The 113,062-nt window shown below is 47.9% G+C and carries 118 protein-coding genes and 1 other RNA gene; 48 read left to right on the top strand and 71 right to left on the bottom strand.

The window, feature by feature from the left end:
* Positions 1-330: 330 nt before the first annotated feature.
* Both NZM01_08080 and NZM01_08075 read right to left on the bottom strand, forming a co-directional pair.
* Complete coding sequence (locus NZM01_08080) at positions 331-684, bottom strand: response regulator (protein ID MCS6959993.1); 354 nt, start codon at positions 682-684, stop codon at positions 331-333.
* A 91-nt stretch (positions 685-775) separates the two neighbouring features.
* The gene (locus NZM01_08075; GenBank protein MCS6959992.1) at positions 776-1,291 is read right to left on the bottom strand and encodes a J domain-containing protein; all 516 of its coding nucleotides are present in this window, start codon (positions 1,289-1,291) and stop codon (positions 776-778) included.
* 92 nt (positions 1,292-1,383) lie between these two features.
* On the opposite strand from NZM01_08075, the gene NZM01_08070 reads away from it, so the two are divergent.
* Positions 1,384-2,256 (top strand): ferritin-like domain-containing protein, encoded by an 873-nt coding sequence (locus NZM01_08070; GenBank protein ID MCS6959991.1) that lies wholly within the window; start codon positions 1,384-1,386, stop codon positions 2,254-2,256.
* Here NZM01_08070 and NZM01_08065 read toward each other — a convergent pair whose 3' ends face one another.
* Genes NZM01_08065 through pyrH form a run of 6 tightly spaced genes read right to left on the bottom strand, consistent with a single transcriptional unit; the run spans position 2,257 to position 7,837 of the window.
* Positions 2,257-3,696, bottom strand: coding sequence for a glycosyltransferase (locus NZM01_08065; GenBank protein MCS6959990.1), 1,440 nt, complete (start codon positions 3,694-3,696; stop codon positions 2,257-2,259).
* A gap of 2 nt (positions 3,697-3,698) precedes the next feature.
* A complete protein-coding gene (locus NZM01_08060) occupies positions 3,699-4,271 on the bottom strand; it encodes a HEAT repeat domain-containing protein (GenBank protein MCS6959989.1) in 573 nt (190 codons plus the stop codon).
* A 27-nt stretch (positions 4,272-4,298) separates the two neighbouring features.
* On the bottom strand, positions 4,299-5,663 hold the full coding sequence (gene accC / locus NZM01_08055) for an acetyl-CoA carboxylase biotin carboxylase subunit (GenBank protein MCS6959988.1): 1,365 nt from the start codon (positions 5,661-5,663) through the stop codon (positions 4,299-4,301).
* Positions 5,660-6,004, bottom strand: coding sequence for a VOC family protein (locus NZM01_08050; protein ID MCS6959987.1), 345 nt, complete (start codon positions 6,002-6,004; stop codon positions 5,660-5,662). Before NZM01_08050 ends, accC begins: the two co-directional genes overlap by 4 nt.
* 31 nt (positions 6,005-6,035) lie before the next feature.
* Positions 6,036-7,100, bottom strand: coding sequence for a glycosyltransferase family 4 protein (locus tag NZM01_08045; GenBank protein ID MCS6959986.1), 1,065 nt, complete (start codon positions 7,098-7,100; stop codon positions 6,036-6,038).
* Positions 7,100-7,837 (bottom strand): UMP kinase, encoded by a 738-nt coding sequence (gene pyrH, locus NZM01_08040; protein MCS6959985.1) that lies wholly within the window; start codon positions 7,835-7,837, stop codon positions 7,100-7,102. Before pyrH ends, NZM01_08045 begins: the two co-directional genes overlap by 1 nt.
* Before the next feature lie 36 nt (positions 7,838-7,873).
* On the opposite strand from pyrH, the gene NZM01_08035 reads away from it, so the two are divergent.
* Complete coding sequence (locus NZM01_08035) at positions 7,874-8,527, top strand: YggS family pyridoxal phosphate-dependent enzyme (GenBank protein ID MCS6959984.1); 654 nt, start codon at positions 7,874-7,876, stop codon at positions 8,525-8,527.
* Here the strand turns inward: NZM01_08035 and NZM01_08030 are convergent.
* The 3 genes from NZM01_08030 to speA all read right to left on the bottom strand — a co-directional run bounded on the left by NZM01_08030 (position 8,520) and on the right by speA (position 11,149).
* Complete coding sequence (locus tag NZM01_08030; GenBank protein MCS6959983.1) at positions 8,520-8,831, bottom strand: hypothetical protein; 312 nt, start codon at positions 8,829-8,831, stop codon at positions 8,520-8,522. The genes NZM01_08035 and NZM01_08030 overlap by 8 nt on opposite strands.
* A gap of 78 nt (positions 8,832-8,909) precedes the next feature.
* Positions 8,910-9,185, bottom strand: a complete 276-nt coding sequence (locus tag NZM01_08025) for a hypothetical protein (protein MCS6959982.1) — start codon at positions 9,183-9,185, stop codon at positions 8,910-8,912.
* A gap of 53 nt (positions 9,186-9,238) precedes the next feature.
* The gene (speA, locus tag NZM01_08020; protein MCS6959981.1) at positions 9,239-11,149 is read right to left on the bottom strand and encodes a biosynthetic arginine decarboxylase; all 1,911 of its coding nucleotides are present in this window, start codon (positions 11,147-11,149) and stop codon (positions 9,239-9,241) included.
* Positions 11,150-11,348: 199 nt separating this feature from the next.
* On the opposite strand from speA, the gene NZM01_08015 reads away from it, so the two are divergent.
* Positions 11,349-12,869 (top strand): class I SAM-dependent methyltransferase, encoded by a 1,521-nt coding sequence (locus NZM01_08015; GenBank protein MCS6959980.1) that lies wholly within the window; start codon positions 11,349-11,351, stop codon positions 12,867-12,869.
* Position 12,870: 1 nt separating this feature from the next.
* On the opposite strand, the gene NZM01_08010 is transcribed toward NZM01_08015, so the two are convergent.
* Positions 12,871-14,367 carry a serine/threonine protein kinase gene (locus tag NZM01_08010; protein ID MCS6959979.1) on the bottom strand — a complete coding sequence of 499 codons (1,497 nt, stop codon included), beginning with the start codon at positions 14,365-14,367 and terminating at the stop codon, positions 12,871-12,873.
* A 188-nt stretch (positions 14,368-14,555) separates the two neighbouring features.
* Between NZM01_08010 and NZM01_08005 the strand changes: the two genes are divergently transcribed.
* The 8 genes from NZM01_08005 to NZM01_07970 are packed head-to-tail and all read left to right on the top strand — an operon-like array spanning position 14,556 to position 20,038.
* Entirely contained in the window at positions 14,556-16,223 is a 1,668-nt protein-coding gene (locus NZM01_08005) for a SulP family inorganic anion transporter (protein MCS6959978.1), read from the top strand.
* Positions 16,210-16,563, top strand: coding sequence for a cation:proton antiporter subunit C (locus NZM01_08000; protein ID MCS6959977.1), 354 nt, complete (start codon positions 16,210-16,212; stop codon positions 16,561-16,563). Before NZM01_08005 ends, NZM01_08000 begins: the two co-directional genes overlap by 14 nt.
* Positions 16,563-17,987 (top strand): cation:proton antiporter, encoded by a 1,425-nt coding sequence (locus NZM01_07995; protein ID MCS6959976.1) that lies wholly within the window; start codon positions 16,563-16,565, stop codon positions 17,985-17,987. Before NZM01_08000 ends, NZM01_07995 begins: the two co-directional genes overlap by 1 nt.
* Positions 17,974-18,348: a cation:proton antiporter gene (locus NZM01_07990; GenBank protein ID MCS6959975.1), complete on the top strand. Its 375-nt coding sequence runs from the start codon at positions 17,974-17,976 to the stop codon at positions 18,346-18,348. Before NZM01_07995 ends, NZM01_07990 begins: the two co-directional genes overlap by 14 nt.
* Complete coding sequence (locus NZM01_07985; protein ID MCS6959974.1) at positions 18,345-18,596, top strand: hypothetical protein; 252 nt, start codon at positions 18,345-18,347, stop codon at positions 18,594-18,596. The genes NZM01_07990 and NZM01_07985 overlap by 4 nt, the downstream gene beginning before the upstream one ends.
* Positions 18,593-18,871, top strand: coding sequence for a monovalent cation/H(+) antiporter subunit G (locus tag NZM01_07980; protein MCS6959973.1), 279 nt, complete (start codon positions 18,593-18,595; stop codon positions 18,869-18,871). The genes NZM01_07985 and NZM01_07980 overlap by 4 nt, the downstream gene beginning before the upstream one ends.
* Positions 18,864-19,379: a DUF4040 domain-containing protein gene (locus tag NZM01_07975; GenBank protein ID MCS6959972.1), complete on the top strand. Its 516-nt coding sequence runs from the start codon at positions 18,864-18,866 to the stop codon at positions 19,377-19,379. Before NZM01_07980 ends, NZM01_07975 begins: the two co-directional genes overlap by 8 nt.
* Positions 19,376-20,038 carry a Na(+)/H(+) antiporter subunit B gene (locus NZM01_07970; GenBank protein ID MCS6959971.1) on the top strand — a complete coding sequence of 221 codons (663 nt, stop codon included), beginning with the start codon at positions 19,376-19,378 and terminating at the stop codon, positions 20,036-20,038. Before NZM01_07975 ends, NZM01_07970 begins: the two co-directional genes overlap by 4 nt.
* On the opposite strand, the gene NZM01_07965 is transcribed toward NZM01_07970, so the two are convergent.
* On the bottom strand, positions 20,039-20,653 hold the full coding sequence (locus tag NZM01_07965; protein MCS6959970.1) for a DUF3318 domain-containing protein: 615 nt from the start codon (positions 20,651-20,653) through the stop codon (positions 20,039-20,041).
* Positions 20,654-20,765: 112 nt separating this feature from the next.
* Here NZM01_07965 and NZM01_07960 point away from each other — a divergent pair, with 112 nt between their 5' ends.
* From NZM01_07960 to rlmD, 4 genes are all read left to right on the top strand, one after another.
* Positions 20,766-21,383, top strand: a complete 618-nt coding sequence (locus NZM01_07960; protein MCS6959969.1) for a TetR/AcrR family transcriptional regulator — start codon at positions 20,766-20,768, stop codon at positions 21,381-21,383.
* 75 nt (positions 21,384-21,458) lie between these two features.
* The gene (locus tag NZM01_07955; protein ID MCS6959968.1) at positions 21,459-21,674 is read left to right on the top strand and encodes a chlorophyll A-B-binding protein; all 216 of its coding nucleotides are present in this window, start codon (positions 21,459-21,461) and stop codon (positions 21,672-21,674) included.
* A 41-nt stretch (positions 21,675-21,715) separates the two neighbouring features.
* The gene (locus NZM01_07950; protein ID MCS6959967.1) at positions 21,716-22,429 is read left to right on the top strand and encodes a TIGR03943 family protein; all 714 of its coding nucleotides are present in this window, start codon (positions 21,716-21,718) and stop codon (positions 22,427-22,429) included.
* 9 nt (positions 22,430-22,438) lie between these two features.
* Complete coding sequence (rlmD, locus tag NZM01_07945) at positions 22,439-23,845, top strand: 23S rRNA (uracil(1939)-C(5))-methyltransferase RlmD (protein MCS6959966.1); 1,407 nt, start codon at positions 22,439-22,441, stop codon at positions 23,843-23,845.
* On the opposite strand, the gene NZM01_07940 is transcribed toward rlmD, so the two are convergent.
* The 5 genes from NZM01_07940 to NZM01_07920 all read right to left on the bottom strand — a co-directional run bounded on the left by NZM01_07940 (position 23,840) and on the right by NZM01_07920 (position 30,762).
* Positions 23,840-24,850, bottom strand: coding sequence for an alpha/beta fold hydrolase (locus tag NZM01_07940; GenBank protein MCS6959965.1), 1,011 nt, complete (start codon positions 24,848-24,850; stop codon positions 23,840-23,842). The genes rlmD and NZM01_07940 overlap by 6 nt on opposite strands.
* Positions 24,847-26,331, bottom strand: a complete 1,485-nt coding sequence (locus tag NZM01_07935; GenBank protein MCS6959964.1) for an ATP-binding protein — start codon at positions 26,329-26,331, stop codon at positions 24,847-24,849. Before NZM01_07935 ends, NZM01_07940 begins: the two co-directional genes overlap by 4 nt.
* Before the next feature lie 50 nt (positions 26,332-26,381).
* Positions 26,382-27,428 (bottom strand): ketol-acid reductoisomerase, encoded by a 1,047-nt coding sequence (ilvC, locus tag NZM01_07930; GenBank protein MCS6959963.1) that lies wholly within the window; start codon positions 27,426-27,428, stop codon positions 26,382-26,384.
* A gap of 369 nt (positions 27,429-27,797) precedes the next feature.
* The gene (locus NZM01_07925; protein ID MCS6959962.1) at positions 27,798-28,799 is read right to left on the bottom strand and encodes a response regulator; all 1,002 of its coding nucleotides are present in this window, start codon (positions 28,797-28,799) and stop codon (positions 27,798-27,800) included.
* 19 nt (positions 28,800-28,818) lie between these two features.
* Positions 28,819-30,762, bottom strand: coding sequence for an ATP-binding protein (locus NZM01_07920; protein MCS6959961.1), 1,944 nt, complete (start codon positions 30,760-30,762; stop codon positions 28,819-28,821).
* 294 nt (positions 30,763-31,056) lie between these two features.
* On the opposite strand from NZM01_07920, the gene topA reads away from it, so the two are divergent.
* Together topA and def are read left to right on the top strand one after the other, a co-directional pair.
* Complete coding sequence (gene topA, locus NZM01_07915) at positions 31,057-33,666, top strand: type I DNA topoisomerase (GenBank protein MCS6959960.1); 2,610 nt, start codon at positions 31,057-31,059, stop codon at positions 33,664-33,666.
* 32 nt (positions 33,667-33,698) lie between these two features.
* Complete coding sequence (def, locus tag NZM01_07910) at positions 33,699-34,268, top strand: peptide deformylase (protein MCS6959959.1); 570 nt, start codon at positions 33,699-33,701, stop codon at positions 34,266-34,268.
* On the opposite strand, the gene NZM01_07905 is transcribed toward def, so the two are convergent.
* Positions 34,265-34,540: a hypothetical protein gene (locus tag NZM01_07905; protein ID MCS6959958.1), complete on the bottom strand. Its 276-nt coding sequence runs from the start codon at positions 34,538-34,540 to the stop codon at positions 34,265-34,267. The two genes, def and NZM01_07905, sit on opposite strands and share 4 nt — an antisense overlap.
* Before the next feature lie 157 nt (positions 34,541-34,697).
* Here NZM01_07905 and NZM01_07900 point away from each other — a divergent pair, with 157 nt between their 5' ends.
* On the top strand, positions 34,698-36,167 hold the full coding sequence (locus tag NZM01_07900; GenBank protein ID MCS6959957.1) for a PP2C family protein-serine/threonine phosphatase: 1,470 nt from the start codon (positions 34,698-34,700) through the stop codon (positions 36,165-36,167).
* A gap of 2 nt (positions 36,168-36,169) precedes the next feature.
* Here NZM01_07900 and NZM01_07895 read toward each other — a convergent pair whose 3' ends face one another.
* Positions 36,170-36,796 carry a COP23 domain-containing protein gene (locus NZM01_07895; protein MCS6959956.1) on the bottom strand — a complete coding sequence of 209 codons (627 nt, stop codon included), beginning with the start codon at positions 36,794-36,796 and terminating at the stop codon, positions 36,170-36,172.
* Between the two features lie 119 nt (positions 36,797-36,915).
* Here NZM01_07895 and hemH point away from each other — a divergent pair, with 119 nt between their 5' ends.
* From hemH to tmk, 4 genes are all read left to right on the top strand, one after another.
* Positions 36,916-37,926 (top strand): ferrochelatase, encoded by a 1,011-nt coding sequence (hemH, locus tag NZM01_07890; protein ID MCS6959955.1) that lies wholly within the window; start codon positions 36,916-36,918, stop codon positions 37,924-37,926.
* Positions 37,927-37,999: 73 nt separating this feature from the next.
* Positions 38,000-39,811 (top strand): AarF/ABC1/UbiB kinase family protein, encoded by a 1,812-nt coding sequence (locus NZM01_07885; GenBank protein ID MCS6959954.1) that lies wholly within the window; start codon positions 38,000-38,002, stop codon positions 39,809-39,811.
* Positions 39,795-40,304, top strand: coding sequence for a CDP-diacylglycerol--glycerol-3-phosphate 3-phosphatidyltransferase (gene pgsA / locus NZM01_07880; GenBank protein ID MCS6959953.1), 510 nt, complete (start codon positions 39,795-39,797; stop codon positions 40,302-40,304). The genes NZM01_07885 and pgsA overlap by 17 nt, the downstream gene beginning before the upstream one ends.
* Complete coding sequence (gene tmk / locus NZM01_07875) at positions 40,285-40,920, top strand: dTMP kinase (GenBank protein ID MCS6959952.1); 636 nt, start codon at positions 40,285-40,287, stop codon at positions 40,918-40,920. Before pgsA ends, tmk begins: the two co-directional genes overlap by 20 nt.
* 14 nt (positions 40,921-40,934) lie before the next feature.
* On the opposite strand, the gene petD is transcribed toward tmk, so the two are convergent.
* The 3 genes from petD to NZM01_07860 form a co-directional block, all read right to left on the bottom strand.
* Positions 40,935-41,420, bottom strand: coding sequence for a cytochrome b6-f complex subunit IV (petD, locus tag NZM01_07870; GenBank protein ID MCS6959951.1), 486 nt, complete (start codon positions 41,418-41,420; stop codon positions 40,935-40,937).
* Between the two features lie 14 nt (positions 41,421-41,434).
* Positions 41,435-42,082: a cytochrome b6 gene (locus tag NZM01_07865; protein MCS6959950.1), complete on the bottom strand. Its 648-nt coding sequence runs from the start codon at positions 42,080-42,082 to the stop codon at positions 41,435-41,437.
* 130 nt (positions 42,083-42,212) lie between these two features.
* Positions 42,213-44,384, bottom strand: coding sequence for a transglycosylase domain-containing protein (locus tag NZM01_07860; protein ID MCS6959949.1), 2,172 nt, complete (start codon positions 44,382-44,384; stop codon positions 42,213-42,215).
* 145 nt (positions 44,385-44,529) lie between these two features.
* On the opposite strand from NZM01_07860, the gene NZM01_07855 reads away from it, so the two are divergent.
* Together NZM01_07855 and NZM01_07850 are read left to right on the top strand one after the other, a co-directional pair.
* Entirely contained in the window at positions 44,530-44,748 is a 219-nt protein-coding gene (locus NZM01_07855) for a DUF4327 family protein (protein MCS6959948.1), read from the top strand.
* Between the two features lie 121 nt (positions 44,749-44,869).
* Positions 44,870-45,682, top strand: a complete 813-nt coding sequence (locus tag NZM01_07850) for a cyanophycinase (GenBank protein MCS6959947.1) — start codon at positions 44,870-44,872, stop codon at positions 45,680-45,682.
* Here NZM01_07850 and NZM01_07845 read toward each other — a convergent pair.
* The 4 genes from NZM01_07845 to psbE are packed head-to-tail and all read right to left on the bottom strand — an operon-like array spanning position 45,679 to position 46,333.
* Positions 45,679-45,798, bottom strand: coding sequence for a photosystem II reaction center protein J (locus NZM01_07845; GenBank protein MCS6959946.1), 120 nt, complete (start codon positions 45,796-45,798; stop codon positions 45,679-45,681). The genes NZM01_07850 and NZM01_07845 overlap by 4 nt on opposite strands.
* Positions 45,799-45,813: 15 nt before the next feature.
* A complete protein-coding gene (locus tag NZM01_07840; GenBank protein ID MCS6959945.1) occupies positions 45,814-45,930 on the bottom strand; it encodes a photosystem II reaction center protein L in 117 nt (38 codons plus the stop codon).
* 12 nt (positions 45,931-45,942) lie between these two features.
* The gene (gene psbF / locus NZM01_07835; GenBank protein MCS6959944.1) at positions 45,943-46,077 is read right to left on the bottom strand and encodes a cytochrome b559 subunit beta; all 135 of its coding nucleotides are present in this window, start codon (positions 46,075-46,077) and stop codon (positions 45,943-45,945) included.
* A 10-nt stretch (positions 46,078-46,087) separates the two neighbouring features.
* Complete coding sequence (gene psbE, locus NZM01_07830; GenBank protein ID MCS6959943.1) at positions 46,088-46,333, bottom strand: cytochrome b559 subunit alpha; 246 nt, start codon at positions 46,331-46,333, stop codon at positions 46,088-46,090.
* Between the two features lie 144 nt (positions 46,334-46,477).
* On the opposite strand from psbE, the gene ilvN reads away from it, so the two are divergent.
* Positions 46,478-46,984, top strand: coding sequence for an acetolactate synthase small subunit (gene ilvN / locus NZM01_07825; GenBank protein ID MCS6959942.1), 507 nt, complete (start codon positions 46,478-46,480; stop codon positions 46,982-46,984).
* Here ilvN and NZM01_07820 read toward each other — a convergent pair.
* Complete coding sequence (locus tag NZM01_07820) at positions 46,971-47,405, bottom strand: hypothetical protein (GenBank protein ID MCS6959941.1); 435 nt, start codon at positions 47,403-47,405, stop codon at positions 46,971-46,973. The genes ilvN and NZM01_07820 overlap by 14 nt on opposite strands.
* Before the next feature lie 7 nt (positions 47,406-47,412).
* Positions 47,413-47,901 (bottom strand): hypothetical protein, encoded by a 489-nt coding sequence (locus tag NZM01_07815; protein ID MCS6959940.1) that lies wholly within the window; start codon positions 47,899-47,901, stop codon positions 47,413-47,415.
* 73 nt (positions 47,902-47,974) lie between these two features.
* Between NZM01_07815 and NZM01_07810 the strand changes: the two genes are divergently transcribed.
* The 4 genes from NZM01_07810 to uvrC are packed head-to-tail and all read left to right on the top strand — an operon-like array spanning position 47,975 to position 51,727.
* A complete protein-coding gene (locus NZM01_07810) occupies positions 47,975-49,102 on the top strand; it encodes an anhydro-N-acetylmuramic acid kinase (protein MCS6959939.1) in 1,128 nt (375 codons plus the stop codon).
* Positions 49,086-49,253, top strand: a complete 168-nt coding sequence (locus NZM01_07805) for a hypothetical protein (protein MCS6959938.1) — start codon at positions 49,086-49,088, stop codon at positions 49,251-49,253. Before NZM01_07810 ends, NZM01_07805 begins: the two co-directional genes overlap by 17 nt.
* Positions 49,250-49,879, top strand: coding sequence for a hypothetical protein (locus NZM01_07800; protein ID MCS6959937.1), 630 nt, complete (start codon positions 49,250-49,252; stop codon positions 49,877-49,879). The genes NZM01_07805 and NZM01_07800 overlap by 4 nt, the downstream gene beginning before the upstream one ends.
* Positions 49,880-49,882: 3 nt before the next feature.
* On the top strand, positions 49,883-51,727 hold the full coding sequence (uvrC, locus tag NZM01_07795; protein ID MCS6959936.1) for an excinuclease ABC subunit UvrC: 1,845 nt from the start codon (positions 49,883-49,885) through the stop codon (positions 51,725-51,727).
* Between the two features lie 55 nt (positions 51,728-51,782).
* Here uvrC and NZM01_07790 read toward each other — a convergent pair whose 3' ends face one another.
* The 6 genes from NZM01_07790 to NZM01_07765 form a co-directional block, all read right to left on the bottom strand.
* Positions 51,783-52,760 carry a FecR domain-containing protein gene (locus NZM01_07790; GenBank protein MCS6959935.1) on the bottom strand — a complete coding sequence of 326 codons (978 nt, stop codon included), beginning with the start codon at positions 52,758-52,760 and terminating at the stop codon, positions 51,783-51,785.
* Between the two features lie 66 nt (positions 52,761-52,826).
* Positions 52,827-54,062 carry an exonuclease subunit SbcD gene (gene sbcD, locus NZM01_07785; protein MCS6959934.1) on the bottom strand — a complete coding sequence of 412 codons (1,236 nt, stop codon included), beginning with the start codon at positions 54,060-54,062 and terminating at the stop codon, positions 52,827-52,829.
* Positions 54,052-54,507 (bottom strand): FHA domain-containing protein, encoded by a 456-nt coding sequence (locus NZM01_07780; GenBank protein ID MCS6959933.1) that lies wholly within the window; start codon positions 54,505-54,507, stop codon positions 54,052-54,054. Before NZM01_07780 ends, sbcD begins: the two co-directional genes overlap by 11 nt.
* Before the next feature lie 73 nt (positions 54,508-54,580).
* Positions 54,581-55,297, bottom strand: coding sequence for a hypothetical protein (locus NZM01_07775; protein MCS6959932.1), 717 nt, complete (start codon positions 55,295-55,297; stop codon positions 54,581-54,583).
* Positions 55,294-56,166, bottom strand: a complete 873-nt coding sequence (locus NZM01_07770) for an AAA family ATPase (protein MCS6959931.1) — start codon at positions 56,164-56,166, stop codon at positions 55,294-55,296. Before NZM01_07770 ends, NZM01_07775 begins: the two co-directional genes overlap by 4 nt.
* A 40-nt stretch (positions 56,167-56,206) precedes the next feature.
* Positions 56,207-57,028 carry a universal stress protein gene (locus NZM01_07765; protein ID MCS6959930.1) on the bottom strand — a complete coding sequence of 274 codons (822 nt, stop codon included), beginning with the start codon at positions 57,026-57,028 and terminating at the stop codon, positions 56,207-56,209.
* 82 nt (positions 57,029-57,110) lie between these two features.
* Here NZM01_07765 and NZM01_07760 point away from each other — a divergent pair, with 82 nt between their 5' ends.
* On the top strand, positions 57,111-57,542 hold the full coding sequence (locus NZM01_07760) for a helix-turn-helix domain-containing protein (GenBank protein ID MCS6959929.1): 432 nt from the start codon (positions 57,111-57,113) through the stop codon (positions 57,540-57,542).
* Positions 57,543-57,580: 38 nt separating this feature from the next.
* Here NZM01_07760 and NZM01_07755 read toward each other — a convergent pair whose 3' ends face one another.
* Positions 57,581-58,333 (bottom strand): phycobilisome rod-core linker polypeptide, encoded by a 753-nt coding sequence (locus tag NZM01_07755; GenBank protein ID MCS6959928.1) that lies wholly within the window; start codon positions 58,331-58,333, stop codon positions 57,581-57,583.
* A gap of 169 nt (positions 58,334-58,502) precedes the next feature.
* Here NZM01_07755 and NZM01_07750 point away from each other — a divergent pair, with 169 nt between their 5' ends.
* The 4 genes from NZM01_07750 (at position 58,503) to NZM01_07735 (ending at position 62,848) form a co-directional block, all read left to right on the top strand.
* A complete protein-coding gene (locus NZM01_07750) occupies positions 58,503-59,012 on the top strand; it encodes a DUF1993 domain-containing protein (protein MCS6959927.1) in 510 nt (169 codons plus the stop codon).
* A 49-nt stretch (positions 59,013-59,061) separates the two neighbouring features.
* Complete coding sequence (locus NZM01_07745; GenBank protein ID MCS6959926.1) at positions 59,062-59,844, top strand: ABC transporter ATP-binding protein; 783 nt, start codon at positions 59,062-59,064, stop codon at positions 59,842-59,844.
* Between the two features lie 2 nt (positions 59,845-59,846).
* Positions 59,847-60,986: an MlaD family protein gene (locus NZM01_07740; protein MCS6959925.1), complete on the top strand. Its 1,140-nt coding sequence runs from the start codon at positions 59,847-59,849 to the stop codon at positions 60,984-60,986.
* A 281-nt stretch (positions 60,987-61,267) separates the two neighbouring features.
* Positions 61,268-62,848, top strand: coding sequence for a TAXI family TRAP transporter solute-binding subunit (locus NZM01_07735; protein ID MCS6959924.1), 1,581 nt, complete (start codon positions 61,268-61,270; stop codon positions 62,846-62,848).
* Here NZM01_07735 and dnaA read toward each other — a convergent pair.
* Entirely contained in the window at positions 62,829-64,256 is a 1,428-nt protein-coding gene (gene dnaA, locus NZM01_07730; protein MCS6959923.1) for a chromosomal replication initiator protein DnaA, read from the bottom strand. The genes NZM01_07735 and dnaA overlap by 20 nt on opposite strands.
* A gap of 98 nt (positions 64,257-64,354) precedes the next feature.
* On the opposite strand from dnaA, the gene pdxA reads away from it, so the two are divergent.
* Positions 64,355-65,404, top strand: a complete 1,050-nt coding sequence (pdxA, locus tag NZM01_07725; protein ID MCS6959922.1) for a 4-hydroxythreonine-4-phosphate dehydrogenase PdxA — start codon at positions 64,355-64,357, stop codon at positions 65,402-65,404.
* Here pdxA and NZM01_07720 read toward each other — a convergent pair.
* Complete coding sequence (locus NZM01_07720) at positions 65,348-66,040, bottom strand: cytochrome c biogenesis protein CcdA (GenBank protein MCS6959921.1); 693 nt, start codon at positions 66,038-66,040, stop codon at positions 65,348-65,350. The two genes, pdxA and NZM01_07720, sit on opposite strands and share 57 nt — an antisense overlap.
* 45 nt (positions 66,041-66,085) lie before the next feature.
* On the opposite strand from NZM01_07720, the gene NZM01_07715 reads away from it, so the two are divergent.
* Complete coding sequence (locus NZM01_07715) at positions 66,086-67,147, top strand: diguanylate cyclase (protein MCS6959920.1); 1,062 nt, start codon at positions 66,086-66,088, stop codon at positions 67,145-67,147.
* Here NZM01_07715 and NZM01_07710 read toward each other — a convergent pair.
* Both NZM01_07710 and NZM01_07705 read right to left on the bottom strand, forming a co-directional pair.
* Complete coding sequence (locus tag NZM01_07710) at positions 67,127-67,573, bottom strand: hypothetical protein (protein ID MCS6959919.1); 447 nt, start codon at positions 67,571-67,573, stop codon at positions 67,127-67,129. The genes NZM01_07715 and NZM01_07710 overlap by 21 nt on opposite strands.
* Positions 67,570-68,427 (bottom strand): branched-chain amino acid ABC transporter permease, encoded by an 858-nt coding sequence (locus NZM01_07705; protein ID MCS6959918.1) that lies wholly within the window; start codon positions 68,425-68,427, stop codon positions 67,570-67,572. Before NZM01_07705 ends, NZM01_07710 begins: the two co-directional genes overlap by 4 nt.
* A gap of 46 nt (positions 68,428-68,473) precedes the next feature.
* Between NZM01_07705 and rdgB the strand changes: the two genes are divergently transcribed.
* A complete protein-coding gene (rdgB, locus tag NZM01_07700) occupies positions 68,474-69,049 on the top strand; it encodes an RdgB/HAM1 family non-canonical purine NTP pyrophosphatase (protein MCS6959917.1) in 576 nt (191 codons plus the stop codon).
* On the opposite strand, the gene NZM01_07695 is transcribed toward rdgB, so the two are convergent.
* Positions 69,046-69,798 carry a photosystem reaction center subunit H gene (locus NZM01_07695; protein ID MCS6959916.1) on the bottom strand — a complete coding sequence of 251 codons (753 nt, stop codon included), beginning with the start codon at positions 69,796-69,798 and terminating at the stop codon, positions 69,046-69,048. The genes rdgB and NZM01_07695 overlap by 4 nt on opposite strands.
* Before the next feature lie 67 nt (positions 69,799-69,865).
* Between NZM01_07695 and NZM01_07690 the strand changes: the two genes are divergently transcribed.
* Complete coding sequence (locus NZM01_07690) at positions 69,866-70,300, top strand: acyl-CoA thioesterase (GenBank protein ID MCS6959915.1); 435 nt, start codon at positions 69,866-69,868, stop codon at positions 70,298-70,300.
* Here the strand turns inward: NZM01_07690 and NZM01_07685 are convergent.
* Positions 70,250-71,350 carry a 5-(carboxyamino)imidazole ribonucleotide synthase gene (locus tag NZM01_07685; GenBank protein ID MCS6959914.1) on the bottom strand — a complete coding sequence of 367 codons (1,101 nt, stop codon included), beginning with the start codon at positions 71,348-71,350 and terminating at the stop codon, positions 70,250-70,252. The genes NZM01_07690 and NZM01_07685 overlap by 51 nt on opposite strands.
* A 316-nt stretch (positions 71,351-71,666) precedes the next feature.
* Here NZM01_07685 and ssrA point away from each other — a divergent pair.
* Positions 71,667-72,052, top strand: a transfer-messenger RNA (tmRNA) gene (ssrA, locus tag NZM01_07680).
* Here the strand turns inward: ssrA and NZM01_07675 are convergent.
* From NZM01_07675 to NZM01_07620, 12 genes are all read right to left on the bottom strand, one after another.
* Positions 72,051-72,395, bottom strand: a complete 345-nt coding sequence (locus NZM01_07675) for a pentapeptide repeat-containing protein (protein MCS6959913.1) — start codon at positions 72,393-72,395, stop codon at positions 72,051-72,053. The genes ssrA and NZM01_07675 overlap by 2 nt on opposite strands.
* A gap of 43 nt (positions 72,396-72,438) precedes the next feature.
* Positions 72,439-73,581 carry a DUF4350 domain-containing protein gene (locus tag NZM01_07670; GenBank protein ID MCS6959912.1) on the bottom strand — a complete coding sequence of 381 codons (1,143 nt, stop codon included), beginning with the start codon at positions 73,579-73,581 and terminating at the stop codon, positions 72,439-72,441.
* Complete coding sequence (locus NZM01_07665; GenBank protein MCS6959911.1) at positions 73,578-74,162, bottom strand: hypothetical protein; 585 nt, start codon at positions 74,160-74,162, stop codon at positions 73,578-73,580. Before NZM01_07665 ends, NZM01_07670 begins: the two co-directional genes overlap by 4 nt.
* Positions 74,155-74,520 (bottom strand): ferredoxin, encoded by a 366-nt coding sequence (locus NZM01_07660; GenBank protein MCS6959910.1) that lies wholly within the window; start codon positions 74,518-74,520, stop codon positions 74,155-74,157. The genes NZM01_07665 and NZM01_07660 overlap by 8 nt, the downstream gene beginning before the upstream one ends.
* Complete coding sequence (locus NZM01_07655; protein MCS6959909.1) at positions 74,486-75,004, bottom strand: thylakoid membrane photosystem I accumulation factor; 519 nt, start codon at positions 75,002-75,004, stop codon at positions 74,486-74,488. The genes NZM01_07660 and NZM01_07655 overlap by 35 nt, the downstream gene beginning before the upstream one ends.
* Positions 74,991-75,740, bottom strand: coding sequence for a GTP cyclohydrolase I (locus tag NZM01_07650; GenBank protein ID MCS6959908.1), 750 nt, complete (start codon positions 75,738-75,740; stop codon positions 74,991-74,993). The genes NZM01_07655 and NZM01_07650 overlap by 14 nt, the downstream gene beginning before the upstream one ends.
* A 157-nt stretch (positions 75,741-75,897) precedes the next feature.
* Positions 75,898-76,359, bottom strand: coding sequence for a YbjN domain-containing protein (locus NZM01_07645; GenBank protein ID MCS6959907.1), 462 nt, complete (start codon positions 76,357-76,359; stop codon positions 75,898-75,900).
* Positions 76,360-76,361: 2 nt separating this feature from the next.
* Entirely contained in the window at positions 76,362-76,811 is a 450-nt protein-coding gene (locus NZM01_07640; GenBank protein ID MCS6959906.1) for a YbjN domain-containing protein, read from the bottom strand.
* 54 nt (positions 76,812-76,865) lie between these two features.
* Positions 76,866-77,651, bottom strand: coding sequence for a TPM domain-containing protein (locus tag NZM01_07635; protein MCS6959905.1), 786 nt, complete (start codon positions 77,649-77,651; stop codon positions 76,866-76,868).
* Between the two features lie 12 nt (positions 77,652-77,663).
* Positions 77,664-78,260 carry a chorismate lyase gene (locus tag NZM01_07630; protein MCS6959904.1) on the bottom strand — a complete coding sequence of 199 codons (597 nt, stop codon included), beginning with the start codon at positions 78,258-78,260 and terminating at the stop codon, positions 77,664-77,666.
* A gap of 61 nt (positions 78,261-78,321) precedes the next feature.
* Positions 78,322-79,251: a saccharopine dehydrogenase-like oxidoreductase gene (locus NZM01_07625; protein ID MCS6959903.1), complete on the bottom strand. Its 930-nt coding sequence runs from the start codon at positions 79,249-79,251 to the stop codon at positions 78,322-78,324.
* Between the two features lie 26 nt (positions 79,252-79,277).
* A complete protein-coding gene (locus NZM01_07620) occupies positions 79,278-80,042 on the bottom strand; it encodes a hypothetical protein (GenBank protein MCS6959902.1) in 765 nt (254 codons plus the stop codon).
* Between the two features lie 59 nt (positions 80,043-80,101).
* On the opposite strand from NZM01_07620, the gene NZM01_07615 reads away from it, so the two are divergent.
* Both NZM01_07615 and NZM01_07610 read left to right on the top strand, forming a co-directional pair.
* Positions 80,102-80,551 (top strand): ATP-binding protein, encoded by a 450-nt coding sequence (locus NZM01_07615; GenBank protein ID MCS6959901.1) that lies wholly within the window; start codon positions 80,102-80,104, stop codon positions 80,549-80,551.
* 23 nt (positions 80,552-80,574) lie between these two features.
* Positions 80,575-82,716 carry a bifunctional (p)ppGpp synthetase/guanosine-3',5'-bis(diphosphate) 3'-pyrophosphohydrolase gene (locus NZM01_07610; protein MCS6959900.1) on the top strand — a complete coding sequence of 714 codons (2,142 nt, stop codon included), beginning with the start codon at positions 80,575-80,577 and terminating at the stop codon, positions 82,714-82,716.
* Positions 82,717-82,726: 10 nt separating this feature from the next.
* On the opposite strand, the gene scpB is transcribed toward NZM01_07610, so the two are convergent.
* The 5 genes from scpB to NZM01_07585 are packed head-to-tail and all read right to left on the bottom strand — an operon-like array spanning position 82,727 to position 85,737.
* Positions 82,727-83,200 (bottom strand): SMC-Scp complex subunit ScpB, encoded by a 474-nt coding sequence (gene scpB / locus NZM01_07605; GenBank protein MCS6959899.1) that lies wholly within the window; start codon positions 83,198-83,200, stop codon positions 82,727-82,729.
* Complete coding sequence (locus NZM01_07600) at positions 83,178-83,999, bottom strand: TatD family hydrolase (protein ID MCS6959898.1); 822 nt, start codon at positions 83,997-83,999, stop codon at positions 83,178-83,180. The genes scpB and NZM01_07600 overlap by 23 nt, the downstream gene beginning before the upstream one ends.
* On the bottom strand, positions 83,999-84,427 hold the full coding sequence (locus tag NZM01_07595; protein ID MCS6959897.1) for an AbrB family transcriptional regulator: 429 nt from the start codon (positions 84,425-84,427) through the stop codon (positions 83,999-84,001). Before NZM01_07595 ends, NZM01_07600 begins: the two co-directional genes overlap by 1 nt.
* Before the next feature lie 57 nt (positions 84,428-84,484).
* The gene (locus NZM01_07590) at positions 84,485-85,309 is read right to left on the bottom strand and encodes a hypothetical protein (protein MCS6959896.1); all 825 of its coding nucleotides are present in this window, start codon (positions 85,307-85,309) and stop codon (positions 84,485-84,487) included.
* Positions 85,306-85,737 carry a biopolymer transporter ExbD gene (locus NZM01_07585; protein MCS6959895.1) on the bottom strand — a complete coding sequence of 144 codons (432 nt, stop codon included), beginning with the start codon at positions 85,735-85,737 and terminating at the stop codon, positions 85,306-85,308. Before NZM01_07585 ends, NZM01_07590 begins: the two co-directional genes overlap by 4 nt.
* 73 nt (positions 85,738-85,810) lie before the next feature.
* Here NZM01_07585 and NZM01_07580 point away from each other — a divergent pair, with 73 nt between their 5' ends.
* From NZM01_07580 to NZM01_07560, 5 genes are all read left to right on the top strand, one after another.
* Positions 85,811-86,167 carry a DUF3110 domain-containing protein gene (locus tag NZM01_07580; GenBank protein MCS6959894.1) on the top strand — a complete coding sequence of 119 codons (357 nt, stop codon included), beginning with the start codon at positions 85,811-85,813 and terminating at the stop codon, positions 86,165-86,167.
* 79 nt (positions 86,168-86,246) lie between these two features.
* The gene (locus tag NZM01_07575; protein ID MCS6959893.1) at positions 86,247-87,044 is read left to right on the top strand and encodes an RnfABCDGE type electron transport complex subunit D; all 798 of its coding nucleotides are present in this window, start codon (positions 86,247-86,249) and stop codon (positions 87,042-87,044) included.
* Between the two features lie 15 nt (positions 87,045-87,059).
* Positions 87,060-88,370 (top strand): DUF2330 domain-containing protein, encoded by a 1,311-nt coding sequence (locus NZM01_07570; GenBank protein ID MCS6959892.1) that lies wholly within the window; start codon positions 87,060-87,062, stop codon positions 88,368-88,370.
* A gap of 139 nt (positions 88,371-88,509) precedes the next feature.
* Complete coding sequence (gene murI / locus NZM01_07565) at positions 88,510-89,334, top strand: glutamate racemase (GenBank protein ID MCS6959891.1); 825 nt, start codon at positions 88,510-88,512, stop codon at positions 89,332-89,334.
* Positions 89,335-89,350: 16 nt separating this feature from the next.
* The gene (locus tag NZM01_07560) at positions 89,351-90,751 is read left to right on the top strand and encodes an N-acetylmuramoyl-L-alanine amidase (GenBank protein ID MCS6959890.1); all 1,401 of its coding nucleotides are present in this window, start codon (positions 89,351-89,353) and stop codon (positions 90,749-90,751) included.
* Positions 90,752-90,753: 2 nt separating this feature from the next.
* On the opposite strand, the gene recN is transcribed toward NZM01_07560, so the two are convergent.
* From recN to miaB, 3 genes are read right to left on the bottom strand one after another with little or no spacing between them, the layout of a single operon-like run.
* A complete protein-coding gene (gene recN, locus NZM01_07555) occupies positions 90,754-92,508 on the bottom strand; it encodes a DNA repair protein RecN (protein MCS6959889.1) in 1,755 nt (584 codons plus the stop codon).
* Positions 92,509-92,512: 4 nt separating this feature from the next.
* A complete protein-coding gene (locus NZM01_07550) occupies positions 92,513-93,922 on the bottom strand; it encodes a YdiU family protein (protein MCS6959888.1) in 1,410 nt (469 codons plus the stop codon).
* Complete coding sequence (miaB, locus tag NZM01_07545; protein MCS6959887.1) at positions 93,915-95,258, bottom strand: tRNA (N6-isopentenyl adenosine(37)-C2)-methylthiotransferase MiaB; 1,344 nt, start codon at positions 95,256-95,258, stop codon at positions 93,915-93,917. The genes NZM01_07550 and miaB overlap by 8 nt, the downstream gene beginning before the upstream one ends.
* 105 nt (positions 95,259-95,363) lie before the next feature.
* Between miaB and NZM01_07540 the strand changes: the two genes are divergently transcribed.
* Entirely contained in the window at positions 95,364-96,896 is a 1,533-nt protein-coding gene (locus tag NZM01_07540) for an amino acid permease (protein MCS6959886.1), read from the top strand.
* On the opposite strand, the gene uvrA is transcribed toward NZM01_07540, so the two are convergent.
* The 3 genes from uvrA to groES all read right to left on the bottom strand — a co-directional run bounded on the left by uvrA (position 96,880) and on the right by groES (position 101,765).
* The gene (gene uvrA, locus NZM01_07535) at positions 96,880-99,714 is read right to left on the bottom strand and encodes an excinuclease ABC subunit UvrA (protein MCS6959885.1); all 2,835 of its coding nucleotides are present in this window, start codon (positions 99,712-99,714) and stop codon (positions 96,880-96,882) included. The two genes, NZM01_07540 and uvrA, sit on opposite strands and share 17 nt — an antisense overlap.
* 94 nt (positions 99,715-99,808) lie before the next feature.
* Positions 99,809-101,440 carry a chaperonin GroEL gene (groL, locus tag NZM01_07530; protein ID MCS6959884.1) on the bottom strand — a complete coding sequence of 544 codons (1,632 nt, stop codon included), beginning with the start codon at positions 101,438-101,440 and terminating at the stop codon, positions 99,809-99,811.
* A gap of 13 nt (positions 101,441-101,453) precedes the next feature.
* Complete coding sequence (groES, locus tag NZM01_07525; GenBank protein MCS6959883.1) at positions 101,454-101,765, bottom strand: co-chaperone GroES; 312 nt, start codon at positions 101,763-101,765, stop codon at positions 101,454-101,456.
* A 161-nt stretch (positions 101,766-101,926) separates the two neighbouring features.
* Here groES and purL point away from each other — a divergent pair, with 161 nt between their 5' ends.
* Positions 101,927-104,161, top strand: a complete 2,235-nt coding sequence (purL, locus tag NZM01_07520) for a phosphoribosylformylglycinamidine synthase subunit PurL (protein MCS6959882.1) — start codon at positions 101,927-101,929, stop codon at positions 104,159-104,161.
* On the opposite strand, the gene NZM01_07515 is transcribed toward purL, so the two are convergent.
* The 6 genes from NZM01_07515 to NZM01_07490 form a co-directional block, all read right to left on the bottom strand.
* Positions 104,112-105,851 (bottom strand): hypothetical protein, encoded by a 1,740-nt coding sequence (locus NZM01_07515; GenBank protein MCS6959881.1) that lies wholly within the window; start codon positions 105,849-105,851, stop codon positions 104,112-104,114. The genes purL and NZM01_07515 overlap by 50 nt on opposite strands.
* 3 nt (positions 105,852-105,854) lie before the next feature.
* Positions 105,855-106,571 carry a phosphoadenylyl-sulfate reductase gene (locus tag NZM01_07510; GenBank protein MCS6959880.1) on the bottom strand — a complete coding sequence of 239 codons (717 nt, stop codon included), beginning with the start codon at positions 106,569-106,571 and terminating at the stop codon, positions 105,855-105,857.
* On the bottom strand, positions 106,572-107,357 hold the full coding sequence (locus NZM01_07505) for a pentapeptide repeat-containing protein (protein ID MCS6959879.1): 786 nt from the start codon (positions 107,355-107,357) through the stop codon (positions 106,572-106,574).
* 77 nt (positions 107,358-107,434) lie between these two features.
* On the bottom strand, positions 107,435-108,445 hold the full coding sequence (locus NZM01_07500; protein MCS6959878.1) for a phosphate ABC transporter substrate-binding protein: 1,011 nt from the start codon (positions 108,443-108,445) through the stop codon (positions 107,435-107,437).
* A 6-nt stretch (positions 108,446-108,451) separates the two neighbouring features.
* A complete protein-coding gene (locus NZM01_07495) occupies positions 108,452-109,519 on the bottom strand; it encodes a phosphate ABC transporter substrate-binding protein (protein ID MCS6959877.1) in 1,068 nt (355 codons plus the stop codon).
* A gap of 7 nt (positions 109,520-109,526) precedes the next feature.
* Positions 109,527-113,062 (bottom strand): response regulator (locus NZM01_07490; GenBank protein MCS6959876.1); only part of this gene is annotated, 3,536 nt, incomplete at its 5' end.

The following is a 113,062-nucleotide window of genomic DNA, read 5'->3' as shown; positions in this document are numbered from 1 at the left end:
CCACCACTGCGCCACCAAATTACAAATTGAGAAAGATAAATTAGAATAAATTGAGATAGAACTAGGTATTTGAACCATCTGCGGTGCAAACGGTAGCGGCTTAACCAAAATCCCACTAGGAAACATATGCTATTTAGAAGTGTAAATGACCTTATGTAAATATCGAGATGCAAGCTAATATTAGCTACCAATCTCACTAGACTAAAGAGCAAAGCTATGAGGGAACAAATATGAAAGATGCGCTGTTGTAAGGTAAAACGGTCTGGCGACCCTATAAGATGATCTAGTATCTTTTTAACCATACACTTCTCAGTAAGTTGTTACTGTAATCTAACTCATAGTTAGCTGTTTTACTAGGTCTATTAACTGACGAGGATGAAACGGCTTGGATAATACACCATCTACCAAACTTCTGATTTCTTCCTCTGGAATGGAACCACTGCAAATAACAAAAGATGCTTGTTTTAAGCTGTCCTCCTGTCGTAGTCTGTTAATAACTTCTACACCACTCATATCTGGTAGGTTAATGTCGGCAATCATCACCTCTGGTAATTCCCGTAAGGCAGTATTAATACCTGTGTTACCATCATTACACTCGAAGACTGTATAACCAGCTTCTGCCAAAATGTAAGCCATATCTGTGCGAATTATCGGGTCGTCCTCAATTACTACAACCTTAGTCATAGCTCTAACACTTCTGACTAACAAGTTGACAAATTAAATTATATACAAAAATTATATATAAACCAATAGCTACCCGCCTAGAACTAAAACATTACTTAATGTTCTGTAGTAGGTATTCGTAGGCAGCTTGGATTCTCCGAAATTTTTCGGCATCGCCCCCCCGATCGGGATGGTTTTGTAGTGCCTGACGGCGATAAGCCTGTTTTAATTCTGCTATGGTAAATGGATAATCTAAATTAAGAATATCTAAGTAGGGTACCAGACGACGGGGTTTGGTGAGAAAATCAGTAAAATTCCAACTGTTTTCTTTGACGTAAAATCTTGTGCCGATCCCCTCTTCCCATTCAATGCTGCCTTTTTCTTCCAAGGTAAAACGATCGAGGGGAATGCGAAATGGTCTCCCCCACTGGTCACAAAAGGCTTTGGCTTCCCCTAAGTTAGGGCGGTATTCTCCCTCAGCAATCCATACTGTAGTATCTGTTAACTCCAAAATCCGATGTTGTGCTACCCATAAAATCCGCTGTTGACGGTAGGCATCGAAGCCCAAGGAGACTCCATACAAAAACTTCAGTCCTGCTAAGGAATAGTTGATGGGAGTGGGTTTCATTGTGTCAACTAGTACGCACCTCTATGTCTCTGTGCAGAATCAACAGGTAAGTGGATTTTGTATAATTATAACACCATCTTTATCCATTTGCTATGACTGTCACCTATCCTCGTAAATTTCGTAATCAATTGAGTGCCCATGACATTTTGTCCCAGGTGGTCAAGAATCGGGAGTTGCATCTAGTGACTCTCAATCGCTATCGTTTCAATGAACAGCGCAGTTGTAAAGACCTGACTAATTTGATTGAAACTTTGAATGGTCAACCGCGGGAATTAGTGAAAGACCTCTCCCATCATATCAAGGATGAGGCTAATCATGCGGAATGGTTGACAGATTTGCTCTATGAACTAGGCGCTGATCTGGGCACTCCCCCTGGTGTCTCCTATATCGACAATTTTGAACGGCTGTTGGGCTATTCCACTATTTCTGATAAAGAAACTGGTGTGATCGAAGCGCTGGCAGCGATCAACGTGACGGAAAAACGGGGTTGTGAGTATTTCTCTGCCCATATCAAGGTTCTGAAAGAGAATCCCAGCCCTGAGAATGATAAAATCCGTGCCACGATCGAACGCATTATGCCAGAGGAGGCGGCTCATGTGCGCTGGGGGAATCGTAAGTTGGCGGAAATCGCTAAACAAAGCCCCGCAATGAAACAGAAGGTAGAACAGGCAAAACAAAAGTATATGGCGATCGAGCAAGCGGCTTATGAGTCGGGTATGGATATTTTGGCGGGAGCTGAGTTGCGGCGGATTGACCATCTGCTCAAGATTGCTGAGACTTTGCCTGTGTGGGAGCGTCCTCAGTACCTACTTAAGAGTTTGCCTGATGCTCTCTTTGATGGGGAATTGCAAAAGACAAGATGGGAACTTCTCCAGAAGGCTTGGCAGAGAGACCCTGCCCAGTTCTTCCAAAATCTCTTGCCTATGTTCCTGTCTGGTCAACTCTCAGTAAGGAAGTCTGCCTAGTTATTCTGTTGTCAGTCCTATCCGTCTTTTTAGGGCAATCCATTTCATTCGTAACTGCCAAAATTTGCTAGATTCCATCGCCCTTATGGTGTTCTCTGCCTGCGCAAGGGCGGTGTTTTTTTCTCTCAGTTTCTCTAGCGTCTCCTGTAACTGTCTGACTTTTTCATCCCGATCGTTTGTTAGCTCTTGGTTAATTTTCTGTAGCTCTGCGTTGTCTGTCTGCAACTGTTGTACTTTCCCTTGTAAATAGGTAATCTGTGCCTGTTGGGAAGCGACTAAACTATTGCTCTCCGCCAGTTGGGCTTGGGTCTGCCTGAGATTCCGATCGATGTCTTGCAATTGTTGGACAAGGTCTTGTACTTGTGTAACGGTGGTCTGATATAGATGATGTACTTTTTCCAGTTCTTGGCTCAGGTCTTGGATTTTGGCTTCTGCCTGGGTGAGGGCTTGAAAGGCTGTTTGTGCTTCTGTTAACTTCCTATGAGCTTCTGTCAGTTCCCTGCCCAGCTCTTGTACCCGTTCTCCTAACTTTTCGTTATTTGTACCTAACTGGGTGATTTTGGCATTTAGCTCCTGATTGTCTCGGCGCAGTTGATAGAGTTCAGCACTGACTTCCGTGATTTGGGCATTGCATTTGTCGGCTACTGCTTTCTTTATTTGGGGTGAGAGAAATTCATAGTCGGCGTGACTGAGCATCTTGAAAAATAACCGCCAGGAATCTAACCAGGCAACTGCAGAATTACTATTAGTCTGACTAAACTGTTGACGGTGAATCCGAAACTGGGCTAAAACCCGATCCCTAAAGCCAATTTGATAATGACCCATGATCCGCCACCACATATCTAAATCAATCAGTTGTTGGAATTGGGGGTCAAAAGTGCCTATCCGATCGAAGACAGTCTTAAGAATTAGGGTGTTAGTTGGTTCACCAATTTTGTTCAGAGGATCATTGAATAACTGGGGGTCTTGTAGTAAGTTATAGCCGTAGTTAATTGTTTCTAATTTTGTCCATTGACTTGCTACATCAGCATAAATATCGTCTATCCTAGTGTCATCGCTAAATAATAACTGCCGCCGACAAAATACCATGCCTAACTTCCTGTGGGGATTGTGCTCAAATATGCTCACTAACTCACTCACACAGTCTGGGTGCAGCTGATCGTCCTGTAGTAAAAATTTTATATATTTCCCCTGCGCCTGGGCTATACAGTAGTTCCAATTGTGACCTAGACCAAAACGATCGTGACGATAAATTCTGTAGGGAATATCACTGTTACTTAAAATTTCTTCGGCAATCGTTAAAGTGCAATCGGTGGAGTCATCATCCGAAATAATTATTTCCAGGGGGCGATAGGTTTGGTGGATGGCAGAATGGAGAGTGGCGGCGATAAATGGCGCACCGTTAAATGTGGGAATACAAATGCTAACAAGGGGTGGCATGGTCACAAAAAATATTGGCGGGCTGCTTGGACACGAGCACGGATGCGGGGAGAGGGATCATCTGCATATTGATTAAGCAAGTTCAGGGCTTCTTCCCGTTTGTGACTCTTAGCTAGGGGAGCTAGACTGCCGATCGCTGTCTCTCGTAAAATGGGGTCATCTCGATTGACAATCACTTGACAGGCTTCATACAATTCATCCCAGGCTTCCAGTTCAATTAGGGCAGCTAGAATTGAAGCACTCACTAACCAATGGTCGTCAGTGTGCACTGCTAGCAAAAGGTGGGAAGCACTGGCTTTGCCAAATAAAGAAAGGGAGTTAGCTGCTTCTGCCCGCACATTGGGGGTGTTATCTAATTTCATCAGTTGTAAAAGAGTAGCAAATGATTCGGGGGTTTGATGTTTACCTAATTCCCGCGCTACAAAAGAACGCACCAAGAATTCAGGGTCATTGACTTGCTGCATCAACAAGGGCAGAGCAATTTCCGTGGGGCTATTACCCAGTGCCTGCACTGCTTTTAACCGATACTGGAAGTCCTCTTGCCGTAAGTTAGCCTCAATCTCTGCTAGTTCCATCTTTACCCCTCCTCCTTTCCCATCATACTACAAGCTAAATTCTGGGTTTCTAGCCATAAACTCGGCAACGAAATTGGTGAATACTTTGCCACTCTGGAATTTCTCATCAGCCAAGATGGCGCGGTGAAAACCGATCGTGGTCGGTACACCAGTAATCACACATTCTGAGAGGGCACGTTTCATCCGCACAATGGCAGCGGGGCGGTCTTGCGCCCAGACTATCAGTTTACCTAGGAGAGAATCATAATAGGGGGGGATTTCGTAGTCAGTATAAATGTGGGAATCCATGCGTACACCAGGTCCCCCAGGCGGTAAATAACCGCGAATAATACCTGGGCTGGGGCGAAAGTTATGGCGGGGGTCTTCTGCATTGAGGCGACATTCGATGGCATGCCCCCGCAGCACTATATCTTTCTGGGTCAAACGCAGTCTTTCTCCCATTGCCACCCGAATTTGTTCTGCCACTAGGTCAATGCCTGTAATCATCTCTGTTACGGGATGCTCCACCTGAATGCGGGTGTTCATCTCCATAAAATAATATTTCTGGTCTTTGTCTAGGAGAAATTCGATCGTGCCTACCCCTACGTAGTTGATGCTTTTGGCGGCTTTGACAGCATCGTTGCCCATTTTGATTCTCAAGTTTTGACTAAGAGCAGGGCTAGGGGCTTCTTCTATCAGTTTTTGATGGCGACGCTGCACGGAACAATCCCGCTCCCCTAGGTGAATGACGTTACCGTAGGCATCGGCAAGAATTTGAAATTCAATGTGCCGCGGTTCTTCGATCAGTTTTTCAATGTATACCCCCCCGTTACCAAAGGCAGCTTCTGCTTCTCCCTGGGCGGCTTTTAGGAGCGTACCTAGTTCCTCGGGTGTCCGCACGATGCGCATGCCTCTCCCCCCTCCCCCCGCCGTGGCTTTCAAGATAATGGGGTAGCCAATCCGATCGGCGACTTTGCGGGCTTGCTCTTCACTTTCAATCAGTCCATCGCTCCCTGGAATGGTGGGTATGCCTGCCCGTTGCATCGTCTTCTTGGCAGTGGATTTGTCTCCCATCGCGGCAATGGCGGCAGGGGATGGTCCAATAAACAATAACTTGTGATCGGCACAGATTTCGGCAAAGCGGGCGTTCTCTGACAAAAAACCATAGCCAGGATGAATAGCAGTGGCTCCCCTGCTCAAAGCAGCAGCAATGATGTTGGGAATGTTGAGGTAACTTTTGGAACTGGGGGGTTCACCAATGCAGACTGCTTCTGTCGCTAGTTGCACAGGCAAAGAGTTCCGATCGGCTTGGGAGTAAACTACTACCGTCGGAATGCCCATTTCTTCACAGGTGCGCAGGATACGGAGAGCTATTTCCCCGCGATTAGCAATCAGGATTTTCGGTGTCGTCAAGGCTCGTAGAGAAATTCGATCGTGTTATTGTCTAAATCTTTACTATAAAACGAAGCGGTGCCGTCGCGATGTCCATGAATTTCCCCTACCAGTACTCCCGCTGCTTTCAGGCGTTGGTGATGGGCTTCTAGTTCCGATCGGTCCTTAAAAATAAAGCCAAAGTGGGGTCCCGCCCCCCGATACTCAGGTCCTAGGAGAGCTAAACCGTCATCCCCTGCTTTCAAATATGCCCAGTCTTGGTCTTGCCAGACTAGTTCCATCCCCAAGAGCTGGTAAAACTCGATCGCCTTAGGAATGTCTTTGACGCAGATAGCAGTGTGCCCCATGCGGTGTAGCTTCATGGCTGGTAGTTATCTGACCCACGCTTCTATCTTACAAATAATTGGCTAGGACTGCCACAGTGGCTCTCCCCGTTTTCTGCCAGCTAAAATGTTTTACCCGCTCTAACCCCAACTGGCGCAACTGAGCGCGAAGCGCGTCCGATCGAGTTAATGCCTTCATTTTGTCGGCAATGTCATCGACGTTGTAGGGGTCAACTAATAGAGCAGCATCACCCGCGGTTTCAGGCAGGGCGGAGAGATTGGCAGTAATTACAGGGGTGCCGCAAGCCATTGCCTCTAATACGGGTAAACCAAAGCCTTCCCACAAACTAGGTAACACTAACGCCACCGCTTGATTGAGTAGGGGACATAAATTCTCCCGCTCAATATAGCCAATAAATTTCACCCGCTCCCTCAACTCTAGTTCCTCTACTAACCGAACCAGGGCAGGGGTATAACGCTGGTCATAACTGCCACTAATCCACAATTCGTAATCCCTATCCACCTGTTGAAATGCCTGAATTAAACGGGGTAAATTCTTATGGCGATCGTGTCGACCAATATACAAGAAATAATTGGCAGTGGGGAGATGCAAGCAATAGAAACGATCGGGGTCAAAAGCCAGGGGAATAACAGTTAGCCGATCGGGTTTAATCTGAAAGAAATCCCCTACTTCCTGGGCAGTGCTATGGGAATTACAGAGAATATGGGTAGCCTGCTGCAGAATTTGGGGCACAACAAAGCGAAAATAATTACTCAGACGGGAAGACCATTTGCCAAACCGCAGGGGGATCAGGTCATGGACAGTTACGACAAAACGACAATTCTGCCAAAGGGGAGCTTCGGGAATGGGGCTAAACAGTAAGCGACTGTGGAGTTGGCGATAGATTTGGGGCAATTGCCACTGTGTCCACCACAGACGGCGGGCGTGTCCTGCCAGTCCCTCTTGGGCAGTCATGTGTTTAGGGGTAGGGATCAGGTGGGGAACGGGTAGGGAGAGGGGAGAGGCAATCTGGGCCTCTAATTCTGTTAGGTAGGGCAATAGGTTGAGAGCATAGGTAGCCAGTCCTGTGGGCTGGGGGTGCAGGAAGGCAAAATTAACTAGTAGACCAGGCATTAACTGCGTAACATACAAAAATTGCCAACATAAGTCCCTACGGGTTCCCCCATCACTGCCCGTTTGATATTGCCCTTCTCTAACAGGTTAAAGACCACGATCGGTATATTGTTTTCTCGACAGAGGGTAAAGGCAGTGGAATCCATTACTTTCAGTCCCTTGGCAATTACGGCATCGTAACTAATATGGTCAAAGCGATGGGCATGGGGATTGTGGCGGGGGTCACTGTCATAGACACCGTCGACGTTGGTGGCTTTGAAAATGATTTCAGCGTTAATCTCTGCCCCCCTTAAAGCAGCGGTTGTGTCGGTAGTAAAAAAAGGATTGCCGGAGCCAGCGCCAAAAATGACTACCCGTTTGTTTTCTAAATGACGGATGGCACGGCGGCGGATATAGGGTTCTGCTACCTCCTGCATCTGAATGGCTGTCAGGACTCTAGTGGCAACGGGCTTCTCCAGGCGTTCTAGGGCATCTTGCAGGGTGAGGGCATTCATGACTGTGGCAATCATCCCGATATAGTCCGCTGTAGCTCTGTCCATGCCTTGGGCGGCTCCCTGGATGCCCCGAAAAATATTACCCCCCCCCACCACGATCGCTACTTCTACTCCGTCCCTGGCGATGTCTGCTACTTCCTCGGCGATAGTGTGTACTACCTCTGCATCAATGCCATATCCACGATTTCCCATCAAAGCCTCGCCGCTCAGTTTAAGCAAGATGCGTGAATATTTGTAAGCCATGTTTTTTTGCTATTTGTTCCCCTACCATTACATCAGATGGCGTTAATTTCGGCTAGGTTTTCTATGCAGGAAGTCTTGGCATCTCTGCCCCCCCATGTCACTCTGGTCGCGGTGACTAAATCTGCCTCCCTAGAAGCCATGCACCAAGCCTATGCCGCTGGTATTAGACACTTTGGCGAAAACCGCCTCCAGGCTGCTGCGGAAAAGTATCCCCATTTCCAGGGCTACCCCGATTTGACCTGGCATCTGATTGGGCATTTGCAGCGGAATAAAGTCAAGAAAGCACTACAATTGTTTGACTGGATTCACTCCCTCGATCGCCTAGAATTGGCAGAGGAAATCGATCGGTTAGTTCCTATTGTGGGCAAATCACCCCAGCTCCTCCTCCAAGTAAAACTCGCCCCTGACCCTACTAAATTTGGCTGGGAGCCTGACCAACTTTTGGCCGCCGCACCCCAGCTTCGGCAATTCCTCCATCTGCGGCTAGTGGGACTGATGACCATATTGCCCCAGGGAGTGGTGGGAGAAGCTGCCTATGAAATTTTCCAACGCATTCACCCCCTCCGCGCTCAGTTAGAGGCACAGGGGTTAAAACTTCCCCATCTATCTATGGGCATGTCCGCTGATTACCAGGAAGCAATCAAAGCAGGAGCCACGATCGTGCGCCTAGGTAGCAAGCTATTTAGTTGAGAAACATGAACCCACAACGGTAAATGTCTTTGTCAATTTCTTTCTTCCACACCAATTCTGCTATCAGCGGTGTCATATCCCCTACCTTGATCCGACAGCGCTGCCCCTCCACTATCTGTAAGTCCTTTGGCAGACGAAACACCAGACTGCAGCCCCCTTTAGGCGCTACATCCACCACAACCGCTGCTAGTTCCGCTGTAAACTTGTCGCGCCAGACGGTGAAATCTAAAAAAGCAACGTCTGTAGGGTCAGGGGGAAAGCGCAGGTAACGGCGGGCTTCATTGTGGGGAATTGTCATAATCATAGTTACAGCTACCTTTTAGTTTATCCCCAATTTTACCAGAGGGATAGCTGATCCCCTGGGCAGTAAGTTTGACTTTTGTTAACGATCGATGTACTCTACCTCGATCACATCATCTTCATCGTCATCATAGTCATATTCTTCATCATCCTCTGTCTCCGTTGTTTCTGTGCGGTTGTCCGCTGGTTTTTCTGAAGGAGGAGCTATCCACCGGGCTAATTGCTGCCAGAGAAAAGCAGACAGCCCCCCACTGAGAAAGGCAAACAACATCGCTACACTCAAAGGCAGGGGTAAGGAAGAAAAGCCCAGAAAAGCAATCCGTACAAATGTGCCCAAGTTCTGCACTAAGAGAATCATAATGACAAAGAGCAGACTGCAGACAAAAATTATACGGGGGCTAAGGGTCATACTTAACTAAGATAGGTATAGCTGTTCAAACTAGTTTCATAGTTCTGCAAAAGTAAACGGGCTTCTGTGAGGCTGATTTGTTTTTGTTGCAGGGCTTTTTCCGTCTGGCGACGCATGCACTCTAGCAGACTCTCCCGATCGTACTGTACGTACTGTAACACCTCCGTCATACTGTCTCCCTTAATCACGTGTTCCACTTGATAACCCCCAGGGGTCAAATGAATATGCACAGCATCTGTATCACCAAAGAGATTGTGTAAGTCCCCTAGAATCTCCTGGTAGGCACCTGCTAAAAAGATGCCCAGGTAGTAGTGTTCCCCTGGCACAAAGGGATGCAATTCTAACACTGACTTCACATCTCTCAGGTCAATAAATTTATCAATCTTGCCGTCACTGTCACAGGTCAAATCTGCCAACGTACCGCGCCAAGTAGGCTCTTCATTCAATCGATGAATCGGCATAATGGGAAAAAGTTGATCGATCGCCCAGCTATCAGGTACGGACTGAAAGACCGAGAAATTGCAATAGTAAATTTTTGCCATGAACTTTTCCAGTTCTTCCAAATCATCGGGCACATATTCCAAACGCCGCATGATGGCTAAAATCCGTTCACAGCATTCGTAGTAAATTCGTTCTACCCTGGCTCTGTCCTTCAAAGAGATATAACCAAAGGAAAACAAACTCGTCGCTTCCTCTTTGAACTGTGTGGCATCGTGATAAGCCTCTTGGTAATTTTGCTCCGAAATGTTCTGCAAAGTCTCGTAGATGTTCTTCAATACCAAGGGGTCATCCTCCCCAGGGGGCACGATCGGTTGGGTCGGTGTTCCACTCACACTCACTACATCCATAATTAACACCGACTGATGGGCAGCAATGGCCCTACCGCTTTCACTGACGATCGTGGGCACAGGGATATTGTGTTTGGCACAGGCTTCCTTAATGGCAGCCACCACATCATAGGCATAGTTTTGCATGGTATAGTTCTGGGAAGCATAGAAATTAGTCTGGGAGCCGTCGTAGTCCACCCCCAAACCCCCACCCACATCCATGTACTGCATATTTGCTCCCAGCAGAGCTAACTGCACATAGATTTGCGACGCTTCCCGCAGGGCATCCTTGATCACAGAGATAGAACTAATCTGGGAACCAATGTGGAAATGTAACAGTTGCAGCGTATCCAGCAAACCCGCATCCCGTAAACGATCGACTACCTCCAAAATCTCATAAATACTCAAACCAAACTTCGCCCGGTCCCCCGCGGACTCTCCCCAGCGCCCTGTCCCCTTAGTGCTGAGCTTTGCCCTTACCCCCAGAATGGGTTTAATGCCCAGTTTAATGGTTGCCCGCAGGACGAGGTCAAGTTCTTCCAATTGTTCCAGCACAACAATGGGAGTTTGTCCCAACCGCTGGGATAACAATGCCGTTTCAATGTAGGCCGCATCTTTGTAGCCATTACAAATCAAAAGTGCTCCTGGCGTTTGCAATAGGGCTAAAGCAATTAATAACTCTGGTTTCGACCCCGCCTCCAAGCCAAACTGATAGGGCTTACCAAAACGCACCAACTCTTCCACCAATTGCCGCTGCTGATTGACTTTAACGGGATAGACCCCCCGATAGACCCCGTTGTAGTTATAGCGAGCAATAGCGCGGGCAAAGCAGGCATTTAAGCGCTCAATCCGATCGGCTAGAATATCGGAAAAGCGCACTAACAAAGGCAGCCGTAGATTACGTTGACGTAAGTCCTCCACTAGCTCATATAGATCGATACAGCCCCCCCGTTCTCCCGCGGGAGTCACCGTGACATGCCCTGCCTCATTGATACTAAAGTAGGGTTCGCCCCAGCCCTTGATGCGATACAAATCTTCGCTGTCCTGAATCGTCCATTGTTTTTTTGCCAGGGCATACTGTACCATTGTGTCCACTCCTTCGCGATGACAAACAGATTATAGTAGTCCACCTGCTCAAGTTTTACTATATTTCTGAGGAAAGACCGCTCTTGCTCCTCAACTGAACTTGCCTATCCATCCCGCCACTGTAGGCATGCTCATAGCTAGCACACATTTCTACATCTGGTAATATTATGCAGACAATTGTGCAGGGCAAGGGAAAAAGATGAGCTGGAACGAGGGTTATGTATCAGAGGTTGAATACACCTTTGGCTTCTACCGAGAGCTAAGCCCGATTTGGATTGACTTTGCCACCCTGTTGCGGGGCATAAAGCATAGCTACAATCCCGATGACTTTACCTACTGTGAGTTAGCCTGTGGGCAGGGATTGACGACTACGATTCTAGCTGCCTGCTACCCCCAAGGCAAATTTTATGCCACTGACTATAACCCTCAACATATTGTTACGGCTAGAAGTTTAGCGGAAGGGGCAGGGTTAACCAATGTCACTTTCTACGATGACAGCTTTAAGGAATTTTTGCACAGAGATTTGCCCCAATTTGATTTTATCTGCCTACATGGCATCTACAGCTGGATTAGTGTCGAAAATAGAAGAGCCATCGTTAATTTCATCAAGGAAAAACTCAAACCTGGTGGTGCTGTTTATGTATCTTACAACTGTATGCCTGGTTGGGGAGCAGCAGCGCCTATGCAATATCTTTTGCGCTGGCAAGGCAGACGAGCGACAGGGGACATTTTGCAGAAGATGAACAGTGCCCTCGATCTAGTGAGCAAGATGATTGAAGCCAATGCTCCCTACTTTGTGCAAAACCCTATTCTCAAAACCAGGTACGAGCGTTATGCAAAACAAGACCGTTTGTATCTCATTCATGAATACTTTAATGAGCATTGGCAAGCCTTGTATTTTGAGCAGGTGGCGGCGGAAATGAATGATGCCAAACTCAGCTTTGTTGGCTCTGCTAGTATTTTGGAGCAAATTGACAACATTACGATCGCTCCTAACCTGATGCCCCTCTACAATGAAGTGACTAATCCTGTGGAAAAGGAACAGATGAAAGACTTTCTTACCAATGCTCAATTTCGGCGGGATTTATTCTATCGTGGTGTCGGTAAACTGTTGGGCGGTCAACATCTACAGCAGCTGCACAAGCAGCGCTTCACTCTTATTGTCAGTCTGGAAGAAGTCAAATATGAACACACTTTTACAGCGGGTCAGGCTAAATTACAAGAGCAAATCTATCAACCGATCGTGCAAGTACTCAAAGACAACATACTTACCTTTGGTGAACTACAAAGCCACAGTAGCTTGACGGGTATAACCCCCCAAAACCTTTTTCAGGCAATTGTTATCTTCACAGGATTGGGCTATTTCCACCCGGTCCTACCCCTGGAAGGATATAAGAAACGCAAAGCTATAACCGACAAGTTTAATCGGTTTGTGATTGAACAATCCCCCTATTCTGCCCAGCTATCCTTCCTTGCTTCACCTACACTGGGAACTGGTGTACAAGTCAATCGTGTGGAACAAATGTTCCTGTTAGCCATGGCTAACCAAAAAAGCCCCGTTGACTTTGCTTGGCAAATCCTCGCTAGTCAAAACCAAAAGATGATCGTGGAAGGCAAGACCCTAGAGACTCCTGAAGAAAACATCACCCACTTGAAAAAAGCTTGGGAGCAATTCACTAGCAACCGCCTACCTCTATTACAACGCCTGGGGGTAGTTTAGCCTAGCGCACCTGAATCACCCTTTCCACTTCTGCAGGGGGAGCAGCCAATAATAACTGCAGGGAGTAGCTACTTTGATTCAGTGTGGGTTTGATTTCCACAATATATTCTCCCCCCCTCGTCAACAGATCGTCGTAGGTGCTGATATTGCTCTTTAGGAGAGCTGCCCCAGGTGCTAGGAGATTGACAACTATGCCATCACCCATTGCTTTTAACTTAAACCGTTGTTCAGGCTTGGCAGTAAATTTGTAGTGCACTACCTGCCCCTTCAAAATATTACCTTGCAATTGTGTCTCTTGATCATCTACTAGATTGACACTGTTTTCGATAATTTGCACCTCAGACGTTGCTGACGGATTGGCTGTCTTTTTCACTGGTTCTGGGGCAGGCTGGGGTTTGTCCTCCTTGATCACCAAAACCTCCTTTTGCGTAGAAGTCCTACCTAAAACCAAAAAACCGATCGCTGCCACTATGCACAGTAAACCAATGATCAATAAACCTGCCCCTGCACTGGATTGCACCTGGGCTTTGGTAATTGTTGTTTTCGGTCTGGCTGTAGTAGCGCGACTACGACCAGTGATGACAGGTTTGGTATCAGGAGCAATTAAAAAGGCATTGAGAGCCTGTTGCACTTCTTTCACGGATTGATAACGCTCAGTAAAGCGATAGCGCACCATGCGGCTTAAAACCATTGCCAAACCATTACTTACCTTGGCTTTATCCCGCCAAACAACTTCCCCTGTTTCAGGGTCAGTGGGCAAATCCTGGGGGTCAATCCCCGTTAAGGCACGAATGGCTACCATGCCAGCGGCATAGATGTCACTGGTGTAATTGGGGCGACCAGCACACTGTTCGCTGGGCATATAACCAGGGGTACCGATCGTGACGGTAAAGCGAGACTGTCCATCCACCACTTCTAGCTTGGCATTTTCATCCGTCATTGCCCGCACTGCCCCAAAGTCAATCAAGACGAGTTTGTTATCACTGTGGCGGCGGATCAAATTCTCTGGTTTAATATCGCGGTGAATGACATTTTCCGCATGGACAAACTCCAATACATTCAAAATATCCTTCAAAATCTTGATCACTTCTGTCTCTGACAGTTGCCTACCTCTGGGCTGGGCCTGTGCAGATAGAACAATATCCGCAGCAGTGATCTCCTCTCCCTCGGAGGGCAAAGGCGCTTCTAAGTCTTTGTTAAGGGGCGTACCATCAATGTACTCCTGTACTAGGAAAAAATCGTTGTCTTCCTCAAAATAAGCCAGTAGCTGGGGAATCTGGTCGTGCTTACCCAGCCTTTCTAGGGTTTCCGCCTCTGCCGCAAACAGCCGCCGTGCCTCTCGAATAAACTCTGGGTCATTACTAGCTGGTTTCAGTTGCTTGACTACACACAAAGGTGCCCCCGGTCGCCGCTGATCCCGTGCCAGATAGGTGCGCCCAAACCCCCCCTTGCCCAGGACTTTTAACAGTTTGTAGCGATTGTCCAAAACCTTGCTCATATCCCCCCCAAACTCTTGTCTATAAGACTACCCTAGATACATAAATAATTACCTAGTCCTATCTTACAGCGGACAAACTATAGATTTTTGTATATGGTTAGACTTAGAAATATAAATATCTACTTAATATAGATTTCTCTCTAAACTTGCTAAGTTTTAGATTATTAAATTTCTATAAAAATTTTCCTATGGCAATCACAAACTTGATTAAATTCGACAACTTGCGGAACGACATCCTGGGGGGGGTGACCACAGCGATCGTCTCGGTTCCCCTGGCTCTCACCTTTGGCATGGCAGCTTTGCAAAGTCCGATTGCGGGATTATACGGGGCAATCTGTGTAGGTTTTTTTGCTGCCCTCTTTGGCGGTACTCCTACCCTGATCTCCGAGCCAACAGGACCCATGACCGTAGTCATGACCTCAGTGGTAGCAGGCTTGACAGCCAGTGCTCCCGATCGAGAGACCGGCATAGCTATGGCATTTACTGTGGTAATGTTGGCAGGTCTATTCCAGGTGGTGTTTGGCTTTTTCAAGTTAGGTAAATACATTACCCTGATGCCCTACAGTGTGGTTTCTGGGTTCATGTCGGGGATTGGTGTGATTTTAATTATCTTGCAAATCCCTGCGATTTTGGGACAAGCGGCACCCAAGGGGGGCGTAATTGGAGTCATTAAAAACCTACCAAATTTGTTGACAGGGATTAACACTCCCGATTTAATTCTAGGGGGGCTGACCCTTGCTATTATTTTTCTCATTCCTTCTAAGTGGAAGCGCTATTGCCCACCCCAATTGTTAGCACTAGTTCTTGGTACGATCGTGTCGGTTATTGCTTTTAATGGCACTGATATACGTAGAATTGGTGTAATTCCTGTTGGTCTACCAGAATTTCGTTTCCCTGTATTTACTCCGGAGCAAGCAACACAAATTTTTGTCGATGGTCTCGTCCTGGGTATGCTGGGGTGTATTGACACACTTTTGACAGCAGTGATTGCTGATAGTTTAACTCGCACTCAGCATGACTCTGACAAAGAACTAATCGGCCAGGGGATAGGCAATATTGTCTCTGGATTTTGTGGCGGCTTGCCAGGGGCAGGGGCCACAATGGGGACAGTAGTTAACATTCAAACTGGTGCAAAAACAGCAGTCTCTGGAATTTGTCGCGCCCTTGTTCTGCTGGTGATTGTTTTAGGGGCTGCCCCACTTATGCAGAATATCCCTATGGCCGTGTTAGCCGGCATCGCTGTCAAGGTAGGTATTGATATTCTAGACTGGAGTTTCCTGAAGCGGGCCCATATAGTTTCTCTACGGGGTGCTTTGATCATGTACGGAGTACTGGCATTAACTGTCCTAGTAGATTTGATTGTGGCAGTGGGGGTTGGGGTATTTATTGCCAACATTCTGACCATTGAGAAACTTTCTAATCTCCAATCCCAGGAAGTGAGGACAATCACTGATTCAGATGATGACATGCCCCTCAGTGCCCTAGAAAAAGAATTACTCAATCAGGCCAAGGGCAAGGTATTATTATTTTACTTAAGCGGTCCCATGATTTTTGGGGTAGCCAAGGCAATTGCCCGAGAACACAACGCTATGCAGAAGGTCGATACTATTATTATTGACTTAGGGGATGTACCTATGCTTGGAGTAACTGCCTCTTTGGCAATTGAAAACGTTATCAAAGAAGCCGTAGAGGAGGGCAGGAATGTGTTTCTAGCTGGGGCAAAAGGAGCGACAAAAATTCGTCTCCAACGTCTAGGAGTTTTGGATTTAATTCCCCCTGAAAATCAAGTAGCTGACCGCAGAATTGCCTTAGAAACTGTGGTGGCGGGGCTGAGAACTGCTGATGTTGCTGTTTAGTGTTACAGCAATAGTTAAGGCGTTAGTGCTGGCAACAGTCACGATCGGTTTCTTTGGCATTCTCTGGAAAAAGAACTTGCTGATGAAAATTATTGCCATGGATGTGATGAGTACAGGGGTAGTGGCCTTTTATGTATTTATCGCTGCCCGCAGGGGGCTAATTGCACCAATTGTCGCCGACCGATCGAATTTGGATTATGGTGATCCTGTGCCCCAGGCAGTAATTCTCACAGCAATTGTCATTGGTTTATCGATCCAGGCGTTGATGCTAGTGGGAGCGATCAAAATAGCCAAGGATCATCCTACTTTAGAAGTAAGTGAAATTGAGGGTGGGAAATAGTGAGAGCTTTGACGGTTATCTTCATCTTCCTACCCTTTTTATTAGGTTTTATCGCTTACCTATTGCCGAGAACCGATCGGTTTTTAGCAACTACTGCTAGTCTCCTGTCCATTGTTTGTGGTGGCATTATTTTAGTTACTCGTCAGGAATTTAGCTTAGTTTTGATGGGTAACTTTGGTGTTAGTCTAACTGTGGACAATCTCAGTGGCTATTTCATACTAACCAATGGCTTGGTAACTTTAGCAGTAGTGATTTATGCCTGGCTGAAATCTAAAAGTCCCTATTTCTACACTCAACTAACTATCTTGCATGGCAGTGTCAATTCTGTATTTTGCTGTGCTGATTTTATTACTCTGTACGTATCCCTGGAAGTAATAGCTATAGCTACATCCTTATTGATTTCCTATCCTCGCACTAACCGATCGATATGGATCGGTCTACGCTATCTCCTCGTGAGCAATACTGTAATGTTATTTTATTTGGTGGGGGTGGTATTAGTATTTCAAGCGCAGGGTTCCTTTGCCTTCACAGCTTTAGATAATGCCTCCCCCGAAGCCACATCCTTAATTTTACTAGGATTACTAACCAAGGGAGGGATATTTCTCTCAGGTATGTGGTTACCTTTAACCCATGCAGAGTCCGAAAGTCCTGTGTCGGCAACTCTATCAGGTATCGTGGTAAAAACAGGCATTTTCCCCATTATTCGTTGTGCCCAGATGGTAGAAGAGTTGACTCCGATCGTGGAAATTTTTAGCACAGCTACTGCTACTCTTGGCGTGGTTTTAGGGATATTTTGTACAGACATCAAACGGATATTTGCTTTTAGCACTATTTCCCAACTGGGTTATATTCTCGCTGGTAATGCAACTGCTGGTTTCTATGCCCTAGCCCACGGGTTAGCCAAGGCAGGCTTGTTTTTAACTAGCAGTACTTTACCGTCGCGGCAAGTAGGTAGTATATCTGGGATACCTTTCTCAAGTTGGTTGGTATTAGTTGTATGCAGCCTCTCAATTATGGGTGTACCTGGGTTAGTGGGATTTAGCGCCAAGGATTTAGTTTTGACTAGTCTGCCTCCCTGGCAAAGCTTGTGGTTAAACATCTGCAGCATCGGTACGTCTATTATTTTATCTCCCGTACTATTGCTTCCCCTGCAGGGCAAAAAGTTAGAGATGGAAAATAGTCCGGGTATATTTCTAAGTGCCATTCTAGTAATGGGTAGTTTCCTATATCTGAACAGTTATAGATGGGATAAAATAAGCCAAACTTTGATTCTAGTTGGATTGGGTGCAGGGATTTATTATCTGATACTGCGTAGGCTCAAGTGGAACTATTTCTCCCCCCTAGAAAAGCTGGACAATTTACTAAGTCTAGTAACTATTGTCGCAATTTTGATCTTTAGCTTGATTGCCTATGAACTACCTTAACCTCCTACTTAGATTGTTAATTTGGTTTCTACTTACTGCTGATTTGAGTATAGCTAACATTATTATTGGTTTAGTAATTGTGTTAGTCTTGCCTAATAGAAGGGGAAGGGCAACTGTGGGGGAATGGCTATTAGCGATCTGGAATATTATTGTTTCCATCCCCCGCGCCTATTTCGAAGCCATAGAGATGATTATTTTTCCCCATCAACAGGAACAGGTGACTTTGGAGAGAGTCAGGGTAAACCGCATTCCAGCACTGATTTTTTTAGAGATATTCGTGATTACATTTACGCCGAAAACAATTGTTCTCAACTACCGTGAAGATGGTTACTACGAAGTCCACCGAGTAAAACGACAATGACTATAGTGTTAATGGTTATGTTATTAATCCTCCTCATACCTATTTATGTAGGGGCAAAAGACCAAGATGTGTGGCAAAGAATGTTGGCTTTTTGTAGTATTGCCACCAAAACATCAGTCATGGTTTTGGTTATATCTGTGATTCGTAATGATTGGACGATCGGTGTTGTAGGGGTACTAATTCTCAGTTTAGGAAATGCAGCTTTAATGTTGTTGGCTCATATTTTACGGCGGTTAAATGAGTTATGAAAGAAATTATTAGTTATAGCTTGATCTCTCTAGGCTTGATATTTTGGTTGTGGGGCACCCTGCCCTTACTGGGAAAACGATCGGTGCTATTTAAGCTCCACAGTCTGTCTGTTTCTGATACCTTGGGTTCTATGGCTATCACTGTCGGCTTGCTCGTGCACTTTCCGGCAGATTGGTCATTGCTATTTTTGGCATTAATTTCCCTAGCAATTTGGAACACAATTTTAGGCTATGTGTTAGCTTTTTGTTCCCGCGGAGGGCAGAGAGATGGATGAGTTATACCTAGTACCGATCGTGTTTTTATTGCCTCTCAGTGCTGTCATGGTGGTAATTCAAACTAATCCCTATACCGCCCTAGTTATGCGGGGAATCTTGGGGGCTATTTCTGCACTGGTCTATGCCTTGCTAGGCGCAGCAGATGTCTCTTTGACTGATGCTTTAGTGGGCACCATGTTATCAATTACTCTTTATGCTATTGCAGTCAGGGCCTCTTTGAGTATGCGTATTGGTGCTATAAAACTAGATAAATCTGACCCTATACTGGCTCCAATTAGTAGGTTACTGGGCAAACACTTTATGCGACTGGAAATAGTGGAATTTGCTAATTCAGATGACCTCAACTTGGCTTTACAGAAAGGCGACATCCACTGCCAGTTTGACAGAAGTGATATGGCAGGCAATAGATTAGTAATCCGTGTACCCAGATTGTATGAAATTCTAACTAAGGAGTCTATGCCTAACCTGGAGATTGTCCTATGGGAGAAAAGGGAGGAACCAGTATGAAAATTATTGCTACTATCTGCAGTATTCTTATCTGCGCGAAGCTGCTAGCGATTGTCACCAATGCTGACTACGACCCAGGCTTTAATATCGTGAATGCCATTGCGGAATTTGCCGATATCCCTAACACTGTCTCCGCTATTATTCTGCACAATCGCCTATACGATACTATTTTTGAGGTAACTGTATTTACTATTGCTATTATGGGCGTGGGTTACTTGCTAGCTAATGAATCCCCTGTGCAGAAAGTTTATCAATTTACTGATGCCCCCTCGATCGTTTTAGCAAGACTGGGAGCCACAATAGCCACGCTAGTAGGAATTGAGTTAGCCATTAGGGGTCATTTGAGTCCTGGGGGAGGATTTGCAGCGGGAGTAGCAGGGGGAACAGCAATTGGGCTAGTAGCAATCACTTCTTCCTGGGCATACATGGAAAAGATTTATAAACGTTGGCGGGCTAATGCTTTGGAGAAAATTTCCGTTGCCATATTTATTGTGCTAGCTGTGCTTAGTCTAGGGGGTATGGAGTTAGTTTATGGTAAATTTGGTGACTTATTCAGTGGGGGTTGGATTCCCATATTAAATATTTTGGTGGCTGTGAAAGTAGCTCTCGGTTCCTGGTCAGCTATTCTTTTGTTTATTCGTTATCGGGGTCTATTGTAATTACTCCACCTCAGAAGGAACAGTGATTTTGGAAATGCCTGCTAATGAACGCAAATTTTGGCAGCGTATTAACTCCGTAAAAGAAGGAATTTGTCTTCCTTCCAACTTAGCCGCATTTTGGATACCCTCCAATAAACTCCTAGCTGCTACCACATCTGTGTAACCCCGTCGCTGCGCCACTCGAATTGCCTCATTATCCGACTCCAAAAAAGTTTTGGCACTCTTACTCTGCCGATCGATTTGTTTCCAGGCAATTGCTATTAATAAAACTCCTACTGCTAAACCAGGAATATCCCCCTCAATTGTCTCCCAAATTGTGCCTGCTAGGGCAAATAAACTTACCAATTGATATGTTCCCCACTGGAAGTATTGGGTCTGTTGCCGCCAGGACACTTCAGCTAAGAATAACAAATCCCGCTCATTTACAGGTAGATTAAACCAGTAACGAAAGTTGATTTTAATTTGCGTATCTCGCCGCCAGGGTAAAATCGGTGTGCTAGTAATCACCTGGGCTTGGTCAGGCCGCTGCGCCACGATCGTGTGCATCCGCCAGGAAGCAGGTAGCAAATCTAACAAACGGCTAATTTCACTACTGGGGTGTGTAACGGAATCCATACAATTTGCCTACGCTAGGTAATCAATTGTTGCATTTTCTGTAGAAATACATCAACACCTTCTCCTCCTGGGGCAAATGGGGCAAAATTACCTCAGTTACTGGTGTAGTCCTATGAAATTGTCTCACACTGTTGGCATGGAAATCGATACTAGGTCGCGCATCTTGCAATCAGCACAGAAGCTGTTTGCGGAACAGGGATTTGAGGGCACTACGACTAAAGACCTTGCCAATCATGCAGGGGTAGCAGAGGGAACTCTGTTTCGCTACTTCAGTAACAAGAAGGCAATTTTGGTAGAAGTGGCAACCCAGGGCTGGATTAAGATGCTCACCGACTTATTGACAGAATTAAGCGAAATGGGTAGCTACAAAGCTATTTCCCAAATGATGTTACGGCGGATGACCCACCTGAAGGAAAATCACGACCTGATGAAGGTTTGCTTTATGGAAGCCCAGTTCCACCCAGATTTGCGGGACAAGATTCAATCCGAGGTAATCGCCAAAATGACGGAAATTGCTGAAATCTATTTCACCGAAGCAATTGCTAAGGGCGTTTACCGCGCCTCTCTCGACCCCAAGGTAATTGCCCGCGTGTTTGTAGGTATGTTTGCTGTGGCAGGGTTTAGCAACGAAACTATGACAACCGACCCCCTAGAACTACGCCTGATGGCGGAAGGGATTGCTGACATCTTTCTCAACGGGGTTTTGGTGCAACGCACCTGCGACAGGTAAATCTTTCATTGGAGATATGGCAACTTATGTGAAGTTTTGTTAAATTAGACGCATTGAATTGAGTAATGTATTTCTATGCGCCAACGCACCAGTGTTGTAGACGAACGTGGTTTAATTAACAACTTTGCCTATGAGCCGCCCATGTATATTGACGATGAACCCCGTTTTGGCTTTACGGAGTTTGCTGAGAAATGGAATGGACGGTTTGCCATGATTGGGTTTGTCCTGTTGTTGGCTATTGAGGCAGTTACAGGTCACGGATTTGTTAGCATTCTGCGCTCAATTTATTAGTCTCTAGGTTAAACTAAACGGGAAGTTGTGATTACCTTCCCATGACCAACCGATTGACTGTGGACACCCTAGCTATTTTGGTATGGGGTGTCTTGTTTTTGCGTTTGTGGCTGACGGGGCAACTATTCCTATTAATTCATCCAAATTACAAATTACTAACAATTGGAGCAGGTTTTTGTCTCTTAGGGTTGGGGATTAGATTGCTGTTCAAACCACAACAAACAGTATTACACAACAATTTACTACCACGGCAGTGGAGCAGCGGATTGTTACTGATGACAGGCATTTTGGGTTTGGTAATACCACCCCGCCCTTTTGCTAGTGACATCGCTTTTCAACGGGGTATAGATGATAGTTTTGCTGTAGTCAGAGGTGCACAAACTTTCCGTCGCAGTAACAAACCAGAACAGCGGACGATCGTGGAATGGGTACGCACTTTGCATGTTTATCCTGAACCCGATGCCTATAGGGGACAAAAAGTTGATGTGACAGGATTTGTGGTGCATCCTTCTGGTCTTCCCAGTAACTACTTCTTGATTTCGCGCTTTGTGATTACCTGCTGTGCTGCTGATGTCTATCCTGTAGGTTTATTGGTTAAGCTAGAAAATAGTGACCGCACTGGGTATCCTCCCGATCGCTGGTTAAGGATTAAAGGTGTAATGGATACGATCGAGTGGCAAGGTAAGCGTAAATTAGCTATCATTCCCCAGGAAATCATACCTGTCTCCCCCCCCCCAAACCCCTACGAATCCTAAGACATAACGATGAGACCGAGAAAGCTACCAGTTATTAATCACCTGGAAATTACTAACATGAGTACAGAAGGGATTGCCTATGGCTGGAGTGAGCAGGGCAAAAAAATTTATGTAGAAAATGGCGTGATAGGTGATATTTGTGATGTGAAGATTTACAAACGGGAAAAAGGCAGCTATACAGGTAAAGCTATTTACTTTCACAAACGATCGGATTTACGCCTAGAGCCAATTTGTCCCCATTTTGGGTTGTGTGGTGGTTGTCGCTGGCAATTCGTCAGTTATGAACAACAGTTGTTGTGGAAGCAGGAGTTAGTGCAGGAACTATTTGATATACCAATTCCCCCTGTCCTACCTGCTCCCCAAACCCTTTTTTACCGCAATAAGTTGGAGTTTTCAGCAACAAACGATCGGTGGGTCACCGAATTAGAATCACCTGAGTTGACGGGTAACAAGTCGGTCGGCGAGGCTCCCGAGGCGAATGCCTTAGGATTTCATGTACCCCACCGTTGGGCCAAAATATTTCAGGTCGATACGTGTTATCTCCAACCTGACCCCAGTAACTCCCTCCGCCTGGCAATTAAAGAGATAGCAGAAGAACTAGGTATAACTTTCTATAATCCCGTACAGCAAATCGGCACTCTTAGGAATGTTACTATCCGCACCAGTTCTACAGGGCAAGTTATGGTGATTATTGCTTTCTATCCCGATCAATTAGAGCAACAGATAGCTCTGTTATCTAGACTATATCAAAGATTTCCCACTATTACTTCTCTCTACTCAGTACAAAATGCCAAAGGGAATGACTCTATCTATGACTGTGAATTATCTTTGTTTGCTGGGCAGCCTTATATCATGGAAAAAATTGGTGACCTAAGTTTTGCCATCACCCCTAAATCATTCTTTCAAGTTAACACCAGCCAAGCGGAAAGACTATTCCAATTAGTTTTAGAATTTGCCCAACTCAACAACAATGAAACAGTATATGACCTCTACTGTGGTACTGGTGCTATTAGTCTAACCGCTGCCCGTCACAGTCAAAAAGTAGTGGGCATAGAATTAATTGCAGATGCCATTCGTGATGCTAAGTTTAATGCGGAGTTGAACAATATCACCAATGTAGAGTTCATCACGGGCGATTTACAAACAATTTCCATCCCAAACTTAGTCTGCCAATACGGTCAACCTGATGTGGTAATTACTGACCCCCCCCGATCGGGTATGACGAACAAGGTGATAGCACAGTTACTTACCATAGCCCCTGCCAAAATTATTTATGTCAGTTGTAACCCCGTTACCCAAGCTAGGGATGTAAAAAATTTATTACACAAATATCATGTCCGCAAAATCCAACCCCTCGATATGTTTCCCCAAACTGCCCACGTGGAAAATGTGCTCCTCCTAGAAGCTATGTCATAGCCAAGAACTACACCACTCTAAAACCCGATTCCACCCCCACCAACAGTCTTGATCACCATATTCTTGCTGACATTTGCGGGAGCTAATTAAACCCCCGTGACCACCATGCCGAGTTAAGAGCAAGCTAATTTGCGGGTTGTGATGACAGGCAGCAACCAAATCGGGCACGATCGTGGGGTCAAACAGGGGGTCATCCTGGGGGTAGAGAATCAAGGTGGGCTTGTGCAAGTGGGGTAAAAAAGGTAAGGGGCTGCTGAGACGGTAATACTCTTCCACACTCCCAAGACCCAAGGGGGGCACAACTAATTCCTGGTCGTAACCCCAAATGCTGTTAGCCCGATCGATTGCTTCTCTGTCTAAAGCCCCAGGGTGCGCCTGATAAAGCTGCCAAGCTAAGACTTTTAATTCCCTAGCAATCCGCTGTTCGATCGCTCTGCCCCAGGGAGTACGACAGAGGTAACGGAGAGAACGGGCTGCATCCAAATTGGGAGAAATTACAGCAGCTCCCCTTATCTCTGGTATAGTTTGGGCTTCTTTCGCCCCCCACAGGGCTAGTTGTCCCCCCAGGGAATAGCCCACGAAAAAACAAGGTGCTGGACAACCGTAACGCTGGGCTTGGTGGGCAATTTCAACAAAATCCGCCCCTTCATACAAACCATCGGAAGTCAAGGTAGGAGAGAGTAAACCCGTCACCCCATGGGCGCGCCAATCAAACAACACCACAGCAAAATCCTGGGCATAGGCTTTGGCTCCCAAGACCCGCAAATAACCTTGGTCTGCTAGACTGCCCGTGATTCCATAGGTAGCAATGACAGTTCCTCTTGCCTGGCGCGGAATTGCCACCCAGCCATAGATCGGTACATTTCCCTGACCACTAAAAAGGATTGATCTATATTCTGGTTCCGGTACTACTACAGTTGAACGCCAGCGCCTGGAAGTGACTAAGGCAGTCCAGACTGTCATAGCCAGACCGTTAGTTAGAAACCAAGGGGGAGTATAGGTCATAATGCAGGCGAGAGAGGGAAGTTGAGCCTAAACGTGGTGCCCCCCTCTGGATTGCTGAGGACATCTATCTTGCCTTGACAAATTTCTACACACTTTTGCACCAAACTCAAACCCAAGCCCGAACCGTGAATCCCTTGCACGTTGCTCCCCCGGAAGAACGGTTCAAAAATATGTTTTACTTCCCCTGCAGGAATGCCAATTCCCTGATCAGACACAGTAATTTCAACTGTGTTAGCCTGCCTCGCAGCTTTGATAAACACATCAGATTGGGAATATTTAAGGGCATTGGTTAAGAGCTGTTCCAAAATACAACTCAATAGGCGGGGGTCACTAATAAAAGAAGAATTACTTTCCTCCGGGTAGAAGTTAATAGACTGGTGATTGTAGATATTTAATTTCTCAATTACGTCTTGACAAAGACTATTAATCGAGATCACCTGCCAGTTAGGCACAAAAAAGTTAGTCTTAATCTGATAGATGGTAATAATATTATCTATTGTCGCCAGAATACGATCGGAGGCATTCTTAATCCGCATAATACTACGCCGCAGTTTGGGATTTTGCTCTATTATTTCGTGATTTTCCAAGGAACTAATCGCAATCGCCATGACATTCAAGGGTGTACGGAATTCGTGGGAAATCATAGCAAAGAAGTGTTGCTGCAGCTCATTAATCTCCTGCTCCTGGCGTAGGGCTAATTGAATAGCTTCTGCCTGTTTCCGATCAGTGACATCCCTAACAATCATAGTCACTTCATCTTCCCCAGTTGGCACTAGCCGCATTTCATAGTAGGTTTCCCCCTCTGGATAACTAAATTCTAAGGTTTGGATTTGTTGCATAGTCAGGACAATTTTAATCAGCCGTAATAAACGATCGCTAATGGCAAGAAAGCAGGGGAAACTACTAATATGGGGATAAACTACAGGTTGGGAGGGTAGGGGTAGACGGGAATGAATATCGAGTAAAATACCCTCTCGATTGACGATAAAAATAGAATCAGGGATACTCTCAATGAGAGCACGACTGCGATTTTCGAACTTTTCTAGGGTTTCTTCAATTAACACTTGCTCTGTAATATCCCTCCCTACCCCCTGTACTTCTTGCGTCGTGGTCAGATAGAGTTGCCAGACTTGCCAACGCACTTGCTTATCGGGTAGGACAATACGACACTTGATATTCACGTGCGGGCTTAATAAACTAAGGGCACTTATTTTTTGTGTTACCCATTCTTTGTCCTCGCTGTAGATATAATCCAATATGCTTTTATTTTCTACTGGTTCTTTGTCACACTGAAATAATTTTCTTGTAGCAGCATTGGCGTAGGTGATTCTGTTGTCAGCGGTTGACCAACAAATAATTAGTTCTTGCTGATTCTCCACGATCGAGCGGTAGCGTTCTTCTGCTTTTATCCCCCGCCGTGAGCGCCAGTATAGCCAAACCCAAGTGCCTAACAGTGCTAATCCCAGGAGCCCTGACCACATAGTTTTCTAACAGTCGCTTTAGGAGTGGGATGACCACTCCCTGTACTAGTTTATTGCTTCCTGAGCCAACTGAACATAGCCCGTAGTTCCTTGCCGACTTGCTCGATCGGGTGTTGCGCTTCATTGCGTCGCATCGCAGTAAACATAGGCTTGCCCGCCTGATTTTCCAAGACAAATTCCTTAGCAAATTGCCCAGACTGAATCTCTGCCAAAATCTTTTTCATTTCCTGGCGAGTTTGCTCGGTAATGATACGTGGACCTCTGGTGTAATCCCCATACTCGGCGGTGTTAGAGATACTGTAGCGCATATTAGCCAGTCCCCCTTCCACAATCAGGTCAACAATCAATTTCACTTCGTGCAGGCACTCGAAATAGGCAAGTTCTGGTTGATAGCCCGCTTCTACAAGGGTTTCAAAGCCTGCTTTAATCAGAGCACTCAAGCCCCCACATAGGACTGCCTGTTCTCCAAATAAGTCCGTTTCTGTCTCTTCACGGAAAGTTGTCTCTAAGATGCCTGCCCTAGTTGCCCCAATTCCCTTGGCATAAGCCATGGCTTTGTCCCGGGCCTGTCCCGTGGCGTCCTGGAACACCGCAAACAATGACGGCACTCCCTGCCCTTGCTCATAGGTACGGCGGACTAGATGCCCTGGTCCCTTGGGTGCCACCATGAAGACATCCACATCAGGGGGGGGGACAATCTGGGCAAAGTGAATATTGAAACCGTGGGCAAAGGCAAGACTGTTACCTGCTTGCAGATAGGGAGCAATGTCTTGGGTGTAAACCGATCGTTGCACTTCGTCGGGGAGCAAAATCATCACCACATCAGCGCTGGCAGCCGCTTCCGCTGTAGTTTTGACTGTCAAGCCCGCCATTTCTGCCTTTTGCCAGGAACTACTGCCCTGGTAGAGTCCGACCATTACTTCCAAGCCACTATCGCGCAAATTGAGGGCGTGGGCGTGCCCCTGGGAACCGTAGCCAATAATAGCAATCTTTTTTCCTAAAAGGGAATCAAGGCTGGTATCAGCATCGTAATATAGTTTTGCCATGGACTTCTCCTGTAGTTGTGTTAATTGAGTGTAGCGAAAAGCTGGAAAAATAGAGTGGAAGATTTGTTTAGCTGTACTGGTGAGACCAACCCAGAGGAATTTTTGGAAAAAGTTTTAATCCCCTATTGCCTAGCCTAAAAAGCTATCTAAAGTTGCCTAGAACTGATCAAAATCTCTGCCCTGTTACAGTAAGCTTTTCTTTTGATAAATCCTGATTGTCAAATAAAACTCCTCTGATTTTGGACATCTTTGTTCGCATAGCTAATACAGGTTCATTTATCATTGCGATTAAAGTTTAGTAATCATACTCCGCTATATACATTCTTTACCCCTAGCTATAGGCTGGGCAAACTGATATAGAAATCGATCGTTTCTTTATCCAAAACTACAGTTACCGCTAAATTATACCCCCTCCATTTATTACCTCAAGATTATGCAAGCATCCAAATCCAAATCTGTTTCATTGATGATGTCACCGCCCCCAGTATTAGCAAGAAAATCAATAATTTGGTTCTGCTCATTTTTATTACCAAATCTCTCCAAAACAATGAAGCCACCTTCACGGCGAAAGTATAGACGGTAGCTAATACCTGTACGGTACTCATAGTGCCCATTAGCTCTGCCATCCAAGTGTTTTATCCTATAGGCATTAGGGTTATTACCAATACGAGCTAGGTAACTTTGTAGGGCATGGAACTTAATCCGATCCTGATAAAACACATATTCCACATCCTTCCAAAATGCCTGTGTAAACTTGAAGGGTTTGAGGAAGGGAAGAATAGAAGAAATTGATACAATACTGTTGTTAATTGATGCACTTGCCTTCTTGTAGCTATCAGCAATTTTAGCTTCATTACCGCCAGCAGCACATAAATCCCTGAGGAGCTGATTGTAGTAAGCTTCGATGACTCTGAGGGATTCTACTTCTCTTTGCATGCCCTCGATCGCTGGCAGTAATTGCAAGTCTTCCAAAAGTTTTACTGCTTGCTCCCAGTCCTCCTTTTTCTCTACATACAATTCGCGACGCAGCAAAGCATTTGTGATAGTAGCTGTGAACTGCACTCGGTTAGTAGGCTTGATCAGGTAACCCAGGTAACCGATTGATCCCCTTTTAGTATATTCAGGTACAATTGCCATATTGTGGGATGCCGTGATGACCACTACTCGGTTTTCGCACCAATCAGACAGACCAGCTTCTCTCACTGCATCAAGGACTCCCAGACCTAGATTACTACCATCCAGATTATGATCGAGGAGGACTAAATCATAGGGTTCGCGAATACCTTCTTCACTATCAAGAATGGAATTAAATGCACTATCAAGAGTGAAAGCAAAATCACAGGTATGACCATCATTTAGTAGCCACCCCTGCCAAGTTTGACAGATTCTCTGATCATCATCCACAATCAAAAAGTGAGCCATAGTTAACCTCCCTATCAAATTATTGACATATTGGAAAACTTACAGTTACTCTTGCTCCTTCTGCTAAATTTTCGACCTTCACTTTGCCATCCCAAAACTTTAAATAGGCAAAGCATATCATGCTACCATTTCCATTGAGTGTTCCGTTGGTATTATTTAGTCTTTCGTGACACTGGTAAAGCTTGTCTAGCATATGTTCAGGAATGCCAGGGCCATTATCTTCTATGGCAATGCTACACTCCTGAGCAGCAGCATCAATTCGGCAACCAATGGTAATTAGTGGTGTGTATGTATTTTGAGTCTGGCTACTACCACTATTGCGGTTGATGATACGCACACGTCTACTCTTAGCACCACAAGCTTTGTAAGCATTGTCAATAATATTTTTGAGAATACTCATAAAATGCCAGGGGTTTATAGAGATTTTACAGTCACAATCTCCTAAGCAACCCGAGGATGAATTCTGACAAAAGACTTTTATATTTGCCTCTGGTAACCTTGCTTTCGCCCGATCGTAAACTACTTGTATAAGTTCGGACAACTTGCATAACTGAGGTTCAGTAGAGATTATCTTATCTAAATTTTCGGTAAGTTGACTGATAACAGTTATGCTATGTTCTATATCTCTCAGAGTTTCTATAATAATATCAGGGTCAATCATGTTGTTGTGTATACTTGCTTTTAATTTATCAATTTGCTCAGGAATGTAATTTGTGTTAAGCAGTATTGGAGCCTTACTTAAATCGTGCTTTATATTTTGCACATCGGTTTTTAGCCGCAAACACAAGTTGGTGTACTCTTCTTGAATTAACTGCAATTTATTACCAGTTGGTGAAACAAACTCATCATCAAAAATTGAGCGGATTGCTGCATCTAACTCCTTCATTCTCAATAACTTATTCTGGGCTTCTAGAAACTTGGCTCTCTCTTCAGCTATTTTCTTTTCATATTCTATCTGCTTACGCTTAAGCTGCTCCACAAGAATTCTTTTTTGTATCTCCCTTTTCTCCACCTCTAACCGCTGCCGCTTGAAATTTGCTTCTAGCACCTTCCTCTCTTCCAAAATAGCTCTCTTCTGTATTTCTGCTTTTTCCACTTCTAGGTACTGCCTTTGTAATTCCTGCTCGATCGCTCTTCTCTCAAACTCTAGGGTTATGCTCTTTTGCTCTGCTAATTCTCTGGCCAGTTCTTTAGTGTATAAGCTCCTAAGGAAGAGATAGAACAGAGAGTAGAGTAGCGCACCCATGCCAGCAGTAAAATAAATACTACCTCGAATGAAGGCGTAGCCACCGCTATCACTGGCGAAGTTAGTAAGGAACTGAGAAAACTTGCTCCAAAAATTTGGTGGTTTCCCCCTAATATAATAAACCTTGCCAATAACTCTACTCTCACCTGCTTTGACAGCTGATTGAATAATTCTCTGGCAATCTAAGTTAATTTCTATGTCTCTCGCCCTACTACTAGGGTAACTGGCAGTATTACAATTAGGTTGGGGGTACAAAATTAAATCACTGTGGACTACATAACCCTCATCTAAAACATTTTTTGATCGGGTCTTTTTAGTTTTGTATAAAATTTTTGTTTCATCTAGGACAGAATCTGTAGAAATGTCAGTAATTACTAAACTAAAAACCCCATAGTTGCTATCTAGTATTGATTTGAGACGTTCTGCTTGTTTGTAATATTTTTGAGGATTAGAAAATATTTTTTCAAAAGAGTTGCCCTCTGAGGCTTGGGACAGAGCTGGTGGGAGCATATGAAATAGCATATTAAAATCCACTGTCTGTACCCTGGGTATGACTTTAATAAAGAATTCCCGAAATGCTCGCCGCACTGGACTAATACCTGGCATAACTGCAACTATTCCAGTAAAGGCTGTAACAAAAACTACTCCACCAATAATCCATGCTTTAACATTACTGGTTGTTCTTGCCAAATTATTAAGACTTTTACTAATAAGCATGTTTTTATTAGCTTAGATTCCCAAATTATAAATATAATATAAGCCACTGTAGAGACAGTTTGTATATATATTTGTAAAATTTTATGTTTATATTTGTAATTAAATATTATTAAATACAAATCCTATAGATTTTATTCTAGGAAGTATAGCTAGTTTTATAAGTAAAAATCTGGATTTTAGTTTTTGTGTTTATTGGAACTGGTGGGCCTGTGGGTTAGAGAGGAAACGATCGGCTCTGAAGTGGCAGGGCAGTTAAATATATGCTATACAGGGAGTTGCGTCTGTGTTACTGCTATGTCTACCCTGGTTATTGTCGAATCCCCAACCAAAGCCCGTACTATCCGCAATTTCTTGCCCAGTAACTACAGGGTGCAGGCATCGATGGGACATGTGCGGGACTTACCCCAGTCTGCCAAGGAGATTCCCCCTGCCTACAAGTCCTATGACTGGGCAAACCTGGGTGTGAATGTGGAGGCGGATTTTGAACCTCTTTATGTGGTGCCAGCGGATAAGAAGAAGGTGGTAAGAGAGCTGCAGCAGGAACTAAAAAATGCCACGGAGTTAATTCTGGCAACGGACGAAGACCGTGAGGGGGAGAGTATTTCCTGGCATCTATTGCAGGTGCTGCAACCAAAAGTTCCCACTAAACGGATGGTGTTTCACGAAATTACGGCGGAAGCTATCCAAAAAGCCTTGCAAAATTGCCGTGATATTGATGAACAGTTGGTCAGGGCGCAGGAAACTAGGCGCATCCTCGATCGTTTGGTTGGCTACACTCTCTCCCCTCTGCTCTGGAAAAAGTTAGCCTGGGGTTTGTCAGCAGGGCGGGTGCAATCTGTAGCGGTGCGGTTGATTGTAGATAGGGAACGGGAACGGCGTGCCTTCCGCTCGGCTACCTACTGGGACTTAAAAGCAATTTTGTATGCTCCCAAGTTGGAATTTCCTGCCCAGCTGGTGAGCTTGGGGGGTAAGAATTTAGCTAGTGGCAAGGATTTTGATGACCGCACAGGACAACTGCTACCTGGTCGGGATGTGGTTTTGTTGGACCAGGCGCAGGCAGAGGCCCTCTGTGTCCGATTACGGGAGCAACCATGGACAGTTACCGATCGGGAAGAACGACCTCTAACGCGCAAACCTGCGCCCCCCTTCACTACTTCTACCTTGCAACAGGAAGCCAACCGCAAATTACGGTTTAGTGCCAAGGAGACAATGCGCATTGCCCAGGCGCTCTACGAACAGGGCTATATTACCTACATGCGTACTGATTCTGTGCACCTGTCTGACCAAGCGATTACGGCGGCAAGGGAATGCGTCGCGAGGATGTATGGGCAAGAATACCTCAGTCCTAAGCCCAGACAGTACACAACAAAAACCAAGAATGCCCAGGAAGCCCACGAAGCGATCCGCCCCGCTGGTTCTAGCTTTAGAACGCCCCAAGAGACAGGGTTAACGGGCAAAGAATTACAGCTGTATGACTTGATTTGGAAACGGACAGTGGCTTGTCAAATGGCTGATGCCCGCCAGACAATGACAACTATCACGATCGGTGTGGCAGATGCTGTCTTCAAAGCCTCTGGCAAGCGGATTGATTTCCCTGGATTTCTGCGCGCCTATGTGGAGGGTTCCGATGACCCCACTGCTGCCCTAGAAGACCAAGAAATATTACTGCCCCTGGTGCAAGTGGGTGACCAGTTGGAGTTACGTCACCTAGAACCAGTCAAGCACGAAACTCAACCGCCCCCCCGCTACACAGAAGCATCTTTGGTAAAGACCTTGGAAGCTGAGGGAATTGGCAGACCCAGTACCTACGCCACTATTATTGACAAAATCTGTGGTGAACGGGGCTACGTGCAAATTATCAACAATGCCCTAGTGCCGACATTTACTGCCTTTGCTGTGACGGAACTGTTAGAAAAACATTTTCCCCATCTGGTTGACACCTCCTTTACTTCTAAGATGGAACAAACCCTGGATGACATTGCTACAGGCAGTATTGATTGGTTGCCCTATCTGCGGGAGTTTTACAGTGGTGAAGAGGGATTGGAAAAACAGGTAAAAGAAAAGGAAGAACAGATCGACCCCGAAACAGCAAAAACGATCGAGCTAGAGGGTTTAGGGGATGTCAAGATTAAGATTGGCAAGTTTGGTCCCTATATCCAGGTAGGGGATGTGTCGGCTTCTCTGCCCCCCGATGTCACTCCCGCTGACCTTGACCAAAATAAGATTGAGACCTTACTCAAACAAAAGCTGGAAGGTCCGGACCAAATCGGTGTTCATCCTGAAACGGGGGAGCCAATCTTTTTGCTCGTAGGTCGCTACGGACCCTATGTGCAGTTGGGCAAAGCGGCAGAAGGGCAGCCCCTACCCAAGCGGGCAAGTTTACCAAAGGGTGTGCAGCCAGAGGAAGTTACACTGCAAATGGCGCTCGATTTGTTGCGTCTCCCCCGATACCTGGGCGACCATCCTGACACAGGTAAACCAATTATTGCCAACAACGGTAGATTTGGTCCCTTTATTGTCCATGACCAAGGCAAAGTCAAGGACTATCGCTCCCTCAAAGCCCCTGATGACCCCTACACCATCACCCTAGAACGAGCGTTGGAGTTACTTGCCCAACCCAAAGCCACTCGATCGCGGAACAGCAAACTAATTCGCGTTCTAGGAGAGCACCCAGCCGATGGCAGCCCGATCGAACTGCTGGAAGGCAATTACGGTCCCTACATCAGGTATGAAGCCACTAATGTAGCTATCCCCAAGGATATGGATATAGAGAGGGTGACATTGACAGAAGCTCTGGAACTACTGGGGGACAAAGCTCCCGCTAAGAAAAAAACAGCCGCTGCCCCCAAAACCACTAGCAAAAAAACTAGCACTCGATCGAAGTCCAAGGTGGCAAGCAAGTAAAATAGAAGCAACTTGTTAAACAAACGATCGTTATGGTTGCTACTATTCCTGTTGTTTCTAAAGAAAAGTTGAAGAATCCTCCCCTACAGGTGCACAAACTGGGGGACAAAGTACTACGGCAGCCTGCCAAACGTATTAGCAAAATCACCGATGAAATTCGGGACCTAGCCCACAAGATGTTGCAAACAATGTATAGCTACGATGGCATTGGCTTAGCTGCAACCCAGGTAGGGGTACAAAAGCAATTGATTGTGATTGATATTCACCCCGACCAGCCCGAAGCCCAGCCCCTAGTATTGGTCAACCCGGAAATTACGGAACGGGGCGGCGAACTCTGCAGTGGCGAAGAAGGTTGCTTGAGCGTGCCCCAGGTGTTTATGGATGTAGTCCGTCCCGATCGAGTTACTGTTGTCTTCCGTGATTTAGAGGGTCGCCCCCAAAAGCTCACCGCGGAAGGATTATTAGCTAGGGTGATTCAGCATGAGATGGACCACCTCAACGGCATCATGTTCGTCGATCGGGTACAAAACGCCATTGCCCTCAGTCAGAATTTAACCAAGCAGGGCTTTTCCCTAAAAGATGTCCGACCCATCAGAAATTAGCGTTGACGGCGGAGCATCAACTCATCTTCCAGGGCAGCAATGCGGTTATAGGCAACGGTGAGTTGATTAGTCAGGCGGCGAATCTGCCATTCCAAAGCCACGTTAGACCGATCGGAGCTGAGGACTAGGTTAGATCGCTGCTCGTCAGGCAAAATATCCTTGTGCAACTCTAGCGGACGGGGGTTGACCCTTTGCAGTAACAGTTCCACCATGTGGCGTAAATGTCTAACCTCCTCCTGCAGTAATGCGATTTGCGCCTTCAATTCTTCCATAGCACACCTTCCCCAATTTGATTCTAATTTTTATAGCCAGTGAGGAATCACTTGTCCTTAATGCAGAAAAATTTAATTTTTAGGAAATTTTCAGGAAATTTTAACCGTGGGAGAACTGTGAGGGTTAATCTGAGAGAAGGTTCACTTACTTACTTCTGTGAAGATATTAGGCAAAAGCTGGCATAGGGAAGAACCAGAATGGTGGGCGGAATTTCTGCAACAGTGGAACTACATTGTCTACTTGCGGGTACGGAAAGTAGCCTGGGTAACTTCTATTTACCCCATTTTGGCATTGCCTATACTGTGGACAGTGAGGCTGACTTCTAATTCCTCCCATTCCCTAGTGTTGCCTATCTGCCTGACCAGTGTGCTTGGGGGCATGGCGGTCATATCTGCTTATACCTTATTTACTAGCCAGCCTTTATCTGACACACGATGCCTAACTAAGAGGCACAGAACAGCAATTATTACCTACACCGCCTGCTTTCTCGTGCACATCCATTTGATTATGATAATTATGTGGTTAATTGCTGGTGTAGTAACACAATACTTAATCGGTTTTATAGTTTACTGTGTCTTCTTTTTTCGTCCTAGCAGAATCGGCTATATCACCTATGCACTCTCTATCCTGTCATTTTTTCTCTGCGTCAATACTTTACCATTTCCTGTTATTTATACCCGTGTAGAACACTTAAGTGCTACCTATCTATCAGGTATATTGTCCTTCTGGTTCGGGATAGTGGTTTCTGATAGCTTATTCCAGGCTAGGATCAGGGAGTTTCTTAACCAACGCACGATTGAAAAACAAACCATCAGTTTAACTAAAGCCTACAATGATATTCATGAATTAAACGAGAAACTACGGGCAGAAAATTTTCGCATGAACTACGAGCTAAGTATAGCTAGACATATTCAAGAGATGATATTACCTGAACAATGTGAGCTAGACGAAATTGAGTTTTTAGAGGTAGCCGCTTTAATGTCGCCGGCAACAGAAGTGGGAGGAGATTATTTTGATGTGTTGGTGGATAATGACACCCATAGAGCCACGATCGCTATTGGGGATGTGACAGGGCATGGCTTGGAGAGTGGTATTTTTACGGTCATGTTACAGGCAGCGGTGGGATTGATCCACAATTGCCACGAATACTCCCCAAAAGAAGTGCTGAATACATTAAATAAGTTACTCTATCACAACGCCAAGCGGATGCAATCAGATAAATGCGTCACTTTTGTATTACTACAATACGATCGGGGTAAAGTAAAAATTTGTGGTCAGCATGAGACAATTATCCTAGTCCGCCACACAGGTAAGCTGGAAATAATTGATACAGCCCCCCTGGGATTTATGCTGGGTTTAGAACCCAATATTTCCCCTTTTGTGCAGGAGAAAGAAATATATTTGGACAGGGGGGATGGGCTGGTGCTCTACACCGATGGCATTGTCGAGGCTATGAATAGTGAGCAGGAAACTTACGGCATCGATCGGTTAGAGGCGGCAATTGTGGCTAACTACAACCGCTCGGCAAAGGAAATCAGGGAAGCCATAGCAGAAGATGTAATGAACTTTATTGGCGTTGCCCCTATTGATGATGACATTACCCTACTAGTGATCAAACAAATTTAGGGTCAAAAATTAGTTCTAGTACCGCCATCGGCAGGGGCAAGAAATGGTTTCAGTTTAATCCCTGGTTGTCTAAGCCGCCATAAATCGCCGAAACGAAAACTCTGATGGGCAAAAGTGTTTACAGGGGCAGTTACTTGTCCCTGTTCTGCCGAGACCAGATTGGCAAATACTCTATCTCTGGTAAGCAGCGGGTCTTGTCCAGGGGGTACAGTAAAGACAATGCGACAGGTGGGGACACGATCGGTGGTAGCGCACACCGTGTTGTAGCCATTTTCCCTGCCAATGCGTAGTTCGTCTAAACCATCGGGGCGATAGGACTCCAATCTACGGGCAATCTCCTGGCAACGGCGTTCGGCAGACCAACCTCCCCCCAACGTGCGGGGAGCAGCCCAGGGAAACGATCGATTGGGGTCACTCTCAGGGCGATAGGACACCACAAGTTGACCGTTGCGCAACTCACAGATAAATCGTTCCCCCGTAGTTGTACCAGTCGTTGCAGGTTCTGGCGGGGGAGTAGGAATTGTTACAGGGGGTACAGAATTGGGGAGCGGTGGCTCGATCGGGATTACCTCTTGTGCCATAGCAGAACCACCCATCACTGTCAACGCCAAAATCAGCGCATACTGCATAACTCAAATCTTCCCTAAAGCTGAACCTAGAGACGAGTAGGGCAGAAAAATTGTTGCCTGCCCCACCTTGGGCTATCATAGAATTTACATTTATTGATAAAAACTTTTAGGATAACTTTATGGCAGGTAAACTCGGCGTATTATTACTGAATCTGGGTGGACCAGACAGACTAGAGGATGTCTACCTCTTTTTGTTCAACTTGTTTGCTGACCCCGACCTGATTCGCCTGCCTTTTCCCTTCTTGCAAAAGCCGATCGCTGCTCTCATTGCTGCTACCCGTACTCCCTTCTCCCAGGAAAACTATCGTGCCATTGGTGGTGGTTCGCCCCTGCGTCAAATTACGGAGCAACAAGCCCAAGCCTTGCAAAACGTGCTGCAGGAAAAAGGTGTAGAAGCCAAAACCTATGTGGCAATGCGCTACTGGCACCCTTTTGCTAAAGATACCCTCACTCAGATTAAAAAAGATGGGATTACCAAGTTAGTTGTCTTACCCCTCTATCCCCAATTTTCTATCAGTACCACAGGCTCCAGCTTAAAAGAAATTGACCAACTGTGGGCACAAGACCCGGACCTGCAGAAGATTGAGCGAATAACAATTAAGTCCTGGTACGATCGTCCTGGCTACATTCGGGCCATGGCGGAGTTGATTGATAGGGAATTAGGGAAAGCACCAAACCCCGACAACAGTTATATCTTTTTCAGTGCCCACGGGGTGCCTGTCAAGTATGTAGAAAAATTTGGTGACCCCTATCAAATTGAGATGGAAAACTGTGTGGATTTAATCATGCAGTGCCTGCGCCGTGAGTTCCATCGCTATAACCCCCACATCCTAGCCTATCAAAGTCGGGTTGGTCCTGTGGAGTGGTTGCAACCCTACACAGAAGAAGCTATCAAGCGCCTAGCCCGCCGTGGTATCCAACGTCTAGTAGTCGTCCCCATCAGTTTTGTCTCTGAGCACATCGAAACCCTAGAAGAGATTGACATTGAGTATCGGGAAGTGGCAGAAGTAGCGGGGATTCATCACTTCGATCGAGTACCAGCCCTCAATCTGCATCCCACCTTTATCAACGACCTAGCCAGTCTTGTTCTGGAAGCAGCCCAGGTGGAGCCAGTACCATCCCTTGCCTGAGGTTATTTCCAGGGGTACAAATATATGGGGGAGCAAATTGTTAAAATTACCTTAAATCTATCCTGGGAACCCCGTGAAGATTACTGAGCTACTGCGTTACGATGCTGAGGTTATCGCCCAATATTATCGTTCCCGCTGGTTACAGGTGGGGAGTAGGTATTTAGCTATTTTTGTGCCCATTTTTGGGTTTATTTTTAAGTTGTGGTGTCTCAGTAAACTGGGTAGGGATATAAAAAATGACAAGGAACTGGCAGTAGAATTGCGAGAACTGCTGACAAAACTGGGACCAGCCTTCATTAAAATTGGGCAAGCACTCTCGACTAGACCTGATATTGTGCCTCCCGTCTATTTAGAGGAATTAGCGCAGTTACAGGACCGTTTGCCGTCTTTTCCCAACGAGATTGCCTTTCAGTTTATCCGCGAAGAATTAGGAGCAGACCCCCACACAATTTATGCCGAAATTTCTGACCAACCGATCGCTGCCGCCTCCCTGGGGCAGGTATACAAAGGCAGACTTCAAACAGGAGAAGCGGTGGCAATTAAGGTACAACGCCCCGGCATTGTGGAACAGATTGCCCTCGATGTATTTATTTTGCGGGGATTGGCAGTATGGATGATGCGTACCTTTTGGTTTATCCGCAGTGACCTACGGGCGATCTTAGATGAGTTTGCCAGCCGCATTTTTGAGGAAATGGATTACACCTGCGAAGCGGCAAATGCGGAAAAATTTGCTGAATACTATGGCGATTTACCTGGTATCTATGTCCCCAAAATTTATTGGCAATATACCGCCAAACGAGTGTTAACCATGGAGTGGATTGAGGGGACAAAGCTGACAGAAATTCAGCGCCTACAGGAACAGGGATTTGATGGTCGCAAAATAATTGAGGTGGGTGTCCAATGTTCTCTCCGGCAATTGTTAGACCAGGGGTTCTTCCATGCTGATCCCCATCCTGGCAATTTGTTGGTGATGGCAGATGGCAGGCTAGCTTACTTGGATTTCGGCATGATGAGCCATGTCTCCAGGGAACAGCGCTATGGCTTGATCGAAGCAATCGTGCATTTGGTCAACCGTGATTATGAAGCTCTTTCCCGTGACTACGTGCGCTTGGGCTTCTTAAAACCAGAGACGAATTTAGAGAAAATCACTCCTGCTCTGGAGCAGGTATTCACCACTTCTTTGCGGGGCAGTGTGACTGAGTTGGACTTCAAGGGATTAACGGATCAACTGTCAGCCATCATGTATGATTACCCTTTCCGGGTGCCTGCTTACTATGCTCTGATTATTCGCTCGTTGGTGACCCTGGAAGGCATAGCTTTAGGGGTTGACCCTAACTTTAAGGTGATGAGTGTAGCCTATCCCTACGTGGCTAATCGTCTGCTCACTGAACCCACCCCTGAACTGCACCATGCCCTACGGGATGTTTTGATTAAAGATGGCTCTTTCCGCTGGCATCGTCTGCATAATCTCCTCAAAAATGCCCAAGCTAACCAGGACTACAACTTCGAGAGAGCTGTTAACCATATTGCTGATTTTTTGTTTTCGGAAGAGGGATTTTATCTGCGGGAAAAGTTGGTGGAGGAACTAGCTAATTCCCTCGATCATCTCCTCCGTCAAAATGGACAAACCCCTGCTAAATTGTGGGAGCTGTGGGACATAATCCGATCGGAAAACCTGCTCCCTACCCAACAGTTAATCCCCATCGCGGGTCAAATTCTCAGCCGTCCTGAATTCTATCAATTGGGTGGTCAGGTGGTGGCGCAGGTGTCCCAAAGGGCGATCGCGCGGTGGATTCAAGAATGGGTATTGCAGGAAGAAGAAAATTCCCCTAAGCTAACGGGCACTCCTTCTCTTTATCGCACTGTCAATGGTAAAACTTGGTAGTCCTGCCCTCACTTTAGCTAACGCGGTTACGTTGTCACGGCTGTTGGTGGTGCCTTTCATTTTGGCACTATTGACCTGGGAAGATAGTATTGCCACTCGATCGTGGTGTGCTGCCTTGGTAGGGGTGGCGGGAATTACGGATTGGTTGGATGGTTATGTGGCAAGGAAATGGCAGCAAGAATCAGAACTGGGCAAAATTCTTGACCCCCTGGTGGATAAGTTAGTTGTATTTGCCCCCCTGTTGATGTTAGTAGAATTGGGAGAAATTCCTGCTTGGGGAGTATACATAATTTTGGCGCGGGAATTTTTAATCACTCTATGGCGCGCACCTAAACAATCGGGGGCAAATCTGTGGGGTAAGGTTAAAACTACCAGTCAGATCATTGCCATTTTACTTCTGTTGTTGCGGGTTCCCTACGCTCTTTGGAGCTTTTGGTTAGCGGTGGTTTTAACAGTTATTTCGGGCATTACTTATGTCTTCCCTGTTCATTAGCTTTGAGGGGGGGGAAGGGGCTGGTAAATCTACCCAGGCGAAATTCCTAGCTGAGTTTTGGCAAGCCCAGGGATATAGGGTTGTCCTCACACGGGAGCCAGGGGGTACAAACTTAGGCTTAACAATTCGCCAATTATTTTTACAGGGAGAGGCAATTACCCCCGTAACGGAACTGTATTTGCTGTTAGCCGATCGTTCCCACCATGTCAGTCACTTAATTCGCCCGGCGCTGGCAGAGGGCAAGATTGTTATTACCGATCGCTTTTCTGATTCTACGATTGCCTATCAAGGGTTTGGTCATGGGATCGATTGCCATTTGATTGATAACTTGAACAGGATAGCTACAGGGGGATTAGTTCCCCACTTGACCTTTTGGCTGGATGTTGACCCCCAAGTGGGTTTAGCCAGAGCAAAACAGAAGCATCGCACCGATCGCATGGAAAAATTTAATCTGGAATTTCATCAAAGGGTGAGGGATGGATTCCAATATGTTTGGCAAAGAGAGACCGATCGGGTCAAGCGCATCGATGCCAATTTAGCGCCTGAGGTAGTCAGGCAAACAATTGTTGCAGTAGTCAAAAAATATCCCCTGCCCCCAGTTGAGCAGAGGAAATGAGCAGGATGAGACGACTAGAATAAACCAAGAGTGAGAGATTTATCGATCGGTAGCGTCGCCCCATAGCCTAGGTAGATGGTAAAGAGAGTGCCAAACAAGAATACGGCGGTTGCCAGGGGACGGCGGAAGGGATTTTGGAACTTGTTGACGTTTTCAATAAAGGGCACCAGCATCAATCCCAAAGGAATGGAACCCATGAGGGCAATCCCCAAAAGCTTGTTGGGGACAACCCGTAAAATTTGAAACACAGGATAGAGGAACCACTCTGGCAAAATTTCCAAGGGCGTGGCAAAGGGGTCAGCGGGTTCGCCAATGGGAGTAGGGTCAAGCACAGCCAAACCTACACAGAGAGCGATCGTGCCCAGAATGCACACAGGAAAGATATAGAGCAGGTCGTTGGGCCAAGCGGGTTCGCCGTAGTAGTTATGCCCCATGCCCTTTTCCAACTTCGCCCGCAGGACGGGATTATTGAGGTCAGGTAACTTTTGAATCTTAGACATGACTTTCTCTCAACTTACAGTGGACCAGAAATACCTTGTTTGCGAATCATGAGGAAGTGTAGCAGCATGAAGACTGCCATCAACCAGGGCAACACAAAAGTATGCAGACTGTAGAAACGAGTCAACGTACCTTGCCCCACGCTCACACCGCCGCGAATCAGTTCCACCAAGGCGGGACCAACCACAGGGATAGCTTCCGGTACCCCAGACACGATCTTCACCGCCCAGTAACCCACCTGGTCCCAGGGCAAAGAGTAACCAGTGACACCAAAGGACACCGTAATCACTGCCATCACTACCCCCGTTACCCAAGTCAGTTCGCGGGGCTTTTTGAACCCACCCGTGAGATAAACCCGGAAAATGTGCAAAATCATCATCAAGACCATCATGCTTGCCGACCAGCGATGTATCGATCGGATGAGCCAACCAAAGTTAACCTCGGTCATGATGTAGCGGACAGAGTCAAAGGCTTCTGTGACCGTCGGTTTGTAGTAAAAGGTCATAGCAAAGCCCGTGGCAAACTGAATTAAAAAACAAGTGAGGGTAATGCCACCCAAACAATAAAAAATGTTAACGTGGGGGGGGACGTACTTACTAGTAACATCCTCTACCACCGCGTCCAGTTCCAGACGCTCATTAAACCATTCGTAGACCTTACTCATGTATTTGTAACCAATGATTGCCGTGGGGTTAACCGTAAAGTTATTTTAACCTTGACCCATCATACACCAGAAAATCTACGGTATTGCTTAACAAAACTTAGAATTACTAAGAGTATAGTGAGAGATACCCTTAAAGAACCTTAGCCATGTATTCGCCCCACAGTTGGGCAGCAAGGCTGCTACTGCCGTTGGTAACACCTTCATCGTTGCCTAGCCACACTGCAGTGAGGATATGCCGATCGGGGACAATACCAATAAACCACAAATCCCGGCTGTCATCTGTGGTACCCGTTTTGCCAATCACTTGCCCTTGGGGGATAGCAGCGGCTCTGCCCGTACCTTGACTGACCACCAGGGCCATCATCTGGTGCAAAATGTCCACTGTAGCGGTAGATAGAACAGCACTACCCCCAGTCTCAGCTTCGTAGATGAGGCGACAGGTAGAAATCTGCTTGCGGTCTTGACAGTCAGCGCTGTCCCAAATTTTCACGATCCCATGCACTGGTAGGTACTTGCCCCCCCGATCGACTGTGGCATAGGCAGCCGCCATCTCCGGCATAGTGACTTCATATCCACCTAGAACCATATTGCCGTCGGGTTGCAGAGGACTGCGAATTCCCATCTGGCGAGCCAGCTTGACTACTCTATCTAAGCCAATGCTTTCCCCTACTCTGATAGCTACTACATTTTCTGACAGAGCAAAGGCAGTGTACATATCTAGTCCCCCTGCCCCACTGCGACAGCCACTCACCCCCCCCAAAGGACTGCAGTCAAAGGTTTGGCTGGGACTAATGCCTCCCTCTAAGGCAGCGGCATAGGCAAACAACTTAAATGTAGAACCCGGCTGGCGCTGGGCATGGCTAGCACGGTTGAATTGGCTTTGGCGGAAGTCTACTCCCCCTGTCATAGCCAGGATCGACCCCTTGGTGGTATCGATCGTCAATATCGCCCCCTGGGAGAAGTTGTAGGCAGGACCAGCCAGTGCCACGAATTCCTGCAATGACCGATCGGCTTCCCGCTGCCAAGCAAGGTTCAGGTCGGTAGCCACAATTAAATTTCCTTCCCTAGCAAAGTTCTCCCCTAACAGTTCCGTTAATTCCTCCATGATGTAGCCGTAGAAATAGGGAGCCAAGGTCCCCTGGGAATTCTTCAGAGATTCAGTATTTAGTTTCAAGACCGACCGCCGTGCCCGTTCTGCCTCCTCTGCCTTGACCAATTTAGCATTTGCCAGGCGTTGCAAAACCCGATCGCGGTACTCCAAAGCTAGTTGCTTGTTGCGAAAAGGATTAATCCGTTCAGGCGCAGGCAGAATCCCCGCCAGGGTAGCCGCTTCGCTGAGAGACAGTTGACTGGGTTCCTTACCAAAATAAAACAGGGCGGCATCGCGGAAGCCGTAGACCCCATAGCCCAAGTAGACACGGTTGAGGTAGAAAGTCAAAATCTCCCGTTTGGAGTAAGTAGCAGTGATTTTGAGCGCCGCCACCATTTCCCGCCACTTGCGCCCTGGGCTGTCTCCTGTCCCCACATAGCTACGCAGGGTATTCCGTGCCAGCTGCTGGGTGATGGTACTAGCTCCCTCCCGCAGTTGCCTGGTGCGCACATTAGTCACCACAGCGCGGGCAATCCCGATCGGGTCAATACCAATATTCCAGTAAAAAGTGCGGTCTTCCGAGATGACTACCGCCTTGGGCAACAGCTCCCCAAAGTCCTCTAGGCGCTCTAGTTCTGTGTGGGGTATGCGATCGGCAGGACTAATAGAAGTACCATCCCCGGCTAAAACCTCGATCGGTCCCTGCTCCACTGGCGGCAAGGGCTTAACGGAGAACTTCTGCCACTCCCAGGCAATTGCCAACACCAGCCCCAGGAATAAAACCAATACACCTTTGCCTAACCAACCCAGCAATTGCACATACCAAGGGGGTGGGTCAATAAAGCGCAGGGTAATCGCTTCTTTTAGTTCAGGGGGACCGAGACTGATGCGGGTATTGTGGCGCAGGGGCGCAGATTTAATTCGTTGTCGTCCTAATCCCTTCTGACGATAGATGCCATTAGTAGAATCCTGGTCCCGAATGTAAAACCGATCGGACTGGCGGCGGTCACGCACTAACTCCGCGTGGACTTGGCTAATCAAGGGGGTCACCAGCACAATGTCACATTCCTTGGGGTTACGACCAATCACGTAGCGGTCCGCCACGAGGGCGTAGATTTCCCGCTGCCCGCCCCGCCATACCTCTAACTTCGGTACCCGTACCCTCGGCTTTACCTTAAAATAGCCAATTACCTGCGTCAGAACCTTAGCCATAGTCTTAGCATAACCTCCCCTAGGGAGTACTAGCCCCTACCATAATTAAATTTTGTGACCCTTCTGCCCAAATGACCCGATCGGATGTATAATCTTATACAGCGATAGTACCTAAAGGGGTTTTACCCAATAACGGTAAATTTTTATGGCTACTAAAACTTTAACAATCGATGCCATTCGCGAAGAGGTTCTGCGGCTTATAGCAAAGGGCTTAGTTACTCGCAATCAGCCTATCCATGTCCTCAGTAAATTTTATCCCGATCGGGAATGGCTCATGATAGAAAAAGAGTTAGAAATCAACCAATACTTGCTGCGGGATCGGATTTCTGACTTGGTGGGCAGAGAGGAATGGAGTTGGGACTAAGTCACTGGTGCCCTATGAACCAAAGCTCCCCCAAAATCTGCTAGTATGTCGGTCGATGAGGAGGTCGGCGAGCTACCTCAAGCCGCTCCCGCGTCCCAGAACTTAAGTTATCCTAGAGAGCATGACCGAACCTAGCAAGCCCGCCGTTATCGTCATTGGGGGTGGCGAAGACAAAATTAACGAACGCAAGGTACTGAGATTGTTTGTATCCTATGCGGGTGCCAGTAGTGCTCGCATCGCCATTATCCCCTGTGCCTCCCGTGAACCCCACATAATTGGCAAAATCTACACCGACATCTTCCAGGAGCTAGGGGCAGAGTATGTAGAAGTCCTAGATATACGGGATCGCGACCATGCCCAGGACCCCGCCGTGCTAGATGGCTTTAACAGCGTTTTCCTCACCGGGGGCGACCAAGTCCGCCTATGCAATCTGATAGGTGATACTCCCCTTGCCTACCAAATTCGCGATCGGGTGCACAAGGGCAAACTTACCCTAGCAGGAACAAGTGCGGGGGCAGCGGTTATGGGACATCACATGATTGCCAGTGGCATTAGTGGTGAACCCCCCCACAAAGAGATGGTCTGTATGGGGATTGGTCTGGGCATCCTGCCGGGGATCGTTATTGACCAACACTTCCAAAACCGCAATCGCATGGCTAGACTGATTACTGCCATAGCCGCCCACCCCGATCGGCTAGGGATCGGCATTGATGAAGATACAGCGGCAATTTTTGCCTATGAAAATAGTGAAATTGTAGACGTACAGGGGAGCGGTACTGTGACAATCATCGACCCCCAGGACGTGACTTACACCAACCAGCACTTTATCAGCGGCACTGCCCCCCTCGCCATCCACAACCTGAGGGTACATATTCTCTGTAGTGGGGGGAAATACCACCTGACTAAACGTATCCCCCTCACCCCTAAAATTTAGGTACTGGAACCTAAGCCCACATAGGAGCCATAAAAGAACAGACCCATCACTGCAATCACAGACAGACCCGCGACTGTCGCCACAATCCAGAGGGGAATGCGTCCATTTTGTAACATCATCCGTCTTTCCTCCTAGTTAAAGAAATAGCTAGAGAACAGCAAGACCGTCACCAAAATCAACAACAACCCTAAAAACAGGGAAGTGCGATTTAATTCCACGGGTTGCGTATTGGGATTCTTGGGTGCCATAGGGATACCTACCTAACGAGAAATGAACTGCATAGCGGAAATTGCCCCGATGAAGAAGACAGTGGGTACAGCCAGGGCATGTACAGCCAGCCAGCGGACTGTGAACACGGGGTATTGGACGGGTTGATTAGGATTTTGGGTTGCCATATTTTCCTCCTTACTTTTGCAACTTCGGTAACTCTTTAGCGACATCAAAACGCTCTTGAATCACAGGAGCAGTTTGGCGAGTATCGGTATAGTATTCATTGGGACGGGGGGTGCCAAACACATCGTAAGCCAGACCAGTGCTGACAAACAGCCACCCCGCTAAAAATAGGGCAGGGATAGTAAAAGCATGAATGACCCAATACCGCACACTAGTGATAATGTCGGCAAAGGGACGTTCACCCGTAGTTCCAGCCATAAAATTCCTCTCTTAAGTTTGGTTTATCAATACTAATTATGTTAACGCAAGAAGTACTAAACCTGTAGGGACGAAAATTTAGTCACAACTAGATGTTTAGCCTTAAAATCAGCCTAGTTTATTTTGCAGAGCGACAGTCGGTCAATGAAGCACACGATTTCCGTGGTGGTAGAAGATGAGGCGGGGGTACTTATGCGCATTGCTAACCTCTTTGCCCGCCGGGGGTTCAATATCGAAAGTCTGGCAGTGGGGGCAGCGGAGCAAAATGGCTGTTCCCGCATTACCATGGTGGTACCCGGAGATGACCATGTAATTGAACAGATCATCAAACAACTGAACAAGTTAGTCAATGTGATCACGGTGCGGGACTTAACTAGCGTTCCCTGCGTGGAACGGGAGTTGATGCTGATTAAAATTAATGCTGGCCCCAGTGCCCGCTCCGAAGCCCTAGAAATTGCCCAGATTTTCCGTGCCCGCGTTGTCGATGTGTCTGACGATGCCCTGATGCTGGAAGTGGTGGGCGACCCGGGCAAAATAGCGGCGATCGTAAAGATGTTGCAAAAATTCGGTATCCGCGAGATTGCTCGCACGGGCAAGATTTCCTTGGTGCGGGAATCAGGTATAAATACGGAGTTGCTTAAGGCTTCTTGATTACTAAATCAAAGAGGGGTTCCCGCTGCAGACAGAGCCAGTGGCAGGTAAATAGGTCAGGTTCCTGCACCCCCTTGGAGGCAACGGCGGGTTCGCTGGGGTAGGGGATGACCCGATCGAAATAGATCACCCCCTCCGCCAGCCCAAATTGCACCAGGTAGACAGCGGGGGTAGCTTCCAAGTGGCGTATCAACTGCCAGCCGAGACGGAACAGAGGTTGTTTGATAGGATCAGGCAGGGGATAGGGTTGCTCGTAGGTACCATCTTCTCGTTGTATGATAACTTCGCCATAGAGGGGTCCCCTGGCAGTGAGGACGAGGGGCAACCACAAATTTCCCCCCTCTCGGCTCTCCAAATGGCATACTTCCTTAACCCATGCCCGTAGACTGGCAACTGCCTGGCACTTAGTGGCAATATCCATCTGCGGACTAGAAGGTGGGTAGATTGACTAGGGGTAGTTCCAAACGCTTAGGACGAATGTTTTTCGTGAGGTGATAGTTGAGGGTTTGCAACTCCATGTGCAGTTCCCGATTTTCCCGCTGCAGCATTTCCACCTTTGCCTTGATGGGGAGCATCCGTTCCGTAAATTTCTGTTTGTAAATGGCAGGCATTTCTTGCACAATCTTTTCCAAGCGGCGAATGCGCTCGCTCATGTCTTGTATCTGGGCCTTGAGATTGGCAATTTCTTCATCCTTAGCCGCTAGGAGATTCTGGGCAGCCGCTAACTCTGTCTCTAAGGTTTGTATCTGTTCCTGGGCAAGGTCTAATTCCTTGGTCTCCGCCCTTGCCTGGGGCATAAAGGCGACATTCCCCTTCAAAAGGCGGAATAATTCCTCCGACAATTGTTCGATCAGAACATCCCGCTGGGCTAGCTCCTGTTGTAGCCGTTCTACTTCCTGTTGCAGGTTAGTTTCCATAGGTTGTCGCTCACTTGCCTTTCGGGGTAGATATTACCCTAAATTGGTGTCGTTTAGGTTAGTCAAGTCGTAAATGCAAGTGTTGGGGTTAATTAGCGGCACCTCCCTGGACGGGATTGATAGTGCACTCGTAGCTATTTCCGAAGGGGGCGGCAAACTGAACTGGCAGGTAATTAGAGCGGCTACTTTCCCCTATCCTCAACACCTAAGGGAAATGCTGGTGGCAGTGGCAGATGGTAAACCGATAACAGTGGCAGAGTTGGCGGACTTGGACGATCGGGTTGCCCTCGCTTTTAGTCAAGTGGCGCAGGTGTATCTGGAGGCAGGAGAGACGATCGATGTTATTGCCTCCCACGGTCAAACGGTATTTCATCGTCCCCCTAGGGGCAACTTAGGTTACTCGGTGCAGTTGGGGCGGGGGGCGGTAATTGCCCAGCAGACAGGGATTGTCACGGTGGCTGATTTTCGACGGGCGGATATAGAGGCAGGGGGAGAGGGGGCACCCCTAGTACCAATGGTGGACTGGCTGCTGCTCAGGGATACAGCTAAGGACCGCGTTATCCAGAATATTGGTGGTATCAGTAATCTCACCTTTTTGCCCGCTGGTGCCCCAGTAGAGAATGTCATCGGCTTCGACAATGGGCCTGGCAATGTGTTGCTCGATCGGGCAGCTCAATTTCTACTAGGTACTCCCTACGACAGGGATGGGGCAACTGCTAGGGGAGGGCAAATTGATCTAGCTTTGTGTCAGGCTTGGTTGGAGCATCCCTTCTTTTATTTGCCACCACCCAAATCGACGGGACGGGAATTGTTTGACCAAGAGTTTTTGAATAATTGTTGGCAGCAGGCGCAGGCACGGGGGTTGAGCATAGCTGACTTTTTGGCAACACTGACGGAATTGACAGTGCAGGGTATCGTCACCAGTTACCAGCGATTTTTACCCCGCCTTCCCCAGGAGGTATTGGTCTGTGGTGGGGGTAGTCGTAATCTCTATCTGCTGGCGCGGTTATCCCACCTCCTCCATCCTATGGTGGTCACTACTACCGATGTCTATGGCATCCCCTCAGATTATAAAGAAGCAATTGCTTTCGCAGTCTTGGGCTACTGGCGTATGCAGGGGCGGGCAGGCAACTTACCCCAGGTGACAGGGGCAAAACGCTCGGTGGGGTTAGGGGAAATCTACTTTGGTCAGAGAAGCTAAACTCAAAGGCACATCCCAACAACACCAAGCACTGGATGAAGCTATCCTTACTGCACAGCGAGTGTTCGGCAAGCCTAAGAACCAGTTTTTAGCTATCAGCTATCGTCGTAATAGTAATATAGTAATAATTGATGTTGACCTGACCCAATGAATACTAATAAACTCCTACGCGATCGGGATTTTAGCTTTGTTATCTGTCGCAATATAGAGACCTACAATAACCACCATCCCTTTTTTAGTGAATGGCGATCGGCACCATCAGCGATTATTCAATTGGGGAAGAAATGTCTAGAATACGATCGGAATGGGTTAAACATATACTGGGCGACTGACCCTGTAGAGTTTGTAAAATGTAGCGACCTAAAAGGTTTAGCAGAAATTTTCCAAAGGAAGAATCCCCCTGTGATGAATAACTTACTGGGAGCAATCAGAGAAGTAATTACTTACTACTTTAGTCGACGGGGCTGGAAAGCCAATGTCAATGGCGAGATTATTATTACCTTAATAGACCACATTCCCCCTGAGAGTGAACAAATTGTTGATATTTTATTAGAGACTAGTCACAAACTGGGAAAGGAAAAAGAACATGAAACCAACTACGAATTGGGTATTAGCTTCTTACAGATTGGTGACAATGCAGCAACGAGGGAATTTTTAGCTTTCCTGGACGATCGAATTGTAGACCTAGGAGGCAAAGACCTGGTAGATGCGAAACACTGGCGGGTGATGCAGAAAATGAGCCTAGTAGATTTGCTAAAAGATGCAGTCTTAGACTGACCTATGACACCTCTAGTGCAAAACAAAGACAAACTAGAAGAGCGACTAAAAGAAATACCCCCTGAGCCTGGCGTTTACTTCATGCGTGGCAAGGACGATCAGGTACTCTACATTGGCAAATCGAAAAACCTAAGAAATAGAGTAAGGTCATATTTCCGATCGTCTTTGGAACTCTCCCCCCGCATTGCCATGATGGTACAGCTAGTGTGGGAGATTGAATTCATCGTCACAGATACAGAAGCAGAAGCCCTTGCCCTAGAGGATAACCTAATTAAGCAATATCAACCCTACTACAATGTTTTACTAAAAGATGATAAAAAATATCCCTACGTCTGCATTACCTGGTCAGAGGAATATCCCCGCATCTTTATTACTAGAAGAAAGACAGGTAACCCCCGCGATCGTTATTATGGTCCGTACGTAGACAGTTTTGCCCTCAAGCGGACATTATCGATAGTAAAACGGATTTTTCCCTTACGGCAGCGACCCCAACCCCTGTTCAAAGACCGACCCTGCTTAAACTATGATATTGGACTTTGTCCTGGTGTGTGCCAAAAGCTTATTAGTCCAGAAGAGTATCGCCGCACAATGCACAAAGTAGGAATGGTTTTCCAGGGCAGAATCAAAGAGCTGGTTGATAGTTTGACAGAACGGATGGAACAGCACGCCGAGAATCTGGAATTTGAACAGGCAGCGAAAATTCGCGATCAGATTAATACCCTAAAAGCACTGCACAGTGACCAAAAAGTGACCCTACCCGATGACACTATTTCCCGTGATGCTATTGCCCTAGCCCAAGATGAACACCACACCTGTATTCAGTTATTTCAAATTCGTGCAGGGCGTTTAGTTGGTCGTTTAGGTTTTGTAGCTGACAGCCAGAGTGCTGACCCCGCTATGATCTTGCAACGGACATTAGAAGCTCATTACCAAAACTGTGAACCCCAGGAGATACCGACGGAAATTCACACCCAACTAGAACTACCAGAGGGAGAACTACTATCAGCCTGGTTAAGTGAAAGGAAACAAAAGAAGGTCTATCTTTTTACGCCACAAAGGCAACAGAAAGCTGAATTGATTGAAATGGTGGAACGGAACGCCCAGTATGAACTAGCCCGTATTCAGAAACAGAACGATCGGAATTTAGCTAGCCTAGAGGGTTTAACTGAGATACTAGGCTTAGAAGACATCCCCCGCCGCATCGAAGGTTATGACATTTCCCACATTCAAGGTACAGATGTAGTAGCAAGTCAAGTTGTGTTTATCGATGGGTTGCCCGCCAAACAATTCTATCGTCACTACAAAATTCGTCATCCAGAGGTGCAAGCAGGTCATGCGGACGATTTTGCCAGTATGGCAGAAGTAATCAGTAGAAGATTTCATCCCAGCAAACCTCAAGATGACTATCCTGAACTGGTGATGATTGATGGCGGTAAAGGTCAGCTCTCGGCAGTTATGTCTGTTTTACGGAAATATGGTTTAGCAGAAGCTTTTACTGTCATTGGCTTGGCAAAGAAAAGAGAAGAGATTTTTCTACCAGGTAAAAGTGAACCTTTAGTTATCGATCGGGAACATCCAGGGCTGCAACTTTTACGGCGAGTGCGAGATGAAGCCCATCGCTTTGCTGTAAGTTTTCATCGGCAAAAACGCAGTCAGAGAATGCAACAATCCATTCTTGATCAGATTCCTGGCTTGGGGAGACAACGGCAGAAATTACTATTAGAGAAGTTCCACAGCGTCGAGTATTTACGGCAGGCTAGTTTAGAACACATTGCTACCACCCCTGGGATTGGGGAAAAGTTAGCCTACAAAGTTTATAGCTTCTTTCATCCCGACTACGGTGTTTAATTCCCCCTTTTGGGGTAGTGAATACAGACTGGCATAGCGCAACAGAAATATCAAATTATTCAGTGTTTTCACTTGGTTCTGGCAGCTCCAACGGCGGTGGTTCTGGTGCTACAGGCACCTGAACGGGGGGCACCTCTGGCTCTGGGGGAGGTGGTTCATATACTACAGGGGGGGGTGGTGCTGGTTCCGGTGGTGGGGGAGCTACCTGAGGGGGGGGAGCAGCTCTGACAACGGGTTGGGGAGGAGCGTAGTCGTAGTAGGGTTCCTGTTCGTAGGATGTAGGAGGAGGTGAGTAGTAGTAGGAGTCCGATGCTGCTTCTACAAAGGGGGAATCAGGGCGGAAAGTAGGACTTGGCTTGGGCTTGGGGGTAGGTAGGGGAGCATGGAAAACTACTTCCACGGGTAGACGGTCACTGAACTTAAACAATTGTTTAATTTTCTGTAGCCAATACTGACGGTCTTTTGCCTGGAGCTGGTAAATTTTCCAGGGAAGACCCAAAGGGGTAATAGTAACAGCTTCTCCACCTTTGATAACAATCTTGCCTTCCGAGTTGAGAATAAAACTTTCTACTTGGCCGCGCAGAACCACGATTTGACTGCTTTGCCAGGGAGCAGGAGTGGTCTCAACATAAAAAGTAGCATTGGTGGCAGTGACTCGTCCAAATTTGGTGTTAACCTGGAAAAAGTCAGGGCTATCAACAATGATGCTTCCCTGTCTGAGTGCCAAGCTCTGGGCTGATTGTAGTTTTACCTCGGTCTGGCGGGCAAGGCGACTGCGGGTGCGATTGTGGAACTGAATTTGGGCTGTGCCTTGGCTGTCAGTTGTCACGATTTCTCCCGATCGGAGGGCAATCCCTCCTGTAGTTGTCTTAGGGGTTTTGCTGTTGAGGAATAAAACTTGAGTTGCCTGGGACTGTTCTAGGTGGGCAATCGGGCGAGAAATAGGCATTTCATCCTTAAAGGGCTTAGGGGGGTGAGTGAGAACGCACCCACTTAACAATATGACTACACTGAGAGCTACTGCCCGTCCCATGGTCGACATGATTTAACCTGCTTTTATCATAGGGGAAGGTCAGATTCTATTTCCAGGAAACAATAATTAAATCAGGGAGAGCTGCCCCCCTGCTGGTTCTAGGAGAGTCTGCGCAGCACTGATAAGGTCAGATTCTAAAGACCGTAAATCTTCTCGCTTGGACAGATAATGTTTCAGGGCAGAGAGGGGGTCAAGGACTTGCTCTGGCGTCAAATCAGGCAGACGAATGCGGGGGCGAGTTTCCTGCACTTCCGCAATAATTTTGTAGGTATGGGCACTGGCAAGGGCTTGGTGAATCAGATGCTGATCTAGAGAAGAAACTTGCTCTGGCTTGATTTGGTAGCGCAGGCGCACTATGGTGTCTGTGATATTGTGTTCCCCGATCGTTTTTAACAACTCCTGTAGGGGCTGCTCAGAATTGGTCAAGTCTACAGAAATAGTACGAAACTGGCGGGCGGGGAGGGGACAAAACGTAAATTTTGTCTGTCTTTTACTGATTTCTACCCAACAATAGCCTTTCTCCTCTGTTTCTTCCCCAAAATCAACTCGCTCAATACTGCCAGGATATACAACTGGTGGTTCTTGACACAGGACTTGATGGCGGTGTACATGCCCCAGGGCAACATAGGCAAATTCCGATCGGGCTACTAAGGACAGAGGGATCGTAAATCCCTTGCCCGCCGCTAAAAACCTCTCCGCACCATAGGTAGCCGTGTCAATCATCATGTGTCCCAACAGCACCGTAGGCAGGTTGGGATCAAGGCGGCGAATTTCTGCCTCTAGGACAATCGTTAGCTTTTCTAGTAACAAATCTCCCACCTCGGCCACCGATAATCCCTGGGTCTCCTGTTTGGTCAGTAAAGCCGATCGGGTTAACCAGGGTACCGTAATCACCTGAATTTTGCCCCCACGGGTAGAAATAGTATGGGTAGCGATCGTGTCTCCGACAATAAACCCAGGTACCCCCAAACTACGATAAATTACTAAACTGGCTCCCCCCAGTCCCTGGCAATGTTGGTCATGGTTCCCCACTAACAAAACCGTAGGGATGTGGGCATCAGCAAGACGGCGAAACTGTTGGGCAAAAGCCTGCTGTACATAGGGAGGGGGAACCGCATCCGGGAAAGCATCCCCTGCAAAGAGAACCAAGTCAGCGGGTTCCGTGATTGCCCGATCGATACATAAACTTAGACTGCGAGTGAAATCTTCCAGCCTAGAATTGACACCAGTGGTGGGGTTGACCTTGCCATGAGCCAAACTGCCCAGGTGAATATCAGCCAAATGGAGGACTTTAATCGTCATCGAGCATAGCCACGGTCTTTTCTGGGTCAGTAATCTTACCCTTGAGACTTTTGTATTCTGGTTGCTTGCTGTAATCAGCCAGTTCCCGATCGGTCAGATTCTTCAAGTAGTAAGCCGCCTGCGCCACACCCCCAAACACAATCATATCTCCGTTCTTTAGCTCCGCCGAGTCCACCTGTTTGCCGTTGACTGTAATTCCGTTGACACTTTTCTTACCCTCTAAATTGCCGTCTTGAATCTTATAGCGGTAGCCCTTACCATCAGGGAGAGGCATTCTAATCAACATAGCGTGCTGACGGGAAATTTTGTCCGATTTTAAGACGATCGCATTGCTCTCATCCCGACCAATGGAGTACATACTTGCCTGCAAATTGTAAGTGCGCTTGCCCTGATGGTCAATAATCACGAGTAAATGGCGTGGGGTCTTCTGTTCAGAACTGTTCACGGCATTTCTCCCTCAACCCGTATACACATACATACCAGCGTAGCATATAGCTAAAATAGCAGTGTGACTTGAGTCAGGGGTGAGTCTTATCCCAGTTTTTTCTCATCTCAGCCAGCTTGTCTTTACCAAAGATCCTGCGTAAATCCTCCACAGTAGCAAAAGGTTTCTGGCACCTGGCATCTATTACTTTTTTAGCTTGTGTTCTCGGATAACGTCCCTTATAAAAATACGACAATTTATCTTCTAGCGCCCTCTCGTCTAGGGTATTCATAGCGTCAATCAAATTGGAGTAATCCAAGGGAGGTGGTGGCAGAACTTTTTTGGTAATATGATTTTTAATCGGGTTATTGCCATCTGCTTGCAACTGACTTAAAGCTTGTAAGACTGTCTTTAATTCATGAATGTCTGTTTGGATTTGACTCAGAGTTTGTTGGATTTCTAGGAAAAACTCTCTATAGGAGTCCCCATTACTTTTGCTTTTCCTCAGTTCTTTATACTGCTCGATAATTGCTGCTTGCACTGCTTCATCTTCAGGCAAAATTATAGCCTGCACCTCATCGAAGGTATGGTCAAGTTCTTTAGCTTTCACGGCGGCATAATACTCAAAATGACCATCCAAAACTTCAAATTTTAGTAAGTTAATGCGTTTCAAAAGAATGGGGTTTATAACTCCCCTACAAGATAGGACTTGTCTAGCAATTCTCTCTAACTCTTGCTCATTAAACTCGCTTCTACTGTATGTTGATTGAATGGCATCAATTTCTACTAGGTTAACCAAAAGCTTCTTCATTTAACTTTCCGCAAAACTTCCTCTACTAGGCTGCTGAATTCTACCACAGATTTAGAATCTGGAGCGTAGTCAAATATCGACTTAGGGTCAGGAACATAGGCTATGTCCTCTGGTGTCTCTCCAGTTATTATTACCTCATTGGATAGACACTTTGCCAGCTCAGTTCTTTCATATATTCTGGTCTCAAAAAGGGGAAGCTTATACCTCTGCCTTACCTTCTCCTCTAACCCTGGCAAGGTTTTTTCTATGAACTTAGGGTTTGTAGGAATTTTTGAGGGCAAGACACCCAATACTAAAATCTCCGTTCTACCTACCTCCTGTCTAAATTCATTTAGTCCTGTCATAAAGTTAATGACATTTTTTAAGCCTTGGGTAGCAAACGCTCTTAGGTCAGAAGGAATTATCAGATAATCACAGGTTGCTAGGGCAACTCTGGCAAACAAGCCAATGGCAGGGGGAGTATCAATCACTACAAAATCATAATCATAGGATACTGACTCTAATTTTTTGCGTAGTCTAATTTGCGTCAAAGCAGCATCCTTAGCCTGAAGTTCTGATTCTGATTCCGTAGTGGAAATATGAGAGGGAATAACATCTACAGGGAAGGAAGAATAAGATGCCCGTATGGTTACATCCTTCACCTCAGTATAGACGTTTTCCAAGAGAGCAACAAAGTTGTTAGCTATGAAGTAATCATCCTCTTCATAGATAGACTTCGCCAGTCCTGTAGCATAGGTAGTATTGGCTTGACTATCTAGGTCAATTAGTAGAACCCTATACCCCCTCCTAGCTAGACCTGCCCCCAAATTTACGACAGTAGTGGTTTTGCCTACACCGCCTTTATTGTGGTAAACAGTAACTACTTTCATAGAAGGGGCACCCTAGCTAAACTTCCCAGATTCTAACAGATTATTCTTCTGTCCGTACCAACATCACGCCACAGGGGGCATGAACCCTTACATAGTCGGAAACAGAACTGCCCAACAACCGATCGAGGTCAGGTAAACCCCTGGCAATGGAAGGACGACGCTCGGGGGAAGCTAAAAACAACAAGTTGATGTTGTTCTCCTCAGCACAGGCACAAATTTCTTTACCCGTCTCACCCACACGAGGCAGGAGTTTAGCGCTGAAGCCCATTCTCTGTAATTTCAGTCCTGCTTCTGCTAGCACCTCATCCTGACCCATTTCTTTGTTAGTTACGTGTACAACATACACATCTATATCCTTTGTCCCTTGCAGAAAATTGAGGGCAAACTCTAGGCACTTTTGCGCAGCAGCAGAACGATCGAGGGCAATCAACACCCGTCTAATGGTTTGGATGTAAATATCATCTTTAACTAACAGCATGGGTACAGAGGCAAGCTGAAAGACATACTGACTGACAGAATTAGACAAAATGGCCTGAATTCTGCCTAAACCCCGTGAACCCATGATCAAAAAATCAGGCTTTAGTTCATCTGCCACACGACAGATCTCAGTTTTAGGGTCACCTTCTGCCAAAATAGTTGTGTAGGAGTTCTCTGCTCCCAATTTGAGGGCAGCACTTTCCCGCTCTAAAATCTTCTGCCCCGCTTGACGATACTCCTCTACTCCTTCAGCAGTGATTTGACTGGGGACAACATGGAGCAAAGTAATTTTGGTGCGAGCAAAACTGGGCAACGGTAGCAGCATATTCATCATTTCCCGGGCACGCCCCGATCCCTCAATCCCTAAAAGTACATGATTAAACATAGTTATTAAACTCCCTGCCTTTTTGGTTTGAGTGTAAAACAGCCCTCACTTTTAGATTGTTAAGTTTTATCTCTGTGCCCTAATGCTAGACTGGAAAGCCACCAGGGTAGTTTTTGTTACCATGCCCCCCCGTTTACAGGTCAAATTAGAAGACTGTTCTCCCCTCGGCAAATACATTCTGCAATACCTGGAAAGCAAGGGAATGAGTATGAATCGTTTGGCAGAGTTGGCAGGTATACCCCAGCCGCGTTTAAGGGGAGCTTGTTTTAAGGGCACTTGCCCCACCCCTGAAACTCTACAAAAACTGGCAAAAGCTATGGGGAAACACCACCTGGAACTCTACAGCCTGGCTTACGAGGGGCGAGTGGCTGCTGCTACTGATAATACTTTGGATTTAATCCTGCGGGAAATTCTTGCTACTGTCAGGGAAATGGAATTGGAACCCCCTGTCACTGTCCCTTCCCGTGCCCAGCTCTATCGTGCCTTGTTGGAATTGGGCTTCAAGCCTAAATAAAAGGGGCAGCTGCCCCTCAGTCAGTTTTTGGTTGGGAATTAGCGGCGACGGGGAACTAGACGTTCGTAGTCGATATTTTGGGCGGAAATACGCTGGGGTGAATTGGCTTTGGGACTGATTGACCGCGCCATGTTGAGGAAAGCTGCAGGATCGCCTGCCCGTAGTTTTCTCTCCTGGGGCACAAAGCTCTTGACTGTAACCTGCCAAATAAACTGCGGGAAGCCAAACTTAGCCCGATAGTATTCATCATAGCGGGGGGACTTGATATTGAAAGGCATTTCTCCCGTAGGACGACCAGGCAATACCCGCCGCCGCTGGTAGGGCACTTTGTCATAGCCGAAGTTCTCCATGTATTCCTCGCTGTCGAGGAGCATATCCACGAACCCCTTGATCCCCTTCTGGGCAACCACGATCGACCATGCCAACTTTTCCGCGTTGTTGTACACGTCCCGACCTAGTACCCGTTGCACCGTCTGTTCCACAAAGCGATAGTTGCTGTTGAGGTCGTAGAAGCTACGGCGATAGGTGTTAGACAGAAGCAACCCACGAATGAAATCCCGTACCGTAATCTGCCCTGCCCGCAACTGGGACTCCAAAAACCGCTCCCGATCGGACTCAAAGGCATGGAAGAAAATCTGCCGATATGCCGCCTCAATTAGTTCGTCCATTTCACTGGGAGACAGGAGATTTTCCGAAGAGTAGATACGGGGTTGCTCGTCCCCTGGCACTTCAAAACCTTTTACCCGCTGGTTTTGGCTAGAGGGAGCATATTCTAAAAGAGGTAGTACCACGTTAAAAAACTCCTTTTTATTATGGGGATTTGATTACTCCAATCATAAGGTATTATACGCCTTGGTTTGATCAAATTTCCCCCCCTAGATTGTTACATTTTGTAATAAAAATTTACATTTTAGGGAAACGGGGGAGGGGAGAATAGCGGGGCATGCTTGGAGGTGAGTTATGCCGATTTCCATGTTTCAGGTAGTGAAGTCCTTGGTGCGTTCTCTGCAAAATTTGATTAACATCCTGGAAAAAGGAGCTGCCTATGCCGAGGCAAAGAAGATTGACCCTAGTGTATTGCTGCAAGCACGGTTATTTCCCGATATGTTCCCCCTCGTGCGGCAGGTGCAAATTGCCTCAGATATAGCCCGTCGGGGTGCAGCCAGACTGGCAGGCGTAGAAGTCCCTGTTATCGAGGATAAAGAGACGACCTTTGGTGAATTGATCGATCGGATTAAGGACACGATCGCCTTTATGGAGACCCTGACCCCAGAGCAAATCGACGGCAAAGAAGCGACAGAAATCGCCCTCCCCACGCGGGAGAGGACACTGCAGGTGAGCGGTATTAACTTTTTGCTGTATTTCATGGTACCGAACTTTTATTTTCACATGACAACTGCTTACGCTATTTTGCGCCACAATGGGGTAGAGCTAGGCAAAGTTGATTATTTGGGCAAGCATGATTTTTAGGGATTGAATTTTGTTAAAATTGGAGGGTATGCCTTTGCCGATTGTTATCATGGCTGCCCTCATTTCTCTTAGGGATGTCAGAAAAAGTTTTGGTCAGAATGTAGTACTAGACGGCATTAGTTTAGACATTTATGCGGGGGAAGCAGTAGCAATTATTGGACCATCGGGGACTGGGAAATCGACGGTTTTGAAAATCATGTGTGGTTTACTGGAACCTGATGCGGGGGAGGTGTGGCTCAATGGGGAGAAAATTACACAGGTGGGGGGCAGTAATTCTGTCCATGTGGGCATGGTATTTCAGCAGGCAGCTCTATTTGACTCCCTGACGGTAGCAGAAAATGTGGGGTTTACTTTGTGGCAAAATGGCTGTCTCAAGCCCAAGGAAATTCTAGCAATTGTGGAACAAAAACTAGCAATGGTAGGTTTAACGGGTATTCTCGATCGCTATCCCAGTCAGCTATCCGGGGGGATGCGCAAGCGAGTGAGTTTTGCCAGAGCCATTACAGAAGACCCAAGGTGTTCTCAAACTGCCCAAAAAATTCTCCTCTACGATGAACCAACAGCGGGACTCGACCCCATCGCTTCCACCATTATTGAAGATTTAATCCGCGACCTTAAGGTTAGGCAAAAAGTCTGTGACAGCTATGTGGTTGTTACCCATCAGCACAGTACCATCCGACGCACTAGCGATCGCGTGATTTTTTTATATCAGGGTAAAATTAGATGGGAAGGGGCAACAGAGGAGGTCGATCGCGCGGATAATCCTTACCTACGTCAATTTTTTTCAGGCAGTACAGAGGGACCTATTCAATTTGTTGGCAGGGAGGTCTAAACATGCAGAAAAAGTTACTACGGGATGGTCTGTTGGGACTGTTTATTCTGGGGACAGTCAGTTCCGCTATTGTCGGTATTTTGTGGTTGCGGGGTAAAGAGTTTGGCAGAAGTGGATTTAAGTTTACTGCCCAATTTCCCTTGGCTGATGGCTTGGTAGAGGGAGCAGTGGTGCGTTATCGGGGTGTACCAGTGGGCAAGGTACAGAGGATTTATCCTAAGCCGAACAGCGTGGATGTAATTATTAGTATCACTGACAGCAGTTTAGTTATTCCCAAAAATTCTAGTATTCGTACCTTGGAGACGGGGATTTTGGGGAACACGATCGTGCAAATTGTGCCCCAGGAAGACCTAACGGGAGGGACAGAATTTAACCCTATGAGTGCTGACTGTGACCGAGAGAAAGTGATTTGTAATGGGGATACAGTGGCGGGGCAACCAGGGCCTAGTTTTACAGCTTTGTTACAGGAAGGTTCAGATTTGTTGCGTAAAGTGCGGGAGGAGAAGATATTAGAAAATCTCAGCGCCACGATTAAAAGTGCAGGTAGAGCGGCCCAGGGGGTAGAGAAATTGACAGGGCAGGCCTCTAGTATCATTGATGCTATTCGCAGTCCCTTCGATAAGTTAGGAGAAACGATCGAGTCCTTTGGCAAAACAGCGGAATCTATCAGTGATGCTGCCCAACAAATTAGTAAGACCGCTAAAAGCGCCGACAGTTTAATAGTGGAAAATAAACAGCGTCTCGCTAACACCTTAGATTCCATCAGTGCTACTGCTAAGGAAACCCAAAAATTGATTGCTGGTGTACGACCTTTAGTGGACAACGGTAAATTTATTGACAATCTGCAAGCTCTCTCGGAAGATGCGGCTAAAACCGCCCGCAATTTACGGCAAATTACTGACACTGCCAATGACCCTAACACGATCGTGGCTCTGCGGGAAACCATAGATTCTGCCCGTGCTACTTTTGCCAATGCCCAAAAAATTACCACTGACTTGAATGAGCTGACGGGTGACCCCAAATTTCGGTCAGACTTACGGCGGTTAGTCAATGGTTTAAGCAATTTAGTATCGACGGGGAATGAATTAATACCGGCGACAACAGTTGCCCAGACCAGGGGGGACAAGCTAGAGGTGCGGTAGGGAAGTGATAATTGACCTCTATTTCGGCGGTGGGACTACTGCAATTTGTCCTGTTATCTGACCTGAAATACCTAGACCGTCTTCATCTCACTACAGAAATAGCCAGGCGGGAATCATCTATTGCACCGTACACCAGCAGAAATTAGAGTGGAGTACCCCTGGTGGACACTGACAATTATTAGGAGTGGACGTTGCTGTATTCACAAGTCGCCACCAGATAACCATATATATATCTATGATCAAATTCGCGATAGGATCGCAATAGTCAAGAGGGTAAGAGCATGGTGCAGATCATACCCAAAAACATTAACCCTTTTCGTCTTGCCGTTGGTATTGGTTTAGGTGTAATTACAGTTAGTGTCATCGGTGCCACGATCGGTTTTATTATTTGGCAGAACCGCCCCCGCCGTGTGAGAATTGCCGCTGGGAATACCACGGGGGAAAGTTATATTATTGCCCAGGCATTAGCCCAGGTTGTCAAGGCAAATTATCCCCGCTTCACGATCGAAGTAGTGGAAACCGCAGGTACTTCCGACAGTCTCAAACGCCTTCAGGCAGGGGAAGTCTCCTTTGCCGCCGCCCAAGCGGATATTCCTGCCGGGGATCGTGCCCGCTTAGTTGCCAATCTTTACACCGACTATGCCCAGTTGTTGGTGCCCGACAAGTCTCCTATTAGAGGATTTGGGGACCTCAAGGGGAAACGCATTGCGCTGCAACCCAAGGGCGGACAGTATGATACTTTCGTGGCAATTGCGCGCCACTTTGGTTACGAGGAAGGTAATTTTATCTTTCTAGGGACAGACCAGAAATCCGCCAACCAAGCCTACAAAGAAGGGAGAGCAGATGCCGCTTTTTTCGTGCGGGCGCTAGGAAATAAAGCAGTGGTAGAGTTGATCCCCAACAGTAAAATGCTCCCCATTGACCAGGGCAAGGCACTGCAGACGAAGTACCCAGCTTTTAACCCCACTGTCATTCCCCAAGGTATCTATCGCGGTAATCCCCCCATCCCCGCCAGTGATATTCCCACCATTGCGATCCAACGTACCCTCCTAGCGGACAAAGACGCAGATTTCCAAACCGTGGAAGTGATCACCAGGGTCTTATATGAACGCCGTCAAGACCTCGCCAGAGCCATTCCCGATGAATTTGCCCATGTGCGCCCTTTGGTCACCAGCATCGATCGTCCCAGTGCCACCGGTGGTACCGGCATTCCCATCCACGCCGGCGCAATTGCCTACTACGACAAAGACAAGCCCTCCTTTATCCAGGAAAATGCTGACTATGTAGCACTCATTATCACTATTGTGCTCCTGGTGTGGTCATGGGTGGTGGAGCTGAAAAACTGGATTGACAGGGGGAAGAAGGACGCGGCTGACATCTACATCGATGTGGCCGTGGAATTGATGCAAGATGAAGTGACCGCTAGCCCAGAGGAGAACCGCCAGGAACTCGATCGGATTTTTATGAAAGCTGCCCGCGACCTTGTAGACGAAAAAATCTCGGAGGAATCCTTCCGCACCTTTAACGAGGCTTACAAAACCGCTAGGGAAGTGCTAGAGCGGCGCATACAACAGATGAAAGAACAACAACTTCTACAACAGGAACTCCTCCTCAAAGAAGCGGAAGCCATGCGCAAGGAAAATGCCGACCATTACATCACAGAAGTCCTGAAAGTAGCCAAGGAGAAGAAACTCTCTAGCACCCAAGCCCTCGATCGCCTAGATAAAATCATGCAGGAAGCCGGCTATGACCTAATTGACGAGAAAATTTCCCAGGAGTCCTTCCGTACCTTTATTGAAGCCTACAAAACGGTGCGGGACATAGTGGCACGGCAACCCCTCACTACCCTGCAGGGGGAATAGACTGGTTTTGCGTTTGGGAGAGGATATAAATCCGATCGCTCAGTTGTCGGATTAACTGGGACAGTTCCCCATCGCGGGCAAGCTGTTGGCTGATTTTTTCGCAGCTATACATAACCGTGCTGTGGTCTTTGCCGCCTAGGGCTTCCCCAATTTTGGGCAGGCTCAGGTTGGTGTGCTGGCGCATCAAGTACATGGCAATTTGGCGGGCTTGACTGATCTCACGGCGGCGGGAATTTCCCTGCAAGTCTTCCAAGTTCACCTTCAGTTCTGCCACGACCGTATTGAGGACTAACTCCGGGGATACCTCGATCGGCTCCTTTGGGGGAGTTAAAACAGGGGCAACATTTGCCACCGTCATCGGCAACCCAGAGATGGAAATGTAGGCAACCACCCGCACCAATGCCCCCTCCAGTTCCCTGATATTGGAAGTGTAACGGGTCGCAATGTAGTGAATGACATCGGGCGGAATTTTGAGATTTTCCATCTCCGCCTTCTTTTGCAAAATTGCCATACGGGTTTCCAGGTCAGGTGCCTGAATATCAGCGATCAGCCCCATAGAAAAACGGGAACACAAACGCTCCTGCAGACGGGGAATTTGGGCAGGGGGACGATCGGAGGCTAAAACAATCTGCTTACCCGCCTCATAGAGGGCATTAAACGTGTGGAAGAACTCCTCCTGGGTGTATTCTTTCCCCTCAATGAACTGGATGTCATCCACCAAAATCATATCGATCGCCCGGTACTGCTCGCGAAAGGACTGCATACTATCTTTACGGATGGCGGTGATCAGGTCGTTAGTAAACTGCTCCGTAGACACGTAGGCAATTTTCGCCTGGGGCACAATTTCCAAGCGGTAATGGGCGATCGCCTGCATCAAATGGGTTTTGCCCAAACCCACTCCCCCACACAAAAACAGGGGATTAAACTCCCGCCCTGGGGCTTCCGCTACCGCCAAGGCTGCTGCGTGGGGCATACGGTTGTTGGGACCTACGACAAACCGGCTAAAGGTATATTTGGGATTGAGACCAGGGTGTGGAGATCGGTCGGCGAGGCTCCCGAGGCGGCGGGGGGGTGTACTGACTGCCGCTGCTGGTTTTTCTGCTTCGGTCGACGAGGCTCCCGAGGCGTCGGTCGGCGAGGCTCCCGAGGCGGCCGCCTCTGGCCCACAGACCACCTGAATTTCTACAGGATAGCCGAGAATATCTGCCACAATCCTATTGATACTATTGGCATAGTAACGGGTCAGCCACATCTTAGCAAAGGAATGGAGTACCCGCAGAGTTAATACCTCCGCCGTCAGAGACTCCGGCACGATCGACTTAATCCAGGTCTCATAGGCAGGACGACTCACCTGGGTCTTTAGCTCCTCCAGGACACGGTTCCACAGCGTTTCTAGCGTTATGTCCACGGTATCCTTCCTCAAGGGGAAAATCAATACTAACCTACGGCAGACCGATCGGGGAAACCTGTAGGATCAAACTTAAACACTCGTTTAACCTGGAAGTCGTGCCTAACCACTTGCCACACATTGCCATAACTTTAGGTGATCCTGCGGGGATAGGGACAGAAATTGTCTTAAAATACTTGTTTCAGGTGCTCGGTCGGCGAGGCTCCCGAGGCGACAGAGGAGAATTACCTGCCAAGATAACGGTGATTGGCGATTTCTGTCAAGCAGAAGCCGTTTTTCTCCACCTCAGAGACACAGCTAATTCCCCCCTCCTCGATCCTGAACAAGTGGATTTTATCGACCTAGCAACAGGGCTAGAGATTACCTGGGGGCAAGGGGACAGCCACAGTGGGGAATGTAGTTTTCGCTACCTAGAGCGGGCAATCAAGGGGGCATTAGCGGGGGAGTTCCAGGGGATTGTGACAGCCCCTATTGCCAAATCCGCTTGGCACAAAGCAGGTTACCACTTTCCTGGTCAAACAGAGGTGCTAGCACAGCGATCGGAGGTTAGGGACTATGGCATGCTATTTGTGGCGCGCTCTCCCCATACGGGCTGGGTCTGGCGGACTCTCCTAGCAACAGTACACATTCCCCTAGGGCAAGTAACCAGGGAGCTAAATCCAGGCTTAATTAGACAAAAATTGGCATTGCTAGAGCACAGCCTAGGGCAGGATTTTGGCATCAGGCAACCCCAGGTGGCAGTAGTGGGCATCAATCCCCACAGCGGCGAAGAGGGTTATTTAGGCAGCGAGGAAAGGGACTGGCTCAATCCCCTCCTCCAGAAGTTAGGTAAGGGGCAGGCAATTTCCCCTGATACCGTGTGGTTGGGGGCAAAACGCGCTTGGTATGAAGACAGCACCGCTGCTCCCCATGCCTATCTCGCCATGTACCATGACCAAGGCTTAATTCCCATGAAGCTACTCGCCTTTGCCGAATGCGTCAATTGCACGATCGGACTACCCTTTGTGCGCACCTCTCCTGACCATGGCACTGCTTTTGATATAGCAGGCAAGGGAATAGCTGATTACCGCAGTTTAGCTAGTGCCGTAGAATTAGCGGTAGAAATGGTACAAGTGCGTCAACAAGCTGTAGAGACCAAAGCCCAGTAGAACTACCCCGCTGCCGTAGTTGATATAGACAGTCCATTGGCGCAGTGCCAACAGAGACCGCAGGCTGACGACAAACAGACCAGTTAGGAGCAGAGGCAGACAGGCACCTAGGGCGTAGGTAAACAGGACTAGACCACCCCAGACCAAACTTTGGGATTGGGCTACCCAGGCAAGCAACGTCGCTAGGACAGGGGTAGAACAGGGAGAACTACCTAGACCAAAACTCAAACCTACACCGTAGGAACGCAGTCCAGGGGGGACATATTTTTCCCAGGGCATCCCCTGCCATTGGGGTAACTGCACCACCTCTAACAAACTGAGACCCATGAGGATCGCAACTGCCCCCATTACCAGAGACCAACCCCACCCCGTTTGTCCGTATACCTTACCCAGGAGCGCCGCCGCCAATCCTAGAAACGTTAAAATAGTGGAGAAACCCAACACAAATAAGACCAACTGTCTCCAGGGACGCTGGCTGCCAAACCCCCCTAAATAGCCGATCGTGATCGGCAGCATGGACAAGGTACAGGGAGTGAAACTGGTCAAGGCACCTGCCGCAAAAGTGAAAAGGAGAGCTAGGGGCGACCCTAACCCTATCCTGATCCAGGCATTAACCCACTGTTCTATAGCGTACAAAGCCGAATTTCCAGTAATATTTCTTATTATTTTAGCCCCTACCCTATGCTCAACGCTAAATCCCCGATTCCGCCCGAAATTTTACAAATATATCGTCGTAACAACTTAGCTCAATCTGGCATCAAGCCCCGCATATTGATCGTAGAGGATGACCCCAGTGCCCGTCGGCTTATTAAGCGTTATCTGCAGGAAGACGGCTACGACATAGAGGTAACAGACAGGGGGGAAACTGCTTGGCAAATCATCTTGACTAATCCGCCCAATCTCATCATCAGTGACTGGTGTATGCCTGATATTTCCGGGCTAATTTTGTGCCAGCGGGTCAAGGCAAATGCTGAACATCCAGAGCTAAGCATGATTTACTTTATCTTAGTGACTGCCTATGCCAACATGACCTATCGAGTAGCGGGGCTAGAAGCGGGGGCAGATGAATTTTTAGCTAAACCCCTCGATCCCTCGGAATTGCGGGCAAGGGTAAGGGCAGGCTTACGGTTGAGTTTACTCACCCAATCCCTCCTGCGAACAAATCAACAATTACAGGCACAGAACAAATTGCTAGAATCCCTCTCTTTAACTGATGCCCTGACTAATGCCCTCAACCGCCGTGCTTTAGACCAAGCTTTACCTAAATTGTTAGATGACTTAGCCCAGGGAGAAATAGGAACGGTAGCAGTCTTAATGATTGATATTGACCACTTCAAACAGATAAATGATAACTATGGTCACCTGGTAGGAGATCAAATTCTTCAGGCATTAGTAGGTCGCTTAAAGAATAACATATTTGCTAATAGTTTTATCTACCGCTATGGGGGGGAGGAGTTTGTCTGTGTTACAACTAATATCACTGAGGAAGAAATGATCATCCTCTGCCAAGGAATTCTAAATACTGTTTCCCACCATAGATTTTCTATCGGTAATCACTTAATTCCTGTCACAGTTAGTATTGGTGCCAGTTTAGCTAGTACTGATAACTTGGCTGATGCTCCAACTTTATTGGAGCAGGCGGATCAATGTCTGTATAGAGCAAAAAAAGCAGGACGGAATCGTGCTGTTATCTATCAATCTCTAGGGGAAGCACAGGAGCTACTAAGCCAAGTGTATGTTTGATTGCAGGTGTTTTTGACAGAGGTTGTACAGTTCCCGACGGTTGATTTCCTTGCCTGACTGGGCGTGATTGAGAAAAATCAGGCTATCAACTTCTGCTAGTCCCAATAGTTGAAACAGTAAGTCGATCGTGCCGAAATCCTGGCAGACAGGTTCCATCTGTACCAATTTATTAGCCTCTGCCTTTGCCATCCCGTAGGAGGGGTAGGCATACACTACTTTTTTTTCTAGTTCAGGGAACTGTCGATTACTAAGAGTTACCTGCAGCCAACCGCCATTACTGGCAGTGAGAATAGTGTAGGTAGGATACTCTAGGCGATCGGCAACTGTCCGCAATACATTAGCAATAATTTTCATAGCGGGGACAGGAATACCGTGAAGGGGGGCTTCTTCTAGTAGGCGCTTTACCTGCCGATCGAGGGGATTCATGCCTTAAACAATCCTTGCGGTCGGAACAACAGGACTAGAATCATTATCGCCAATCCGATGGCAGGTTTGTACTGCGTATTGATCAAAAGAGTGCCCAATTCCTGAGCAACACCAATGATTAGTGCTCCCAAGATCGCACCGTAGGGATTGCCAATGCCACCCAAAATTACACTGGCAAAGAGAGGGACTACCAAAAACCAACCTAAGTTGGGATGGAGAGCCGTAATCAGGGCATAGACAGTTCCCCCCAAAGCTGTCAAGCCCCCCGCCAAAACCCAAGTCCAGGTAATTACTCTATCGACAGCAATCCCCGACACACGAGCTAATTCCGCATTATCTGCTACTGCCCGCATTGCCCAGCCAATCTTGGTATTCTGCAGTAGGTAGTAGACTGCCCCGATCGCCATGATTGCCAGTCCGATCGCCACTAACCGTATGGGCGTAATTGTGACTCCCGCGAACAACTCTATGCCGGGGTAAATCGGTAGTCCGTAGGATTGGGTACCTGACCCCCACACCAAAATGATCAAATTCCGCAGGACAAGAGCCAGACCGATGGAGGCAATCATCATGGTAGTTGGCGTTGCCCGCTGCTGCCGCAGAGTTTGCCACAGAGTGCGATCGATAGCCAGGGTGAGTAGAATTACCAGCACACAACCAATAGGTATTGCCCCATATATGCCCACCACAGGTGTCACCAGGAGGGTGAAATAGGCTCCCCAGGTCAGCAAGTCACCATGGGCAAAATTGGCAAATTTCAAAATGCCGTAGGTCAAGGTCAAACCCACACCCGCCAGAGCCATAATACTGGCGACAGCAATCCCATCTACCAGTGCCTGTAAAACCTGCCCCATAGTGTCAAGAATAAACGATAGTATATTCTCAGCATAGAAGGGAGAGATGGGCAAGCTAGTTATTGCGAGTGGCAACAAGGGCAAGGTCAGAGAATTTGAGGAGTATCTGCGGGGCTTGGGATTAGAGTTATTCCCCAAGCCTGACCACTTGGAGATTGAGGAAACGGGACAAACTTTTATGGAAAATGCCCGCCTCAAAGCCACACATACTGCCCTTGCCACCCACTGTTTTGCCCTCGCTGACGATTCCGGACTGGAGGTAGATGCCCTGGGGGGTGCCCCTGGGGTCTATTCCTCTCGCTATGGACGGACGGACGCAGAACGGATTAGCAGACTGTTGACAGAACTGGGCGATCGCCCTTCCTCTGCCCGTTTTGTCTGTGCTATCGCCGTGGCTGATCCCCAGGGTCAGATTGTGGCGGAAGCCCTCGGTACTTGTGAGGGAGAGATTGTCCATACGCCCAAGGGCAGCCAGGGGTTTGGCTATGACCCCATATTTTACGTCCCCCAATACCAACTGACCTTTGGGGAAATGTCCCCCGCCCTCAAGGGGCAAATCAGTCACCGTGCCCGGGCCTTGGCGCAACTGCTTCCCCAACTGCAAAACCTGCCCTGGGATTAGGGCTTGCCTGTCAATTTCTGCCAGGCTTGCTGGAGGGCATTCTCCATTCTGCTCGCTGTCCTGGTGATGCTTTGCTGCAGGGCTTGCCACTTCTCTTGTAGAAAACTAGCTGCTTCCTCTAGCAAATTGTGGTCAGTGGTACCCTGGGCTAGGTCATCCCGTACTTGTCGAATTTTTACCCTTACTACCTCAGGACTGTCTTGGGCAGAAATCAGGGAGCGCAGTTTGTTGACCATCTGCCCCACTACACGCCGTACTTGCTGGGATTTTTCACTGAGGAATTGCTGTAGTTCCCCCTCGCCTTTGAGTTTTTGCGGTGCCTCTTCTTTGATGACGACGGCTTCTGCCTCGATCGTGGCAATGTCTTCCGGATAGAGCACTGCCTTGCCCCCCCAGGGTTCTGCTATTTTGCCAGCGAGGATGTAGGCCACTATTTCCCCCGTCTCCCAGTCAAACAGAAAGTCATCAATCCACCCGATCGATTCTCCGCTGGGTAGGCGTACCAGGCGACGATAAAGGGGACTACTACTTGCCACTGCCTCTAGCAAAAGATCAGAGTAGGTGAGAAGGGCATCGATGCCGATCGTTGCCACCTGTTCTAGGGGAATGTAGCCGCTGCCACTGGAGAAACAAACTACTCTGCCATGGTTATCTGTCCACACTTCTTCTACGGTAGCAAACCGACTAGCTGTACTAGTATCTAAGGACATCAGACCGATAATCTGGCTCCGTCTAATTACATTGACCATAAACTTTTCCCTCTGTAGCTATTCCTGATTTTGATTGTATTTTTAGAGAAATCATTTAATTGTCGCCATGGGATTTATCTGTTATCGCCGGGTTTACTTTGCCGATACCGATGGGGCAGGTGTTGTTTATTTTGCCCATGTCTTGGCTTTTTGTCATAGTGCCTATGAGGAGTCCCTGCGTACTAGGGGTGTGAATATGGTGGAGTTCTTTACAGGGGAGTCTCTCGCCTTTCCCATCACCAACTGTGAAATGAGTTTTGTTAGACCAATCCTGTGTGGTGACCTGTTAACAATAGAACTGACAGGAAAACCAGAGGGGTTTGCGGAGTTTGTCACTTTCTACCAGGTTAAAGTTGGTGAGGAGTTAAAAGCCCAGGGTAGTTTGCGCCATTGTTGCATCGATCGTGCTAATCGGCAGCGGTCTCCGCTTCCCCCCTATATCCTGGACTGGTTAGCTAGTCTGGGCGTACCAGAGATGTTCAACAGCAGCGGCAGTCATTAATGCCTGGTCGTAGCTATCGGCAAGGATGGTGACATGACCAAGTTTGCGCCCCGATCGGGGTTGTTTATGGTACCAGTGGAGATAGGCGCGGGGAAATTGCTGTATTTGCTGTAGCCTATCTTTGTATTGTTTGTCTGTTATATCTAGCCCCAACAAATTGACCATGACAGCTACGGGAGCAGTCATATCAGTTGCACCTAAATTCATGCCTAAAATCGATCGCAACAGTTGACTGAATTGAGATGTGAGGCAACCTTCAATCGTGTAATGCCCTGAATTGTGGGGACGGGGTGCCATCTCATTGATGAGAATTTCTTGGTCATCAGTTAGGAAAAATTCAATGCCCAAAATGCCTACATAGTTGAGGCTAGTCACGATCGTGGTGGCTATTTCATTAATGCGGCTTAGAATATTATTGCTGATTCTAGCAGGTGCAATAACAAAACGGCATACTTGGTCGATTTGTTGTGTTGTCACAACGGGAAAAAGACTAATTTCCCCGCTTAACGATCGGGCTACCATAATTGCTAGTTCCTGCTGAAAATGGATAAAAGGTTCCACAATTATACTTGCATTCCCTGTGCTTGCCCAATAGGAAACTAGTTCATCTTTTGTGTTGACGATTTTCGTACCCTTACCGTCATAACCCTGACGACAAAGCTTGGCTACGGCGGGAAAACACGGATTAGGTTGTTGCAGGTAGTCATCTAGCAGGGCATACAAAGGTGTCGGCAGATTGTAATGACGGAGAAATTGTCTCTGTTCATATTTGTTGACTAAAATCGCTAGACATCTGAGGTCAGGTGAAAACTTTACTCCCCGATCAGCAAATCCACGCAATTCCTCTAAACTGCAAAACTCATTTTCAAATGTGATAACAGACGATCGTTGAGCTAAATCTGCTAAATCTTTTGCTACGTAGTCGGCTACAGGAATGGCAGGATCAGTAGGGGAACTAGGTAAAATAGCGAGGGGAATAGATAACGATCGGGCGGCTTCTGCCGTCATCATAGCTAGCTGTCCTGCCCCGATTACTCCTACTGTCGTCATAGATTTTCCGAACCCGCCTCTGCAGACATTAAACACAAAGAAAAGATAGTATTGCATATTAAAAATTTAGGCAAGTCGACCAATACCAGCCAGGGAGTGAACCAGCCATCTACTCCCCAACTATAAAACTGGATGCACTCCAACTTCAGATACTACCCGCCCAGAAGGTAACCAAACTTAGAGGGGCACGGTAGATGAACCTAGTTTAGATGGAACCAGATCGAGTTGTGTGAGTAGGCTCTTTCCTGGGCATGAACTTGTGGTCATAGAGAAATTCCAATACCAGATCTTAGCTCGGTAGCTTATAATGTTAAGTGGGACCGTAACGGTTTCGACGTGTTAGTAGAAGCTCGCTTATGAGGCAGGTCGAGAGGGAGTGTCTCTCGTAAATCAAAGCTCAAAAAAATAAGTGCAAACAACATCGTACCCTTTGCTCGTAAAGCAGCTGCAGTAGCTGCCTAAGGATCCAAGACAGCGATCTCGAGGCTCAGTAGGCGACTCCGTTAAGTCTATTGGGCAAACCCCAACGGATGCGGTAGTTGCTCTTCTTCTGCGGACAGCTACCTAAGACTAGCAGGAGCATCCCTACTACCGGGGATAAGGGGTAGTCCCAGTTACCAGGGTTACGGTAACTAAGCCTGTGAAGGAATAAGCGGCTAGGCGCTAATGCGGACGGCAGTTCGACTCTGCCCGGTTCCATTTATTCAAATCTAGCTCCTTCCAAATGGGCGTGGTCTAGCTTAGCAAGGCTGAGGTCGGCTTTGCGCAAATCTGCATTCCGTAAGTTAGCCCGACTCAAATCTGCTCTGGTTAAAATTGCCCCACGGAGGTCTGCTCCTTCCAAATTGGCACAGGAGAGGTCAGCCCAGCCTAGGTCTGCTCCCCGCAGGTCAGCATGGGAAAAATCGGAGTGACATAGGATTGATTCACTGAGGTCAATGCCGTGCAGGCAGCAGTGGGAAAAATTGGCGCGATGGAATTTGCTCTGTTCAAAATTACGCTCCCCTTGCTTGTACCGATCGATTAACTCCTTGGCACTCAACATATAGGCTCATTTAACCACTCTAGATATGATAGCGAGGGTATTGCTAGTCTAGCTGGGTTCTTAACGCAAATAAAAGTTTGAGCCAGTTGAAAATAGACTTGATGTCACTTACCGATCGGTTAAAGTGTAGAACTCCTAGCAGTTCTTGAGGGGGACGTTTAGTTTTTTGACTCCAAGTTTCTGCTAGTTCCCCAAGAGAGAGTGGAGAAGAGCCCAGACCCAATTTTTGTTGTAGATAGTTTTGTTCTGCTCTAGCAATTTTATCGACGAGAAATTCGTATCTTTCAGCCTTAAACAGGACTTCACTAAGGGCATTGATATAATCTAGGTTGTTATTTTTCACTGGGGGAAAGAGGGGAATAATGTTGCCAAAGCGGCGATTGTTTGCCCAAATCAATAATAACAGGATACATCCCAACTGTAATACCATCACAGCAACGGGAGTTTGGGCTAAATAACTGAGCCAATCATCGACATTGCGCTCCTCTTTTAACTCCTCCTTGTCCATGTAGCCATGGAGATATTCATCTACGAAAATCTGGTTAGTCTTAGCCCGCACTAGCTCAGCTAGGAAAGCAAAATTGCCCTGCCAATCTTGATAGGCATTTGCTGCTAAGTAAGGCGTAACTATGTAAACTAAATGACCTTTACCTAAGGATATATCTACACCTACAGCACCGAACTTATCTGTTAGCAGCAGCTGCGATTTTATGGTTAGTGCTCGTTCTATTGTGGGAAGGCGGTAATAAGTGTAATACTGGTAATTATCTAGGGGTAAGCGTCGTTTTGTTTCTACTTTTACTAGACCCTGGTTCGTCGCAAAATGGGAATCAAATGGTGCATTACTAGCAGGGGCAAATAATCCCACCATCACTAGGCAGTTTCCAGCCTTGACCCAATCTACCAGTTTGTCTATAACGTAACCATAGCTAAGCTCAGGATAGACCCGCACTAAAGTCGCATTTTGTTTGGGTGGATTTTCTAGGAATTTTGCCTCAGACTTGCGCCACTGTTTTATGTCATAGCCCTGGTCTTTCATGTACCTATACCATGCGCCATAGCCATCTGGGAATTTACTATAAGTTGAACCTGTTTGCAAAGTGTTGCGGGGTGGAAATAGAACTGTAGCTATAACAAGGGTTGCCACAATGATGCCAATTACTATCCACAACCGCTTGTTTTTCATAGCTGACTAACTACCCGATCGAAGGCATTTTTGCAATCGATAAATTCCTGCTCCGATGTACTGCTATTACTAAAATGTAGACGTTCATGGAGGTTAATAATAGTCAGAAAATCAGTGAGGGGTTGTAGTCGTTTTTGGCGTAAATATAAACGGTATTCCCCATCGGTACGACTGGCTTCCTGGGGAAGAATATCCCGATCGTGTAGCAACTGTAATAAAGCTAAATAAAGATAGCGACAGGCAGCGGCATAGTCCCCTTGCTGCAAATTTAGTTCAGCCTTCCCTAGCAGTTCTGCTACTCCCTTCTGGGGCGTTATGATTGTGCCTACTGCCATAATTCTTCTTTGTCTCTCCAGCCAATAGTTGCGCCCCAGTCGATAGAGTTTTAATCCTAACCACGCCAAGAATACCAGCAACATTGCCCAGGCAATACCAGTTAGTAATTCGGATAGCCAAAGGGGCAGAGGGTCGTAGGTAGTGTTAGCACTAGAGAAGCGGGTGACGGTTTCCCACCATTCGTTGAAGTGGCGGCGTAGTTTGTTAATCTCCCAACCAATCCCCGTCCGCCGAAACTCAGCCATGGATAATAAATTCTTCTACAGGCTTGCCACCAATTATATGCTCCTGTAAAATGCGCTCAATTACTTCGATCGTGACGCTATGGTACCACACCCCTTGGGGATAGACTACCATAATTGGACCTTTGAGACAGAGGCGTAGGCAGTTTGCCTTGGTACGAAAAACAGTTTTTTCCAACCCTAGCTCCGTAATCCGCCGCTTCAGGTACTCCCACACTTCTAATCCCAATTCCTTGTCACAACACTTGGGCTTGGTTTGGTCTGCACAGAGGAATAGGTGGTATTGCAGGGTTGGGATGCCGAAGTTGCGATAGAGGTTCTCTAACTCAGCGGTTGAATTCGTTGAAGAAGGGGGAGTCATTTTTTAGCTTTGCCATAGGACTAGGAGTGTCAATGCCTACCACCGAGCGCAACGCTTTATCTAAATCCGCTGGCTCTGGCAATCCTTCGTAATTATACACTACCTGGCTGTCGGTGCTTACTAGAACCCACTGGGGTACGAAACCACCGTAGTACTGAGCTGTCGTCTTGTCGGCAATTAGGCTGTCTACATTGATCGGGATAATGCTCACTAGCTTGGAATAATAAAGTTGGACTTGGTTCAGTAGGGGGGTCACCCGCTTGCAGTCAGCACTATCGTCCACATAGAAAAACAGCAAAGCCGGACGGTGTAATTCTCCGATCGACTGTTGCAAGGTCACCCTGGGGGGTACTAGGGAGCCATTACCCCCGTACAGTACAAAGATATTGCCATCGTACTTGTCGTCGTTAACTGCTCCATAAACTGGCGGGAGAGTTAATAACCCCACCAGCAACAGCAGGCATATAGCTTTAACAACGGTCATTGAAACCATGGGCACGAATTAAATCAAAAAACTCCTTCTTGGCATGGGGATCAGTACGGAAAGCACCCCGCACAATGGAATTAATCATCTTGGTTTCAGGCTCCTTCACCCCCCGCCAGGACATACACATATGCTGTGCTTTGATGACAAACGCCAACCCCTTGGGCTTGATGAGCTTTTCTATGATGTCTGCCACCATCACCGCTGCCTCTTCCTGAATATGGGGACGACTCATCACCCAATCCACAATGCGGTTGAATTTGGAGATGCCAATCACCCGATCGCTGGGAATAATCCCCACCCAGGCGTGACCGATGATGGGGACAAAGTGGTGGGAACAGGCAGAACGGACTGTAATCGGTCCCAGAGTGTAAATTTCATCTAGTTCCTTAGCATTGGGGAAGTCTGTAATTTTGGGCATGGGGTGGTACCTGCCCTTGAATACCTCATCTACATACATCTTGGCAACGCGGTGGGCAGTTTCCCTGGTGTTATGGTCGTTGACCGTGTCGATAATGAGGGAGTCAAACAAACTTTGCAGTTTCTCCTCAATTTCTTGCTTGAGTAGCTCCCGCTCTGCTTCAGTGATGTATTCGGCAATCGAGTCGTTGGCAAAGTAGGATACGTTCTCTCTTTCCAAACGCTCCCGAATAATTTGGGAAATCGGTCTCTTATAATTAAAATCCTTACAGTTGCGCTCGTTGCTGGTTGTGGAACGATGGGGAGTAATAGTCATGCTAAAGGCTTACCCTAACTAAATGAGCATTGTTAACGTATTCTGGGATACACTGACCCTTGAATGACTGTCTTCTACCTGAGGTACTAGCTGACATAACCATTCTTTAACATTTTACACCTAGGGGCAAGTCCCTATCCCCTTCTGCAGATTTAGTTTAATTTGCCCCCAGTTCCAGCATCCGATCGATGGCTCTTTCTCCTCCCCAGGTCTTGACAATAATGTCGTCGTACTCATCTGCAATCTGGAGGACGGTACTCACGGAGGTCTCGATCTCCTTTTTGTCGCAGGTGGAGCCGATTAGCTCGGCGTGGAACAGAATGTCATCCTCGGGGTCAAGGCTAAAGCCGCCAAATTTGATCTTATTGTTCTGCCGCAGTAGATAATCCAAAAGATCGGGCTTGACGGTCGCCCCGGTCACTACGTAAGACCAGATGCTGATCAGGGCTTCCTCATCCCCATAGTCTTGCACTTCCACTACCGCGATTGCTGACCCCGCATGGAGAGCAAAAATTGGCAACTCTTCATCGGGCATGTAGACGTCGTTTTGGTAAATCTCCTGTAGCCACTGCTTCAGTTTTGCATAGCAGGCTTGTTGCGCTTGGGTGCGTAAATTCATAGCTATTGCTCCATCATCCGATCGAGGGCCCGTTTGCCACCCCAGGTTTTGACTATATCATCATCGTAAAGGTCGGCGGTTTCCAACACAGCAGAAAGACTGGTCAGCAGTTCCTTTTTGTCACAGGTAGAGCCAATCAGGGAAGCATGGACCCGAATGTCCCCATCCTCGTCAATGCTGAACACGCCAAACTGTAATTCGTAGTTTTTTTGCAACAGGAACCGCAGGAGGTCGGGTCGTAGGTCAGCCCCCGTTACCACGTAAGCCCACACTAGAATCAAGGCTTCATCCTCACCCAGGGGAGACACCTCTACCATGGCGGTCGCTGAACCCATGGGCACTACAAACAGGGGAATTTCATAAGGGGGAGTTTGCACATTAACATAATTTTCCGTAAGCCAGGGGCGGATTTTTTCGTAGGTCTGTTGCTGGACAGCTGTTTTGAATTTCATGGAATTGTGCCATAACACCTTTGGCTTAAGGATAGCGCGAAAGGGGGACGGTTTTTAAGTGGATTTCACGCTTTTGCTCGGTGTCGGGATTAAATAGGCAATTATGCTCCCCCCCACAAACCCTGCCAAATTGCGCACGATCGGTAGAATGTCGCTGGTACGGCTCACTACTGGACCAATGCCGAAGGCAAAGAAGAGCATTCCCCACAGGGGCGCGAGGACTAGTGCCCATTTCCAGGCAAAAATTTCTCCCTCTTTACGGGGATGACCAGCAAAGCCAAACACTAACCCCCCCAAAATTGAGGTCATTAGCGTTAATAACCACTGCTCCTGGGGTAAACCTGGCACTACAGCACAGCCGTTACGATCGAGACAGGTCATAATGGCATCCAGAGCTGCCAAAATTGATTGGTCTTCCCCCCGATCGCGGACAAAAAATTGATTGCCATAGCGGGACTGTAACTCAATCCAGAAAGTACGGGGTAAGAGCGCATAGACAGCATCCCCCACGCTGAAGTTCAACAGGTTGCGCCCCCGACTGTCGGCTACTAGCATGATACTGCGATCGTTTAAGCCCCAAAAATCCTTCACGGCTCGCCCCGGTGTCACATCCACTTGCGTTAGCACCCGCAGTTTCCACCCTGTCCTTTGCTCAAATTCTGCTAACCGCCGATCGAGTCTGCTCCTCTCTGCCTCCGTGAGAAACTTCCCCAAGTCCACTACATTGGTGGGCTGGTCTGGCAGCAACTCTGGGGCATCGTAGGCATAGGCTCGTCCTCCCCCCACCAGCAGAGCCAACAGCAGACAGCAGCTTAGCAATACCCGAATTAACCACACCATAGGGATCAGTTCTTAACATTTATTTACATTATAGACGGACGGGCCCAAGTATTTCTCTAGGAGGGGGGAATAGACTTCATAGATGAGGGTCAGGGGTGCACCGCCATGCCAGAGGAGGTAGTGTCTACCCCAGTAGGGTCCAGGGTGGCCGAAGGTAGCTGTTACCTCAGGACAGTGCCCGTAGTAGATTTGCCGTAGGTCGCGGTAGAGTTCTGTGTGTTTTTGGTTGAGGCTTTTCCAGATGGGCAGTTGGGGGTTGTGGAGATGATCCCCGATTGTTTTTTGACTCCACCAGGAGGTGGCATGGGAAAATACTTCCCCCGCACTACTCTTGAGCCAAATTTGGCGGCGGACGCGGGGAGCAGCAATAGCATCAATTTCGGGGGGAGCACTGTCCCGATCGTTGCCAATGGGAATCATCTCCACTACATCCACAACGATTTCCTGCTGGGTCAGGAGTTGCAAGTGGCGGGTAGGCGCGCCATCCCCTAGGAGAAACATCTGCCAGTAGGGAGAGAGCCGATCGAAGGGTAAGCCTTTGTGGATAACTTCCTGGTTACCTATCCAGAGGGGCTGAATCTGACACCAGGGCTGGGTCAAAACCTGCATGAGTCCTTCCTGCGTTTTACATTTTTTTACAATTGTAGCGAGGGTAGTGGCAGGTGGGGGGCTAACGCACAAATTGGGGCATGACCTCGGCCGCGGTGAATACGCCGTAGATACCCCGATCGTGTAACTGTTTGCCTGCTTTGAGGTAGCCAAAGGCGGGACCGCAGACATTAGCTGCCATACTGGTTTCGTCACCGAGGGTGAAGGTATGGGTCGAGATTTTGCCTTCAAAGGTGCGCCCTGTCAGTTTCATGTGGGTACTAATGGGCTTTTTAGGATTGCGGGTATCTACAATTCCGCCAACCGTGACTTGACTGCGGTGACAAATGCCCAGGCGCTCTAACATGAGGTCGTCAGCATGTTCCATGTTCTCCAGGGTGAGGATGCCCTTGGTCTGTTCTAGGAGGGCTTCCACCTCCGCATCAGTCATAGCTCTGGCTGTTTCTACATCGTAGCCTGGCATATGGGCAATGTCTTCACGGATAGTGGCACGGTAGGCTGTCCAGTTGGCGATGCCTACACCGAATCTGATTTCTACCTTGTGCACTTCGCTAAAACTCTGGGCTGCCACTACTGCCGCGGCGGTCAGTAAGCCTGGCGTTGCCCCACAACCAGTCATGTAGGTAATCTGGCTTTGTTGTAGTCGGTCACTGAGGGCTAAAATCTGCTCCATAGCGCTGGTACGCTTGAGGGCATCCACCAACACACCCCGCCACCCCGATCCTATAAATTCCTGGGCGACCTCTGCCATGAAGGTATTAGGCAAATTGGGCAGGGCTAGGAAAAAAGCATCGATCGGTTTTTCCTGCAAAATGCGGATACTGTTTGCTGCTGGGGTCAAAGTTAGTTGCCGATAATCTAAGCCCTGGGGGTCGTAGGCATAGCCACTGCGGTCGCACACCCCCACTAGACGCATTTCCTGTTTTTGCGCCAACACCTGGGCGGCAGCTTTGCCTAATCCTCCTAATCCTAAAATTCCTACACGTATCATTGCGGCTGTCTCTCCTGTTATAGGCATCAGATCATATTAAAACGATCGAGTAATCGTTTGAGCACTTCCGTGAGGGGTTTGGTGAGGGAACGGCGATCGGGATAAATTAAGCGCTGTTGGATAGGCAAATCAAAGGGGAATAGGCCTTCTAGGGGATCACTTTGAATTTGGATTAAGATTATCTGTTCTGGTCGTTTTGCCTGCAGGGCGTAACCCGTTTCTAAACAGACATGGGGACTCAGGAGTAGTTGGGGTGGCTCGCCATCGGTAATAGCAATGGGGCTGACATCAGCAACAAAAATTAGACTGCGTTTTAGTTTAGTCATCAGGTTACTTTTTAATTTAATCGGTTCCTCCTTCGGACGGTGGGAAAACTCTAGGCTGAGGGGAAATCTAGTTTTTTTGTTGAGTTCGGGCACAATTTCTTCTAAGGTTTCCCGAATAATGACGCTAGTTTCTGGGCGCTGGCTTTGATAGGAAAAGAAGATACTAGGGTTTAGACGGGCATTGCTCTCTTGCTTGAGAAAATAAATTTCGTGGCTACGCAAGTCAATGTTGGCGATCGTGTAGGTGCCGCTCCCTTCGATGTAAAACTCGATCGTGTCCCCGCCCAAATAGCGTTGAAACCATTCCGAGGCTTCTACTTCCGCGGCTTCATCGAGGAAATCTGCCCGCAGAGCTGATTTGAGGAGGCTATTTTTGGCTAAACGTAAATCATGGGGTCGGCGGGTAATCGCACTAAGGGGTTCATATTCAGGCAGATACCACGCTTTGACGGAAATAATCGCCATGATTTAACCTCGGAATTGGCTTTAATTTACCATACATCTCTAGGTAGAATAGAGGGGGTGTGTGGGAAGGAGTTGTCTGCGTGGGTCTAGCCGCTCCCTGGGGAGTGAGAAGGCAGTCAGGGTCTCTCCAGTTTGCCTCTACCCTATACTTCCAGCCTGTCCTGGCGTTTTTGGTGAGTTCAGTGCCCCCGCTGTGGCAAGCAGAGATCAGATTGGGTCTACAGGAAGCCCTAGTAAATGCTGCACGGCATGGTAACAGGCTCGATCCCAAGAAAAAAATTACAGTGGAGTACTGCGTCCAGGGGGAGATTTTTAGCTGGCGGATCACTGACCAGGGGGAAGACACAGTGGACTGTTTTAGGGGGGAATGCTCTGTGCCTGATGTGCTGTCAGAGCAGGGGCGGGGAGTGTATATCCTCTATCAGATTTTCGATCGGGTGGAGTGGTCGGGACACACCCTGTACCTAGAAAAACATCTCACATCAGGAAAGCATCCTTTTATACTATAAACAGACCCCTAGAGTGGTACGCAATGGACAGAGAGGTAGAAGATGACCTGCCCAGCTATTGCCCCGATTGGATTGTCAACGAACCCCTAGTGAAAAAAGCGTTTGACTTTGCCGATCGGTTGCACAAGGGACAATTGCGTGCTTCTGGTGAACCCTACATCATCCACCCCATTGCGGTGGCGGGTTTATTGCGAGACCTGGGAGGGAGTAGTGCTCTGATTGCAGCGGGGCTGTTGCACGACATCCTAGAAGACACGGATACGACACCGGAGCAGTTGGAAGCGGAATTTGGGGTAGAGGTGACGCGGCTGGTGCAGGGGGTAACAAAGTTATCAAAGTTCAACTTTGGCAGTAAGACGGAGCGGCAGGCGGAAAATTTCCGGCGGATGTTTATGGCGATGGCCCAGGATTTCCGGGTGATCGTTGTGAAGCTAGCTGACCGTCTCCACAATATGCGTACCCTGCAGCATCTACCCCCCCAAAAACAACAGGCAATTGCCAGGGAGACGATGGATATTTTTGCCCCTTTGGCGAACCGTCTGGGGATTGGACAGTTTAAGTGGGAGTTGGAAGACCTGGCCTTCAAGTACCTGGAACCAGAGCAATATCGACGCATCCAGAGCTTGGTGGCAGATACAAGGGCTAGAAGAGAAGAGCAAATCAATCAAGTGGTTGCTGCCCTAAAGGAGAGACTCGATCGTCTAGGTCTTACCCATGCCTCTGTCTATGGTCGTCCCAAGCACCTCTATGGTATTTATAGCAAAATGCTGCGCCAGGGCAAGGACTATGAAGAAATCTATGATGTCCTGGCAGTGAGGATTATCACAGCAACGATCGATGAGTGCTATCGTGCCCTAGCCGTTGTCCACGATGCTTATAAACCAATCCCTGGGCGCTTCAAGGACTATATTGCTCTCCCCAAAGCTAACCGCTATCAATCCTTACATACCACGATCGTGCTTCCCACTGGTCAACCCCTTGAGGTACAAATCCGTACGCAGGAAATGCACCAAGTAGCGGAATATGGGGTAGCTGCCCATTGGAAGTACAAAGAATCAAATAATGGCATGATGCCCGATGAACGGTTTGTTTGGTTACGCCAGCTAGTGGAATGGCAAAAGGAATACAAAGACGACCAGGAGTACTTAGAGTCAGTCAAGGAAGACCTGTTTGACAGTGAGGTCTATGTCTTTAGTCCGAAAGGGGATGTCTATCAGTTACCGAGGGGAGCCACCCCCGTTGATTTTGCCTACCGTGTGCATACGGAGTTGGGGAATCACTGCTGCGGTGCGATTGTCAATCAAAGGATGGTGCCCCTAAATACAGAATTACAAAACGGCGATATTGTGATGATTCTCCGCAATAACAACGCCCATCCCAGTTTAGATTGGATCAATTTCGTTGCCACTAACTCGGCAAAACATCGCATTCGCCAGTGGTTCAAACGCTATCACCGAGAAGAAAACATTGCCAGAGGAACAAGCCTCCTGGAAAAAGAGCTAGGGAAAAACGGCTTAGAAGTACTGCTGCGCTCCGATCAAATGCTCAAAATTGCCGAACGGTGCAACTACCACTCTGTGGATGACTTGCTAGCGGCATTGGGGTATGGGGAAATCTCGGTTCTAAGTGTGGTCAATAAACTGCGGGAACAACCGGCGCAGCAAAGTCTAAAACTGCCCAGTGCCCCCGCTGCTCCCAGCAAAACCGCTATTGTTGGCTTAGAAGGTCTCCTCCATCACATCGCCAGTTGTTGTAAACCCTTACCAGGGGAACCCATTATTGGCGTTGTCACCCAGGGCAGTAATCGCGGTATTTCCATTCACCATCAAGACTGTAGCAATCTTAAGCAAGTCCCCCCCGATCGGTTAGTGCCCATTAGGTGGAGCGAATGCCAAAATAAACCAACTATCTATCCCGTTGATATTGAGGTGACAGCCATCGATCGGGTGGGTGTGATGAAGGATATTTTAGCTAGAGTGGCAGACAACAAAGTGAATGTGAGAAATGCCAGTGTGGATACTGCCCCAGGACAGGCAGCAGTGATCAAATTGACCATAGATATTACCGATCGGGCACAATTTGAAAAGGTCTGCAGTCAGATTCAGAAAATGAGTGATGTTTTATCAGTGCGGCGGGTGATCAAAGACAACGGCACCAGAATTTGAGCTTTAGCTGTCAACGCATAAACTGAGATAGATCGTCGATTTCAAAATACTGGTGGAACTTGTCCGTCACCGTCAACCAATAGGAACGTCCGTCAGACTGTTTACGGCGTTTCACAAAACCCTGCTCCACTAGCTCTTGAATTTGCTGATAGGCAGCCGAACCCCGCAACTCCACCACTTCTGCCTGACTGATAGGATGTTTCAGAGCAATAATAGCAAGGGTACGCAACGTAGCTTTGCCGATCGCCAAAGGCAAGACCCTAGCCACCAAATCATCGAACTCAGGGCGCAGACGGAGGCAAAACCCAGCATTAGTCTCCCCAATTTCCAGGGCAGTCTCCCGCCGGCTGTACTCTGCCATTAGGTCAATAAGTGCCTGTTCAATTTCCGTCTTGGGACAACCAGCAATCTCCGCTATTTCCTCAATCGGCAGCGGCTTGCCCTTCAAATATAAAATTGCCTCAACTAACAATGCTGTCTGCATCAGTCGCGGGGGAAGGTAAGTTAAATAACTTACAGGCATTAGTCGTAGTTTGTGCTGCCAATTCCCCTAGGGGCTGTTGCCGCAATGCCGCTACTTTCTCTGCCACCTTGACCACATAGCTCGGCTCATTCCGTTTACCCCGCCAGGGCACAGGGGCAAGATAGGGACAATCTGTCTCTACCAACAACCGGTCATCAGGTACAACTAGCACTGATTCCTGCACCGATCGGGCATTTTTGAAGGTGACAATCCCACTAAAGCTGATGTAGAGACCTAAATCTAAAAACCAGCGCGTCTCCTCGGGCGTACCTGACCAACAGTGCATCACCCCCCGCACAGCAGGATGAGAACGATTAAATTCCCGAATCAATTCCCGCGTAGCTTGGGCTGCCTCCCGACAGTGAATAATCACAGGTAAATTTAACTCTGCCGCCACCGTCAACTGCGTCCAGAAGGCTTGCCTTTGCGCCTCCCCCCCCGCCGCTTTGTAAAAGTCCAAACCCGTTTCCCCAATCGCCACTACTTTGGGATGTTGACCCGCTAGACGCAGAACTTCTAACCCCAATTCCTGCCGCCAACCTGTCTGATTTAGCTCCGTATCCAGGGGATGCAAACCTACCGCAATGTAGACTTCAGGCAAGCGATCGGCAAGAGTCTGCAGTTGGGGAAATTCACGGGGATGGACGCAAGAATGGACAAGGTAAGTGATACCCGCTGCCCGCCATCTCTGTTGCACATCCGCCAGATCGGGGACAAACTCTGGGAAATTTATATGGACATGGGTATCAACCAAGGGCATCATGCTTCTGCTTTCTTCCTTGCTTCCTGTTTAACATTTTCTGCCTCAGCATTGCCATTAGGGTCACTATGACCGTTAGGAGAAATTTGCCGTAGATGGATGTGCTTGTAACCTAGCTTAATTTCAAATTCATCCCCTGGATTTAGTCCCATCGCTTGGGTATAGGTAGCACCAATGACTATCTGCCCGTTTTTGTGAACGGTGACACGATGAGTGGGTTCTCTACCCCGCCGATCGCGGGATTGTTCAGGGTTAAGAACGATACCTCGGGCTGCAACAGATGCTTCATAAAATTCCACCAAGCGCACTCTATTTTTGGAGTAGTAACCACACATTCTTGCCTGTTCTCGTTTGGGCAGATGGGAACACTCTTTTATTTTTTGGAGGAGGGCTTTCCCTGTCAAGGGTACTGGAGATGGTTCAATCATATTCCTCACCAATAAAACTTACCTAATAAGATAGCAAAAAAATGGCAAAACAATAACCTAATTGCCTGAAAATTTATATCGTGTGGTTACCAGGCGACACTTCCCTGGTGCAGGGGGAAATTTACCCTCATAGCCATCGATCGTTTGCAGGATAATGCCATCAATAATAGCTAAATTGCTAGAGATAAAGCGGCGGCGACTGATACTACCATCCCCCTCCACCACTAAAGTAACAGGGATAACAATTTCTAACCCCCCTAAAATATCCGTGGGCACGTAAACAGGAGGTAGCCAGGGGACATCACTAGCAATAGTTTCACTCACTTGGGACACGACTTCATCAGGGGCAGGAATAGTCAAACGGACGACATTATCTACGCCACATTTGCTGACCAATTCCCCATAGATATTGGCAAATTCCTGAGTGTAAGCACCCGGGTCGAGAGCGATAGTGGGTAAGGGTTTAGGCGCAGTCACTTCCGCAGCAGCAGGGGGTATTGATGGCAAGGGAATGTCTAATTGAGCAGGTGGGGAACTAGGGGGTGGTGGCAAAGCAGTAGGGGGAGAAGGATTAAATTTTGGACGGGGTGGCTCAGGAATTTTTTCAAAGGATAGGTCACTGGGTAAATCAGCGGGGGGTGGGGGAATCTTACTACTAAAATCCAGGGGCGGTACACTTAAAGGGGATTGGATAGGGGGGATCAAACTAATGTCTGACTCTGGCAAGGAAGGACTGTCTTCCGTCAGCTCAATTAGAGGAGTTAGGCTGACAATTTCCAGGTCAGAGCTGTTCTTCCGCCAGGGTAAAGGACTAGGTACAAACAGCAGAATCAGACCATGTAAACCAAGGGAAATCAATAGAGATAAGTAAATCTGTCTCATTTCTCCACTGCCCTGGAGGTAGCAATTGCCACTCGCTCTCCTGCTATAGCTTTGAGTTCCTGTAAAAACTCCACAAATTGTTTATAGGTGACTTGACTATCTTCGGCATTCAGCACCACCATGCCCTGGGGATAGTTGATGAAATGGGTTTTAATTTTGGTCCCTAGGGCAGCTTTGGTCACTACCGCTCCCTCAATTCTGGGATTACCTTCCCTGTCTAGGGTAACTATCAACAGCTCCGATCGTAAAGGCACAGTTTTTTGCGGATTGCTTGTCTCCCTAGGCAAAGTCATGCCCAAGCGCGTTGGTGTCACCAAGCCTGCCGAAGCTAAGACAAAAAACGCCAAGATAGAAAGTACAACATCTAGGAGCGGCAATATGTTGATACCAATGGGGGTAGTAGATAGATGATCGAAGCGCGTCTTCATGGACGGAAGAGAAAACTCAGTCATATTTTAGCCAAACCGATACAATATTTTCCAGGCTAGTTTTAAGAAAATTATGCGCAAAGTTTGGGTACTCTTATTTGGTAACGAGGGGGAGCAGGAAGGTATCTATAGTATTAAGGTTAATGACGAAAACCTGATTGTTGCTTTCGCCACAGAAGATGATGCCACTCGCTATGGCTTGATGCTGGAGGCCCAGGATTTTTTTACCCCCAGAGTAGAAGCGATCGATTTGCGGGAGCTAGAGGAATTTTGTGCTGAGTACAGCTACCGATTACGGGTAATTGAGTCTAATGAATTGATGACTCCCCCTCCGACTAACGTGGAAAAAACTGATTGGCAAACGGAGCCAAGCCAGGCAGAAATTGAAGCAATGCGCCAACAATTAGAACGTCTATTGCGCTGGGAATAACTGTTACACTTTTGCGAACAGCGTCGCCCCTGCCTCTTACCTCTACTATCCTAGGGGGTGTTTACCGTAGGAACTGTCTATGTCACAACATTATCAACTAGAGGGGCGGGACTACCAAATATTATTTCTTTCTCTCTTCCTATTGTGCGGCATTTATGGGCGGGATTGGAGTTTAGCCCCCTGGCATGTTTTCACTGTATTGCCCAGCTGCCTGATTACCCAGTGGCTGTGGGCGCAGGGACAACCCTTTAATTGGAAGAGTCCTACAATTACTGCCTTGAGTTTAACTTTGTTGCTCCGTTCCCATCAGTGGTGGGTTCTTGTTTTAGCCTCTGTCCTGGCTATTAGTAGCAAATTTATTTTTCGTTACGAGGGCAAACATTGGTTTAATCCTGCTAATTTCGGTATTGTCCTCACCCTGTTATTGCCAAATGATGCCTGGGTTTCCCCTGGACAGTGGGGCAACGACCTGTGGCTATGTCTCCTTTTTCTGGGCTTGGGGGGAATTGTTTTGCGCCAAGTGGGGCGATGGGATACCTCTTGCCTGTTTCTCCTCTCCTATGGCTCCCTGTTACTGTTAAGAAATATGTACTTGGGGTGGAGTTTCGATGTGTTTCTCCATCAAATGATGAGTGGTTCCCTATTGTTGTTTGCCCTGTTTATGATTACTGACCCCCGATCGATTCCTGACAGTTCAGGTATGCGCATGCTCTGGGCGAGTTTAATCGCGGTAGTGGCATTTATCCTGCAATTTGTTGGGCAACAGACCGATGGCATTTTCTATGCTTTATTCCTGGTATCACCCCTAACAATTTGCCTCGATCGGCTGCAATCGGCACCGCGGTTTCAGTGGCATCAGTCTGCAGTTTTAGTGTAATTTTGGGAGATAACTATGATGCAATTTGCAAGGAAATTAATTGGTATTTTTGCCATTGCTTGTTTGGCTTGGCTAAGTTGTATGCCAATGGCAGGGGCGTTCTGTGGTTTTTATGTGGCAAAGGCGGACGCTAATCTGTTTAACCGTGCCTCCCAAGTGATTATTGCCAGAGAGGGCAACCGCACAATTTTAACTATGGCAAATGACTATAGGGGAGACGTACAAGAATTTGCCCTCGTTGTACCCGTACCTGTGGTGATTAAAAAAGAGCAAGTGCGGGTGGGAAATTCTCGCATTATCAATCGCCTAGATGCCTTTACTGCCCCGCGGCTAGTCGAATATTTTGACCCTGACCCCTGTGCCCCGATCGTGCTGATGGAACGGACTATGTCTGCCCCCATGGCTGCCAGTCGAAGTAAAGAAGATAGGGCTAGTAGTTTAGGGGTGACAATTGAGGAAAAGTTTACCGTGGGAGAGTACGACATTTTAATTTTGAGTGCCAAAGAATCAGCGGGGTTAGAAATTTGGTTGCGGGAAAATGGCTATAAAATTCCCGTGGGGGCTAGGGAAGTATTGCGTCCCTACATTCGGGATAACATGAAATTTTTTGTGGCAAAGGTGAATCTCCAGGAATTGGCAAAGTCTGATTCCCAATTTCTCCGCCCCCTCTTGATCGCCTACGAATCGCCTAAGTTTATGTTACCCATTCGTTTAGGTATGCTCAATGCTAATGGGGACCAAGATTTGATTGTCTATCTCCTTTCCCCCACGGGGCGGGCAGAATTAACTAACTATCGCACGGTGAAAATTCCCACTGATACTAACTTGCCCCTGTTTATTAAACAGGAATTTGCTGAGTTCTACAAAGCTATGTTTCAAACCGTCCACCAAAGGGAGGGACGCAATGTTGCCTTCGTCGAGTATGCCTGGGATATGGCTAGTTGTGATCCCTGTGCTGCCGAACCCCTTACCCCCCAAGAGCTAAAAGAAGCGGGAGTATTTTGGGATACCAATCGTGTCTTTGTCACCCGTCTGCACTTGCGCTATAATCGCCAAACTTTCCCCGAAGACTTGCGGTTCCGCGCAACCAGAAACCAAGAGTTATTCCAAGGGCGTTATGTGCTCAATCATCCCTTCCCAGGGGAAATTACTTGCCAGGAAAAGAGTAACTACGAAAAGATGGTGCGTAGACGACAGGAGGAAGAAATTAAAAATCTTGTCCGTCTGACTAACTGGAATATCGATGAAGTGAGGCGGAAGGCTCTGCTCACCCAATACAAACCAGTCAATAACGATCGACCTTTTTGGGAACGGATTTGGAAATAGGTCAAGCAGGGTTGGGAATTGTTATTCCGCCCTTTCTTGCTTCATAAACTGCGACTCGGCACCCCTCTCGGCAAGGGCAGGAGTAGAAACAGGCAAAAAAATGTGCTTTACTATCTCCCAGTGATGCGTGAGGCAGTGAATGGGAAATAATCCACAGTTCCCCATTGGTGTGTTTGATAGCGGGGTCGGCGGTCTGACGGTATTAAAGGAAATCTATCGGCAAATGCCCTGGGAGTCGGTTATCTACTTTGGTGATACCGCGCGGGTGCCCTACGGGGATCGTACTCCTGGCGAAATTATTTCTTTTGTGCAGGAGATTCTGACTTGGTTTGCTGCCCAACAGGTAAAAATGGTGATCATGGCTTGCAATACCAGTTCGGCATTGGCTTTGGAGGTGGTCCGCCCCCTCTATGACTTTCCCATTCTAGGGTTAATTTTGCCTGGGGCAAGGGCAGCAGTGCAGGTGGGGCAAAGGATTGGTGTGTTGGCTACCCCCGCTACTGTCAAAAGTAATGCCTATCGGGATGCCATCCTAGAGAGTAGTCAGGGAAGGGCGCGGGTGTGGCAGGTGGCTTGTCCCGAATTTGTCCCCTTGATTGAACAGGGCAGAATCTTTGACCCCTGTACGATCGCTGTTGCTCGTTCCTATTTACATCCTCTCATTGACCGTCACATTGATACTCTCGTATTTGGCTGTACCCACTATCCCCATCTTGCCCCTGTAATCAGGGAAATTTTGCCTGCTTCTGTGCGCTTAGTTGACCCTGCAGTGTTTGTGACCCAGTCGGCTCTCCAGGAATTATCTCTGCTGGGGTTGAGCCATCCCTATCCCTGTGCCCCTGGTAGAACGACTTTTTATGTCAGTGGTTGTCCTGAACAATTCGCCCAACTAGCTAGTCGCTGGCTCGGGGAAATTCCGATCGTGGCAAAGTTGGTTCCTTCTACGGTAAGATTAACTTCGTAAAGTTTAATTGAGTTCTATGAAGCAGTGGGCGTGGCTGTGTCTAGCGGGTTGTCTCTCCCAAGGAATTGTCCAAGCTCAGTCAATACAGGCACAGTTGCCCTCTGTCCAAGTCAGTAGTCTTTTGCGTGTGCAAGGTGTGCGCTCCACAGCAAATGGTTTGCTGTTGTTAATTAACGGCAATCCCCAGGTGCGCATGGAAAGGGTAGTAGAACCCGATCGTTTAGTGATTGACCTCTCTAGCACGGCTATTCCCAAGGAACTACATAAGGCGGTCATTCCCGTCAATCAATTCGGTGTGCAGCAGGCGCGCATTGCCCAGTTTGATAAAGATGTCACCCGTATTGTCTTGGATTTACTGCCGGGGGAAACGGGGGAGTGGATCACCAGATTTGAACCCCAGTCGGGCTTGCTTATTTCCCCATCGGTGGCTGCTGCCGCTCCTAGCCCTGCTGCCATACCTGTTCCATTGCCTAGCCGATCGGTGGTTGCTAATTTACAGGGCTTTGTTGTGGAAGGGATGACCAAGGTGATCATCCAAGCTGACCAACCCACCACGGTCACAGGCAGCCAGGATACCGCCACTAATACTTTTAATCTGGTCATTTCCCCTGCTCAGTTATCCCCTAGTTGGGGTAAGTCGGTGTTGGAAGCCCATGTGCCGATCGAGCGCGTGCGGGTTACACAGTTGCATGAAGCGGTGGTTGCTTCGTTCAAGCTCTCCCCTGGTTGGCAAATGCGGGAAGGGAAAGGTGGGAGTTTTAATCAGATTATCCTTGAGTTGATTCCCAGTAGTAGTCCTTCTACTATTCCCCCCCTACCGAAAGTTGTACCCCCCTCTTCCCAAGCGCCTCTGCCAGAAGTGGTGCCGACAGCGGGAAAAAAGATTGTTGTGGTTGACCCTGGTCATGGGGGGGGAGACCCCGGGGCTATAGCCAACGGTGTTCAAGAAAAGGATGTGGTACTGGCAATTAGTTTAGCTGTGGGGCGGGAGTTGCAACGTTTGGGTCATGTAGTCTACTACACGCGCACCCAGGATGTGGAAATTGATTTGGAACCCCGTGTGCGGTTGGCAGAGCAGGTGAGAGCTAATGTTTTTGTCAGTGTCCATGCTAATTCTCTGGCTAGTCAATCTAGTCATGTCAACGGCATTGAAACTTTTTTCGCGCCAGGTTCCCGCCTGGGGAGAGAGCTAGCGGAATTGGTACAGAACGAGGTCATTGCAGCCACAGGAGCAAGGGACAGGGGGGTAAAGTCGGCACGCTTTTATGTTGTCCATAGAACTACCATGCCTTCGATACTGGTGGAGACGGGGTTTGTCACTAATCCCCAGGAAGCAGCTAATTTGGCTAATCCTGTCTATCAGCAAAAACTGGGGGAAGGGATTGCTCGGGGAGTGCATCAGTTTCTCTCCCGCTAAAATTAACCCAGGGCAAGTTTTAACCGATCGGCTTGTTCTAACAAAGATTCAGCAAAGGCAAGGGCACTCTCAGAGGCGGTCTGTTTTTTTCTGCCCCGTTTTGGTTTGTCGCTGACATCAATACCCCCAGCAATCTGGGCTAGTTCCTGTTTACGGCTTTCCCCTTCTAGGTAAGACACGGTGACATAGGTGCGTTCTTTTGTCTTACCCCCTTCCGTCGTCTCTGGAACAATATGTTTGGCAACGTGAAAATGATGGTCAGCAATGGCAGCCACGATCGGTTGATGGGTAACACACAGGACTTGCTGTCTGCGGCTGAGGCGATAGAGATGATGGGCAATCGACTGAGCAACGCGACCGGATACACCCACATCAATTTCATCAAACACTAGGGTAGAAACAGGGGAAGTGGCAGCAAAACAGGTCTTCAATGCCAGTAGAAACCGACTCATTTCCCCCCCTGAGGCAATTTCTGTCAAGGGTTGTAGAGGTTCTCCAGGATTGGGGCTAAATAAAAACTGCACTTGGTCGCAGCCACTGGGAGTGGGAGGAATAGCAGTAATCTGGACTTCAAATTGCACTTTTTCCATTGCCAAAGACTGTAACCCTTTGATCATTTCTCTTTCTAGGAGCTTGGCACTCTCTTGCCTTAACTGTGTCAAGGTTTGAGCTAGTGCCTGTAGTTTCTCTGCTTTTAGTTTTAATTGCTCTTCTAGTACCTCGATCGGTTGTTCTTCTTCCGTCAGAGAGTGGAGATATGCCCGCAATTTGTGGGCGCTAGCAATGGCATCTGTTAGTGTCGGTCCGTATTTGCGACAGATTTGTTTTAATTGCCGTAGTCGTTTTTCCACATAGTCTAACCGATCGGGGTCTGTCTCCAGACTAGAACCATAGGCGTTGATTTGCCTGCCCGCTTCTTCCACCTGGGTAAGAGCACTTTGAACCATTTCCCAAATCGGCACAAGGGAGTCATCGATCGTTGTCATTTTGCTTAAAATCTGTTCCGCTTGTCCTAGCAAATCCACACAGGCGGGGTAATCGTCGTTTTGGTAGAGAAGCTGATAGACGGTATAGCTTTGTTGTTGTAAGTCGACGACATAGGACAGGCGTTTACGTTCCTGTTCCAGTTTTGCCAGTTCGTCGGGGTCATCTAAATTTGCCTCATCTAGTTCCCTTAGTTGGTACTGAAACATATCAATCTGTTGCAGCCGAGTTTGTTCTCTGTGTTTGCGTTCCTGTAGGGTGCGATGGGCTTTCTCCCAAGCATAATATAACTGCTTTACCTGCTCTTTCACTTGTAATAATTTCTCACCGCCAAGGTTGTCCAACCATTCCCTTTGCCTATCTGCCTCGGCTAGTAATACTGTCTGCCCCTGCGCCGTAATTTCTATGAGTAATTCCCGTAAACTTTGCATTTGTTGCTTGTTGACGATTATGCCGTTGACTTTGCTGCGACTCGATCGGACAGTAATTTCCCTACTACAAACTAAATCAGCAGTATCTATGGGTATATTTTCTGCTTGTAACCAATTTTCTACCCTGGGATTCAGGCTAAAAAAAGCCTGCACTAGCGCACGATCGCTCCCCCGCCGAATCACCCGACTAGTGACTTTCCCCCCTAGGGCGCAATCGAGGGCATCCAGAATAATGGACTTACCGGCACCCGTTTCCCCCGTGAGAATATTTAAGCCAGGAAATAGAGATAATGACAGCTTTTCGATCAAGGCAAAGTTCTCAATCTGCAGCTGCTTTAACATCTCCCTAGGCGCGAATCTCCTCAACTAACTCGTAGAAAGGTTGCCAATTATCCTCCTCTGTAATCGCTGCCCAAATGCGTTCAATTTCCGGACGAATGAGGGCTTTGTTGGGGTTCCAGCGCCGTAAACGATCGACTACTTCCTGATAGTTCTGTTTCTGCAAGTAGGTGTGGTAAATCTCGCGCCATTTTTGCAACAGACCGACAACTACATCCGATAGGGCTGCCTCTTTTCCTGCGAGAATACTGTGAGACTCCTGCCACCACTGGGGCTGGACTTGCTGTTTTAGGTCGATAAAGAATTCGTTGTATCCCCACTGGGTAGCATAGAGGAGTTGAATCGTAGCAACAATCAGATTTTCCAATTCTCTGTTATCCAAACCCGCCAGACCTAACCGCTGTTCCATCCGTCTTTCGTAGGTAGAAATATAACAGTCCTTAAATTTAGCTAAAGCAGCAGTCATGGCATCGGGATCCAACACAGCTGCTAGGGGTTCCTGTAACCTTTCTAAATTCCAGTAACAGGCATTGGGCTGATTGGCGTAGGCATAACGACCGGTGTAATCAAAATAGGCAGCGGTAAACCGAGGTTCATAGGTGGGCAAAAAGGCATAGGGACCGTAGTCAAAACTTTCCCCCGTAATCGACATATTGTCAGTGTTTAAGACAGCATGACAAAAGCCCGCCGCCATCCACTGGGCACACAGTATAGCAATTCGTTCCACCAACTCCTGATAGAAAAGAATGTACCTATCTTCTTTGTCTGCCAGATGACTATAGTAGTAATGGATGACGTGGTCTAGCAGCTTTTGGATTAAATCAGGGCGCTTGAGGTACTGCAGTCGTTCAAAGGTGCCAAAGCGAATATGGGAAAGGGAAAAGCGCACCATCACACAGGAACGGGTGGGGGAAGGTTCGTCATAGCGTATCAGGGCTTCTCCCGTCTCAATCATGCTCAAACACCGCGACGTTTTGACCCCCAAGCGATGCAGGGCTTCCGCTGCCAATATCTCTCTTACCCCCCCCTTCAAAGTCAATCTGCCATCGGCTGTACGGGAGTAGGGTGTCCTGCCCGATCCCTTAGTGCCAAAGTCGTATAAATTACCATCTACGCCCCGCACCTGCCCGTACAAGAACCCCCTGCCATCCCCCAGTTCGGGATTGTACACGCCAAACTGATAGCCGTGATAGGCCATGGCTAAGAAGGGACGCACCGATCGGAAATGCCCAAAGGCTTCAATAAAGTCTTCATCTTTTACCTGGTCTGGTTGTAAGCCAATTTGTGGTAAAAGGGCATCGTTGCGCCAACGTAAGATATGTTGGGGAAAAGCAGCGGCTTCAACAATACTGTAGAATTCAGTGCCTAGGGACTCAAAGGCGGGTTCGTAATTGAGCTGCAGAAAAGGATTAGTCATCTAACAAAGTTCCTGTCAAACTAAAGGGTCTTACTTCTGTGATTTTCACCTTTACTAACTTGCCAAGCAAATCTGGTCTGTCAGCATGAATGAAAGTAATGCGATTGGTGCGTGTCCTCCCCATAAGGGGATAGGGTTCCTTCGGCTGTCTACCTTCAATCAGTATCTCTTCTACACGATCGGCATAGCGTAACGATCGTTGTGCTGCTACCTGTTGTACAACATGATTTAATCTCTGCAGACGGTCATCTTTCACCTCTTCAGGAATCTGATTTGCCCATAGGGCAGCTGGTGTACCAGGGCGGGGGGAATAGGCAGCAGTATTGACATTGTCAAACCCAATTTCCTCCACTAGTTTGATTGTGTTGGTAAATTGCTCTTCCGTTTCCCCGGGAAAACCCACGATCGCATCGGCACTGATTGCTGCATCGGGCATTAGTTCTCTGATTTGATCAATGATTTGGCGGTATCTTTCCCGGGTGTAGCCCCTCGCCATTGCCTTCAAAATATCATTGTCCCCTGACTGAAAGGGAATATGGAAATGTTCACAGACCTTAGGCAGCTCATAGCAGGCTTGGATCAATCTCCGACTGAAATAGCGGGGATGGCTAGTAGCAAAGCGAATGCGCTCAATTCCCTCTACGTCGTGGATGTAATACAACAAATCAGTAAAAGTAACTTTGCCCCCTACCCCTCTACCAATGCCTCCTGGGGGTAAGTCTCTGCCATAGGCATCAATGTTCTGTCCTAGGAGCGTCACCTCTTTGTAACCCTGCTTGGCCAACTCTTCTATCTCCCGTTTGATAGCAGCAGGCGATCGGGATTGTTCCTGTCCCCGTACAAAGGGCACGATGCAGTAAGTACATCTCTCATTGCAGCCATAGATGACATTTACCCAAGCTGTAACCTGGCTCTGCCGCCGCGGTTTGGTGATGTCTTCCTCAATATAAGCCTCTTCCGTTGCCACTACCTGGCGCCCCTGGGCTACCTGCTCTAGTAATTCCGCCAACCGATTGGCGTACTGCGGTCCCATGACCAGGTCAACCTCTGGCACCCGACGCAACAATTTCTCCCCTTCCTGCTGCGCTACACACCCCGCTACTACTAAAGTCAGGTCTGGCTCTATGTGTTTGCGCTTTGCTTGTCTGCCTAGGTAGGAGTAGACCTTTTGCTCGGCATTGTCCCTGATGCTGCAGGTGTTGTAGAGCACTAGCTTGGCTTCGTCAATATTTTCTGTGGGGGCATAACCCATAGCTTCTAGTATCCCCGCCATGCGCTCGGAGTCGGCTTTATTCATTTGACAACCAAAGGTGACAATGTGATACTTGCCAGTCATGGACAGTGGAACTAGGGTCTACTCCTTTATCTTAGCTTAAGGTCTCCCCGCTAGTCCCTTCCAGTAATGCTCTATGATCAAGGGCAGTAGGTTTAGGTTTGGGGCATGGCTGAACGGAAACTGAAAAAAATTGTCCGCTATGGTAGTGTCAGTGCGGATTACCTCCAAAGGCGACAGTTACGGCAGGGTATCGGTTTTTGGCTGCTGTGGGGCTGTGGGATTGGTATTGTCATTGATGGTATCTTTGCCGGTTGGAATGAAGGTCTAGCTTACGCTGGTTTTTGGGGCATGGCGATCGCTACCGCCCTAGTGGCGGGAATGTATATGGCAATTACCTTTTCCATGGCAGAATTGTCAGCGGCTTTGCCCCATGCAGGGGGATTCTATGCTTTCACGCGCACGGCTTTCGGGGCGGTAGGTGGCTTCCTCTGTGGCATTGCTGAGCTGTTTGAGTACGTGGTGATTAACGGTTGGGGTTTATTCTACGTGGGTAAGTTTGTCCATGATGTCACGGGGTTGCCCTCGCTGCTAGTGGGGAGTGTAGATTTGACGGATATGTTTCTCTGGATTGCCTGTACAACTTTTTTCACATCCCTCCTAATTTACAGTACGGAGTTAAGCCTGCAAGTGAACCTCTGGATTGCTCTATTGGGCATAGCTATGATCTTGCTCTTGGTGGGGGGAGTGCTATTGACAGGCAAGTTTGACCCCCAGATGTTGTTCACGGTCCCTCCCAATTCTGCTAGAGCAGATGCCTCTAACTTTTTACCGGGGGGTGCCTTGGGATTGTTGCAGGCAATTCCCTTTGCCATTTGGTTTTACCTAGCGATCGAGGCGATGCCCATTACGGCGGAGGAAGCGAAGGATGCGCAGCGGGACTTACCCAAAGCAATGGTCACTGCTATGGTTACCTTGATTGTGTTGTCTGTGTTGGTTTTGATTTTTAACCCAGGGATTCCCTTGCAGGTGGAGGAAGGGGGGACAATTCTCAAGGGAGCAGCCGCTCTCGCTGTTTCAGCAGAACCGATGAAGCAGGGTTTAGATTTTGTGTTCGGTACGGAGGGATTTCTCCATAGCCTGATCGAAGTCGGTAATGCCCTCGCTGTATTTACTGGCGCACCAGCGGTGGTTTTTGCCTATAGCCGGGTGTTTTTTGCTCTGTCACGGGCGGGCTATTTGCCCCAGTGGATTTCTGTGACCAACGAGCGGGGTATTCCTACTAGAGGGGCGATTTTGGGTGGTGTTCTCTCGGTGTTGGTGACCTTTGTCTTTGTCCTCGCCGGGGGAGAAGAGAGCACCATTGGCAATAGTTTAGTCACCATTTCTGTGATTGCGGCATTGGTTACTTACATCTTGCTACTGGCAAGTTATATCAAGTTACAGGTCGATCGTCCGGGGATGCCCCGTCCCTATCGCAGTCCCGTGGGGATTTTGGGCGCATTCTTGGGATTAGTGCTGGCAACGATCGCTTTTATTGCCTGCTTTACCTTGGAAACCTATCGAATTGCTGTCTACGGTACGGTAATTGTTTTTCTATTAGCAACTGCTTATTTCTGGTTTGTTGGGCGCAAGCAACTGGTGGCGGAGGCACCGGAAGAACAATTGGCAGCGGTGGATGATACTACTGTGGCGCTCTAGGATAACGATCGAGGACTTGGCGTAAAAATCTACCAGTGTGGGATGCTTCTACGGTAGCGACTAATTCGGGGGTACCAGTGGCAACAATTTGCCCGCCCCTGTCGCCGCCTTCCGGTCCTAGGTCAATGATCCAATCAGCACAGCGAATGACATCCAGGTTATGTTCAATGACAACGATGCTGTTACCTTTGTCTACCAATCTCTGCAAAACATCAATTAATTTGTGCACATCATAAAAACTCAATCCTGTTGTTGGTTCGTCAATTAGATAGAGGGTTTTGCCTGTAGCTTTTTTCGCTAGTTCGGTTGCCAGCTTGACTCGTTGTGCTTCTCCGCCTGACAGAGTGGGAGCGGGTTGTCCCAACTTGATATAGCCTAAACCGACATCCACTAACATACTCAAGCGGCTGTGAATGGCAGGAATGTTCGCAAAAAAGTGCATGGCTTCTTCAATGGTCATCTCTAGGACATCAGCGATCGTTTTATCTTTGTATTTCACTTGCAGGGTTTCGCGGTTGTATCTGGCACCTTTGCAGACATCGCACTTGACATAGACATCCGGCAAAAACTGCATGGAAATGACATTTACCCCTTGACCGCCACAGGCCTCGCATCTGCCCCCCTTGACATTGAAAGAGAATTGACCAGCTTTATACCCCCTAGCTTTGGCAGCGGGCGTGAGGGCAAAGGTTTCGCGGATAAAGTCAAAAGCTCCTGTGTAAGTAGCAGGATTCGATCGGGGTGTGCGTCCGATGGGGGACTGATCGATAACTATGAATTTGTCCAAGTGGTGCAGTCCTTCAATTCTGTTCACCCCAGGGGGAATGGGTACGTTTTTGTAAAAATGATGTTGCAGGTAAGGTAAGAGAATTTCGTTGAGAAGCGTGGATTTGCCCGACCCTGATACGCCCGTAATACAAACCAACTGGCCCAAAGGAATCTTGACATCGATGTGTTTAAGGTTGTGACGATAGGCATCTTTGATTTCCAGGTGTCTGCCATTCCCTGGGCGACGGGTGGCGGGGGTATAAATTTGTTTTCTGCCAGATAGATAGGCACCGGTAATAGAATCAGGATGGTCGGAAATATCTGCCACTGTACCTTGGGCAACTATCTGCCCCCCGTGAATGCCTGCTCCCGGTCCAATATCTACTATATGGTCAGCGCGGCGAATCGTTTCTTCATCATGTTCCACGACAATCAGAGTATTCCCTAAATCCCGCAGTTTGACCAAAGTGGAGAGCAACCGATCGTTATCTCTTTGATGCAGTCCTATACTCGGTTCATCTAGCACATACAATACCCCTGTCAACCCTGAGCCAATTTGTGTCGCTAGGCGAATCCGCTGGGCTTCCCCCCCTGAAAGCGTGGCAGCGGGACGATCGAGAGTCAAGTAATCCAAGCCCACATCCACCAGAAACTGCAATCGAGTGCTGAGTTCTTTGATCACTTGGTCAGCAATTTGCGCCGCCCGATCGGTCAACTGCAGGTTCTTAATCCGATGCAGACACGTGGCTATGGGGACAGAGGTAAAATCGGTGATGCGATACCCCCCCACCCGCACAGCCAAGGCTTCCGGTTTGAGTCGCGTGCCATGACAGGTAGAACAGGGAGTAGATACCAGATATTGTTCTAGTTTTTGTTGATAGGTTTCCGATGCCTGTTGATATTGTTGTTCCAGCAGAGCAATAACCCCTTCATAGCGTTTGAGGTAGGTTTGCCGATCGTAGCGAGAATCGGTATACAGGGGAATTGGTTCCGTCGTGCCGTACAAAATGATGTCTTTTTGATAGTCAGAGAGTTTTTGCCAGGGAGTCTTGATGTCAAAACCTGCATATTCCGCCACACTGATCAACAGGGAAAGATAATAGGTGTGGTTTTTGTCTGACCAGGGGGCAATAGCAGCATAGACGGGCAGACTGGGGTCAGGAATCAGTAGATCGGGGGAAAAAGTTTTGACAAAACCTAAGCCATGACAGGCAGGACAGGCACCATAGGGAGAATTGAAAGAAAATAGACGGGGAGATAATTCATCCATCACTGCCCCATGTTCCGGACAGGCAAAGTTTTCCGAAAAAGTAATAATCTCACTTTTATCTTCTGTCAGAATCTCTACCATGGCAATTCCTTCTGCCCGTTTTAAGCAAGTGGATAGAGAATCGGTCAACCGTTCTTGTATACCTGCTTTGATGATTAACCGATCGACTACTACTTCTATATCATGCTTTTTGTTTTTATCCAATTCAATGTTGTCAGTCAGTTCCCTAATTTCGCCATCGATACGCACTCTGGCAAATCCTTCACTCAGTAACTGGCTCAGTAACTTTTGTTGTGTACCTTTCTTACCCCTAACCACTGGTGCCAGTAATTGTATTTTTGTGCGCTCAGGTAATGCCATGATTTGATCAACCATTTGATCGATCGTCTGAGGGGCAATATTGCGATCGCAGATATAACAGTGGGGGTCACCAACCCGACCAAAGAGCAGACGCAGATAGTCGTAGATTTCTGTCACTGTACCGACCGTGGAGCGGGGATTATGGGATGTAGATTTTTGATCAATAGCGATAGCAGGACTCAGACCCTCGATGTAGTCGACTTCTGGTTTTTCCAGCTGACCTAGGAACTGACGGGCATAGGCACTCAAAGACTCCACATACCGCCTCTGTCCTTCGGCAAAAATTGTATCAAAAGCTAGAGAAGACTTCCCCGAACCAGAAACTCCCGTAAATACTATGAGTTGATTGCGCGGCAATTTTAGGTCAATATTTTTGAGATTGTGTTGCCTTGCCCCCCTAACCAGGATGTAGTCTGCCATGACCAACTTTTAGTTTTGCCTATCTAGTGTACCCCAGTGGGCAAATAAAAAAAGGGGGAATCCCCCCTCCCTGCTATTTGACAACAGCTTTGGTTTAGTAATCCATATCGGCACCAGCACCGCCACCAGCAGGAGCAGCTTTCTTCGGCTCAGGCTTGTCTACCACAATACATTCGGTAGTCAGAACCATGCTGGCAATGGACGCAGCGTTTTGCAATGCCGATCGGGTCACCTTAGCAGGGTCAACAATACCGGCGGCAAACATGTCGACGAACTCTTCCGTAACAGCGTTATAGCCAATGGGATAATCTTTTTCCTTCAGGCGTTCTACAATCACATCGCCATTTTGCCCTGCGTTGTAAGCGATGCGCAGCGCCGGCGCGGAAATAGCCCGCAGCACAATCATGGCACCGGTGAGTTCTTCCCCGCTTAGGTGTTCTTTCGCCCAGGTTTCCATTCCTTTAGCCGCATGGATGAGGGCAGCACCACCACCGGGCACAATCCCTTCTTCCAAAGCAGCTTTGGTGGCGTTGATGGCATCTTCTAAACGCAGCTTGCGGTCCTTCAATTCTGTTTCTGTAGCGGCACCGACTTTGATCACAGCTACCCCACCCGACAACTTAGCCAGGCGTTCTTGCAGTTTTTCCTTGTCGTAGGTGGAGTCCGTTTCTTCTAACTCCTTGCGAATTTGCTCACAGCGGGCTTTCACTTCTTTTTCATGACCTTCAGCCACGATCGTGGTGTGTTCCTTGGTCACGGTCACGCGGCGAGCACGACCGAGCATGTCTAGCTTGACAGCTTCCAATTTCATGCCCACGTCTTCGCTGATCATCTGCCCACCAGTGAGGATGGCAATGTCCTGGAGCATAGCTTTACGGCGGTCACCGAAGCCAGGGGCTTTCGCAGCAGCTACACTCAGTACACCCCGCAGCTTGTTTACCACCAGAGTGGCAAGGGCTTCTTTTTCGATGTCTTCGGCAATAATCATCAAAGGCTTGCCAGCCCGAGCAACTTGCTCCAAGACGGGCACGAGGTCTTGAATGAGAGTGATCTTCTTATCGGTAATTAAAATGTAGGGGTCTTCCAAAACTGCTTCCATGCGTTCGGAGTCGGTGACAAAATAGGGCGAAATGTAACCCCGATCGAAACGCATCCCTTCCGTGACCTCTACCTCGGTGGTCATGGACTTGCCTTCTTCTAGGGTGATGACCCCCTCCTTGCCCACCTTTTCCATCGCTTCGGCAATCATTTTACCGACCGCCTCATCATTGCCAGCGGAAATAGAGGCTACTTGGGCAATACCAGTGGAACCCTCAACCTGACGGCTCAGTTCTTTGATGCGCTGGCAGAGGTATTCTGTGGCTTTGTCAATACCCCGCTTGAGGAGAATGGGATTAGCACCAGCCGCAACGTTGCGTAGCCCTTCCTTGATCATGGCTTGGGCAAGGACTGTAGCAGTGGTAGTACCGTCCCCCGCTACGTCATTGGTCTTGGCAGCAGCTTGGCGAATCAGCGAAACCCCTGTGTTTTCAATGTGGTCTTCTAATTCAATCTCTTTGGCGATCGTCACACCATCATTGATGATCTGGGGAGCACCAAACTTTTTCTCTAGCACCACATTGCGCCCCTTGGGACCAAGGGTAATAGCTACCGCTTCTGCCAGGGCATCAATCCCACGCTCCAGGGCACGGCGTGCTTCTTCTTTGTAGATGACTTGTTTTGCCATTCCTATTCCCTCCTTAAGATAAAGTTGCTAAGATGTCTTTCTCTGACAGCAGTACGTAGTCATCGTTGCCGATCTTGAGGTCAGTACCGGCGTACTTGGAATAAAACACCCGATCGCCTACTTTGACATCAACAGGTTGGCGCTTGCCGTCATCATTGACTCTGCCATTGCCCACCGCTACTACTTCACCAATCTGGGGCTTTTCTTTGGCAGTGTCAGGGAGAATAATTCCCCCCGCCGTCTTTTGCTCTTGCTCTAGTACCTTCACCAGCACCCGATCGCCTAGGGGTTTCACGCTGGCTACACCTAAAGTCAATGTCGCCATAGCTAATCTCTCCTTCCTCTTTAGTTTGGGGGGATTAGCACTCTCCCCCCACGACTGCTAATGTAACGAAGAGCAGAGCTAGTAGCAATTGCAACAGTGGTAGGGTTTACCGTACAGATTTGGCATAGAATTGTAAGGACTCGTGCTACTTGTCAAATTGTATGTCTACATCACCAACCAAACGGGAAGGCTTGACTACCCAGGAATATGAGTTAGTTTGTCAAAAACTCGGCAGGGAACCCAATCAGGCGGAGTTGGGTATGTTTGGGGTGATGTGGTCGGAGCATTGCTGTTATAAGAATTCCCGGCCTCTATTGCGTCAGTTTCCCACCCAAGGGGAGCGGATTTTAGTAGGACCAGGGGAAAATGCTGGCGTGGTCAAAATCAGTGATGATATAGCTGTTTGTTTTAAGATTGAGAGTCACAATCGTCCCTCGGCGGTAGAACCGTTCCAGGGAGCGGCAACGGGGGTAGGGGGCATCCTCAGGGACATCTTGACGATGGGAGCTAGACCGATCGCCATTTTGAATTCCCTGCGCTTTGGTGACCCTCAGGATGCCTGGGTGAAAACTCGCATTAAGGGGGTAGTAGCGGGCATTGCTCACTATGGCAACTGTGTGGGAGTACCGACGGTGGGGGGGGAAGTGTATTTTGATCCCGTGTATAACCGCAATCCCCTGGTCAATGCCATGGCGATCGGGATTTTGCAAACAGGTACACCGGTCAAATCGGCGGCAGCGGGGGTTGGCAATCCAGTCTTGTATGTGGGAGCAACAACGGGGAGAGATGGTATCAAGGGAGCCAGTTTTGCCAGTGCGGAATTAAGTGGCAATTCAGGGAAAGATCGACCGGCGGTGCAGGTGGGTGACCCATTTCTGGAAAAGCTGCTGATCGAGGCTTGTTTAGAGGCATTTGCCACGGGGGCGGTGGTAGCAGCCCAGGATATGGGGGCAGCAGGTCTTACCTGTTCCAGTGCGGAGATGGCAGCTAAGGGGAAGGTAGGTATTGTCCTAGACCTCGATCGTGTCCCCGCCCGCGCTAGCAACCTGAGTGCCTACGAGTATCTGTTGTCGGAATCCCAGGAAAGAATGTTGATGGTTGTAGCAAAAGAGAGAGTGGCGGAAGTAGTTGCTATTTTCCACCGCTGGGGACTGGCAGCAGAGGTAGTGGGGGAAGTGATTGCTGAACCGATTTTACGGGTTTTCCATAAAGGTAAAATTGCCGCGGAAGTACCACCAAGAGCGCTGGCAGAAGAGACACCGGTTTATCATCGTCCCCTGCCTGATACCCCTAGTTATGTGCAAACCTGCTGGCGTTGGACAGAAAGTGAATTGCCCCCAGACGACCGATCGTTTTCTGCTATTCTCTTATCTTTACTTGCTAGTCCCTCCATTGCCTCTAAGCGGTGGATCTATCGCCAGTATGACCATCAGGTCTTAAACAATACGGTCATTCTACCGGGGGAAGCAGATGCCACAGTCATTCGTCTGCGATCGGTTGTTAACTTAGACCATCACACCGATCTGGGATTAGCAGCCACAGTGGATGGCAACGGGCGGTATGTTTATCTTGACCCCTACGAGGGGGCACGGTTAGCAGTGGCGGAAGCAGCTCGCAATCTCAGCTGTGTGGGGGCAGAGCCCCTGGCAATTACGGACAATCTCAATTTTGGTAGCCCGGAAACCCCTGTCGGTTATTGGCAACTCCATGAAGCCTGCCGTGGTATTGCTGCTGCCTGTCGGGAATTGGGAACACCAGTGACAGGGGGCAATGTGTCTTTGTACAACGAAACGATCGATGACCAGGGTCATGCCCACGTCATTTATCCCACTCCTGTAATCGGCATGATTGGTTTAGTGGCAGACATCAGACAAACGGTAAGACAGGGTTGGCAACAGCCAGGAGATGTCATTTACTTACTGGGACGAGCGGATGCCAGTTTAGCGGGGTCGGAATATTTAGCTGGCAGAGGATTGATTACCGGCAGACCATTGGCGGTAGATATGCAGTTAGAAAGACAAGTGCAATCTGTCTGTCGTGCTTTGATCAAGCAGGGCATCGTGAAATCAGCCCACGATTGTAGTGAAGGCGGTTTAGCTGTGGCTCTGGCGGAATGTTGCCTGACTGGCAGTCTAGGCTGTACGATCGACCTTTCTATCTTACCCCTCTCCCTTTCTTCCCTGTCTTTATTATTTGGTGAAAGTCCTAGTCGTATCATTGTCTCTGTCAGTCCCGACCAGGAAGATGAATTGATTAACCATGTACAAGCCCATCTCGCCGGCCACTTCTATCGTTTGGGTACAGTCGCAGAACACGATCGGTTTGTCGTCCAGAATTTACTAGATGTCAGTCTGCCGCAGATGCAGGAGTCCTATTATTCTCTGCAGTGGGATTGAGAAAATCGCTCAGCCAAAATACAGCCGTGGCCAGCAGTCCTGCCAACAACCAGCCCCCCACCCCCAAAGGCAGCATACCCGATCGTCCTGTTTGTATCCACACCATTTGGAGGACAACACAAATTACGATTACTGCTAGCCAGGGATAAGACTGTCGCCAAGATAGCTGGCAAAAGCTACAAGCCAAGGCCAATAGACTAAAGTTAAACACTGTCCATGCCAAACTGACAGAACCGAAGCGAAAGGTAACTGCAGTTAACCCACAGATTGTGAACGTAGTAATTAGAAACTTTTGCCACCAACTCCTATCTAACAACTGCCCACTCACCGTAACAGCACCAGGAGCAACGGGAACAACCAACAGACACCATGACAAAAGCAAAGGCAGACAGATAGATGACCAAACTATCTGTACAGGTGTAACAGTGAGAAGTTTTAACCCGTTATTTATTGTCAAGAGTAATACCGCTGACAAACCAGTACTAAAATTGAGTAACAAGACATAACGAAACCGATCGATTGCCGCCCTACTATGTAGAATTGCCTTCTGTAAAAGCCCCAAGTCTGGTTTAGCTAAAACTATTCCACACCGTCTCTGTAACGCCGGGTCAGCTTCAGCGCTACTCACTCCTATTGCCACCTTAGCTATTAGTTCTTGGTCCAAAGAATTATCAGATACCAAGGCCGCATCTGTCGGCAAGACCACACCCTCAGCAAAATAATGCAAAGGTATGTCTATATCTATCTCCCCCTTCTCCCCATGCCACAAACCCCGCCACTCTATACTACTGTCAAATCCTTTAGACATGTCGTAGGTGTTGAGGTCAACCACGATCGTTTTTATTTTACTCAAACTCCACAATAGGAAAGGCGATCGACACTGTGCTTCCGATGACAAACTGCCCATAGCCTCTCCCAGGGAATATCGGAGAAAACCCTGCCAATGCCACGGTACAGAGATAGCCAGTAAAAGATAAACAACTGTTGTACTTGCTGCCCCCAGGTGCCAGACCGCCAAAAGGCAGACAATGACCAACCAGCCTCCTAGCAGGTAGTAAAAGAGGGGAAAATGCTTCCCCAAATTGGCATAGGCAGAAGGAGGGGACTTATAGGTCTTGACTACTACCCCCATTGCTTCCCCCGCTACTACCAAGGAGTTGTGATAGACCATATTGCTCTGTTCTGGTAGGGGAATGTCCATTGGCAAGGGAGCTGTTGTATCTTTGACCTGTATCTGCCAGCGGTTATGTTCTTCTCTTGCCACCTCCAAGTCCTTCAAAACTACTAAGCGAACATCCACATCTACTTCACTGCCCGGTTGCAAACAGATGATGTCCCCTGGTGCCAAACTCTTGCTAGGGATGAGAATATAACGATCGTCCCGTTTGACAATCGCCTTGTGGGAAGTAGACTTGTCCCCCTTGCTCCGCCTAGTGAGCACCCGATCGAACAACCAATGACCACTGAGCACTACACTCACCATGATGCCTAGGCGGCTCAACAAAATTGAGCGTAAAGGTGCCCAGGCTAGTAGGATACCCGCCAGAATTACCAGTATGAGACCAAATAACTTGCTGCGACGACCTTGGCGAATACGGCGGCGGGCAATTGTATAAGTGATGCCAGAGGGTTGGGACTGCAATACCTGAAAGACCTTGTCAAGTTCCCAATAGTGCCACCTGGACTGCATCGCTTACGTGACATTGGCACGAACTAGCTCTCCCTGGGCAGTGACGTGTAAACCACACTCCTTGTTATCCTCTTCCCACCACCATCTGCCTGCCCGTAAATCTTCCCCTGGCTCGATCGCTCTTGTACAAGGAGCACAGCCAATACTGGGAAATCCCCTGTCATGGAGAACATTGTAGGGTACTTGATTAGTTTTAATGTACTCCCATACTTCCTCATGACTCCAGCGCAAGAGGGGATTTATTTTCACGATCGGACGCTTGCTCACAGGTATCACATCATTTTCCACTACATCCATCGTAGCCCGATTGGGGGTCTGGTCTGCCCGTACCCCTGTAATCCAAGCATCTAGGTCTGCTAAAGCCCGGCTCAAAGGTTCAATTTTTCTGACATAGCAACAGGTCTTGCGATTTTCCACACTGTCATAAAAGAGATTAATACCCTTTTCTTTCACCATTTGTTCCACTGCCGCCCGATCGGGAAACATGATACTTAGCTCCATCTGGGGATAGCGCCTGGTTGCCTTTGCCATCAATTGATAGGTTTCTTCGTGTAATCTACCAGTATCAAGGGTAAAGGCTTTGAACTTGCCCAAACGGGACAACATATCAATCAGTACCATGTCCTCCGCCCCAAAGCTACAGGCAAGGGCAATCCGGTCGCCAAATTTGTCCACTGCCCATTGCAGTATTTCTACCGTTGATTTATCTGCTAGTTCCATTTACACCTTCACCTCTGGATTAGTAAACTTAGAGCCATCTGCCATTGTGGTATTGTTAAAAGTAGCATGGTTGAACTCAGTCCCGATCGTGCTAGCATCCAGTAAAATCGCCCCTGTCAAATTCGCCCCTGTTAGATTGGCACCAATTAAATTTGCTCGACAGAGAATCGCATCTGTGAGGTCTGCCCCCTGTAGATTAGCGTTACTGAGTTTTGTCCCCACCAAAATCGCCTCCCGCAAGTTTGCCCCCTGGAGATTTGCCCCGCTGAGATTGGCACGACAGAGATTAGCCTCCTGGAGATTCGCTCCCCGCAGATTGGCAAAAATTAAATCCACCTCTCGCATGGTTGCCTGTTGTAGGTTAGCCCCTTCTAGTAGCCCATAAATCAAATCTGCCGCCGAGAGATTGGCACCGCTCAAGTTTGTGTTTGTCAGATTAGTATTGCGCAGCACTGTCTCGCGCATATCCGCCCCTTTTAAGTCAGCACTGGTGAGGTTAGCACAGCGGAGGTTTGCTCCTACTAGGTTTGCTCCTGTCAAATCCGCTCCCGTCAAGTCTGCCCCAATCAGATAAGTACTGATTAGGGTAATGTAAATCATTTCCGCATTACGCAGACAGGCTTCCCGCAGGTCAGCATTGCTCAAGTTAGCCCCACACAGATTTGCTTCCTCCAGTTCCGCCCCACTCAAATTGGCGTAGACCAGATTGACACCTTCTAAGTAACATTGGGGGCACTTCTTAGTTGCCAACAACTTCTGCCGCAGGAAGTTCTGCATTGTATCCATAAGTAAGAGGAAGCTAAGTTACTGTATCTTTTTATATTAGCCCCTTTTAGCTCTGCTAGTACAGTGATTTGCTGATATTAACGCAGCGGTACAAAACCTGCTTTGGCAATTAGTTCCTGTCCCTTGGGCGTGAGTAACCAGTTGGCATAAAAGTCCCCCGCCTGGCGATCGAGGTTGTCTTCATCCCTGGTGATTACAAATAACTTACGGGTAATTGGATACTCCCCCGATTGAAAGGCAGTAATGTTGATAGAATTGCGTTCCCCAGGACAGCGAGTGGGGGGGATGAAAGGTTCGGTGTAGGGTTTGACATAGTTACCTCTGGTTCTCCCCAAAGGCAAGGTTTTGACCGTACATTGGGGAACTACCTCCGGCGCTGTGGCATAGTAAATTCCCCCCACATTCTTGCTCACCTCCCTTAGACCAGGAGTGGTACTGTAGACAAACTGTACATTGCTACCAAAATCCTGCTTATCCATTACGTATTCCCAAAAGAACTCCACCGTGCCCCCATCACTCAAGCGCCGTGAGTAGGGAGTAATCGGCAAATCAGGACCGCCTACCTCCCGCCAGTTGCGAATTTTGCCCGTATAAATATCCCGCAGCTCTGCTACCGTAATCCCCTGCACTGGTAAACTATGGTTAACTGCCACCACTAACCCATCGATCGCTACATCTAGCTGACGCAGTCTAAAGCCCCTGAGTTGTGCTCTGGCTTGTTCCTTGTCGTTAATCGAGCGGGAAGACTGGGAGAAAGATAACTGCCGGTCAATCAGCATCTGAATCCCCGTACCCGAACCTGGTGTTCGCCCGATCGGGTCTACATAGCGTAATCTAAACTGGGGATAGTCCTTGGTAATCTCTGGATCGACAATGGCACGAATCGGTGCCCAAGTAGTACTGCCGCCATAGTTGAAGGTTCCTGTTGGTACGCTACTGTTGCTTCCCGTATTGACAATAGGGGGAGTTTGCTGACTAGGACCAGTACGATCGCGCAATAACCACCATAGCCCCCCCGCCAGGCCTGCCGTGATCAGAAAGGAAAGAGCAAGGACGATCGTCTCATTGGTGCTGGTCTCTTTTGCCATAGTTGCTTACCGTAGAGGGACATAGCCGGCTTTAGCAATTAAGTCTTGACCTTTGGGAGTGAGTAACCACTCCGCGTAAAAATCCGCTGCTTGCCGATCGGGACTGTTTTCATCCCTCATAATCACAAACAGCTTGCGGGTAATAGGGTAATCCCCCGACTGAAAAGCAGCAAAATTAACAGAGTTGCGCTCCTGGGGACAACGACTAGGGGGAACCAAGGGTTCGGCGTAGGGTTTGACATAATTACCTTTCTTTCTACCTAGGGGCAACGTCTTGATACTGCACTGAGGCACCACTTCTGGAGCAGTAGCGTAATAAATGCCCCCTGGATTGTCACTTACCTTGCGGAGAGCAGGCGTAGTGCTATAGACAAACTCGACATTACTGCCAAAGTTCTGTTTACCCAACACATACTCCTGGAAGAATTCAACTGTGCCCCCATCCTGCGGTCGCCGCGAGTAGGGAGTAATTGGTAAATCTGGTCCCCCCACCTGCCGCCAATTGCGGATTTTACCTAAATAGATGTCCCGTAGTTCTTCCACCGTAATTCCCTCTACTGCCAGATTGGGATTAACCGCTACCACAATGCCGTCGATCGCTACATCCACTTCCCGCAGGCGAAATCCCCGTGCCTGTGCCCTTGCCTGTTCTTCATCCTTGACAGAGCGAGAAGATTGGGCAAAAGATAACTGGCGGTCAATCACCATGCGAATACCTGTACCTGAACCCGGTGTACTGCCATCGAGGGGGTCAAGGTAACGCAAGCGAAACTGGGGATAGTCCCTAGCAATTTCTGGGTCAACTAACGCCCGAATTGGTGCCCAAGTTGTGCTCCCACCATAGTTAAAAGTGCCCACCGGTAGGGTAGGGGGACTGGGAGCAGCAGTGCTAGCTGGGGGTGGAGCGAGACTCACTGGCGGATTGGGAGCCGCAGGAGCATTTGCCGTCTGGTCAGCAGGCTTGTTGAAGTTGAAGGAACCCCTGAACATCCACAGTAACCCCCCTGCTACCCCCAATGTGATTAGAAAGGAGAGGGCTAAAACGATCGTCTCATGACTTTTTTCTTGCTGCATGTAGCACCTAGGAACTCATAATTTCCAAAATCTTGCCTGCTACTTGTCCCCGCAGTAGTCTCTTCGCTCCCTCTAGTACCTCTTGGTCAGTGTATGCTTTAACAAAGTAGGCTTTTGCTCCCATCTTAGCAGCATTTTCAATGTGCACCCGCTTACCTTGGGATGTCAACATGGCAACAGGAATCCGACGCAGTTGTTCGTCTTTCTGTAGTTTTTCCAACAACTGGAAGCCATTCATCTGCGGCATTTCCACATCGGAGAAGATCAAATCGCAAGACAACCCACTGGTGAGTTTGTCCCAGGCTTCCTTACCATTGCGGGCTTCTTCCACCCGATACCCCGCCTTTTCAAAGGTCTGTACCAGAGCTTTACGCATCGTCACTGAGTCGTCTACCACCAGTACCGTTGTTGACTTGTCTTTATCTGCTACCTCCGTCTGTACTTGTTCATACTTCGGTATAGCGATCGTGCCTGCTGCAATGGCAAACAACTCCAATACATTACAAATTGCCATCACGCGACCATCCCCTAACACTGTCACCCCTGCAATCCCTGGCGGTTTGGGAGCTGGTCCCTCAATCTGCTTGATGACTATTTCAATTTCCCCTTCAAACTTATCAACTTGCAGTGCTAGGAAATTTCGTTCCGATCGTAAGACAATGATAGAAATAATGTCATCCTCACTGTGCTTGATGAAGCCTAACCTGCCAATCTGCCTATTGTAGAAGAGCAAGTCTTGCAAAGGACGGAATGTTAACTCCCTATCCCGCCACATAAAACAGGGTAACCCTTCTGCATTCTTGTAGACCTTGTCTTGGGTAATTTCTACCACATCCTCAAAGCTGTCAACGGGGAAGGCAACGCGATTGCGATTGCATATACAGACAATTGCTTTGGAAATAGACAGAGTCAGAGGCAGTCTAATTGTAAAAGTTGTCCCCTTACCGATTGCGGATTCCACATGAATCGAACCCTTAATAGAGTTTAACTGGGTAACTACTGCATCCAGACCAACTCCCCGCCCCCCTTCTTCATCCACCTCTGCCTTGGTGGAAAATCCAGGGCGGAACAATAAACTGTAGGTGTCTTGGTCAGATAATAGGGCTGCCTCTGCCCTTGTCAAGATACCCTTCGTGATCGCACTCTGTCTGACTTTCTCTGGGTTGATCCCTGCACCATCGTCAGATACAGAAATGATCGTTTCATTACCCTGGTGATAGGCTTTGACTGTAATCTTCCCTTTAGGCGGTTTCCCCAGGGCTATCCGCGTCTCTGGGTCCTCAATACCATGTACCAGTGCATTGGTGATCAGGTGGTTGATGGGTGTGTTTAACCCCTGCAAGATCACCTTGTCGATCATAGTCTCTCTGCCGGAAATTTCAATGTCTGCTTGTTTTTTCCGCTTTAATGCCAGGTCTCGCACCTGCTTCGGCAAACGATCGCTGATTTCTGAGAAGGGTTCCATCCGCACTTGTTTGAGGTCGTCCTCAATCTGGGCAGTAATAGTCCCTAGTTGGCGGCTGACTTGCTCTGTTTCATCAATCACAAACTCTACGTCGGAGGCTGACTCTTTTACCCTAGTGATTAGTTCAATAATGTCCAAGGCTAGTTCATTGAATTTGTCATGTTTATCCAAGTCGTTGGCAATGATCGAACTATGTTCCTGTTCCTGATGTCTGCTGTCAGGAGTGAGGGTTAAACCTCTGCGCTCTTCCTTGAGGTAACGATGACCCAGAGTTTCCTCTAGCCGTCGCTCCATTAGAGAACGGTCGAACTCATCTCTTACCTTCTGCGCTACATCGTTGAGTTTATTGATCTGATTAAACAAATTAGCCAGGGATGCTTGTAAACGCTGTTGGTCTTGTTGCAAAAGGTTGCGGTTGACAATCAGTTCCCCCACTAGGTTGTTCATATTGTCCAAATACCGAACATCTACCCTCATGTTTTGCACCATTGTCGATCGGGGGGAAGGTCCAGGGGGCGGTGTAATGTTGAGGGCTGCTTTCGCTGCCACGGGAGATGCAACTTCTGCTGCTTTAGAAGGAGAAGGAGGAATGCTACTCAAGAGGGCATCTAAGTCATCAAAGCTGCTAGGGACAGGGGCTGGTTCCTCCAGCAGGGCTTCTAATTCTTGCAATTGACTGGCATCTACTTCCTCCCCCAGGAGGGACTCTAATTCAGCAAACACATCAGAGGTTACCTGTGCTTCCATAAGCTCATCTTTTTCCACCATTTCAGCACCAGTATCTTCGCCTTCTGCTGTAGAGCTTCCTCCAAGTAGTTGCACCAAGTCATCAATGGCATCAGGCAGTTCTTCTTCTCGATTATCTGTGTTGAACAGTTGGATCAGAGTAATTTCTCCTTCATCATCCTCCCTAGTTATTGTCTCCTGAGAGAAAAAAAAACCTGATTCATCCTCCTCATCCCCGCTAAAGGTACTGGCAATTTCCTCTATCTCCTGTTCTTCCATATCGCCTAGTAGCTGGGATAGCTCTTCTTCTATGTCAGTTGGTTTTAAGGATTCCTCTGGCATGCTAAATAGGTCTGTAAATTCTACTACGTCGGTTTGTTGGTCATAGGCACGGATGTTAAAACCTGACTCTTCTTCTTGCGACTCTACGGTAGCAAAGAACTCTGGCATTTCTTGGATAGTAGTTACGTCTTCTTCAGGGGTACTTTCCTCTGCCGCTGCTTCTGGTAACAAATCCTCAAGGCTTACTTCCTCCATCAACTCTTCTGGTATCTTAGGCTCTGCTGTAACGGTCGCAAAGAACTCTGGTGCACCTTGTAAAATTGTCATGTCCTCCTCTTCGGAGTAGCCAATTGCCTCTATCTGTTGCTCTACTGTGCTAACCTCTTCCGTCTCCCCCTCTTCGATCGCAGCAAGTATATTGTCAATTTCCGACTCTGTTCCAGAAACAGAGGGTTCGTCTTCTTCCTCTCCCAGCTCAGCCAGTAGATCATCTAGCGGGGTTTCTGCTGTTTCTGGAGCTGTAACGATAGGCTCGCCTACTACCTCTTCAACTGCCTCAAAGACATCTTCTCCTGCTAGCTCTTGACCAGCGAATAAATCATCGGTCGTGCTCTCTGGTGTTTCTCCTACCGCTGCCACGCCAAAGATCTCTACTTCTGACAGTTCCTCAGTCACTAGGTCATCGATCGTGTGCTCTGGGGTTTCTTCTACCGCAGCCAAGACCTCTGCTTCTGCTGGTTCCTGTGTCAGTAGGTCATCGATCGTGCTCTCTGGGGTTTCTTCTGCCGCAGCCAAGACCTCTGCTTCTGCTGGTTCCTCTGTCAGTAGGTCATCGATCGTGGTCTCTGGGGTTTCTTCTACCGCTGCCAAGACCTCTGCTTCTGCTGGTTCCTGTGTCAGTAGGTCATCGGTCGTGTGCTCTGGGGTTTCTTCTACCGCTGCCAAGACCTCTGCTTCTGCTGGTTCCTCTGTCAGTAGGTCATCGGTCGTGTGCTCTGGGGTTTCTTCTACCGCTGCCAAGACCTCTGCTTCTGCTGGTTCCTCTGTCAGTAGGTCATCGGTCGTGTGCT

Origin of the sequence: Pseudanabaenaceae cyanobacterium SKYG29, from assembly GCA_025055675.1 — a bacterium.
GTDB lineage: Bacteria > Cyanobacteriota > Cyanobacteriia > Pseudanabaenales > Pseudanabaenaceae > M5B4.
This window is presented reverse-complemented; position numbering and strand designations above follow the sequence as displayed.

What these genes read in the sequence shown, in the direction of transcription:
- NZM01_08080 (MCS6959993.1), bottom strand. Translation starts at nt 684, where the DNA reads ATGACTAAGGTTGTAGTAATTGAGGACGACCCGATAATTCGCACAGAT.
- NZM01_08075 (MCS6959992.1), bottom strand. Translation starts at nt 1,291, where the DNA reads ATGAAACCCACTCCCATCAACTATTCCTTAGCAGGACTGAAGTTTTTG.
- NZM01_08070 (MCS6959991.1), top strand. Translation starts at nt 1,384, where the DNA reads ATGACTGTCACCTATCCTCGTAAATTTCGTAATCAATTGAGTGCCCAT.
- NZM01_08065 (MCS6959990.1), bottom strand. Translation starts at nt 3,696, where the DNA reads ATGCCACCCCTTGTTAGCATTTGTATTCCCACATTTAACGGTGCGCCA.
- NZM01_08060 (MCS6959989.1), bottom strand. Translation starts at nt 4,271, where the DNA reads ATGGAACTAGCAGAGATTGAGGCTAACTTACGGCAAGAGGACTTCCAG.
- NZM01_08050 (MCS6959987.1), bottom strand. Translation starts at nt 6,004, where the DNA reads ATGAAGCTACACCGCATGGGGCACACTGCTATCTGCGTCAAAGACATT.
- NZM01_08045 (MCS6959986.1), bottom strand. Translation starts at nt 7,100, where the DNA reads ATGCCTGGTCTACTAGTTAATTTTGCCTTCCTGCACCCCCAGCCCACA.
- pyrH (MCS6959985.1), bottom strand. Translation starts at nt 7,837, where the DNA reads ATGGCTTACAAATATTCACGCATCTTGCTTAAACTGAGCGGCGAGGCT.
- NZM01_08035 (MCS6959984.1), top strand. Translation starts at nt 7,874, where the DNA reads ATGGCGTTAATTTCGGCTAGGTTTTCTATGCAGGAAGTCTTGGCATCT.
- NZM01_08030 (MCS6959983.1), bottom strand. Translation starts at nt 8,831, where the DNA reads ATGATTATGACAATTCCCCACAATGAAGCCCGCCGTTACCTGCGCTTT.
- NZM01_08025 (MCS6959982.1), bottom strand. Translation starts at nt 9,185, where the DNA reads ATGATTCTCTTAGTGCAGAACTTGGGCACATTTGTACGGATTGCTTTT.
- speA (MCS6959981.1), bottom strand. Translation starts at nt 11,149, where the DNA reads ATGGTACAGTATGCCCTGGCAAAAAAACAATGGACGATTCAGGACAGC.
- NZM01_08015 (MCS6959980.1), top strand. Translation starts at nt 11,349, where the DNA reads ATGAGCTGGAACGAGGGTTATGTATCAGAGGTTGAATACACCTTTGGC.
- NZM01_08010 (MCS6959979.1), bottom strand. Translation starts at nt 14,367, where the DNA reads ATGAGCAAGGTTTTGGACAATCGCTACAAACTGTTAAAAGTCCTGGGC.
- NZM01_08005 (MCS6959978.1), top strand. Translation starts at nt 14,556, where the DNA reads ATGGCAATCACAAACTTGATTAAATTCGACAACTTGCGGAACGACATC.
- NZM01_08000 (MCS6959977.1), top strand. Translation starts at nt 16,210, where the DNA reads ATGTTGCTGTTTAGTGTTACAGCAATAGTTAAGGCGTTAGTGCTGGCA.
- NZM01_07990 (MCS6959975.1), top strand. Translation starts at nt 17,974, where the DNA reads ATGAACTACCTTAACCTCCTACTTAGATTGTTAATTTGGTTTCTACTT.
- NZM01_07985 (MCS6959974.1), top strand. Translation starts at nt 18,345, where the DNA reads ATGACTATAGTGTTAATGGTTATGTTATTAATCCTCCTCATACCTATT.
- NZM01_07980 (MCS6959973.1), top strand. Translation starts at nt 18,593, where the DNA reads ATGAAAGAAATTATTAGTTATAGCTTGATCTCTCTAGGCTTGATATTT.
- NZM01_07975 (MCS6959972.1), top strand. Translation starts at nt 18,864, where the DNA reads ATGGATGAGTTATACCTAGTACCGATCGTGTTTTTATTGCCTCTCAGT.
- NZM01_07970 (MCS6959971.1), top strand. Translation starts at nt 19,376, where the DNA reads ATGAAAATTATTGCTACTATCTGCAGTATTCTTATCTGCGCGAAGCTG.
- NZM01_07965 (MCS6959970.1), bottom strand. Translation starts at nt 20,653, where the DNA reads ATGGATTCCGTTACACACCCCAGTAGTGAAATTAGCCGTTTGTTAGAT.
- NZM01_07960 (MCS6959969.1), top strand. Translation starts at nt 20,766, where the DNA reads ATGAAATTGTCTCACACTGTTGGCATGGAAATCGATACTAGGTCGCGC.
- NZM01_07955 (MCS6959968.1), top strand. Translation starts at nt 21,459, where the DNA reads ATGCGCCAACGCACCAGTGTTGTAGACGAACGTGGTTTAATTAACAAC.
- NZM01_07950 (MCS6959967.1), top strand. Translation starts at nt 21,716, where the DNA reads ATGACCAACCGATTGACTGTGGACACCCTAGCTATTTTGGTATGGGGT.
- rlmD (MCS6959966.1), top strand. Translation starts at nt 22,439, where the DNA reads ATGAGACCGAGAAAGCTACCAGTTATTAATCACCTGGAAATTACTAAC.
- NZM01_07940 (MCS6959965.1), bottom strand. Translation starts at nt 24,850, where the DNA reads ATGACCTATACTCCCCCTTGGTTTCTAACTAACGGTCTGGCTATGACA.
- NZM01_07935 (MCS6959964.1), bottom strand. Translation starts at nt 26,331, where the DNA reads ATGTGGTCAGGGCTCCTGGGATTAGCACTGTTAGGCACTTGGGTTTGG.
- NZM01_07925 (MCS6959962.1), bottom strand. Translation starts at nt 28,799, where the DNA reads ATGGCTCACTTTTTGATTGTGGATGATGATCAGAGAATCTGTCAAACT.
- NZM01_07920 (MCS6959961.1), bottom strand. Translation starts at nt 30,762, where the DNA reads ATGCTTATTAGTAAAAGTCTTAATAATTTGGCAAGAACAACCAGTAAT.
- topA (MCS6959960.1), top strand. Translation starts at nt 31,057, where the DNA reads ATGTCTACCCTGGTTATTGTCGAATCCCCAACCAAAGCCCGTACTATC.
- def (MCS6959959.1), top strand. Translation starts at nt 33,699, where the DNA reads ATGGTTGCTACTATTCCTGTTGTTTCTAAAGAAAAGTTGAAGAATCCT.
- NZM01_07905 (MCS6959958.1), bottom strand. Translation starts at nt 34,540, where the DNA reads ATGGAAGAATTGAAGGCGCAAATCGCATTACTGCAGGAGGAGGTTAGA.
- NZM01_07895 (MCS6959956.1), bottom strand. Translation starts at nt 36,796, where the DNA reads ATGCAGTATGCGCTGATTTTGGCGTTGACAGTGATGGGTGGTTCTGCT.
- hemH (MCS6959955.1), top strand. Translation starts at nt 36,916, where the DNA reads ATGGCAGGTAAACTCGGCGTATTATTACTGAATCTGGGTGGACCAGAC.
- pgsA (MCS6959953.1), top strand. Translation starts at nt 39,795, where the DNA reads ATGGTAAAACTTGGTAGTCCTGCCCTCACTTTAGCTAACGCGGTTACG.
- tmk (MCS6959952.1), top strand. Translation starts at nt 40,285, where the DNA reads ATGTCTTCCCTGTTCATTAGCTTTGAGGGGGGGGAAGGGGCTGGTAAA.
- petD (MCS6959951.1), bottom strand. Translation starts at nt 41,420, where the DNA reads ATGTCTAAGATTCAAAAGTTACCTGACCTCAATAATCCCGTCCTGCGG.
- NZM01_07865 (MCS6959950.1), bottom strand. Translation starts at nt 42,082, where the DNA reads ATGAGTAAGGTCTACGAATGGTTTAATGAGCGTCTGGAACTGGACGCG.
- NZM01_07860 (MCS6959949.1), bottom strand. Translation starts at nt 44,384, where the DNA reads ATGGCTAAGGTTCTGACGCAGGTAATTGGCTATTTTAAGGTAAAGCCG.
- NZM01_07855 (MCS6959948.1), top strand. Translation starts at nt 44,530, where the DNA reads ATGGCTACTAAAACTTTAACAATCGATGCCATTCGCGAAGAGGTTCTG.
- NZM01_07850 (MCS6959947.1), top strand. Translation starts at nt 44,870, where the DNA reads ATGACCGAACCTAGCAAGCCCGCCGTTATCGTCATTGGGGGTGGCGAA.
- NZM01_07845 (MCS6959946.1), bottom strand. Translation starts at nt 45,798, where the DNA reads ATGTTACAAAATGGACGCATTCCCCTCTGGATTGTGGCGACAGTCGCG.
- NZM01_07840 (MCS6959945.1), bottom strand. Translation starts at nt 45,930, where the DNA reads ATGGCACCCAAGAATCCCAATACGCAACCCGTGGAATTAAATCGCACT.
- psbF (MCS6959944.1), bottom strand. Translation starts at nt 46,077, where the DNA reads ATGGCAACCCAAAATCCTAATCAACCCGTCCAATACCCCGTGTTCACA.
- psbE (MCS6959943.1), bottom strand. Translation starts at nt 46,333, where the DNA reads ATGGCTGGAACTACGGGTGAACGTCCCTTTGCCGACATTATCACTAGT.
- ilvN (MCS6959942.1), top strand. Translation starts at nt 46,478, where the DNA reads ATGAAGCACACGATTTCCGTGGTGGTAGAAGATGAGGCGGGGGTACTT.
- NZM01_07820 (MCS6959941.1), bottom strand. Translation starts at nt 47,405, where the DNA reads ATGGATATTGCCACTAAGTGCCAGGCAGTTGCCAGTCTACGGGCATGG.
- NZM01_07815 (MCS6959940.1), bottom strand. Translation starts at nt 47,901, where the DNA reads ATGGAAACTAACCTGCAACAGGAAGTAGAACGGCTACAACAGGAGCTA.
- NZM01_07810 (MCS6959939.1), top strand. Translation starts at nt 47,975, where the DNA reads ATGCAAGTGTTGGGGTTAATTAGCGGCACCTCCCTGGACGGGATTGAT.
- NZM01_07800 (MCS6959937.1), top strand. Translation starts at nt 49,250, where the DNA reads ATGAATACTAATAAACTCCTACGCGATCGGGATTTTAGCTTTGTTATC.
- uvrC (MCS6959936.1), top strand. Translation starts at nt 49,883, where the DNA reads ATGACACCTCTAGTGCAAAACAAAGACAAACTAGAAGAGCGACTAAAA.
- NZM01_07790 (MCS6959935.1), bottom strand. Translation starts at nt 52,760, where the DNA reads ATGGGACGGGCAGTAGCTCTCAGTGTAGTCATATTGTTAAGTGGGTGC.
- sbcD (MCS6959934.1), bottom strand. Translation starts at nt 54,062, where the DNA reads ATGACGATTAAAGTCCTCCATTTGGCTGATATTCACCTGGGCAGTTTG.
- NZM01_07775 (MCS6959932.1), bottom strand. Translation starts at nt 55,297, where the DNA reads ATGAAGAAGCTTTTGGTTAACCTAGTAGAAATTGATGCCATTCAATCA.
- NZM01_07770 (MCS6959931.1), bottom strand. Translation starts at nt 56,166, where the DNA reads ATGAAAGTAGTTACTGTTTACCACAATAAAGGCGGTGTAGGCAAAACC.
- NZM01_07765 (MCS6959930.1), bottom strand. Translation starts at nt 57,028, where the DNA reads ATGTTTAATCATGTACTTTTAGGGATTGAGGGATCGGGGCGTGCCCGG.
- NZM01_07760 (MCS6959929.1), top strand. Translation starts at nt 57,111, where the DNA reads ATGCTAGACTGGAAAGCCACCAGGGTAGTTTTTGTTACCATGCCCCCC.
- NZM01_07750 (MCS6959927.1), top strand. Translation starts at nt 58,503, where the DNA reads ATGCCGATTTCCATGTTTCAGGTAGTGAAGTCCTTGGTGCGTTCTCTG.
- NZM01_07745 (MCS6959926.1), top strand. Translation starts at nt 59,062, where the DNA reads ATGGCTGCCCTCATTTCTCTTAGGGATGTCAGAAAAAGTTTTGGTCAG.
- NZM01_07740 (MCS6959925.1), top strand. Translation starts at nt 59,847, where the DNA reads ATGCAGAAAAAGTTACTACGGGATGGTCTGTTGGGACTGTTTATTCTG.
- NZM01_07735 (MCS6959924.1), top strand. Translation starts at nt 61,268, where the DNA reads ATGGTGCAGATCATACCCAAAAACATTAACCCTTTTCGTCTTGCCGTT.
- NZM01_07715 (MCS6959920.1), top strand. Translation starts at nt 66,086, where the DNA reads ATGCTCAACGCTAAATCCCCGATTCCGCCCGAAATTTTACAAATATAT.
- NZM01_07710 (MCS6959919.1), bottom strand. Translation starts at nt 67,573, where the DNA reads ATGAATCCCCTCGATCGGCAGGTAAAGCGCCTACTAGAAGAAGCCCCC.
- NZM01_07705 (MCS6959918.1), bottom strand. Translation starts at nt 68,427, where the DNA reads ATGGGGCAGGTTTTACAGGCACTGGTAGATGGGATTGCTGTCGCCAGT.
- rdgB (MCS6959917.1), top strand. Translation starts at nt 68,474, where the DNA reads ATGGGCAAGCTAGTTATTGCGAGTGGCAACAAGGGCAAGGTCAGAGAA.
- NZM01_07695 (MCS6959916.1), bottom strand. Translation starts at nt 69,798, where the DNA reads ATGGTCAATGTAATTAGACGGAGCCAGATTATCGGTCTGATGTCCTTA.
- NZM01_07690 (MCS6959915.1), top strand. Translation starts at nt 69,866, where the DNA reads ATGGGATTTATCTGTTATCGCCGGGTTTACTTTGCCGATACCGATGGG.
- NZM01_07685 (MCS6959914.1), bottom strand. Translation starts at nt 71,350, where the DNA reads ATGACGACAGTAGGAGTAATCGGGGCAGGACAGCTAGCTATGATGACG.
- NZM01_07675 (MCS6959913.1), bottom strand. Translation starts at nt 72,395, where the DNA reads ATGTTGAGTGCCAAGGAGTTAATCGATCGGTACAAGCAAGGGGAGCGT.
- NZM01_07670 (MCS6959912.1), bottom strand. Translation starts at nt 73,581, where the DNA reads ATGAAAAACAAGCGGTTGTGGATAGTAATTGGCATCATTGTGGCAACC.
- NZM01_07665 (MCS6959911.1), bottom strand. Translation starts at nt 74,162, where the DNA reads ATGGCTGAGTTTCGGCGGACGGGGATTGGTTGGGAGATTAACAAACTA.
- NZM01_07660 (MCS6959910.1), bottom strand. Translation starts at nt 74,520, where the DNA reads ATGACTCCCCCTTCTTCAACGAATTCAACCGCTGAGTTAGAGAACCTC.
- NZM01_07655 (MCS6959909.1), bottom strand. Translation starts at nt 75,004, where the DNA reads ATGACCGTTGTTAAAGCTATATGCCTGCTGTTGCTGGTGGGGTTATTA.
- NZM01_07650 (MCS6959908.1), bottom strand. Translation starts at nt 75,740, where the DNA reads ATGACTATTACTCCCCATCGTTCCACAACCAGCAACGAGCGCAACTGT.
- NZM01_07645 (MCS6959907.1), bottom strand. Translation starts at nt 76,359, where the DNA reads ATGAATTTACGCACCCAAGCGCAACAAGCCTGCTATGCAAAACTGAAG.
- NZM01_07640 (MCS6959906.1), bottom strand. Translation starts at nt 76,811, where the DNA reads ATGAAATTCAAAACAGCTGTCCAGCAACAGACCTACGAAAAAATCCGC.
- NZM01_07635 (MCS6959905.1), bottom strand. Translation starts at nt 77,651, where the DNA reads ATGGTGTGGTTAATTCGGGTATTGCTAAGCTGCTGTCTGCTGTTGGCT.
- NZM01_07630 (MCS6959904.1), bottom strand. Translation starts at nt 78,260, where the DNA reads ATGCAGGTTTTGACCCAGCCCTGGTGTCAGATTCAGCCCCTCTGGATA.
- NZM01_07625 (MCS6959903.1), bottom strand. Translation starts at nt 79,251, where the DNA reads ATGATACGTGTAGGAATTTTAGGATTAGGAGGATTAGGCAAAGCTGCC.
- NZM01_07620 (MCS6959902.1), bottom strand. Translation starts at nt 80,042, where the DNA reads ATGGCGATTATTTCCGTCAAAGCGTGGTATCTGCCTGAATATGAACCC.
- NZM01_07610 (MCS6959900.1), top strand. Translation starts at nt 80,575, where the DNA reads ATGGACAGAGAGGTAGAAGATGACCTGCCCAGCTATTGCCCCGATTGG.
- scpB (MCS6959899.1), bottom strand. Translation starts at nt 83,200, where the DNA reads ATGCAGACAGCATTGTTAGTTGAGGCAATTTTATATTTGAAGGGCAAG.
- NZM01_07600 (MCS6959898.1), bottom strand. Translation starts at nt 83,999, where the DNA reads ATGCCCTTGGTTGATACCCATGTCCATATAAATTTCCCAGAGTTTGTC.
- NZM01_07595 (MCS6959897.1), bottom strand. Translation starts at nt 84,427, where the DNA reads ATGATTGAACCATCTCCAGTACCCTTGACAGGGAAAGCCCTCCTCCAA.
- NZM01_07590 (MCS6959896.1), bottom strand. Translation starts at nt 85,309, where the DNA reads ATGAGACAGATTTACTTATCTCTATTGATTTCCCTTGGTTTACATGGT.
- NZM01_07585 (MCS6959895.1), bottom strand. Translation starts at nt 85,737, where the DNA reads ATGAAGACGCGCTTCGATCATCTATCTACTACCCCCATTGGTATCAAC.
- NZM01_07580 (MCS6959894.1), top strand. Translation starts at nt 85,811, where the DNA reads ATGCGCAAAGTTTGGGTACTCTTATTTGGTAACGAGGGGGAGCAGGAA.
- NZM01_07575 (MCS6959893.1), top strand. Translation starts at nt 86,247, where the DNA reads ATGTCACAACATTATCAACTAGAGGGGCGGGACTACCAAATATTATTT.
- NZM01_07570 (MCS6959892.1), top strand. Translation starts at nt 87,060, where the DNA reads ATGATGCAATTTGCAAGGAAATTAATTGGTATTTTTGCCATTGCTTGT.
- murI (MCS6959891.1), top strand. Translation starts at nt 88,510, where the DNA reads ATGGGAAATAATCCACAGTTCCCCATTGGTGTGTTTGATAGCGGGGTC.
- NZM01_07560 (MCS6959890.1), top strand. Translation starts at nt 89,351, where the DNA reads ATGAAGCAGTGGGCGTGGCTGTGTCTAGCGGGTTGTCTCTCCCAAGGA.
- recN (MCS6959889.1), bottom strand. Translation starts at nt 92,508, where the DNA reads ATGTTAAAGCAGCTGCAGATTGAGAACTTTGCCTTGATCGAAAAGCTG.
- NZM01_07550 (MCS6959888.1), bottom strand. Translation starts at nt 93,922, where the DNA reads ATGACTAATCCTTTTCTGCAGCTCAATTACGAACCCGCCTTTGAGTCC.
- miaB (MCS6959887.1), bottom strand. Translation starts at nt 95,258, where the DNA reads ATGACTGGCAAGTATCACATTGTCACCTTTGGTTGTCAAATGAATAAA.
- NZM01_07540 (MCS6959886.1), top strand. Translation starts at nt 95,364, where the DNA reads ATGGCTGAACGGAAACTGAAAAAAATTGTCCGCTATGGTAGTGTCAGT.
- uvrA (MCS6959885.1), bottom strand. Translation starts at nt 99,714, where the DNA reads ATGGCAGACTACATCCTGGTTAGGGGGGCAAGGCAACACAATCTCAAA.
- groL (MCS6959884.1), bottom strand. Translation starts at nt 101,440, where the DNA reads ATGGCAAAACAAGTCATCTACAAAGAAGAAGCACGCCGTGCCCTGGAG.
- groES (MCS6959883.1), bottom strand. Translation starts at nt 101,765, where the DNA reads ATGGCGACATTGACTTTAGGTGTAGCCAGCGTGAAACCCCTAGGCGAT.
- purL (MCS6959882.1), top strand. Translation starts at nt 101,927, where the DNA reads ATGTCTACATCACCAACCAAACGGGAAGGCTTGACTACCCAGGAATAT.
- NZM01_07515 (MCS6959881.1), bottom strand. Translation starts at nt 105,851, where the DNA reads ATGCAGTCCAGGTGGCACTATTGGGAACTTGACAAGGTCTTTCAGGTA.
- NZM01_07510 (MCS6959880.1), bottom strand. Translation starts at nt 106,571, where the DNA reads ATGGAACTAGCAGATAAATCAACGGTAGAAATACTGCAATGGGCAGTG.
- NZM01_07505 (MCS6959879.1), bottom strand. Translation starts at nt 107,357, where the DNA reads ATGGATACAATGCAGAACTTCCTGCGGCAGAAGTTGTTGGCAACTAAG.
- NZM01_07500 (MCS6959878.1), bottom strand. Translation starts at nt 108,445, where the DNA reads ATGGCAAAAGAGACCAGCACCAATGAGACGATCGTCCTTGCTCTTTCC.
- NZM01_07495 (MCS6959877.1), bottom strand. Translation starts at nt 109,519, where the DNA reads ATGCAGCAAGAAAAAAGTCATGAGACGATCGTTTTAGCCCTCTCCTTT.